The sequence below is a fragment of the Margalitia sp. FSL K6-0131 genome (assembly GCF_038008735.1).
Taxonomy (GTDB): domain Bacteria; phylum Bacillota; class Bacilli; order Bacillales; family Bacillaceae_C; genus Margalitia; species Margalitia shackletonii.
This window is the reverse complement of the sequence record NZ_JBBOZS010000001.1, coordinates 2,305,929-2,421,271: the sequence shown is the minus strand read 5'-3', so window position 1 is coordinate 2,421,271 and position 115,343 is coordinate 2,305,929. Positions and strand designations below refer to the sequence as shown.

The 115,343-nt window shown below is 35.5% G+C and carries 122 protein-coding genes, 1 other RNA gene and 1 other annotated feature (2 of these 124 cut by a window edge); of the genes, 19 read left to right on the top strand and 104 right to left on the bottom strand.

Annotated elements, in window-relative coordinates; translation table 11 throughout:
- Both NSQ59_RS11830 and ku read right to left on the bottom strand, forming a co-directional pair.
- A protein-coding gene (locus NSQ59_RS11830) for a phosphatase PAP2 family protein (RefSeq protein WP_055739530.1) crosses the window boundary here: on the bottom strand, positions 1 to 36 show its beginning. Its footprint begins 612 nt before the window's first position; only the first 36 of its 648 coding nucleotides appear in the window; it begins with the start codon at positions 34 to 36; the stop codon falls past the left edge of the window.
- 197 nt (positions 37 to 233) lie between these two features.
- On the bottom strand, positions 234 to 1,067 hold the full coding sequence (gene ku, locus NSQ59_RS11825) for a non-homologous end joining protein Ku (protein ID WP_340831357.1): 834 nt from the start codon (positions 1,065 to 1,067) through the stop codon (positions 234 to 236).
- 121 nt (positions 1,068 to 1,188) lie between these two features.
- On the opposite strand from ku, the gene NSQ59_RS11820 reads away from it, so the two are divergent.
- Positions 1,189 to 3,018, top strand: a complete 1,830-nt coding sequence (locus NSQ59_RS11820; RefSeq protein ID WP_340831336.1) for a DNA ligase D — start codon at positions 1,189 to 1,191, stop codon at positions 3,016 to 3,018.
- 243 nt (positions 3,019 to 3,261) lie between these two features.
- Here NSQ59_RS11820 and dapF read toward each other — a convergent pair whose 3' ends face one another.
- From dapF to NSQ59_RS11795, 5 genes are all read right to left on the bottom strand, one after another.
- The gene (gene dapF / locus NSQ59_RS11815) at positions 3,262 to 4,248 is read right to left on the bottom strand and encodes a diaminopimelate epimerase (RefSeq protein ID WP_055741208.1); all 987 of its coding nucleotides are present in this window, start codon (positions 4,246 to 4,248) and stop codon (positions 3,262 to 3,264) included.
- Positions 4,249 to 4,358: 110 nt separating this feature from the next.
- A complete protein-coding gene (locus NSQ59_RS11810) occupies positions 4,359 to 5,600 on the bottom strand; it encodes an EAL and HDOD domain-containing protein (RefSeq protein ID WP_340831332.1) in 1,242 nt (413 codons plus the stop codon).
- Between the two features lie 290 nt (positions 5,601 to 5,890).
- Complete coding sequence (locus tag NSQ59_RS11805) at positions 5,891 to 6,217, bottom strand: four-helix bundle copper-binding protein (RefSeq protein ID WP_340831330.1); 327 nt, start codon at positions 6,215 to 6,217, stop codon at positions 5,891 to 5,893.
- An 81-nt stretch (positions 6,218 to 6,298) separates the two neighbouring features.
- Positions 6,299 to 7,069, bottom strand: a complete 771-nt coding sequence (locus NSQ59_RS11800) for a hypothetical protein (RefSeq protein WP_055739525.1) — start codon at positions 7,067 to 7,069, stop codon at positions 6,299 to 6,301.
- A 115-nt stretch (positions 7,070 to 7,184) separates the two neighbouring features.
- Entirely contained in the window at positions 7,185 to 7,508 is a 324-nt protein-coding gene (locus NSQ59_RS11795) for a DUF4870 domain-containing protein (RefSeq protein ID WP_055739524.1), read from the bottom strand.
- Between the two features lie 165 nt (positions 7,509 to 7,673).
- Here NSQ59_RS11795 and NSQ59_RS11790 point away from each other — a divergent pair, with 165 nt between their 5' ends.
- The 3 genes from NSQ59_RS11790 to NSQ59_RS11780 all read left to right on the top strand — a co-directional run bounded on the left by NSQ59_RS11790 (position 7,674) and on the right by NSQ59_RS11780 (position 10,001).
- Positions 7,674 to 8,456: an undecaprenyl-diphosphate phosphatase gene (locus tag NSQ59_RS11790; protein WP_055741207.1), complete on the top strand. Its 783-nt coding sequence runs from the start codon at positions 7,674 to 7,676 to the stop codon at positions 8,454 to 8,456.
- Between the two features lie 15 nt (positions 8,457 to 8,471).
- Complete coding sequence (locus NSQ59_RS11785; RefSeq protein WP_055739523.1) at positions 8,472 to 9,080, top strand: DedA family protein; 609 nt, start codon at positions 8,472 to 8,474, stop codon at positions 9,078 to 9,080.
- Positions 9,081 to 9,437: 357 nt separating this feature from the next.
- Positions 9,438 to 10,001: a GNAT family N-acetyltransferase gene (locus NSQ59_RS11780; protein WP_055739522.1), complete on the top strand. Its 564-nt coding sequence runs from the start codon at positions 9,438 to 9,440 to the stop codon at positions 9,999 to 10,001.
- Positions 10,002 to 10,024: 23 nt separating this feature from the next.
- Here NSQ59_RS11780 and NSQ59_RS11775 read toward each other — a convergent pair whose 3' ends face one another.
- The 4 genes from NSQ59_RS11775 to NSQ59_RS11760 all read right to left on the bottom strand — a co-directional run bounded on the left by NSQ59_RS11775 (position 10,025) and on the right by NSQ59_RS11760 (position 13,546).
- On the bottom strand, positions 10,025 to 10,168 hold the full coding sequence (locus tag NSQ59_RS11775) for a DUF2639 domain-containing protein (RefSeq protein ID WP_083489292.1): 144 nt from the start codon (positions 10,166 to 10,168) through the stop codon (positions 10,025 to 10,027).
- Between the two features lie 208 nt (positions 10,169 to 10,376).
- Positions 10,377 to 11,636 (bottom strand): group II intron reverse transcriptase/maturase, encoded by a 1,260-nt coding sequence (gene ltrA / locus NSQ59_RS11770; RefSeq protein WP_055737770.1) that lies wholly within the window; start codon positions 11,634 to 11,636, stop codon positions 10,377 to 10,379.
- 605 nt (positions 11,637 to 12,241) lie between these two features.
- Entirely contained in the window at positions 12,242 to 12,949 is a 708-nt protein-coding gene (locus tag NSQ59_RS11765; protein WP_055739521.1) for a CAP domain-containing protein, read from the bottom strand.
- A 336-nt stretch (positions 12,950 to 13,285) separates the two neighbouring features.
- Entirely contained in the window at positions 13,286 to 13,546 is a 261-nt protein-coding gene (locus NSQ59_RS11760; protein WP_340831324.1) for a hypothetical protein, read from the bottom strand.
- A 93-nt stretch (positions 13,547 to 13,639) separates the two neighbouring features.
- Here NSQ59_RS11760 and NSQ59_RS11755 point away from each other — a divergent pair, with 93 nt between their 5' ends.
- Positions 13,640 to 13,882, top strand: coding sequence for a hypothetical protein (locus tag NSQ59_RS11755; RefSeq protein ID WP_055739520.1), 243 nt, complete (start codon positions 13,640 to 13,642; stop codon positions 13,880 to 13,882).
- Between the two features lie 111 nt (positions 13,883 to 13,993).
- On the opposite strand, the gene NSQ59_RS11750 is transcribed toward NSQ59_RS11755, so the two are convergent.
- Together NSQ59_RS11750 and NSQ59_RS11745 are read right to left on the bottom strand one after the other, a co-directional pair.
- The gene (locus NSQ59_RS11750) at positions 13,994 to 15,475 is read right to left on the bottom strand and encodes a lmo1851 family serine protease (protein ID WP_055739519.1); all 1,482 of its coding nucleotides are present in this window, start codon (positions 15,473 to 15,475) and stop codon (positions 13,994 to 13,996) included.
- 170 nt (positions 15,476 to 15,645) lie between these two features.
- Entirely contained in the window at positions 15,646 to 16,227 is a 582-nt protein-coding gene (locus tag NSQ59_RS11745) for a YitT family protein (RefSeq protein ID WP_161809228.1), read from the bottom strand.
- 271 nt (positions 16,228 to 16,498) lie between these two features.
- Positions 16,499 to 16,735 (top strand) — a binding site (T-box leader).
- A 54-nt stretch (positions 16,736 to 16,789) separates the two neighbouring features.
- Between NSQ59_RS11745 and asnS the strand changes: the two genes are divergently transcribed.
- Positions 16,790 to 18,181: an asparagine--tRNA ligase gene (gene asnS / locus NSQ59_RS11740; protein WP_340831320.1), complete on the top strand. Its 1,392-nt coding sequence runs from the start codon at positions 16,790 to 16,792 to the stop codon at positions 18,179 to 18,181.
- Between the two features lie 90 nt (positions 18,182 to 18,271).
- Here asnS and NSQ59_RS11735 read toward each other — a convergent pair whose 3' ends face one another.
- From NSQ59_RS11735 to deoD, 3 genes are all read right to left on the bottom strand, one after another.
- Positions 18,272 to 19,081: a M15 family metallopeptidase gene (locus NSQ59_RS11735; protein ID WP_340831318.1), complete on the bottom strand. Its 810-nt coding sequence runs from the start codon at positions 19,079 to 19,081 to the stop codon at positions 18,272 to 18,274.
- A 186-nt stretch (positions 19,082 to 19,267) separates the two neighbouring features.
- A complete protein-coding gene (gene ltrA, locus NSQ59_RS11730) occupies positions 19,268 to 20,527 on the bottom strand; it encodes a group II intron reverse transcriptase/maturase (RefSeq protein WP_055737770.1) in 1,260 nt (419 codons plus the stop codon).
- Positions 20,528 to 21,129: 602 nt separating this feature from the next.
- Positions 21,130 to 21,831, bottom strand: a complete 702-nt coding sequence (gene deoD / locus NSQ59_RS11725; protein WP_055739515.1) for a purine-nucleoside phosphorylase — start codon at positions 21,829 to 21,831, stop codon at positions 21,130 to 21,132.
- 129 nt (positions 21,832 to 21,960) lie between these two features.
- On the opposite strand from deoD, the gene NSQ59_RS11720 reads away from it, so the two are divergent.
- Complete coding sequence (locus NSQ59_RS11720; protein ID WP_126648572.1) at positions 21,961 to 22,086, top strand: hypothetical protein; 126 nt, start codon at positions 21,961 to 21,963, stop codon at positions 22,084 to 22,086.
- A 43-nt stretch (positions 22,087 to 22,129) separates the two neighbouring features.
- Here NSQ59_RS11720 and NSQ59_RS11715 read toward each other — a convergent pair whose 3' ends face one another.
- The 4 genes from NSQ59_RS11715 to NSQ59_RS11700 all read right to left on the bottom strand — a co-directional run bounded on the left by NSQ59_RS11715 (position 22,130) and on the right by NSQ59_RS11700 (position 23,927).
- Positions 22,130 to 22,450 carry a YodL domain-containing protein gene (locus tag NSQ59_RS11715; protein ID WP_055739514.1) on the bottom strand — a complete coding sequence of 107 codons (321 nt, stop codon included), beginning with the start codon at positions 22,448 to 22,450 and terminating at the stop codon, positions 22,130 to 22,132.
- A gap of 166 nt (positions 22,451 to 22,616) precedes the next feature.
- A complete protein-coding gene (locus NSQ59_RS11710) occupies positions 22,617 to 22,784 on the bottom strand; it encodes a YozD family protein (protein ID WP_083489290.1) in 168 nt (55 codons plus the stop codon).
- Between the two features lie 105 nt (positions 22,785 to 22,889).
- Complete coding sequence (locus tag NSQ59_RS11705) at positions 22,890 to 23,552, bottom strand: hypothetical protein (RefSeq protein WP_055739513.1); 663 nt, start codon at positions 23,550 to 23,552, stop codon at positions 22,890 to 22,892.
- 144 nt (positions 23,553 to 23,696) lie between these two features.
- Positions 23,697 to 23,927 (bottom strand): YozE family protein, encoded by a 231-nt coding sequence (locus tag NSQ59_RS11700; protein WP_055739512.1) that lies wholly within the window; start codon positions 23,925 to 23,927, stop codon positions 23,697 to 23,699.
- A 265-nt stretch (positions 23,928 to 24,192) separates the two neighbouring features.
- On the opposite strand from NSQ59_RS11700, the gene NSQ59_RS11695 reads away from it, so the two are divergent.
- Positions 24,193 to 26,004, top strand: a complete 1,812-nt coding sequence (locus tag NSQ59_RS11695) for a methyl-accepting chemotaxis protein (protein ID WP_340831313.1) — start codon at positions 24,193 to 24,195, stop codon at positions 26,002 to 26,004.
- 124 nt (positions 26,005 to 26,128) lie between these two features.
- Here the strand turns inward: NSQ59_RS11695 and NSQ59_RS11690 are convergent, their stop codons facing one another.
- The 3 genes from NSQ59_RS11690 to msrA form a co-directional block, all read right to left on the bottom strand.
- A complete protein-coding gene (locus tag NSQ59_RS11690) occupies positions 26,129 to 26,275 on the bottom strand; it encodes a YjcZ family sporulation protein (protein ID WP_083489289.1) in 147 nt (48 codons plus the stop codon).
- Positions 26,276 to 26,383: 108 nt separating this feature from the next.
- Positions 26,384 to 26,809 (bottom strand): peptide-methionine (R)-S-oxide reductase MsrB, encoded by a 426-nt coding sequence (gene msrB / locus NSQ59_RS11685; RefSeq protein ID WP_055739510.1) that lies wholly within the window; start codon positions 26,807 to 26,809, stop codon positions 26,384 to 26,386.
- Positions 26,802 to 27,335, bottom strand: a complete 534-nt coding sequence (gene msrA, locus NSQ59_RS11680) for a peptide-methionine (S)-S-oxide reductase MsrA (protein WP_055739509.1) — start codon at positions 27,333 to 27,335, stop codon at positions 26,802 to 26,804. The genes msrB and msrA overlap by 8 nt, the downstream gene beginning before the upstream one ends.
- A gap of 157 nt (positions 27,336 to 27,492) precedes the next feature.
- Between msrA and NSQ59_RS11675 the strand changes: the two genes are divergently transcribed.
- Positions 27,493 to 28,203, top strand: coding sequence for a DUF4397 domain-containing protein (locus tag NSQ59_RS11675; RefSeq protein WP_183102017.1), 711 nt, complete (start codon positions 27,493 to 27,495; stop codon positions 28,201 to 28,203).
- Positions 28,204 to 28,239: 36 nt separating this feature from the next.
- Here NSQ59_RS11675 and NSQ59_RS11670 read toward each other — a convergent pair whose 3' ends face one another.
- The 15 genes from NSQ59_RS11670 to NSQ59_RS11600 all read right to left on the bottom strand — a co-directional run bounded on the left by NSQ59_RS11670 (position 28,240) and on the right by NSQ59_RS11600 (position 41,587).
- On the bottom strand, positions 28,240 to 28,836 hold the full coding sequence (locus tag NSQ59_RS11670; protein WP_055739507.1) for a YpmS family protein: 597 nt from the start codon (positions 28,834 to 28,836) through the stop codon (positions 28,240 to 28,242).
- Positions 28,837 to 28,854: 18 nt separating this feature from the next.
- The gene (locus NSQ59_RS11665; protein ID WP_321198557.1) at positions 28,855 to 29,628 is read right to left on the bottom strand and encodes an SGNH/GDSL hydrolase family protein; all 774 of its coding nucleotides are present in this window, start codon (positions 29,626 to 29,628) and stop codon (positions 28,855 to 28,857) included.
- A gap of 191 nt (positions 29,629 to 29,819) precedes the next feature.
- The gene (locus tag NSQ59_RS11660) at positions 29,820 to 30,071 is read right to left on the bottom strand and encodes a DUF2535 family protein (protein WP_055739505.1); all 252 of its coding nucleotides are present in this window, start codon (positions 30,069 to 30,071) and stop codon (positions 29,820 to 29,822) included.
- Between the two features lie 127 nt (positions 30,072 to 30,198).
- On the bottom strand, positions 30,199 to 30,684 hold the full coding sequence (locus tag NSQ59_RS11655; RefSeq protein ID WP_055739504.1) for a dihydrofolate reductase: 486 nt from the start codon (positions 30,682 to 30,684) through the stop codon (positions 30,199 to 30,201).
- Entirely contained in the window at positions 30,681 to 31,475 is a 795-nt protein-coding gene (locus tag NSQ59_RS11650; protein ID WP_055739503.1) for a thymidylate synthase, read from the bottom strand. The genes NSQ59_RS11655 and NSQ59_RS11650 overlap by 4 nt, the downstream gene beginning before the upstream one ends.
- A 19-nt stretch (positions 31,476 to 31,494) precedes the next feature.
- A complete protein-coding gene (locus tag NSQ59_RS11645) occupies positions 31,495 to 32,184 on the bottom strand; it encodes an anthrax toxin lethal factor-related metalloendopeptidase (RefSeq protein WP_340831302.1) in 690 nt (229 codons plus the stop codon).
- A 217-nt stretch (positions 32,185 to 32,401) separates the two neighbouring features.
- A complete protein-coding gene (locus NSQ59_RS11640; RefSeq protein WP_055741205.1) occupies positions 32,402 to 32,974 on the bottom strand; it encodes a YpjP family protein in 573 nt (190 codons plus the stop codon).
- A 257-nt stretch (positions 32,975 to 33,231) separates the two neighbouring features.
- A complete protein-coding gene (locus NSQ59_RS11635; RefSeq protein WP_055739501.1) occupies positions 33,232 to 33,666 on the bottom strand; it encodes a BrxA/BrxB family bacilliredoxin in 435 nt (144 codons plus the stop codon).
- 20 nt (positions 33,667 to 33,686) lie between these two features.
- Entirely contained in the window at positions 33,687 to 34,811 is a 1,125-nt protein-coding gene (locus NSQ59_RS11630) for a conserved virulence factor C family protein (RefSeq protein ID WP_340831298.1), read from the bottom strand.
- A 38-nt stretch (positions 34,812 to 34,849) separates the two neighbouring features.
- Complete coding sequence (locus NSQ59_RS11625; RefSeq protein ID WP_340831296.1) at positions 34,850 to 36,724, bottom strand: ABC-F family ATP-binding cassette domain-containing protein; 1,875 nt, start codon at positions 36,722 to 36,724, stop codon at positions 34,850 to 34,852.
- Complete coding sequence (locus tag NSQ59_RS11620) at positions 36,705 to 37,319, bottom strand: HD domain-containing protein (RefSeq protein WP_055741204.1); 615 nt, start codon at positions 37,317 to 37,319, stop codon at positions 36,705 to 36,707. Before NSQ59_RS11620 ends, NSQ59_RS11625 begins: the two co-directional genes overlap by 20 nt.
- Before the next feature lie 228 nt (positions 37,320 to 37,547).
- Complete coding sequence (locus NSQ59_RS11615) at positions 37,548 to 38,402, bottom strand: amidohydrolase family protein (protein WP_055739498.1); 855 nt, start codon at positions 38,400 to 38,402, stop codon at positions 37,548 to 37,550.
- Positions 38,403 to 38,442: 40 nt separating this feature from the next.
- Positions 38,443 to 40,131, bottom strand: a complete 1,689-nt coding sequence (locus NSQ59_RS11610; protein ID WP_340831294.1) for a formate--tetrahydrofolate ligase — start codon at positions 40,129 to 40,131, stop codon at positions 38,443 to 38,445.
- Between the two features lie 57 nt (positions 40,132 to 40,188).
- Positions 40,189 to 40,893 carry an AIM24 family protein gene (locus NSQ59_RS11605; RefSeq protein WP_340831292.1) on the bottom strand — a complete coding sequence of 235 codons (705 nt, stop codon included), beginning with the start codon at positions 40,891 to 40,893 and terminating at the stop codon, positions 40,189 to 40,191.
- 7 nt (positions 40,894 to 40,900) lie between these two features.
- Complete coding sequence (locus tag NSQ59_RS11600) at positions 40,901 to 41,587, bottom strand: class I SAM-dependent methyltransferase (protein ID WP_340831290.1); 687 nt, start codon at positions 41,585 to 41,587, stop codon at positions 40,901 to 40,903.
- A 173-nt stretch (positions 41,588 to 41,760) separates the two neighbouring features.
- Here NSQ59_RS11600 and NSQ59_RS11595 point away from each other — a divergent pair, with 173 nt between their 5' ends.
- Complete coding sequence (locus NSQ59_RS11595) at positions 41,761 to 41,979, top strand: DUF3892 domain-containing protein (protein ID WP_055739495.1); 219 nt, start codon at positions 41,761 to 41,763, stop codon at positions 41,977 to 41,979.
- A gap of 115 nt (positions 41,980 to 42,094) precedes the next feature.
- Here NSQ59_RS11595 and mntR read toward each other — a convergent pair whose 3' ends face one another.
- Positions 42,095 to 42,520 carry a transcriptional regulator MntR gene (gene mntR, locus NSQ59_RS11590; protein ID WP_055739494.1) on the bottom strand — a complete coding sequence of 142 codons (426 nt, stop codon included), beginning with the start codon at positions 42,518 to 42,520 and terminating at the stop codon, positions 42,095 to 42,097.
- 483 nt (positions 42,521 to 43,003) lie between these two features.
- Here mntR and cspD point away from each other — a divergent pair, with 483 nt between their 5' ends.
- Positions 43,004 to 43,207 carry a cold-shock protein CspD gene (gene cspD / locus NSQ59_RS11585; RefSeq protein WP_055739493.1) on the top strand — a complete coding sequence of 68 codons (204 nt, stop codon included), beginning with the start codon at positions 43,004 to 43,006 and terminating at the stop codon, positions 43,205 to 43,207.
- A 73-nt stretch (positions 43,208 to 43,280) separates the two neighbouring features.
- Here the strand turns inward: cspD and NSQ59_RS11580 are convergent, their stop codons facing one another.
- Both NSQ59_RS11580 and NSQ59_RS11575 read right to left on the bottom strand, forming a co-directional pair.
- Entirely contained in the window at positions 43,281 to 43,457 is a 177-nt protein-coding gene (locus tag NSQ59_RS11580) for a zinc-finger domain-containing protein (RefSeq protein WP_083489287.1), read from the bottom strand.
- A gap of 187 nt (positions 43,458 to 43,644) precedes the next feature.
- On the bottom strand, positions 43,645 to 44,301 hold the full coding sequence (locus NSQ59_RS11575) for a reverse transcriptase-like protein (protein WP_340831285.1): 657 nt from the start codon (positions 44,299 to 44,301) through the stop codon (positions 43,645 to 43,647).
- Positions 44,302 to 44,594: 293 nt separating this feature from the next.
- Here NSQ59_RS11575 and NSQ59_RS11570 point away from each other — a divergent pair, with 293 nt between their 5' ends.
- Both NSQ59_RS11570 and NSQ59_RS11565 read left to right on the top strand, forming a co-directional pair.
- Positions 44,595 to 44,984, top strand: a complete 390-nt coding sequence (locus NSQ59_RS11570; RefSeq protein ID WP_340831283.1) for a reverse transcriptase-like protein — start codon at positions 44,595 to 44,597, stop codon at positions 44,982 to 44,984.
- Positions 44,985 to 44,998: 14 nt separating this feature from the next.
- A complete protein-coding gene (locus NSQ59_RS11565) occupies positions 44,999 to 45,931 on the top strand; it encodes a DMT family transporter (protein ID WP_055739490.1) in 933 nt (310 codons plus the stop codon).
- A 30-nt stretch (positions 45,932 to 45,961) separates the two neighbouring features.
- Here NSQ59_RS11565 and NSQ59_RS11560 read toward each other — a convergent pair whose 3' ends face one another.
- A complete protein-coding gene (locus tag NSQ59_RS11560; protein WP_055739489.1) occupies positions 45,962 to 46,246 on the bottom strand; it encodes a DUF6123 family protein in 285 nt (94 codons plus the stop codon).
- 173 nt (positions 46,247 to 46,419) lie between these two features.
- Between NSQ59_RS11560 and NSQ59_RS11555 the strand changes: the two genes are divergently transcribed.
- Positions 46,420 to 46,557, top strand: coding sequence for a hypothetical protein (locus NSQ59_RS11555; RefSeq protein WP_055739488.1), 138 nt, complete (start codon positions 46,420 to 46,422; stop codon positions 46,555 to 46,557).
- Positions 46,558 to 46,738: 181 nt separating this feature from the next.
- Here NSQ59_RS11555 and NSQ59_RS11550 read toward each other — a convergent pair whose 3' ends face one another.
- From NSQ59_RS11550 to NSQ59_RS11530, 5 genes are all read right to left on the bottom strand, one after another.
- Positions 46,739 to 47,641 carry a 5'-3' exonuclease gene (locus NSQ59_RS11550; RefSeq protein ID WP_340831281.1) on the bottom strand — a complete coding sequence of 301 codons (903 nt, stop codon included), beginning with the start codon at positions 47,639 to 47,641 and terminating at the stop codon, positions 46,739 to 46,741.
- A gap of 63 nt (positions 47,642 to 47,704) precedes the next feature.
- A complete protein-coding gene (locus NSQ59_RS11545) occupies positions 47,705 to 48,727 on the bottom strand; it encodes a sulfurtransferase (RefSeq protein WP_340831278.1) in 1,023 nt (340 codons plus the stop codon).
- Between the two features lie 25 nt (positions 48,728 to 48,752).
- Positions 48,753 to 52,355 carry a dynamin family protein gene (locus tag NSQ59_RS11540; RefSeq protein ID WP_340831276.1) on the bottom strand — a complete coding sequence of 1,201 codons (3,603 nt, stop codon included), beginning with the start codon at positions 52,353 to 52,355 and terminating at the stop codon, positions 48,753 to 48,755.
- A 279-nt stretch (positions 52,356 to 52,634) separates the two neighbouring features.
- Positions 52,635 to 53,198, bottom strand: coding sequence for an isoprenylcysteine carboxyl methyltransferase family protein (locus tag NSQ59_RS11535; RefSeq protein WP_055739485.1), 564 nt, complete (start codon positions 53,196 to 53,198; stop codon positions 52,635 to 52,637).
- 3 nt (positions 53,199 to 53,201) lie between these two features.
- Positions 53,202 to 54,272 (bottom strand): type III polyketide synthase, encoded by a 1,071-nt coding sequence (locus tag NSQ59_RS11530; protein ID WP_340831272.1) that lies wholly within the window; start codon positions 54,270 to 54,272, stop codon positions 53,202 to 53,204.
- Positions 54,273 to 54,537: 265 nt separating this feature from the next.
- Here NSQ59_RS11530 and NSQ59_RS11525 point away from each other — a divergent pair, with 265 nt between their 5' ends.
- The gene (locus NSQ59_RS11525) at positions 54,538 to 54,987 is read left to right on the top strand and encodes a chemotaxis protein CheX (protein WP_055739483.1); all 450 of its coding nucleotides are present in this window, start codon (positions 54,538 to 54,540) and stop codon (positions 54,985 to 54,987) included.
- A gap of 254 nt (positions 54,988 to 55,241) precedes the next feature.
- Here NSQ59_RS11525 and NSQ59_RS11520 read toward each other — a convergent pair whose 3' ends face one another.
- From NSQ59_RS11520 to NSQ59_RS11470, 11 genes are all read right to left on the bottom strand, one after another.
- Positions 55,242 to 56,012 carry an SDR family NAD(P)-dependent oxidoreductase gene (locus NSQ59_RS11520; protein WP_055739482.1) on the bottom strand — a complete coding sequence of 257 codons (771 nt, stop codon included), beginning with the start codon at positions 56,010 to 56,012 and terminating at the stop codon, positions 55,242 to 55,244.
- A gap of 399 nt (positions 56,013 to 56,411) precedes the next feature.
- Positions 56,412 to 57,932, bottom strand: a complete 1,521-nt coding sequence (locus tag NSQ59_RS11515) for a carboxypeptidase M32 (protein WP_055739481.1) — start codon at positions 57,930 to 57,932, stop codon at positions 56,412 to 56,414.
- Positions 57,933 to 58,038: 106 nt separating this feature from the next.
- Positions 58,039 to 59,973, bottom strand: coding sequence for an ATP-dependent DNA helicase (locus tag NSQ59_RS11510; protein ID WP_340831267.1), 1,935 nt, complete (start codon positions 59,971 to 59,973; stop codon positions 58,039 to 58,041).
- Between the two features lie 121 nt (positions 59,974 to 60,094).
- Positions 60,095 to 60,271, bottom strand: a complete 177-nt coding sequence (locus tag NSQ59_RS11505) for a hypothetical protein (RefSeq protein ID WP_161809227.1) — start codon at positions 60,269 to 60,271, stop codon at positions 60,095 to 60,097.
- A 68-nt stretch (positions 60,272 to 60,339) separates the two neighbouring features.
- Complete coding sequence (locus NSQ59_RS11500; RefSeq protein WP_055741201.1) at positions 60,340 to 61,479, bottom strand: THUMP domain-containing class I SAM-dependent RNA methyltransferase; 1,140 nt, start codon at positions 61,477 to 61,479, stop codon at positions 60,340 to 60,342.
- A gap of 112 nt (positions 61,480 to 61,591) precedes the next feature.
- Positions 61,592 to 61,980: RNase P RNA component class B (gene rnpB, locus NSQ59_RS11495), an RNA gene on the bottom strand.
- A 77-nt stretch (positions 61,981 to 62,057) separates the two neighbouring features.
- Positions 62,058 to 62,378, bottom strand: coding sequence for a cell division regulator GpsB (gpsB, locus tag NSQ59_RS11490; RefSeq protein ID WP_055739479.1), 321 nt, complete (start codon positions 62,376 to 62,378; stop codon positions 62,058 to 62,060).
- A gap of 79 nt (positions 62,379 to 62,457) precedes the next feature.
- On the bottom strand, positions 62,458 to 63,012 hold the full coding sequence (locus tag NSQ59_RS11485) for a DUF1273 domain-containing protein (protein ID WP_340831262.1): 555 nt from the start codon (positions 63,010 to 63,012) through the stop codon (positions 62,458 to 62,460).
- Positions 63,013 to 63,111: 99 nt separating this feature from the next.
- Positions 63,112 to 63,264: a hypothetical protein gene (locus NSQ59_RS11480; RefSeq protein ID WP_340833155.1), complete on the bottom strand. Its 153-nt coding sequence runs from the start codon at positions 63,262 to 63,264 to the stop codon at positions 63,112 to 63,114.
- A gap of 695 nt (positions 63,265 to 63,959) precedes the next feature.
- On the bottom strand, positions 63,960 to 65,204 hold the full coding sequence (locus NSQ59_RS11475; RefSeq protein ID WP_445669205.1) for a ribonuclease H-like domain-containing protein: 1,245 nt from the start codon (positions 65,202 to 65,204) through the stop codon (positions 63,960 to 63,962).
- A 16-nt stretch (positions 65,205 to 65,220) separates the two neighbouring features.
- Positions 65,221 to 67,470, bottom strand: coding sequence for a DEAD/DEAH box helicase (locus tag NSQ59_RS11470; protein ID WP_445669241.1), 2,250 nt, complete (start codon positions 67,468 to 67,470; stop codon positions 65,221 to 65,223).
- Between the two features lie 225 nt (positions 67,471 to 67,695).
- On the opposite strand from NSQ59_RS11470, the gene NSQ59_RS11465 reads away from it, so the two are divergent.
- Positions 67,696 to 68,163, top strand: a complete 468-nt coding sequence (locus NSQ59_RS11465; RefSeq protein WP_055739475.1) for an Hsp20/alpha crystallin family protein — start codon at positions 67,696 to 67,698, stop codon at positions 68,161 to 68,163.
- Between the two features lie 348 nt (positions 68,164 to 68,511).
- Here the strand turns inward: NSQ59_RS11465 and NSQ59_RS11460 are convergent, their stop codons facing one another.
- The 3 genes from NSQ59_RS11460 to NSQ59_RS11450 form a co-directional block, all read right to left on the bottom strand.
- A complete protein-coding gene (locus tag NSQ59_RS11460; RefSeq protein WP_126648635.1) occupies positions 68,512 to 69,009 on the bottom strand; it encodes a YppG family protein in 498 nt (165 codons plus the stop codon).
- A gap of 152 nt (positions 69,010 to 69,161) precedes the next feature.
- A complete protein-coding gene (locus tag NSQ59_RS11455) occupies positions 69,162 to 69,563 on the bottom strand; it encodes a YppE family protein (protein ID WP_083489284.1) in 402 nt (133 codons plus the stop codon).
- Positions 69,564 to 69,959: 396 nt separating this feature from the next.
- A complete protein-coding gene (locus NSQ59_RS11450) occupies positions 69,960 to 70,175 on the bottom strand; it encodes a hypothetical protein (RefSeq protein ID WP_055739473.1) in 216 nt (71 codons plus the stop codon).
- A gap of 580 nt (positions 70,176 to 70,755) precedes the next feature.
- Here NSQ59_RS11450 and recU point away from each other — a divergent pair.
- The gene (gene recU, locus NSQ59_RS11445) at positions 70,756 to 71,379 is read left to right on the top strand and encodes a Holliday junction resolvase RecU (protein ID WP_340831252.1); all 624 of its coding nucleotides are present in this window, start codon (positions 70,756 to 70,758) and stop codon (positions 71,377 to 71,379) included.
- Positions 71,380 to 71,536: 157 nt separating this feature from the next.
- Positions 71,537 to 74,167: a penicillin-binding protein 1A gene (locus NSQ59_RS11440; RefSeq protein WP_055739471.1), complete on the top strand. Its 2,631-nt coding sequence runs from the start codon at positions 71,537 to 71,539 to the stop codon at positions 74,165 to 74,167.
- Positions 74,168 to 74,247: 80 nt separating this feature from the next.
- Here the strand turns inward: NSQ59_RS11440 and NSQ59_RS11435 are convergent, their stop codons facing one another.
- The 18 genes from NSQ59_RS11435 to NSQ59_RS11350 form a co-directional block, all read right to left on the bottom strand.
- On the bottom strand, positions 74,248 to 74,745 hold the full coding sequence (locus NSQ59_RS11435; RefSeq protein ID WP_055739470.1) for a YpoC family protein: 498 nt from the start codon (positions 74,743 to 74,745) through the stop codon (positions 74,248 to 74,250).
- A 1-nt stretch (position 74,746) separates the two neighbouring features.
- Positions 74,747 to 75,400, bottom strand: a complete 654-nt coding sequence (nth, locus tag NSQ59_RS11430; protein ID WP_055739469.1) for an endonuclease III — start codon at positions 75,398 to 75,400, stop codon at positions 74,747 to 74,749.
- A gap of 161 nt (positions 75,401 to 75,561) precedes the next feature.
- Entirely contained in the window at positions 75,562 to 76,257 is a 696-nt protein-coding gene (locus NSQ59_RS11425) for a DnaD domain-containing protein (protein WP_055739468.1), read from the bottom strand.
- Between the two features lie 143 nt (positions 76,258 to 76,400).
- The gene (locus NSQ59_RS11420) at positions 76,401 to 77,588 is read right to left on the bottom strand and encodes a pyridoxal phosphate-dependent aminotransferase (protein ID WP_055741200.1); all 1,188 of its coding nucleotides are present in this window, start codon (positions 77,586 to 77,588) and stop codon (positions 76,401 to 76,403) included.
- A 595-nt stretch (positions 77,589 to 78,183) separates the two neighbouring features.
- Positions 78,184 to 78,666 (bottom strand): cell wall elongation regulator TseB-like domain-containing protein, encoded by a 483-nt coding sequence (locus tag NSQ59_RS11415; protein WP_055739467.1) that lies wholly within the window; start codon positions 78,664 to 78,666, stop codon positions 78,184 to 78,186.
- A gap of 11 nt (positions 78,667 to 78,677) precedes the next feature.
- Positions 78,678 to 78,848 carry a YpmA family protein gene (locus NSQ59_RS11410; protein WP_083489283.1) on the bottom strand — a complete coding sequence of 57 codons (171 nt, stop codon included), beginning with the start codon at positions 78,846 to 78,848 and terminating at the stop codon, positions 78,678 to 78,680.
- Positions 78,849 to 79,037: 189 nt separating this feature from the next.
- Positions 79,038 to 81,848 (bottom strand): ATP-dependent DNA helicase DinG, encoded by a 2,811-nt coding sequence (gene dinG / locus NSQ59_RS11405; RefSeq protein WP_340831245.1) that lies wholly within the window; start codon positions 81,846 to 81,848, stop codon positions 79,038 to 79,040.
- 344 nt (positions 81,849 to 82,192) lie between these two features.
- Entirely contained in the window at positions 82,193 to 82,579 is a 387-nt protein-coding gene (panD, locus tag NSQ59_RS11400; RefSeq protein ID WP_055739465.1) for an aspartate 1-decarboxylase, read from the bottom strand.
- Between the two features lie 190 nt (positions 82,580 to 82,769).
- Positions 82,770 to 83,618, bottom strand: a complete 849-nt coding sequence (panC, locus tag NSQ59_RS11395; RefSeq protein WP_340831241.1) for a pantoate--beta-alanine ligase — start codon at positions 83,616 to 83,618, stop codon at positions 82,770 to 82,772.
- A gap of 3 nt (positions 83,619 to 83,621) precedes the next feature.
- A complete protein-coding gene (gene panB, locus NSQ59_RS11390) occupies positions 83,622 to 84,455 on the bottom strand; it encodes a 3-methyl-2-oxobutanoate hydroxymethyltransferase (protein ID WP_055739463.1) in 834 nt (277 codons plus the stop codon).
- Between the two features lie 170 nt (positions 84,456 to 84,625).
- On the bottom strand, positions 84,626 to 85,882 hold the full coding sequence (gene ltrA / locus NSQ59_RS11385; RefSeq protein ID WP_340828527.1) for a group II intron reverse transcriptase/maturase: 1,257 nt from the start codon (positions 85,880 to 85,882) through the stop codon (positions 84,626 to 84,628).
- A gap of 733 nt (positions 85,883 to 86,615) precedes the next feature.
- Complete coding sequence (locus NSQ59_RS11380; protein WP_340831238.1) at positions 86,616 to 87,596, bottom strand: biotin--[acetyl-CoA-carboxylase] ligase; 981 nt, start codon at positions 87,594 to 87,596, stop codon at positions 86,616 to 86,618.
- Positions 87,569 to 88,774: a CCA tRNA nucleotidyltransferase gene (locus NSQ59_RS11375; protein WP_340831236.1), complete on the bottom strand. Its 1,206-nt coding sequence runs from the start codon at positions 88,772 to 88,774 to the stop codon at positions 87,569 to 87,571. The genes NSQ59_RS11380 and NSQ59_RS11375 overlap by 28 nt, the downstream gene beginning before the upstream one ends.
- Before the next feature lie 52 nt (positions 88,775 to 88,826).
- Positions 88,827 to 89,990, bottom strand: coding sequence for an N-acetyl-alpha-D-glucosaminyl L-malate synthase BshA (gene bshA, locus NSQ59_RS11370; protein WP_055739460.1), 1,164 nt, complete (start codon positions 89,988 to 89,990; stop codon positions 88,827 to 88,829).
- Positions 89,975 to 90,694 (bottom strand): bacillithiol biosynthesis deacetylase BshB1, encoded by a 720-nt coding sequence (gene bshB1 / locus NSQ59_RS11365; protein WP_055739459.1) that lies wholly within the window; start codon positions 90,692 to 90,694, stop codon positions 89,975 to 89,977. The genes bshA and bshB1 overlap by 16 nt, the downstream gene beginning before the upstream one ends.
- Positions 90,691 to 91,098, bottom strand: coding sequence for a methylglyoxal synthase (mgsA, locus tag NSQ59_RS11360; RefSeq protein WP_055739458.1), 408 nt, complete (start codon positions 91,096 to 91,098; stop codon positions 90,691 to 90,693). Before mgsA ends, bshB1 begins: the two co-directional genes overlap by 4 nt.
- 24 nt (positions 91,099 to 91,122) lie before the next feature.
- Complete coding sequence (dapB, locus tag NSQ59_RS11355) at positions 91,123 to 91,923, bottom strand: 4-hydroxy-tetrahydrodipicolinate reductase (RefSeq protein WP_340831232.1); 801 nt, start codon at positions 91,921 to 91,923, stop codon at positions 91,123 to 91,125.
- 40 nt (positions 91,924 to 91,963) lie between these two features.
- A complete protein-coding gene (locus NSQ59_RS11350; RefSeq protein ID WP_083489433.1) occupies positions 91,964 to 92,272 on the bottom strand; it encodes a nucleotide pyrophosphohydrolase in 309 nt (102 codons plus the stop codon).
- Positions 92,273 to 92,474: 202 nt separating this feature from the next.
- On the opposite strand from NSQ59_RS11350, the gene NSQ59_RS11345 reads away from it, so the two are divergent.
- Positions 92,475 to 93,347, top strand: coding sequence for a YitT family protein (locus NSQ59_RS11345; RefSeq protein ID WP_055739455.1), 873 nt, complete (start codon positions 92,475 to 92,477; stop codon positions 93,345 to 93,347).
- A 199-nt stretch (positions 93,348 to 93,546) separates the two neighbouring features.
- On the opposite strand, the gene NSQ59_RS11340 is transcribed toward NSQ59_RS11345, so the two are convergent.
- The 25 genes from NSQ59_RS11340 to spoIVA all read right to left on the bottom strand — a co-directional run.
- A complete protein-coding gene (locus NSQ59_RS11340) occupies positions 93,547 to 94,230 on the bottom strand; it encodes a zinc metallopeptidase (protein WP_055739454.1) in 684 nt (227 codons plus the stop codon).
- A gap of 57 nt (positions 94,231 to 94,287) precedes the next feature.
- Entirely contained in the window at positions 94,288 to 95,082 is a 795-nt protein-coding gene (ypjB, locus tag NSQ59_RS11335; protein WP_055739453.1) for a sporulation protein YpjB, read from the bottom strand.
- 75 nt (positions 95,083 to 95,157) lie between these two features.
- A complete protein-coding gene (locus tag NSQ59_RS11330; protein ID WP_055739452.1) occupies positions 95,158 to 95,754 on the bottom strand; it encodes a DUF1405 domain-containing protein in 597 nt (198 codons plus the stop codon).
- Positions 95,755 to 95,838: 84 nt separating this feature from the next.
- Entirely contained in the window at positions 95,839 to 96,612 is a 774-nt protein-coding gene (locus NSQ59_RS11325) for a menaquinol-cytochrome c reductase cytochrome b/c subunit (RefSeq protein ID WP_055739451.1), read from the bottom strand.
- Positions 96,613 to 96,663: 51 nt separating this feature from the next.
- Positions 96,664 to 97,338, bottom strand: a complete 675-nt coding sequence (qcrB, locus tag NSQ59_RS11320; protein WP_055739450.1) for a menaquinol-cytochrome c reductase cytochrome b subunit — start codon at positions 97,336 to 97,338, stop codon at positions 96,664 to 96,666.
- Positions 97,339 to 97,352: 14 nt separating this feature from the next.
- Entirely contained in the window at positions 97,353 to 97,862 is a 510-nt protein-coding gene (locus NSQ59_RS11315) for a QcrA and Rieske domain-containing protein (protein WP_055739449.1), read from the bottom strand.
- 228 nt (positions 97,863 to 98,090) lie between these two features.
- The gene (locus tag NSQ59_RS11310; RefSeq protein WP_055739448.1) at positions 98,091 to 98,552 is read right to left on the bottom strand and encodes a YpiF family protein; all 462 of its coding nucleotides are present in this window, start codon (positions 98,550 to 98,552) and stop codon (positions 98,091 to 98,093) included.
- Positions 98,553 to 98,669: 117 nt separating this feature from the next.
- Positions 98,670 to 99,209, bottom strand: a complete 540-nt coding sequence (locus NSQ59_RS11305; RefSeq protein WP_055739447.1) for a ReoY family proteolytic degradation factor — start codon at positions 99,207 to 99,209, stop codon at positions 98,670 to 98,672.
- 186 nt (positions 99,210 to 99,395) lie between these two features.
- Positions 99,396 to 100,658, bottom strand: a complete 1,263-nt coding sequence (locus tag NSQ59_RS11300; protein WP_055741199.1) for a tetratricopeptide repeat protein — start codon at positions 100,656 to 100,658, stop codon at positions 99,396 to 99,398.
- Between the two features lie 25 nt (positions 100,659 to 100,683).
- Positions 100,684 to 101,361, bottom strand: a complete 678-nt coding sequence (locus NSQ59_RS11295; protein WP_152982366.1) for a hypothetical protein — start codon at positions 101,359 to 101,361, stop codon at positions 100,684 to 100,686.
- A gap of 552 nt (positions 101,362 to 101,913) precedes the next feature.
- On the bottom strand, positions 101,914 to 103,206 hold the full coding sequence (aroA, locus tag NSQ59_RS11290; protein ID WP_055739445.1) for a 3-phosphoshikimate 1-carboxyvinyltransferase: 1,293 nt from the start codon (positions 103,204 to 103,206) through the stop codon (positions 101,914 to 101,916).
- Positions 103,207 to 103,235: 29 nt separating this feature from the next.
- Positions 103,236 to 104,339, bottom strand: coding sequence for a prephenate dehydrogenase (locus NSQ59_RS11285; RefSeq protein WP_055739444.1), 1,104 nt, complete (start codon positions 104,337 to 104,339; stop codon positions 103,236 to 103,238).
- A 39-nt stretch (positions 104,340 to 104,378) separates the two neighbouring features.
- The gene (gene hisC / locus NSQ59_RS11280) at positions 104,379 to 105,470 is read right to left on the bottom strand and encodes a histidinol-phosphate transaminase (protein WP_055739443.1); all 1,092 of its coding nucleotides are present in this window, start codon (positions 105,468 to 105,470) and stop codon (positions 104,379 to 104,381) included.
- Positions 105,471 to 105,483: 13 nt separating this feature from the next.
- Positions 105,484 to 105,852: a chorismate mutase gene (gene aroH / locus NSQ59_RS11275; RefSeq protein WP_055739442.1), complete on the bottom strand. Its 369-nt coding sequence runs from the start codon at positions 105,850 to 105,852 to the stop codon at positions 105,484 to 105,486.
- 117 nt (positions 105,853 to 105,969) lie between these two features.
- A complete protein-coding gene (gene aroB, locus NSQ59_RS11270; protein WP_055739441.1) occupies positions 105,970 to 107,034 on the bottom strand; it encodes a 3-dehydroquinate synthase in 1,065 nt (354 codons plus the stop codon).
- A gap of 1 nt (position 107,035) precedes the next feature.
- Positions 107,036 to 108,208, bottom strand: a complete 1,173-nt coding sequence (gene aroC / locus NSQ59_RS11265; RefSeq protein ID WP_055739440.1) for a chorismate synthase — start codon at positions 108,206 to 108,208, stop codon at positions 107,036 to 107,038.
- 153 nt (positions 108,209 to 108,361) lie between these two features.
- Positions 108,362 to 109,135 (bottom strand): CheR family methyltransferase, encoded by a 774-nt coding sequence (locus tag NSQ59_RS11260; RefSeq protein WP_055739439.1) that lies wholly within the window; start codon positions 109,133 to 109,135, stop codon positions 108,362 to 108,364.
- Positions 109,136 to 109,247: 112 nt separating this feature from the next.
- A complete protein-coding gene (gene ndk, locus NSQ59_RS11255; RefSeq protein ID WP_055739438.1) occupies positions 109,248 to 109,694 on the bottom strand; it encodes a nucleoside-diphosphate kinase in 447 nt (148 codons plus the stop codon).
- Positions 109,695 to 109,881: 187 nt separating this feature from the next.
- Positions 109,882 to 110,844, bottom strand: a complete 963-nt coding sequence (hepT, locus tag NSQ59_RS11250) for a heptaprenyl diphosphate synthase component II (protein WP_055739437.1) — start codon at positions 110,842 to 110,844, stop codon at positions 109,882 to 109,884.
- Positions 110,845 to 110,860: 16 nt separating this feature from the next.
- On the bottom strand, positions 110,861 to 111,562 hold the full coding sequence (locus NSQ59_RS11245; RefSeq protein WP_055739436.1) for a demethylmenaquinone methyltransferase: 702 nt from the start codon (positions 111,560 to 111,562) through the stop codon (positions 110,861 to 110,863).
- Between the two features lie 3 nt (positions 111,563 to 111,565).
- Positions 111,566 to 112,384 (bottom strand): heptaprenyl diphosphate synthase component 1, encoded by an 819-nt coding sequence (locus NSQ59_RS11240; protein WP_055739435.1) that lies wholly within the window; start codon positions 112,382 to 112,384, stop codon positions 111,566 to 111,568.
- A 311-nt stretch (positions 112,385 to 112,695) separates the two neighbouring features.
- Positions 112,696 to 112,929, bottom strand: a complete 234-nt coding sequence (gene mtrB / locus NSQ59_RS11235) for a trp RNA-binding attenuation protein MtrB (protein ID WP_055739434.1) — start codon at positions 112,927 to 112,929, stop codon at positions 112,696 to 112,698.
- 25 nt (positions 112,930 to 112,954) lie between these two features.
- Entirely contained in the window at positions 112,955 to 113,521 is a 567-nt protein-coding gene (folE, locus tag NSQ59_RS11230) for a GTP cyclohydrolase I FolE (protein WP_126648624.1), read from the bottom strand.
- Between the two features lie 220 nt (positions 113,522 to 113,741).
- Positions 113,742 to 114,014, bottom strand: a complete 273-nt coding sequence (locus tag NSQ59_RS11225; RefSeq protein ID WP_055739433.1) for an HU family DNA-binding protein — start codon at positions 114,012 to 114,014, stop codon at positions 113,742 to 113,744.
- Positions 114,015 to 114,265: 251 nt separating this feature from the next.
- Positions 114,266 to 115,343, bottom strand: partial view of a stage IV sporulation protein A gene (spoIVA, locus tag NSQ59_RS11220; protein ID WP_055739432.1) — the 3' portion only. Its footprint extends 401 nt past the window's final position; the window shows 1,078 of its 1,479 coding nt (coding positions 402–1,479); the start codon falls outside the window, past its right edge; the stop codon is at positions 114,266 to 114,268.

Sequence of the window (115,343 nt, the reverse complement as noted above, 5' to 3'; positions counted from 1 at the left end):
GAGAAAAACTCCTAAATAAATTTTTCGTTTTTTCATTCTTCCACCTCTAATTTACATCCTAACATAATAAGACAAAAAGACAATTCTAATAATGAACTGTCTTTTAATTTGGCTCATTTCTTAAACAATGTTGCTTTTGGAGATTAAAAAAACACCACGAAACTAAAAATAATTCGAATTTATTACAATTTACGAAAAGAAACAATCTATTCGAAAACAGTCTTCACTATTTTTTACTGTGCTTTTTTCGTTCTTGTTGCTTTCTTTTTTGGCTTAGGTTTTTCTTCTGTTTTCATTTTTGTTTTATCTATGGATGCTTGAAGTGCTGCCATTAAATCTGTAACATTTGCCGCTTGTTTTTTCTCTTTTGGTGTAACAAGCTCTTTTCCAGTTCTTTTTGATTCGATTAATTCCATTAACTTTGATCTGTATTCATCTGTATATTTTTCCGGTTCGAAAGTTGTAGTCAACTGATCGATGAGGAGAATGGCAGTATCAATTTCTTTTTTTGAAACTTGGTCCTCAGCTGGAACATTTGGAACATCTGCAGCATTTCTTACCTCATCAGGAAAATGAATGGTTTCCATTAATAAAGTGTTTTCTAAAACACGTATGACAGCTAATTGCTCCTTAGACCTCATCACTATTTTAGCAAGTCCGGCCTTTTTTGATTCAATAAGTGCCTTGCGAAGAAGACCATATGCCTTTACCCCCCCCTCGTTTGGGGACATATAGTAGCTTCGATCGTAGTAAATCGGATCTATCTCTTCCATTTTAATAAAATCAATAATTTCTACCGCTTTTTCTTCTGTCGTACGTTTTAGTTCATTCAATTCTTCTTCCTCTAAAATCACAAATTTCCCTTTCGCTATTTCATAGCCTTTTACAATATCCCCTATCGATAATTCCTCTTCACACACCGGACACATTTTTTCATATTTGATCGGGGTGTGGCATTTTTTATGAAGGGATCTTAATTTAATATCTTTATCTTCCGTTGCTGCATGTAATTTTATTGGGATATTTACAAGCCCGAAACTAATACTTCCTTTCCAAATCGTATGCATTGAACTCCCTCCCTTTTTCTTCTTACTTTTAATGTTCGTTCAACAAATAATTTCATTCCCTAAAAGTTTTGGAAAAAACCTTGTAAACAGGGAATACTACCTCTAAAGGAGGATAAATGCTTTGAAACCAATGCTGCCAACCTTAAAGTCCACTCTTCCGGAAAATAGGAATTGGGTTTATGAAATAAAATATGATGGATTTCGTGCCATTTTGGAGTGGGATGAAAAGAATATGTATCTGTGGAGCCGGAATGAACTGGATCTATTACCGCAATTTCCTGAAATAAAGGAATTTCTTCTTTCTCATAAAGAAACAATTAAAGATTATTTTCCCTTAATATTAGATGGAGAATTAGTCATATTGGAAAATCAAAATAAAGCAAATTTTGGACAATTACAAATTCGTGGACGAATGCGTTCAAAAGAAAGAATTATGGAAAGAGGAAAATCAAGACCCGCTCGCTACTTGGTTTTTGATCTTTTAAAAATGAATGGAAAGAATATGAGAATCAAACCCCTTGAAGAAAGAAAAAAAACACTTCAAGCTTTATTCGAACATTTGAATTTCCCGCTCTATCCATCAAATGGAGATCCCAATTTAATGCAATTTGTTCCATACGATAAAAATGTAAGGAAAATTTCAGATAAGGCATTTACGTTTGACAGTGAAGGGGTTGTGGCAAAAATACTGGAAAGCAAATGGGAAGCTGGGAAAAGAACGGAAAGTTGGGTAAAAATCAAAAATTGGAAAAAAGTCAGCTGTTTTATCACTGCATATGACAGCAATAATGGTTATTATCATATCGGAGTCTATAACGAGAACAAAATCATTCCTTTAGGTTTATTCTTATTTAGTATATCTCCAGACCAAAAGCAAGCACTTAACCAGGTTATAAAAGAAAATGCCTATGAGAATACAAAGGGATTGTTAAAAATCCGTCCGTCTATTTGCATTGATGTCCATTATTTAGAATGGTATGAAGAAAGCTTAAGAGAACCTCATTTCCATCAATTTCGTCTTGACCTTACTCCAGAGGACTGTACATATGAACAATTCGTTTTGAATGGAATCGCTATTCCGGAAGAAATACAAATAACACATCCAGACAAACCACTCTGGAAAGACAGAATTTTTAAATTGGATTTTGTTCGCTACATGAGGAAAATCTCACCCTTTATGCTGCCCTTTTTAAAAAATCGTACTTTAACTGTCATACGGTTTCCGCACGGAATTTCTGAAGAGCCTTTTTATCAAAAAAATTGTCCTGATTATGCACCGTCTTTCATTGAAACATTTCGCCAAGAAGGGATTGAATATATAGTTTGTAATGATTTAAAAACATTAATGTGGCTAGCAAATCAATTAGCAATTGAATATCATATACCTTTTCACGTTAATAAAAGCAAATTTGTCAGCGAAATTGTTTTTGACCTGGACCCTCCTTCACGTAATGAGTTTCATTTAGCTGTAAAAGCCGCTCTTATGATGAAGGAAATATTTGACCAATTAAAATTAATAAGTTTTGTGAAAACTTCAGGGAATAAAGGCTTGCAGATTTATATTCCACTTCAAGAGGAAACCTACACTTGGGAAGATACCCGTTCATTTACTGAATTTATAGCACAGTTTTTAATTACAAAGGAACCAAATTTATTTACGATTGAACGATTAAAAAAACATCGAAACAATCGATTGTATATTGATTTTGTCCAGCATGCTGAAGGAAAAACAATTATCTCACCTTATTCGATGCGCGGAAATAAAGAAGCGTTAGTAGCAACCCCGCTATATTGGGGGGAATTGCATGAAGGATTGAATCCTGAGGATTTTACGATGGAAAGTGTGTTGAAACGTTTAAATGAAATAGAATGTCCATTTTCCTCCTATTTTAGATCGAAGAATATTCAACCATTTGAGCCTGTTTTACAATTCTTAAAGAATACTCACTAAGAAAAGCGGAAGCGCCTTGCTCATCGGCGTACGGATTTCGTAGTCGCAGGCTCGAGATAAAGGAAACACAGTGAGGTAGTTCACGAACTGATGTTGACTTATCGTAGGGAGGAGACGGAGAAATCCGCTAGCCGATGGCTGCTTGCGCTAGACAAGATTAAACTTGTTAAATTATTTATATGTTGAAAAATTTTATGCTTTCCTATCCTTTAAAATAACCGGCAGAAATTTCTGCCGGTTGTATTATATTAATATTTCCTGATTGATTACTTCTTTCACGTATGCTTCTAATTGCTCATATTCTTTTTGCTCTGGTAAATCGTATTTTTGAACTATCGTGAAGCTTTCGGGTTTTTTAATTTCTACACTAATTTCTGCATCATATAAATAGGTTGCATTTCCGATTAAATCAATTTTATACTCTCCATTATAATCATGAACCACACAGCGAACCTTACCACCGTTTGTATATACTTCAATTCCATCTTCAAAGCTATTTAATTTAAGCAGACATGAAATTAAGGAGGAAGCAGACATCGCAGTACCGCATGCATTTGTAAAACCTACACCGCGCTCAAAGGTGCGAACATAAATTTTCCCTTCTTGAATGAATTTTACAAAGCTTACATTTACTCCGTCCGGGAATAAATCATTTGGTCCATTTACATATTCTGCTATGTTTTTTTGGATGTTGGACCTAATCGTATCCGAATCTACATAACTAATAAGATGTGGATTTGGAACGGCAACAGCAGAAAACAATAGCTCCTCAGAGAGTTCAGGAACTTTGTCGTTAAACAGTGTTTCTCTTGCTAGATTCATTGGAAGCTGGTCTAACTGAAATAGAACCGGAGAAATTTCAACCTGATAGGTTGGAATTTGATTGAAAATGGATTCAGCTTTTTTAACTTGTAAATTAGCTTTTAAGGTTTCGACCACTATTTCATCCTTTTGTAAAAGCTCACAGAGGTAGCGTCCTGCGCAACGCAATCCATTCCCGCACATGGAAGCCTCCGATCCATCTGCATTAAAAATCCTCATTTTTGCATCAGCCACATCACTTTCCATCACAAAAAGGATTCCATCTGCACCTAAAGCGGAATTTCGGTCGCAAAGTGCCAGAGCAAGATTTTCTCGATCAAGGTCTGAAAACGAGAATGAATTTGTTATTTCATCAATCAATATAAAATCATTATTTGAACCATGGCATTTTTTTAGTTGAATATTCACCATTGAAACCTCCAGTTTGTTTCCATTAGCAAACTACTTTTATTTAGAATTTCTAATTTAATATTACATTGCCACAAACATATTCTATTATCAATAATAATACAACAAAATTAAGCCGTTAAGTCTTCCGCTAAAACTAATTCCGTCCAGTTACATGCATCTTTGTAAATAGAAATTAGTGCATGCTGTGTTAAGCCAAGCGCGTTTGATATATCATCTGCTTTATCCCAGTGAGCCTTTTCTATTGCAACAGTCAAATTTAAGACATTGCGCATATGATTCTCTTTTCCGTTTAATGCAGCATAGAGTTCATCACCGAGAGACAACTTTTTTAGTATATTTTCCATTGGAATAGATAATATAGCGTCCATTAAAGACAGCATTCCTACTAAAAAATAACTCGGAGCAGGTAATTGGTTGGCTAGCTTTAATGCAATCATTTCACACATTTTTGCTCTTGTTAAGCATAATCGCAAGAGTTCTTCTGGCATATGCTTTCGGTAACCGGTATTTTCTCTAATGGCTAAGACATAAATCCATCTTTTAATTTCAATTAACCCTAGCAAAACAATGGCCTGGCGTATTGAATGTATTTTATGTTTCGGCCTGTAGGCAGGTGAATTAATAAGCTTTAATAGTTTGTAAGATAAAGACAAATCCTGTTCTATTAATTTTGCTATTTGGTCAATGCTTGGGTCAGTAGCCGATAAATAATTAATAATTTGAAAATAGGAACTAAAAGAAGCAGGTACATCCTGTGTTGAAACAATGACAGGCTTACTAAAAAAGTAACCTTGAAAATAGCTGTAATTTTTTGTTTTTGCTTCCTCAAACTGTTCTCTTGTCTCGACTTTTTCTGCCAACAATTCAATGTGCAAAGATTTTACCACTTTTTCTAAAGTTCTCCTTAATGCCGGAGAAGTATTCAGATAATCAATTTTTACAATATCTACATACTCTAATACTTGTTTCACATACGGGTTATGATGTTGAAAAATAAAATCATCAAGGGCAATTTTATATCCAAAGCTCTTCAACTCTTTACATATTTCAAGCAACTCATGTGTGAAGGAAACGTTTTCAAGTATTTCAACAACAATTTCTTGTGGTCGAAAATAAGTTGGAACTTTTTGCTTCAATAGATTTTCCGTAAAATTAATAAAACATGGTAAACCGCAAGATAAATCATCAATTCCTATATTTAGAAAACTATTAATAATAACGTCGGCTGTTGCCTGATCTCCGTTAATGTTAAGAAATTCATTAATATTATTTTGACGATATAGAAGTTCGTATCCACAAACATCCTCTTTTTGATTAAATATTGGTTGCCTAGCAACAAAAACTTCCATTATTTCGCTCCTTACTTACCATCTAACCTATATTTCTATTATTTAGATTACCAAATGAATAGTTCAAAAGTCTATAGCTGGAATAGCTTACCTAACATGTAAAAAAAGGCAAAAAAAGAGCAATCGCATGGATTACTCTTATCATCAAACTTATATACACTGTAAAATAAAGTAACCGGAATATTAATGTCACTTAAATCCCCAAGTGCAATAAAAGAAGTGCCCCCTGTTATAAGCCACAGGATTTAATCATAATGGACTCTTCTGATTTTTACAATAATACTTTCTCTTCAAGCAGTTAATTTCCTGCATTCTTCTGCACACTGGAAGCAGATGTCCGCGCATTTTTGACAATGCTCATGATCATGTTTTTTGCATTCATATCCGCAAGCTTCACAAACCGTCGCACAGATGCTTACAATCTCTTTCACAAAAGCACTGCTTCTTTGCATTGAGGCAATTGCTAAACTGCAAAAATCCGCACACTCTCTATCCAATTCAATACATTTCGTCATTTTTTCAGGATGTTCTTCCTTCAAACATGCATGGAAACAAATATTACAAGCTTCAAGGCATGTAAAACACGCTTCTAAACAGGCTTTATAATTTGCGTTCATAATAAGACCCTCCATCTACAGTTTAATATATGAAATATTATGGAACGCTCTCGATTATTTCATACGCAATTTACCATATTGTTAATTGAATTGGTTAACAAATAGAAAGATGAGCAACCCATAAATAATAAATTGTTCAGCTTCGCTCACCTCATTTTTAAATGTAAGAATTGGCGTATTGGAGGAGAAATATTTCTGCCATTTTATTGGCATCCACCCATTTTGAATCGTTGCTATGTTTTTATTGTTTTTTGTCACTTCTATCTTATGTGTCGTTAAATGGATAAATAACATGTCATTACCGGCTTCAAACGTCATCATTTTCCTTTTTCTCTCTTGTAGTTTAATGATAAAAAGCTGATTGCTTGGTGTAGTTATTTCAACCTGCCCATTATGCTGGGAAACATTCATATTTACTAATACCGTTCCATCTCTCTTTTTTAATTGATAACTTAGAGATTCTCTTCTTCTTATCCTAATTGGCAAAAACCATTTCCAAGGTTCCATTCCTTCATCCCTTAATTCATACTCACATATTCCATTACTATTGAAAAACTTTATAAATAAACTTGGCGCAGGCAGAAACATCATCATTAGTTCTTTCGAATTTTCATTACGTATTTGTTTGTCAGATGTAATATACTTAAGGCTGCCTTCTCTAAAATTAAAATATAAATATTTAACAAAAAAATAAATTAATATAATCATCACTATAATAAAAATAATTTTTAATATAAACGGAAATCCCACCGCGTTGAATAAAAATAAACATCCTATTAAAAAAAAGCCTACTAGGATAATTTGATTTAAATAGATTCTGGACATAACGGTATAGTATTCTTTAATATTCATGTCTATTCACCCTATTTGTAGATTCATTCTATTATATGTTTGTTTCTATTTTTTCATGATTCCCAATTGTAATAAAAAAAGATAGAAAAAAATCCTCTTGTAACAGAGGATTTTTCTATCTTAAAAACCGTATAACGAGCGGTATTTGATATCGCTCTCCTTCATATGCTTTTACCGCTGCAAGAATAGTGAAGATAAACACCAAAATACCAATGATACCGAGTAATATACCTCCGATTAAAATGATTATGAGTATCCCGCTAATAAGACTATAAATAAAATAAGAAATAAGAAAGTTGAAATATTCCTTACCGTGATAATCAACGAAAGATGATTCATCTTTTTTGAGAAGCCAAATAATTAATGGCCCAATAAAAACAGTAAAAAAACTTGAAACATAAATCAATGTTGCCAGAAGCCTTTCATCCTTTGATGGCATTTCGATTCCCCCTGATTGAATAATCTCTATAGCATATACGAAGAGGAAGGAAAAAAGATACATCTTTTTTAACTTTTCTTTTTTTGGACATCCTCTAACATGTTTTGCATATCATTTAATATGTTGTTCATTTAGGAAATTTTTTATTGAAGGAGTTTGGATATGCTGTCAAATATACAAGCGTTTATTTTAGGAATCATTCAAGGGCTTACAGAGTTTCTGCCGATTTCAAGTACTGGTCATTTATTTCTTGGAAGGCACTTATTTGGATTGGATGAAGCAGGTTTGTTTCTTGATACAATGCTACATGTTGGCACCTTATTGGCAGTTCTGGTTGTTTATAAAGATGATCTCATTCATATTATAAGAAATCCATTTGGCAAACTGACCAAAATCATGTTTATTGGGACAATTCCGGCAGTGTTTGCAGGTTTTTTATTTAAAGATTTTTTTGATTCCATTTCAAAGTCAGGTAGCACAATCGGATGGGAGTTTTTAGCGACTGGATGTATTTTATGGTGGGCGGAAAGCGCCAAGAGACACGGCCATAAAAAACTTGAAGAAATCCGCTATTCAGATGCACTGGTAATCGGAACATTTCAAGCTGCTGCTATTTTCCCCGCACTTTCCCGATCAGGATTAACGATTGCCGCAGGGCTTTTACGTAAATTAGATAGAGAGACAGCTGCTTATTTTTCATTCCTATTATCGATTCCTGCAATACTTGGAGGAATTATTCTGCAAGGAAAAGATTTATTCACAGGACAGGCGGAAAACATTTCATTCATGAGTCTTCTGATTGGAACCATCGCATCTGCTTTGTTCGGATATTTTGCAATTGTTGGAATGATAAACTTTCTTAAAAAGAAATCTCTTAAAATATTTGCTTATTATGTTTGGTTTTTAGGCTTAGGGATCATTACATTGCAAACTATTGGAATATTTTAGCGGAGTTGAAAATAAATGAGTCATGAATGGATTGTAAATGCATTAGAACATTTAGGTAATCTTGGGTTCATTGGTATTGCACTTGCCTTAATGATTGAAATCATCCCGAGTGAAATTGTACTGGCATATGGAGGATTTTTAATTGCAAATGGGGAGATTTCCTTTATCAGTGCCACAATTGCAGGAATTCTTGGGGGAACAATGGCACAGGTATTTTTATATTGGCTTGGATACTATGGAGGCAGGCCATTCTTTGAAAAGTTCGGAAAGTTTCTATTGATAAAGAAAAAGCATCTAGATGCTTCGGAAAAATGGTTTCGAAATTATGGAACAATTGTTATTTTCACAGCAAGATTTATCCCTATAGTTCGACATGCCATTTCAATACCAGCTGGAATTGCAAAAATGAAATTTTCCCAATTTGTGTTATACACGACTACCGCTATGCTTCCGTGGACCCTCCTTTTTTTACTGCTGGGTATTCAATTAAATAATCATTGGGAATTAATCAGCAGTGTGGCAGGCAAATATATTAGACCGATTATTGTTATTGCCATCCTTAGCTTGAGTATATATTTTATCGTGCATTATGTAAAAAACAAAAAAAACAATTGTCGAACTTAGTAATAATTGGTCATAAAATATTAATATTTATCCTATTTTCAATTGGCGATTTTTATTGTAATATACAAAAAGGAAAAGAAAACTTATTCACTTTAAACAACCATTTGGTCTGTCAAAAGGAGTTTTTATCAAACATTTTACTTAGAGGTTAATCCTCAAGACAACTTACAAAAGTAATATACAACTTTTTGATGTTTTACATCAATTAGGGAAGGCAAATGGTGCGCCACCAGCTAATGTTTAGCCTGGTTCTAGTGGGTTCGATTCCCACCCCGAAATTTTTTACGCACTTTTAAAAAATTTCGAGGGTGGGGCTTTCGCGATAAACGGGGGACTGCCCTCTTTGGAGGGATATCGATGCTCAAGAAACGTGAGTTAAACGGACAAGAAAACTCTTGTTTATTTGAACTTATGGTGCACCCTGATGTCTTCCCTTTCGTTCGTCAAAAGGCATATTCACATGATGAATTTTTATTTTTAACTAAACAGACGATTGAGGCAGAAGAACGCGGTGAACTAATTTCCAGAACAATTTTAGATGAATGGTGCAATCCAATTGGTACCATTAATTTATTTGATATAAAAGACAATGCAGGTTTTTTAGGAACATGGATTGGGAAACCCTACCATGGAAAAGGTTATAACCAGCCTGCAAAGGACGCTTTTTTTCAGGAACTATTTTATGAATTAGGAATTGAAACAATCTTTATGCGTATTCGCAAAGAAAATATCCGTTCCATAAAAGCCGCCGAAAAGCTCCCGTATGTTGTTAAAGCAAATGAGACTCGAAAATGTATATTTGATCAATTGAATGCTGAGGAATATATTTATGATTTATATGAAATTTCTAGAGACCAGTACTCCCTGTATTTAATGAGGAATGAGACAAAACAAGAGGAAGAACAAGTATTAGAAGCTTAAAAAACTCGCCTAATGGCGAGTTTTTATTTATCCAATCTTTCATTATAAAGATTTCTAATGACCCATGTTTTATACTTTTCTAGTTTTTTCCGTTCAACAGGATGGTAACGTACTCCCATTTGTTTCAATTCTTGTACATACCAGCCTTTTGAATATTTGTATGCCATCTCAGTTTTCCTCCTCATCAACTTGTCCAATACACTATATGAGCAGGATGGATAAAATATGCCTAACAAAACATGCTGTCCTTTGTATCATTTAAAGGAGATAACAGCTTTTTCACAAAAATAGAAACGTATAATCGAGTAGGAGGAGGTGACTAACCCCCGACCTCTCACACCACCGTACGTACGGTTCCGTATACGGCGGTTCCATTTATGTCTGACGTAGTTGAGAATATCTCACATAAAGACTCTTCAGCCCTCGCATCTCCCAATAGGAGTTTGTGAGGGTTTTCTGTAGGATTGGGCTTCTGGCTATTCTCCAATATTTCTTTCTAGAGTTTCCCCATTCGTATGCCTTCTCTTTTGGAATCCCTAATCCAATGAGTTTTCTTACTTTGGTTTTTGGTTTCTTCCATTCTTTCCATTGGCACATTCTGAGACGCCTTCTAATCCATTCGTCTAATTCTTTGAAAATAGTGGGTGTATCTGCTAATGCATAATATCCGCACCAGCCAATCAAATATTGATTCAGCTTCTCTATTCTATAATCCATTGGAATTGGTTTTGACCTTGAAGTTAATTCTCGTATCCGTTTCTTGACACGTTGAATACTTTGGTTTGACATCCGCACCTTCGGTTTCTTATGAAATGTGAAGCTAAAACCTAAAAACTTTCTTTTCCAAGGTCTGTCTACAGCTGACTTTTCTCGATTCACCTTTAGTTTTAGAGTAAATTCAATGAAAGTAGTAATCGAGTCCATTACTCGCTCTCCGGCTCTTCTCGATTTTACGTAGATATTACAATCATCTGCGTATCGGACAAACTTGTGCCCTCTCTTTTCTAACTCTTTGTCTAGTTCATCTAGAACGATATTGGAGAGTAAAGGACTTAATGGTCCACCTTGGGGCGTACCCTCCTCGGATTTCGTTATGACTCCATTAATCATAATGCCAGACTGTAGATACTTCCGAATTAGTGATAGGAGCGTTCTGTCTTGAATCCTTTTGGATAGAGTCCGCATTAATCTATCATGATTGACTTTATCAAAGAATTTCTCCAAGTCCATGTCGACTACCCATCGGTATCCCTCTTCGATATATTTCTTCGCTTGTCTAACACCGTCATGACCTCGTTTGTTTGGTCGAAAACCATAGCTCTGTGTTGAAAAAGTCGGGTCGAAGATAGGGGTTAAAATCTGAGTAATCGCCTGTTGGATGAAACGGTCTGTCACGGTTGGGATACCTAATAACCTTACTCCACCGTTCGGTTTTGGGATTTCAACCCGACGGACAGGAGAAGGTTGATAAGTACCCTCCATTAAGGATGTTTTAAGTGTATCCCACGTTTCGAGAATATGTCTTCGTAGGTCTTTTACGGACATATTGTCTACTCCATGACTTCCTTTGTTCTTTTCTACTCGCTTTAATGCCAATAAAAGATTTTCCCGTGACAACATTCGTTCCATTAACATTGAGATTTATCCTTTCTACGTGAACAATACATTCTCATTAAGTGGGTTCTTTACTAAGCCCTCCCGAAGTCCCCCATGGAATTCACCATTTCTTCCTTTCAGGTAGGTTCCGTAAGAATTTTCTGCTTTCATACATAAAGAACCGTTTGCCGAGTGTTTGTTCTCCTAAAATGGTTCAGTCCTTCCTTGATTCTCTCGAGCAAACCAAGTACTACGACTTCGGCTGACTTCTGATTGTTCAGCTATCCATTACTAGATAGGTTACCAAGTGTACTTGGCGTATCAACCAGACCTCCCCGGGTAAGAGTGCAATCTTTCCTTCCATCTATCTGCTTCATTTACTTTGTATCACCTTCGGCAGAAAGGACTTTGTTTTGTATTGCAAACTCATCCAATGATACCTAGCCTTGTATGAAGTTCGTGTTCCTCAGACCGGAAGTTTGCCGCTCGCTTCCTTCAGATTCCGCGTCACCACGGACACCCTTGCGTTAAGCTAACTGCTACTTCTGCCTTCACAGTTCGGGACTTTCACCCTAGAGACTACACCCATGCCGGGCGCACAATAAGAAGACCACAGAAGTTTTTCCGTGGTCTAATTTCATATATTATTTTCCAATAAATTCTTGAGTCCAGTAATTACCATTAGAAACAAACCCTGCACCGATTTCCGTGTAATTTTTATTTAAAATGTTTGCACGGTGACCTGGTGAATTCATCCAGCCATTTACTACTTCTTGCGGAGTTTTTTGGCCCATCGCTATATTTTCTCCTGCAGCACGATAAGTAATGCCAAATTTTTTCATCATATCAAATGGTGATCCATAAGTTGGGCTAGTATGATCGAAATAATGATTAACAGCCATGTCATTTGCTTTTGTATGAGCCATCTTACTTAAAGTAGTATTAATCTTTAAAGCAGGCAGACCATACTTTTTACGTTCTTGATTTGTTAAATCTACTACTTGTTTTTCGTATGCGCTTAATTGATAGGTTGCTTTTTTAGTAGAAGCTGTCGTATTTGTTTTTGTATTGGTATTTACTTTTTTAGTTGTCGCAGTATTTTGTGTTACTTTTTGTACACTGTGATTTGTTGGTTGTACAGTCTGTGTATTTAAATATGCTGAGTTTACATGGTATTGCTTAAGAATATTGTTAAACCATGCTTGGGCATCTTGTATATTATTTGTTTTATATTCATATTTTACAGTGTTATTAGCATTAGTTTGTAATCCTGCTGCATCTGCTTTATGGCTCATCATTGGTCCAGCTAATAATGCTAACGCAGCTGCTGTAGTAATAAGTGGTTTCATCATTGTAAAATTCCTCCCTCTTCTTGAGTGAAAATCTATTACTCTTGAATCATAACATACGATATTTGTAATATTTGAGGAGAAATCTACCATAATTTTTGTAAAACAATCGTTATCATTTTTGCTAGTTAAAGAACCCTGTTAAAATAGTTATTCTCAAAAAATAGCCTATTTGTATATGCAGGAAATCTAGTAATAATAAGGATATACATCCATATTTTCATATGTAAATGCGACTTGACAATATTTATAAAGAGCTGCTTTTGTAACGTATTTTTCAGTCTTATTTCAATAGCCTTCACTTTTTAGTTTATTTGTAATCCTTTTCATCGCAATTCCTTACAGTTCTTCCATGATTTTAATATAGTGCTTTATAAGTTCTACCTTTTCTGAATCAGATTGTTTAGAATCGCTAATTCGTTTCATTGCATAATAAAATTTTACTTCTTTTGATGTCCGTAAACGAGGATGAGTAACTTCGTCCAATAATTCTCTTGTAATGGCTTCATTCAGCAGTTCCTTCGCCGTTTTTGCTTCGTCTTTTAACAAACGATTATTCCATATCTTTCGATAAACACCTAATAATTCTTCGTATCTCAAAATGAATACTCCTTTCAAAACAGAAAATTTACATTAAATACAGAAAAAATGAGAAAACTATGTATAGAAAACTCATTAGTGGAGGTATTAAAAATGCATGGTCCATATTGTTGTCCAAACTGCAAAACAAATCGTTCCAGATTCAATATTATACAACAAGTTCCACAAGCTGTGAAAATGGATCCAAGGTCAGGTGATATTATCGAGGAATATGAAAATAATGCAGTCAATCCATTTCATATTCCATATAAAGGTCCTGATTATCGTGTTCAATGTGCCGCTTGCGGCCTAATTGAAGATGAAAAGACATTCCTGAAATTTGGTGAACTCAGATAACAAGCCCGCAATAAATAGTGCGTTTCTATGTTTTCACTAAGAAAAAATAGGACTCTGGTTATTTAAAACCAGAGTCCTTTTTCAGCGTTTGGAATTTGAAATTTTGTTTTTTTATTTTTTACTTAATACCTCAGTCGCTTTTTTAACTTGCGGATCATCTTTAATAATTTTCTCACGAAGCTTGTTCATAAGCTCGATAGTAGTATCTCCCTCAAGAATACCATTTACTTTCAGATGTTCAGCCTTTTGGAATGCCTGCACTGCTTTTTCTGTTTGACTGTCATATAAACCATCCACTTTTCCAGGATTATAACCTACAGCCTTAAGCATTTGTTCGGCTGTTTTGATATTGCTGGATACATCTGATTTCTTCCACTTCTTGCTTGGATCAATAATAGGGAGATTGGCATATTTCGGTAAGTCCACCTTATATTCAGGTTCAATGCCTTTCTCATGAATCCATTCACCATTTGGAGTTAACCATTTCGCTACTGTAAACTTCACATCGGAACCGTCTTTGAAATCAGTAGCTGTTTGTACTGTTCCTTTTCCGAATGATTTATGACCAATTAACGGAATTCCCGCGGATTCATTAAGTGCTGCAGCCGTAATTTCAGATGCGCTTGCACTTCCTTCATCAATGAGCACTACTGCCGGAACATTGATCTTTTTACCAGCCTTTGCAACCTCTTGGTCGCGTTTGCCGTTTCTGTCCTCTGTCTGAACAATCGTCTTGCCTTCTGGAACGAATAGGTTTGAAATTTCTAGGGCTTGATTTAATAACCCACCCGGATTTTGACGTAAATCCAAAATTAAAGATTTCATTCCTTTTTTATCCATTTCATCTAATGCTTTTACAAGTTCATCATAAGTATTATTTGAAAAACTTGTAATTTGCACTTTTGCTACACCATTTTTCATCATTTCTGCATAAACCGTATTAATTGGAATGGTATCGCGGACAATTGTCATTTCAGCTGTTTCTTTGGAGCCTGCTGGTTGTATTGTTAACTTCACACTCGTACCTTTTTTCCCCCGGATGAGTAATACCGCTTCATTTGCAGACATTCCTCGAATGCTTTTGTCATTTACGGCTAATATTTTATCATTCGGTTTTAGACCTGCTTTTTCGGCAGGGGATCCTTTTATTGGAGATACAACAGTAATAAAGCCGTCTTTTTCCTGAATTTCTGCACCTATTCCTTCAAAAGAGGATGAAATACTTTCGTTAAATTGCTTCGCCTCATCCTCCGACATGTAATCAGAATATGGATCTCCTAAAGAGTCAACCATTCCGTTAATGGCACCGTTTATTAATGTCTTCTTGTCCACTTTTTTATAATAACTGCTTTCTAACTTGTCATAAACTTCATAGAGTTTATTAAATTCCGGACGATTATTCGCTACACCTACATTAACTGCTTTTTTATCCCCGAATGCTAATACAAGGGTAGTAACCCCTGCCGTTGCAAATACGAGTATAAAAATAAGCATAACAAATGTAAATTTCTTCATTCGAATAAAACCATTTATGTTTTCTGTAGAGGAGTCAATATCCTTTTTCTCTTCTTCCAAGACATTCACCACTTTCATTCCCGTATACAATGCTATCTGTAATCAGTATTCTATGTAAAAAAATATTAACTTCTTTATTTTATCAGCTTTTATCGAATAACGAAAGAAAAGGTTTTTTTGAATGAAAAAAACGCGAATTTTGTTATATTTTATCTAAATATTCATTATATTATTTTCACATCCATTGTTTACTCTAAATATCTTATTGTTAGTATTGAAGTAAAAAAGCCCACTGCTATTGTGGCTAAAAGAGAATACAAAAAAATGCCAAGTCCAAAAAATTTCATTCCCAACAAAAGCACAAGCGCGTCTAAAACAAAAATAATAATTCCTACATTCACATTAGTAAATACACCTACCATTTGAGCAAACAAATCTAACCCATCCCCGGCAACACCAGCCTGAAGGATAAGACCTGCCCCTAATCCAATAAAGGTTCCACCTACCAAAGCACTTAAAAGAACGGGTAATTGTATTCGATCGGATAAAAAGGAAAACAAGTCCAAAAAAAAGGAACTAAAAATTACTCCGAAAATACTATTATAGAAATAACGTCGATAATAAATAAAGGCAAATATATATAATGGAATGCTTAAACTAATCATACTTAAGCCAGTTGGAATGGAAAAAAAATAATAAAAAATTAATGCGATCCCCATTAATCCTCCATCTAATAAATGATGGGGAATGATAAACCCATTTACACCAATTGATAATAAAATACTCCCCAAAATAATTTGTCCAACCTTCTGAATTGTTCTCTCCCCCAACATTTCATCTAGCTTGTCTCTAAAAATAGTTTATGAGGGGAAATGATTTTCATGCAAAATTTCAATCGTTATCGTTTCAGAATATTTATTATGATAAAGATCACAAAAAAAGCGGGTTTCCAAATATATTACAAGAACATACATACATTCTCTTTTTTAGGTGGTGTTGGTATTGAAAGATTACAATATCTCCGCCTTTTAAGGGAACTAGACAAAGGTTTATGTTTTGTGATAAAATTTTACAATAAAAATTCATTTAAAAACTACATATTTTATAGCGATGAAGAGGAAAGTAGTTTTTGCTATATTCGATAGCGAGCCGGGGACGGTGGAAGCCTGGCGATGAAGCATGAATGAAGAACACCTTTGAGTTCTAACCGAAAGGGATATCTTAAGTAGGCTTAGACGTTACCAGCACGTTATCTGACTGGGGTAAGCAATATTAGCTTTAAAGTTGGTCAAATGACAATTTGGGTGGTACCGCGGAAGTCAGCCTTTCGTCCCTTTTTTTGGGAATAGAAGGCTTTTTTTATTGTGAAAAATTACCATAAGGAGGCTATTTATGATAAAGACTGTAGTAAAAGATTTATACAGAAATCAAGAAAATTATAATGACAAAACGGTTCAAATTTCAGGCTGGATCCGTACTCTTCGCGATTCCAAAACCATTGGCTTTATGGAATTAAACGACGGAACATTCTTCAAGAGTGTACAAGTAGTTTTTGAGGATACCCTTGATAACTTCAAAGAAATTACGAAGTTACCTATTAGCTCTTCTGTTTTAGTAGAAGGTGAATTTGTTCCAACACCTGAAATGAAACAACCTTTTGAAATTAAAGCGACAAAAATTGTGGTGGAAGGATTATCGGATACAGATTATCCTTTACAAAAAAAGAGACATTCCCTTGAATATTTAAGAACTATCGCTCATTTACGTCCGAGAGCCAATACCTTCTCAGCCGTTTTCAGAGTAAGATCTCTTGCATCTTATGCCATTCATAAATTCTTTCAAGAAAAAGGATTTGTATACGTACATACACCGATTATTACCGGAAGCGATACGGAGGGTGCCGGGGAAATGTTCCGTGTGACATCCATGGATTTGAACCAGCTTCCAAAAACCGGGGACGGAAAAGTAGATGACAGTGCAGATTTCTTCGGCAAAGAAACCAACTTAACCGTTAGCGGTCAATTAAATGCGGAAACCTTTGCTCTTGCTTTCCGTAATGTATATACCTTTGGTCCGACCTTTAGAGCAGAAAATTCGAATACGGCACGTCATGCCGCAGAATTCTGGATGATTGAGCCGGAAGTTGCCTTTGCAGAACTACCGGATATCATGGACCTCGGAGAAGAAATGGTCAAGTATGTCATTAATTACGTTTTTGAACATGCACCAGAAGAAATGGCCTTCTTTAATAGCTTTATCGATAAAACACTTATTGAAAGATTGCAGACCGCATTAGAATCCGATTTTGGAAGAGTTACTTATACCGAAGCGGTTGAATTATTAAAGAACTCCGGTAAGGAATTTGACTACCCTGTTGAATGGGGTACGGATTTGCAAACGGAACATGAACGCTATCTTAGCGAGGAAATTTACAAGCGTCCTGTCTTCGTAACCGACTATCCGAAAGAAATTAAGGCATTTTATATGAGAGCGAATGATGACGGCAAGACAGTAGCTGCGACTGACCTATTGGTTCCAGGTATCGGCGAGTTAATCGGGGGAAGTCAGCGTGAGGAAAGAGAAGAGGTCCTTGCCAATAGAATTAAAGAACTTGGTATGACGGAAGAAGATTACTGGTGGTATCTTGAGCTTAGAAAATACGGCGGTACAAAGCATTCAGGCTATGGAATTGGCTTTGAACGATTAGTTATGTATTTAACCGGAATGAAGAACATCCGTGATGTAATACCATTTCCTCGTACACCAGGAAATGCAGATTTTTAATGAAATAGATGTAAAAAATGAACAATAGGATGCTGCTGCATCCTATTGTTCATTTTTTATAAGTATTGGTATCAATCTGTTTACCTGTTTTTATGCTTTTTTAACATGTTGAAAATATTCCTCTAATGTCCAATTGTTTTTGTACATTACCTCCGCGGCTTTTTTTCCAACATATCTAAAATGCCATGGCTCATATTCATATTTGGTTACGTTCACCTTATCTTTCGGGTATCTTAAAATGAAACCAAACTCATGAGCATGTTCACGCAGCCATATTCCTTCCTTATGTTCTCCCATTTTTTCTGTAAGAAGGAAATTTTCTGTTTCACTGGTTATATCCATCGCAAGTCCTGTTTGGTGTTCGCTTTCTCCAGGAATTGCAACCGCTTGAGCAGCTTTATCTTTTCCAACATTTGCTACTTCTGCATCAAATAAAGTTTTTTGTCTTGTATAAGAACGATAACCCGAAGCAGCATACAGGAAGATATTATCTTTTTTTGCCGTGGAAAACATTTGCTCTAAGGCAGTTGCTGCTTCTTTTCTCATATAGCTCTTTTCAATATCCTGATTGCCAAAGGAAAATGCGACTTTTGGACGAACAAGATCATTTGGCTTATAGTCTCCAAGGGAATAATCCTTATTAACCAAAGCTAGTATATTAGAGGGGTTTTCAATCATTTTGATTCCATTTACAACCCTAATTTGATTAAAATTATCTGGACTTAGTAATAAATCATGGTTTGTATTATTTTGGCTTGTCTGTTTACCTATTGAATTATTGATAGAATTGGATGGTTTCTCTTGACCCTTACCTGTTGAGGCATCAGTTGCCTTGTTTTGGCCCCAGCTGCAACCACCTAACAAAAATATAACGGCTGTAAGTGCTAAAATACGTTTCATAATGTCACCTTTCCTCTTAATGCAAAAAAATTTCTTCACATATAAGAGTTTATCAAAGAAATGAGAGAAAAGGATAGGTAAAAATATGAATTTTTTTTAATACTTTAATGAATCGAGTAGGAGGAGGTGACTAACCCCCGACCTCTCACACCACCGTACGTACGGTTCCGTATACGGCGGTTCCATTTATGTCTGACGTAGTTGAGAATATCTCACATAAAGACTCTTCAGCCCTCGCATCTCCCAATAGGAGTTTGTGAGGGTTTTCTGTAGGATTGGGCTTCTGGCTATTCTCCAATATTTCTTTCTAGAGTTTCCCCATTCGTATGCCTTCTCTTTTGGAATCCCTAATCCAATGAGTTTTCTTACTTTGGTTTTTGGTTTCTTCCATTCTTTCCATTGGCACATTCTGAGACGCCTTCTAATCCATTCGTCTAATTCTTTGAAAATAGTGGGTGTATCTGCTAATGCATAATATCCGCACCAGCCAATCAAATATTGATTCAGCTTCTCTATTCTATAATCCATTGGAATTGGTTTTGACCTTGAAGTTAATTCTCGTATCCGTTTCTTGACACGTTGAATACTTTGGTTTGACATCCGCACCTTCGGTTTCTTATGAAATGTGAAGCTAAAACCTAAAAACTTTCTTTTCCAAGGTCTGTCTACAGCTGACTTTTCTCGATTCACCTTTAGTTTTAGAGTAAATTCAATGAAAGTAGTAATCGAGTCCATTACTCGCTCTCCGGCTCTTCTCGATTTTACGTAGATATTACAATCATCTGCGTATCGGACAAACTTGTGCCCTCTCTTTTCTAACTCTTTGTCTAGTTCATCTAGAACGATATTGGAGAGTAAAGGACTTAATGGTCCACCTTGGGGCGTACCCTCCTCGGATTTCGTTATGACTCCATTAATCATAATGCCAGACTGTAGATACTTCCGAATTAGTGATAGGAGCGTTCTGTCTTGAATCCTTTTGGATAGAGTCCGCATTAATCTATCATGATTGACTTTATCAAAGAATTTCTCCAAGTCCATGTCGACTACCCATCGGTATCCCTCTTCGATATATTTCTTCGCTTGTCTAACACCGTCATGACCTCGTTTGTTTGGTCGAAAACCATAGCTCTGTGTTGAAAAAGTCGGGTCGAAGATAGGGGTTAAAATCTGAGTAATCGCCTGTTGGATGAAACGGTCTGTCACGGTTGGGATACCTAATAACCTTACTCCACCGTTCGGTTTTGGGATTTCAACCCGACGGACAGGAGAAGGTTGATAAGTACCCTCCATTAAGGATGTTTTAAGTGTATCCCACGTTTCGAGAATATGTCTTCGTAGGTCTTTTACGGACATATTGTCTACTCCATGACTTCCTTTGTTCTTTTCTACTCGCTTTAATGCCAATAAAAGATTTTCCCGTGACAGCATTCGTTCCATTAACATTGAGATTTATCCTTTCTACGTGAACAATACATTCTCATTAAGTGGGTTCTTTACTAAGCCCTCCCGAAGTCCCCCATGGAATTCACCATTTCTTCCTTTCAGGTAGGTTCCGTAAGAATTTTCTGCTTTCATACATAAAGAACCGTTTGCCGAGTGTTTGTTCTCCTAAAATGGTTCAGTCCTTCCTTGATTCTCTCGAGCAAACCAAGTACTACGACTTCGGCTGACTTCTGATTGTTCAGCTATCCATTACTAGATAGGTTACCAAGTGTACTTGGCGTATCAACCAGACCTCCCCGGGTAAGAGTGCAATCTTTCCTTCCATCTATCTGCTTCATTTACTTTGTATCACCTTCGGCAGAAAGGACTTTGTTTTGTATTGCAAACTCATCCAATGATACCTAGCCTTGTATGAAGTTCGTGTTCCTCAGACCGGAAGTTTGCCGCTCGCTTCCTTCAGATTCCGCGTCACCACGGACACCCTTGCGTTAAGCTAACTGCTACTTCTGCCTTCACAGTTCGGGACTTTCACCCTAGAGACTACACCCATGCCGGGCGCACAATAAACAAAAAGTCTCATAAAGAGACTTTTTGAAATTACTTTATTTAACTGCTGATTCCAGAGCAACCTCAATCATATCGTTAAATGTTAATTGACGTTCCTCTGCAGACGTTTCTTCACCAGTGAGAATATGATCACTGACAGTCAAAATAGATAAAGCTTTGCGATTATATTTAGCCGCCAAAGTATAAAGCGCTGCTGTTTCCATTTCTATTGCAAGAATTCCATATTTCGCCCATTTCTCATGATCAGCATTGTCATTATAAAACATGTCCGCTGTAAATACGTTTCCTACTTTAAGGTTTAGTCCTTTTTCCAAGCCGCTATCATATGCCTTTTTTAATAACTCAAAATTAGCTGTTGGCGCATAATCAATGCCACCGAAAGTAAGACGATTCATTTGGGAATCAGTGGAGGCTGTCATTGCAATGATGACATCTCTAACCTTGACATCCTGTTGGATAGCACCGCATGTCCCTACACGAATTAAATTCTGCACATTATAGCTTTGCATTAGCTCGTTAATGTAAATCGAAATAGATGGAACTCCCATTCCAGTTCCTTGTACAGATACTGGTTTGCCTTTGTATGTACCAGTAAATCCAAACATATTTCGAATTTCATTGTAACAAGTCACATTCTCCAAAAATGTTTCTGCAATATATTTTGCCCGAAGAGGATCTCCCGGCAAAAGAACTGTTTCCGCAATTTCATTTTCTTTTGCACCGATATGTATACTCATTTATCTATCTTCTCCTTTCATTCAGTATGTACATTTTATATTTTTAAATCATTTGTTGCAATCTATTACTGTAATGAATAAAACATTTTGGGAAACGATATAGATGAACAATGTAAGGAGGGAAAAAAGTTGGGTAAAAAGCATCGAAATCGTATTAACGGTCAGAAGAAAAATAATCATATACCGGAAGATCAAATCATTTCAGAACAAGAAGCACATGAAAAAGAATTCACTGCAAATAAACGTAAAAAATAAAATAAAAACGGCTCAGTCTTCCACGAAGCTGAGCTGTAATAAGTTATCTTATATGAATTCTATTTATCGTCGTCCATCCGCCAGATTTCAATTGGTAATAGAAATGCCCATTTCTGCCTTCATCAATAAAAACAATATCTCCAGTTCCTAAGTAGCGCGCATGATAATCCTTTGGCAGGGAGTCTAATGTATTAAAAGTAGCAAAAACCTTATACAAGATTTCTTCATGATTTTTTCCTGCTACTTTCAACTGATAAACTTTTTTATACCCTTTTTTCTGTCCAAATAAGGGTGTTTGAAATAATGTAATATCGTACTCCGTTACATGACTATAAGAAAGTTTAAGTGATTTTAGTAATTGCATGAATTCGTCTCCCTCCATTTTTCTCTTCATAGATATATTCAAAAACAAAGGGTGCGAATCCTTTCTCTAAATTTCACTTCTTTTGTCTATTTTTATCGATTTCCGACGTTCCAAATGGAAAGCCACCTCTTTTTCGTGGTGGCTGATGTCAATACTATTTTTGTGATTAATCCAATTCCTCATCAATAATGCATTTAGCAATTAAGTAATCAAATGTGATATCGGCGATTTCTTCCAGTTCTTCTTCTTTTGGCGCATAACCCCTCTTAACCAGCTCATTGAAAAAGAACTCAGCAATTTCCTCCGTGTCAATAAACACTTCAATTTCCCGCATGCAAAATCGCCTCCTCCAATAAAAATGTATGTTCTTTCTTTTACGTTTATGCAGCAATTTATATGGATATGAATAAAGATAAAACAGTTGTATTCATTTATTTCATCATGAATGTTTTCTTAACTTATTGTTACTCTTTTTTAAAAGATCAGACAGTTGTATTTTAATGGAATCCATCATGTCAATATAATATGAATCTGAGAACATTATATACATAGTTTTATAATCATTATACATATCTAGCAAAGAATCGATCTTATGGTTAAATTGATCCTTCGGCGAAGGAAGAAGCAATGGCTTCTTTGTTTTTTTTATTGGATAAATAAAACCGTATTTTTTCAAGTAGCTTTCAGCAATATCTGATTCCGCAACCAATATCAGTTCATTTTCATCCGCTTCCAGCCATTCACCATCTGTTACCCTTGTTAACTCATAAATAATATCTTCCCATGCATCTTCTTTATATCGCCATATTTCTGTTCTAAAGCCTACTACCTTAAAGAGCTCATCCAGATACCCTTTAACCTGAACCAAATCACCGAAAAAGAACTTATACTCAATATCTATCTGTTCCTTTGCCAATATTTCTCCTTTAAAATCGGATAGCAATACTAAACCTTTATCCTTAAATAAGTCACCATTATCGTTTATTTCGTAATAATATTGTCCATCTAAATTTCTAATATTTGAAATTTTACCGACCGTTCCATATTTTAAAATAACAACAGTATCACCAATCTTAAAATGAGGTTTATCCTTATTGTCCATTTCCTCCCGTCTCCTTGAAATGTGTAGAATAATTGATAATTAATTATATGCAAGAAACGGATAAAACGATTGTTTGATTAAGCCTTTTTAAAAAGGGCCAAAACACAAAAAGGAACTAAAAAAACATTACCAAAATAGTAATGTTTACAGATTCTTCGTCGTTTCAAATATGTAAAGTTCCCAAGCTTCATCAAATATGGACATCGATGCTAAATACGCAGCATTCATCTCCAGATATGAACTCAGTTCATGATAATCTGTTGAATGTTTTGGAAAACTATGATCCTTATAAGCGCTATTTGCAAAACTAGATATATCATCTTTTGGTTTGGCATCACGATATTTCATTAAGTAATGGTAAAATGAATAATTCATATAGATTCGCCCTTCTACATTAAAATCTTGAATTTACTATACCGAAAGAATTGATTGCCATCAAGTTTTTGATTATTAAAGGATATAGGTAATTTACGTATCGACTGTCATATTTAGGTAATTAAATGAGTCTTCAGTACATATTATTTGATTTTTCGACAAATAATCGCAAGAATAACTAGATTATTCAGATACAACTTAGTAAAATATTCATTAGATATTTTGTCATATGTTATTTCTAAAACATTACTAGGGGGGGAACAAAATGGGCAAAAAAGAAAAAAATATTCCAAAGTTAAAAAAGCCCAAAAAACAGAAAAAAGTAAAGGTGCAAAAAGAAAAAGTGCTAAAGCAGAGAAAAATCTCTTTCTCCTATTTACAAACAATACGAGGGAAAATTACCATTTCATTCGGAATCCTTACAATTCTTTTAATCATTTTATCCATCACATCCTATTTAAGCATGAACCAATTGGAAAAAGAAATTGATCGCATTGTAGGAAATGATTTGGTTGTTCACGAAAAAATCCAAGGAATCCTGAAATCCTCATACACCATTGAATCTGCTGAAAGAGGATATGCCATTACTGGTGATAAAAGCTTTCTAGATCCATACTATACTAGTAAAAAATACATAGACGATAACATTAAGAAATTAAGATCCCTTGTAAAGGATAGTAAGTCCCAGCTTCAAAAAGTTGATTCCATTGAGTCATCCTATTATTTTTGGAGCGGTTCCATCGATAGTGTCATTCAAGCTCGTCAATTTCAATCGGAGAAGGATGCCAGAAATTTAATTCAAGACGCACATGGCAAAGATTATATGGGGAAAATGCAAACCAATATTAATGCATTTGATAATGCTCAATCTAAAGCTTCCCAGGATCGTATTGACAGCCTGTATACAAAGGTGAAAATTATGGAAGGAATTTCATTATTTTTATCGTTAGCTGCCATCATTTTAACTATTATTCTGTCCCTTGCATTATCAAGAAGCATTAAATCTAATGTGAGAAAAATCAGCGGTTCTATTCTTGATATCGCTAATGCCGGAGGAGATCTTACAAAACGTATTCAAATTAAATCGAATGATGAGCTTGCAGGTCTTGCAAAAGATACAAATGTCCTTATTGACGGTATTGCAAAGCTTGTAAAAGAGGTTTCCAAAATGGCGGAAAATGTTTCCGTAAGCAGTGAAGAATTACTTGCTTCTGCTGAGGAGACAGCGAAAACAATTATGTCTATTGCAGAGACATCGAGTGAAATTGCAGCAGGAAGCGAAAAAACAACCTCACAGATGGATGAATCATTAACAAAGATGAATTCACTGAATGAGGTGGTAGAGGTTTTAGGTAGCCTTGCAGATCGGGTTAAAGTGGCAGCTTTAAATATGCAATCTTCTGCTAAAACAGGTGAAACATCTGTTAAAGAAGCTTCTATTAAAATTATGAGCATTGAAGAAACAATGGCTAATACAAGTTCCACTGTTGAATCTTTAGGAAAAAAATCAGATGAAATTACGAAAATCATCAATACTATTACTGGAATTGCCGGACAAACGAATTTATTAGCATTAAATGCGGCAATTGAGGCGGCAAGAGCTGGTGAACACGGCCGTGGATTTGCTGTTGTTGCAGATGAGGTTAGAAAATTAGCGGAACAATCTCAAAATGCAGCTAAAGAAGTCTCACGTATTGTTCATTCTATTCAAAATGAAGTGAATACTGTAATTGAGCAAAATAAAGAAGGTGTTCAGGCTGTTATTTCAGGAGTAGAAATTTCAAATGAGACTACCCAATCTTTACAAAAAATCCTTCAGGACACAAATGATACAACAGAAGTTATTGCGGAAATGGTAACACAGATTGAAAGGACATTGCATTTAAGTCGCGATGTGGCAAATTCATTTGCTGCTGTAAGCGAAATAGCTGAATTAACTGCATCGCATACCGAAACGACAGCGGCAGCTTCTGAGGAAGGCTCCGCGGCAATGGAGGAAGTTACAGCATCTGCTTCGGAATTATCGAAACAGGCCGAAAACCTACGCGAATTAATTTCAAATTTTAAAATAAATTAGTCCCCTATTTTTCAGGGGACTCTTCCATTGTTTAAGATTTATTAAAAATTTAATCTGTGGATAGTTTAAAAAAGTGGTCTACGTCCAGTTCCATCGCCGATTGACTAGCTGATTTGTTCTTTTTTTAATTAATCCAACATGCACCAATAATGATGAGTAAAATAAACAAGACTACAATCAAGGCGAAGCTATTTCGATATCCGCCGACATATCCATATCCACAACATCCATCATATACTGGGTAGCAACAGCCATAACCGCCATAGTACATACCTGTCAACTCCTCAAATGAATTTATTTTTCATTTTAGGATATGTTTTAAACCCAGAAATGGAATGTGTATTTGCCTAAATCATTTTGATTTTGTATGTGTCAAAAACTACGAAAATAATTTCAGGTATTTTCCATACCCTTTCGCTTCTAATTCCCTTTTTGGGATAAATTTTAAAGCAGCTGAGTTAATACAATACCTTAATTTCGTTGGACCAGGACCATCGTCAAATACATGACCTAAATGGGAATTCGCATGTTTACTTCTTACTTCCGTTCGGATCATCCCATGACTTCGATCCATTTTTTCAATTATTTCCTCTTCTTCTATCGGTTTTGTAAAGCTTGGCCAGCCGCATCCTGCATCAAATTTATCGAGAGAACTGAAAAGTGGTTTACCGGATACAATATCTACATAAATTCCTTCTTCAAATTGATTCCAATATTCATTTTGAAAAGGCGGTTCTGTTGCATTATTTTGAGTTACATCATACTGTAATGGATTTAATTTTTTTTCTAAATCATTTTTATTCAAGATGATCACCCCAATGTTTTTTTATGAAACTCGCTCTGCCGGAGCCTTCGTGATATGCATTATAATGGACAGGGTTTTTTCGATAATATTGTTGATGGTAATCCTCGGCTGGATAAAAGGTAGGTGCTGGAACAATTTCGACTACAATTGGAGCTTTAAATCTACCGCTATCCTGAAGCTCTCTTTTCGATTGCTCTGCTAAATCTCTTTGATTTTCGTTATGATAAAATATTGCCGGCCTATAAGAAGATCCCCTATCATAGAATTGTCCGCCAGCATCTGTAGGGTCAATTTGCTGCCAAAAAATCTTCAATAGCTTTTCGTATGGAAAGACCTTTGAATCAAATGTGATTTGGACAGCCTCTGTATGTCCAGTCAGCCCCGAACACACGTCTTCATAGGTCGGATTGGGCACCTTTCCACCGGTATAACCAGAAACAACACTTATAATCCCTTCCTGTTCATCAAACGGTTTTACCATACACCAAAAACACCCGCCTGCAAATGTGGCCAATTCGATTGCCATTGTTCTTCCCTCCTATTCGGAAAATAAAGTCCTATAGAGAATTATAAATAATCTATTGCCTTTACACTAGAAATTAGACTTTGAAGAAATAAGTCGAGTCACCAACCCATAGGCGCACGAATATAGTGTAATCAATAACAGAATGGAGCGAAAGTTTATGAAAAATCAATCTTATTATCTTCAAAGAGCGGCGCAATTTAATTTACTTGCTGATTTTTATAAATATATGAACCCTGCCTTGCATATTCAATATTATCAAAAACACTTAGAATATTTAAACAAAGCTATGTTACAAAGCCGATCAGGCAATCGGTTAAATCCCGTTTATGTTAGATTTTTAAATGCAACAAAGGAAATTGCTAATATTGACATTTATACGAACGGGAGAATGTTGATAAAAGAATTACCGTTTAGTAATATCACACCTTATTATACCTTACATGCTGGGAAACATCATCTAGATATATATCCTGCAGGCACCCAAACAGCAACAATCATCAACAAGAATATCGGATTTGAAACAAACCGTGCATACACTTTAGCAACAGTCTCCACTAATGATAAAATTCAAATATTATCCTATGAAGACTTACCAACTTCCTCTTCACAGGAGACCAAAGTAAAATTTATTCATTTAACATCTGATTACCCTTCTGTTAATGTCTTCTTTAAAAATAAAAAAGTTCTATTCGAAAACATCGGATATAAAAAATCATCCGATTATACATCTATTGAACGAATAACAACCAATATTGAGGTTGTGGACAGAGAAACGGACAAAGTAATACAGACATTGGAAAATGCAGACTTTTCTACTGCTAAAACGTTTTCGATTTTCTTTGTGGATTCCCAAATTCTCCTTATTTAAAAAACAGGTGCCCTTCACCACTAGGCACCTGTTTTTTTATGGATTCTCAACTGGAAATAATAACGAAAAGGAAATATCATCTTCCTTTAAATTAAACTTATCAATGCGGGCTCTCATATCACTATGTCCAATTTTCATTTTTTGTAAGCCAACATAAACTGTTTTCTTGTCAGGATCGATACTAACCCAATCCGGTAGTTTATAGGATTGATTAATAAATTTAAGGACATATGAAACGGGTAGATTTAAATAACCAATAGAAATCGTTTTTTGTTTTAAAAGTAAATCTCCGTTTTTTAATGCCTCAGGCTCAAATGTCATTTTTAATTGTACATTCTCTGAAAAGACAGGAATAGAACCATCTAATTCAACATCATCTTTTAGATAAACATTGTATTTAATCGGACCGTTCAAACCTTCTTTTTCTATATAATGATTAATTAATTTATTCAGATCATCTTTATTGGTGCGAATAGAGAATCGAACATGTTTATCAGTATTTATGGTTGTTTTAGGTATAGTCCCTTTTTTTGTCGGTGCAAAAATAAAAAATCCAATAACTAATACAAATATTACAATAAGAATTGATAAGGCAATAAATGCCGCTTTCCAGCGATTTTTAACTTTTTCCATCTTTTTTACCTCACGGTGCTATTTTCTTAATTGTTTAAGCTTATTTTTAAGAAGAAATTCCCCTACACGTTCCGCCATTAACTTATAGCCTTTATCATTTGGATGAAAATCGTCAGAATAAAATAGATTTTCATGTTGATTTTCAAATAAATCACTAATCGGTACAAATTGGGTGTTTTTATAATTCACTAATGTTTTTTCACTAGAATGATTCCAATCTTGTACAATTTGATCTAATTCTTTAATATTAGAAAACCATTTTGAAAAAGGATTATAAATGCCAATTAAAACAATTCCTACATTTGGTTTATATTCACGAATGGTTTTTAGAATATCATCTAGTCTTTTTTGATACCCAGTTATAGCTTCTTTAAACTTAACTACCTTCAAATTAGTGAAATTGTCCCTGAACACCTTCATTACATCATTACCGCCTATGGTAATCATCACAATATCGGAGCTTTTTATTTTACTTATTACTTTTGGATCTTTTAGCCGTTTTAATAGTTGGTCAGTTCGATCCCCTCTAACTCCGAAATTATCAAAGGTAACAGTACCAATGCCTTTATCCTTCTCCATTATATCTTTCAAATACGGAATATAACCACCTTGATTAGAACTATCCCCAACCCCCTGTGTAAGGGAATCTCCAACTGCAACGATATGAAGATCTTTCGGAGGCATCTGCTTAACGGCAACGCTCGCTTCCTTACTCGGTTGGTTGTTAGTATGCACAGAACAGCCTGACACTAAAATAAAAATAGCGAAGAGTAAGGTGAGTTTTTTCATCATGTTGGTCACCTCGCTTTAACAAATCCCTTTTATTTTAACATTTTCACCCGGCTGTAACATCTTTTTTTCATATACTGCTAGTCATATTATGAAAGATTACTATTTTTGATTTTATTTCCTAATACTACTTTTATGTTGTAAGAGGATATATTCATGCAAAAAATAAAAGGGCTCCTGTTTCCAGGAATCCCTTATGCGTTATTTTTTAAAGAAGTGGACTGGTAGATTAATTCATAATCCGGCCACCTAAGCACTGTTTTTAAATAGTCTCTAAATGAGTAAGTGGTCTTAACATTTTTTGAAGTATGAATTTGTCTTACTAACTGTGCAAGCTTAATATTTATTTTGTAAAAAAGGGGGCTTGCTTCATTCAATACCGGTATATCGGTAATTTTCACCTTCTGTCCATTATTTGTTTTGAACTCAAGGCTTTTAAATAGCAAAATATCAATCCTCTTTTTTCGCCCGTTTGTATATATTATACTGCATATTGAATGACAATTCCTGTATTTTTATTGTAAATTTTAAATATTTTTTTATCGAAACCATTTGAAAACGACATGGATTACATCATATTCTTTCGTAAATTTGAAACTCATAATCATATGGGTTTTCTTTGTTCTTTATCCCTTTTTCATTTGAAATAAGCTTCCATTCTGACCAATCTATAAGAGGAAAATATGTATCGCCATCGAATTCCTCATGAATTTTTGTTACATACAGACGATCAGCCTCTTCCATAAATAATCCGAAGATAGCTGCTCCTCCGGTAATAAATACCTCGTCATTATTTTCTCTAATCCATTTTAATAATTCAGTTTTTGTTTTAAATATTAGACAGCCTTCTGCTTGAAATCGCTCATCTCTCGTTAACACAATATTCGTTCTTCCAGGCAGGGGTTTTCCAATTGATTCGTATGTCTTCCTTCCCATTACAATTGGATGCCCCATCGTTGTTCTCTTAAAATACTTTAAATCCTCTGGTAAGCGCCATGGCAACTGATTATTTTTTCCAATTACACCCTTTTTATCTTCTGCCCATAAAAAGGAAATCATACGCTGACAACTCCTTTTATATGTGGATGTGGATCATAGTCCTGCAATGAAAAATCTTCAAATTGAAAATCAAAAATGGATGTAACCTCTGGATTAATTACCATTTTTGGTAATTTCCTTGGTTCTCGAGTTAATTGCAGCTTCACTTGATCGATATGATTAGTATAAATATGAGCGTCTCCCAGTGTATGTATAAAATCACCCGGCTGTAAATGACATACATGTGCTATCATCATCGTTAATAAAGCATAGGAGGCAATATTAAATGGAACGCCTAAAAAAATGTCCGCTGAACGTTGATAAAGCTGGCAAGACAATTTACCATCTGCAACATGAAACTGAAAAAAACAGTGGCATGGAGGGAGCGCCATCTTATCTATTTCTCCAACATTCCAGGCATTTACGATAAGTCTTCGAGAATTAGGATTCGATTTAATTTGTTCAATGACTTCTGAAATCTGGTCAATTGTTTCCCCGTTTGCCGTTTCCCAAGATCTCCACTGGCGTCCATAAACAGGACCAAGATCTCCATCTTCATTTGCCCATTCATTCCATATTCTAACACCATTTTCTTGGAGGTACTTTACGTTTGTATCCCCATTAAGCATCCATAGCAGTTCGTATATAATGGATTTCAAATGTAATTTCTTGGTTGTTAGAAGAGGGAAACCTTCTTCCAGATTATATCTCATTTGATAGCCAAATGTGCTGATGGTGCCTGTACCCGTCCGATCTCCCTTTATCGTTCCATGTTCTAAAACATGTTTACATAAATCCAGATATTGTTTCATCTTAACACCTCTTATTACCCTATGATAAAGCTTGTATATAGTTGAACGTCATAGGGGCAATTTTTTTTAATTGTATTTTCGTATCACGAGAATAGTAATACATTGCAAAGCTTTCTGCAAAATATTCTTCTTGATAATTAATAAAATAAGAATTACCTGGAAATAATTTCGGTGCTTCTTTTTTCCATATTGGAATGAATGCCTGCTCCTTTTTTCCATCATATAAATAATGTTCTAATGAGTGTGCAAGTTCATGAAGCTCTAAATTTACTGAACCATGCCCTTTTCCTTTTTCACTGCAGCCAATTTTAACAAGCACGGTTTTAGAACCACCTATTCCCGGCACATTATCCCAAGTGATCGAATGATCTTGATACCCTCTCGGAGTTTTTCCCTTTAAATAGGCAGCTGTCGGATTATCGGTCAGTTTTCCGGTAAATAATTTTATTTTTATGTTTTTATTATCCACCTTTGATAGCATCGAAGATGGCAATTTTTCTAATTTGGATAGGATTTTTATAACTTCATCCTTATCATAATTAGATTGAAGCGGCAAAACAACAATATCTCCCAATAATGCTTGAGACCGCAAATGAACGTTATGATATAGGGCACTATTCTTTAATAATATACCATCTAAAGATGGTTTTGATAGCCCTAACAGCAAAATTGCACATAAAACAAAAAGATATATTACTACCTTGCGCATATTAATGCACTTCCTGCGTTTCTCATTTAGTAGTTTCATAATCTCATTATATCATAGGAAAAAAAGGTCCTTTGTTAATCATTTATTGGTATATATACTAAAAAAAGGTGCCGTAAAAAAGCACCTTTTCCTTGTCATCGACGATAAAAGTAAAATATACACTTCTAGTTTCATTCATCCATATTTTCGATTGGCAAGTTGCCCCGCGTACTTGTTCTTATACACTCATCCATTTCGGCGGAGTGTTTTTATCCCAATATATGGTGCCTAGCGTATAATGCTTTTGGTAATTATCATATTGCACATGGTAATGAAAATTAAAATAATATCCATCCATAGGCGGGTGGTCTCTTCTTACATGAAAGCGTATAATATCTTCATTCGAATTTGTATCATATATATGGAATATTTTCTCTCCTAGTCCTCCGCTTGGAGATTCGGATACCGCAAAGGACTCAAGCTTTTCTTCAGGATATTCGGCAACGGTCATTTCAATGGCTTTTTGAATATTTGGTAATATAACCTGTCTAAATTCGTCTTCAATTACAGGAGATATTTTAGAACCAAATTTCTCAAAGGATTGTTTCTCAGCTTCCGCCATTACCGAGTTAATAAAACTTTCCTTATCAAGCTTCGTCTCTTGATAAGAAGAATAGGCTTGATTTTGTAATTGATCATGCTTTTGTTGTTCTGATTTATCTACTTCTTGATGTCCATTCCAAAAGGCATGTGTGGGAGTGACCATTCCAAATGTAAAGATAGAAACCAGTACAACGATTGACTTTTTCATCCATTTTTTCACGGCAACCTCCCCCTTTCTATTAGATGTACATTCAATCTTTATTCATCATTCTTTCATTCTATTATGAAATAACATTCTTAATACAATATTAATTTTTTATAATATATCTCTCATTTTACACTCTATCCAATCATTTTTATAGGGAAATATTGTCTAATTTGTTGCAATTTTTTGAAGTCTGCCTTTTGTCCAATCTATGCTTGCAAATAAAAAATAGGAGTGCCACCAGACACTCCCAAAATGATTTAACAATACTTTTGAAAAGAGGTACTTAAATTATCGACAATTTCCTCTACTTCATGATCTTCAATATCATCACGTGGAATAAAATGTAATACTTCTTTTCCTTTAAGGATAGCCATGGATGGGGATGATGGTTCATAGTTTACAAAATACTCCCGCATTTTAGCTGTTGCTTCCTTATCTTGACCAGCAAATACTGTTACAAAATGATCCGGTTTTTTGGAAGCCCCTTCAATCGCTTGAACTGCTGCCGGTCTTGCTAAGCCTGCTGCACAACCACATATGGAATTAACGACTACAAGTGTTGTACCTTCAACATTTTCCATAAAATTTTCTACTTCCTCAGCAGTTGTAAGCTCTGTAAAATTTGCATGAACAAGTTCTTCTCTCATCGGTTTTACAATTTGTTTCATATATTCTTCATATGCCATGGACATTTTTATTTCCTCCTAACAAATTACTTTGATTTTCTTGCTTCAGTCATCTGCTTCCAAACAGAACCTTGTGCGGCTTCTCCGCCCTCAATTCTTTCGATAGCCATTTTTACTTGCAGCTGAACTTCGAATTCTGGATCATTTTGAGCCTCTCTTAAGGCAGGAAGTGCCGTTTCGTCTCCTTCTTCATACAGAAACATCGCTGCACGCCATCGAACAATTTTACTTGTATCTTTTAAAGCATCAGCCATAGGCTGAATAGCTTCTTTAAATCCAAGATCTGATAATGCATCACCAGCTGTTCTTCTAACTGTCACTACTTTATCTTTCAATCCTTCAAAAAGGTAAGGAAGAACTTTTTTATCTTTAATCATGCCAAAATACACAACTGCCAATCTTCGAATAGATGATTTTTCATCATGAAGTGCTTTTTCAAGAACAGGTAAATCCTCCAGTGTAGGATCTTCCATTTGTTCAAGAAGCTGATATCTCTTGCGCCAATCCGTATTATCTAACATATCAGCAGTTACTTTATGCATTTTCTTTTTTTCTGGCTCTTTGTTCGGGTTCTGTGCTATAGCAACGATTTTATTCAATCGTTCATCAGGATATGCTGCAATGATTTCCTCTACCACTTCATTTCCCACTTGCTCTAATTCCCCGTAACGAACACCTTGCTCTTTCCATTTTCTTAAGAAAACATAATTATCACCGGGCAGCTGAGCCTTTTGCATTGCCTCCAGAAAATTTTTAGGCAATCCAAAGCGTTTTTCTTGATCCCCTTCTACTAACTTCACCTGAAGCGGTATTCCCTTGAACATTTGGATAAAAACATTTACCTCACCAAAGTGCTCATTTATTTTTTGCTCTCCGGTTACTTGGCTATTTTCCTCTTCACCAAATGCTAATCTTATTTTGGGTAAAATATCTTGCCAATCTACTCTTCCATCTCGTTCTACCGCAAGAAAATCTGCAACATGATAGACACCCTTAACTCCTGCTAATCCGAGAATTGATTGAATAATTGGTGGGGCACCAATTGCAGTTTCAGCTTTATAATTTGAGCTTTTTCCTGCAGGCAATTCTTCATTTAAAATAATTTTCATCGTATTAGGACTTGGGGTTGGTTCAATCGTAACTATTTTCATCCTTTTTTCACCTCTTTAACCGTTTGCATAGTGCTATTTCAAACTAGCTCTGACAAATAAGTCCATCTCTCAATCAATTTTTCCAATGTCTCATCTTGGAATGCGATTTCATCCATAATTTTTTGTGCTTTTTCAAAATCACTTCCAATATTATTTAATTCTTCTTGAAGTAATTCCAATTTTTGCTCCGCATCTGCTATTTTGCCATCGATTTCTTCCCATTCCTTTTTCTCCATATAACTCATTCTTTTTGGCTTATTCACACTTTTTGTCTCAGTTGGAGCAGCAGATTCCTTCATTTCTTTTTTGTTTTCCGCCTGTTTCAAATCTAAGTATTCACTGTAAATTCCGTAGAAGCGAGCAATGTTTCCATCACCATTAAATATTAAAAGCTGTTCCGTGGTTTTATCTAAATAATACCGATCATGTGAAACAGATATCACGACTCCCGGAAACTCCTCTAAATAGTCTTCTAACACCGTTAATGTTTGTGTATCCAAATCATTTGTCGGCTCATCCAGTAATAATACATTCGGTTTTTCCATTAATAACCTTAATAAATATAATCTTCTTTTTTCTCCTCCGGATAATTTCCGAATTGGTGTACCGTGTGTATATAATGGGAATAGAAATCTTTCCAGCATTTGTGCAGCTGATATGGTATCGCCGTCTTTTGTCGTAACGGAATCTCCATACTCACGAATGTATTCAATCATTCTCTTTGAATCATCCATGTCTTCATTTTCTTGCTTGTAATAAGCAATTTTAACGGTCTGTCCAGTTATTATTTTCCCGCTTGAAAGTGGGATCGTTCCAGCAAGAAGGTTCATAAAAGTGGACTTTCCGCTACCATTTTTCCCGATTATGCCTATTCGATCTCCCGGTTTTACAAGCCAATTAAAATCTTTTAAAATAACCCGTTCTCCAAACGCTTTATAAGCATCTACAAATTCAAACACTTGTTTACCTAGGCGACTCCCTTGAATGGCAAAATCCACATTTTCATTGACCGCAAGCTTGCCAATCGAAGACTCAAGCTTTTCAAATCGTTCTATTCTCGCCTTTTGCTTCGTGGTCCTTGCCTTTGCTCCACGTCTCATCCAAGCAAGCTCATTGCGGTAAAGATTCTTTCTTTTACTCTCTGTTGCCAGGCTTTCTTCTTCTCTTAATGATTTTGCCTCAATGAAAGCCTGATAATTACCTTTATAAGAATAAAGCTGGCCATGGTCTAATTCAAATATCCGATTGACAACCGAATCAAGAAAATAACGATCATGGGTCACAAGTAATAAAGCTCCGGGATATTTATTCAAGTAATCTTCCAACCATTTTACGGATTCATAGTCTAAATGGTTTGTTGGTTCGTCTAAAATTAATAAGTCTGGTGTTTCAATCAGTATCTGTGCTAAAGCTACCCGTTTCTTTTGTCCGCCTGACAGATTTCCAATTTTCCATGTATAATCGTGAATTCCCAATTTCGTTAATATTGTTTTGGCGTTAGCATTCGCATCCCAAGCATTTAAAGCATCCATTTGTTTGTGCAAGGAAAATAATTTATCTTGTAAATCGGAATTAGCAGGATCCTTCTCCATTTGAATTAATAGTGTTTCATACGATTTAAATAACTGGATAATCGCTGCTTCCCCTTGAAAGACCTGTTCTAAAACCGTTAATTCAGGATTTAATTCCGGGTTTTGGGATAAATATCCGATGGAATACTGATTCGGATGAATGATTTCTCCTGAATCCGGTTCATCTATTTTCGCCAGGATTTTAAGCAGACTTGATTTTCCTGTCCCATTCACCCCAATTATTCCTACTCTTTCCTTCTCACTTATGTGAAAGGAAATTTGGTTAAACAGTTGTTTCTCGCCGTATGTTTTTGAAAGTTCTTCAACTGTTATTGACTTCATAATCACCGTTCCATTCTTTATAAAATTGCTCCAGGAAAGTTTTTAAAAATTGATGTCTTTCTAAAGCAATTTGTTTCCCAGTTTTCGTAAGCATTTTATCCTTTAATAATAATAATTTTTCATAAAAATGATGGATTGTCGAGGATTTACCCTTTCGATAGTCTTCAATTGTCATATTTTCTCTTACTTGTAAGCCCGGATCATACAGGAGCTGCCCTTTTTTTCCTCCATAAGCAAAAGCTCTTGCAATTCCAATCGCGCCGATTGCATCCAGACGATCTGCATCTCTTACAGCCATTTGTTCAAATGTATGTAATGAAGACTCATTTCCGCCTTTAAAGGAGAGGGTCTCAATTATCTCGATTATTACTGCATGTAGATGTGGTGCGAGTGATAAGGAGGATAAAAAACTATTTAAATTATTTTTTCCTTCTTCTAGTGAAGAATTTAATTTTTCATCTGGAATATCGTGAAGTAATGAGGCCATTTCGATGACAAATAAATCTCCTTTTCCTTCACATTTTGCAATGTACAAAGCAAGGTTTCGAACACGATCTACATGAAACCAATCATGACCGGTCGAATCTGTTCCCATTTCTTGTTGAACAAAATCTTCCGTTCTTTTAATAATTTGTTCCACTCTGCTTCCTCTCCTCCTAAATAATATTTTACCATGATTATATATGAAAAAATATTAACCTGCTTTAAATAATAAAAGCCGTATTTGCGGTAAATACGGCCTTTATCGCTTAGGATATTATAAATTCATATTTGTAGATAACCTTTACGTCTAGCTGTAGCTCCAATTGGTTTACGCATTTGTTCATTTTAAATGATTTTTTATCTTAGGAAATACCTTCAATGCGTTATGAAAAAACACATCATCATAGTGTTTTTCCGGAATAAGTGACTTGATGAAATCTACATATGTCTTTATTGGAGCTAATGGCCAATCTGTACCGAAGACTAATCTTTCATAGTGATCACAAAACTCTAATGCATGCTTTAAATGATCGAAAAATCTGCTGTTTCGTTTCATTTTAAAATCTTGTTCAGTCCCCACTAGCAGCCCTGATAAATCTGCATACATGTTGGAATTCTTATAAACTACCTCTGCACCTGTCAAAACCCATGGATCCCCGAAATGGGCCATCATAAATCTTACTTTACGGTTCTTTACGGCCACTTCATCAAGAGTTAGTGGATGAGAATATTTTAAAAGTCCCCTCTCTGAATACGTATCACCTGTGTGAAACACCACGGGCATATCGTATTTTTCAGCCAAAGTATATATCGGATCGTACACCTTATCATATGCATAGAATGGATAGTAGCCTAAATAAATTTTGATTCCAACGACATTTGGTTTTTGAAGCTCCATTTCTAAGTTAATAAGTGAGTTTTCATTTAGGGTATATGGATTAACACCCGCACAGTACATAATATTAGAAGGTATGCTTTCTTCTAAATCCAAGCCCATTGGAGTTTCGGCTTCAGGGTCTGGAAAGCCGAGTCCATCTGTTTCTGTTAATCCCATGCCTATACCTAAAATTACTCCTGCATCCTTATATTCTTTTATTATTCCTTCATTAGAATAATTCACAAATGAAAGGTTTTGTGCTGTATGATGGAATTCTTTTATATCGGATAAATGCATATGTGCATCAATTATTTTCACAACTATTACTCCTAAAATTTAATTTTCAAACATTACAGCTTTAAAATAAACCAATTGCCTTGCCTTTTTCATCTACATCCATATTGTAGGCGGCAGGCTTCTTTGGCAGTCCTGGCATTGTCATAATATCTCCCGTAATAGCGACAATGAAACCGGCACCAAGCTTTGGTTTTAATTCTCTGACATGGACAATAAAATCCCTTGGTCTGCCTAGCTTACCAGGATCATCCGATAAAGAATACTGTGTTTTAGCCATACAAACAGGGAGTTTATCCCAGCCAAAGTTTTTAAATTCTTTTAATTGTTTCAAGGCTTGTGCAGAAAAATCTACATCCTTTCCACCGTAGACTGTTCTTATAATGGTCCTGATTTTTTCCTCCAATGACAAGTCCAATTCATAAATGGGCTGAAATGTTACATTATGACTATCCATCACCTCTAAGACTTTAGCTGCAAGCTCAATACCGCCTTGCCCGCCTTTTTCCCATACTTCTGTTAAAGCTACCGGAATTGTATTCTCGTCACACCAATTTTGCAAAAGCGAGATTTCGGAATTAGAATCATTGGTAAAACGATTAATCGCAACAACAAAAGGTAACCCAAACTGCTTAATCGTTTCTACATGTTTTTTAAGATTTTCGAGCCCCTTTTCCAATGCTGCAACATTTTCATTTGTCAGTTCAGATTTTTCTACTCCCCCGTGCATTTTTAGTGCTCGAATGGTAGCTACGATTACGACAGCGGATGGCTTTAATCCTGCTGATCTTGCCTTTATGTCTAAAAATTTTTCCGCTCCTAAATCTGCACCAAATCCTGATTCGGTAACAACATAGTCTGCTAACTTCAACGCTGTTTTCGTTGCCATTACACTGTTGCATCCGTGCGCAATATTTGCAAATGGTCCCCCGTGGACAAGTGCAGGAGTGTGTTCAATTGTTTGAACCAAATTTGGTTTAAGAGCATCTTTTAAAAGCAAGGCTAGTGAACCTTCAACCCCTAGATCACCAACTGTTACCGGCTGCTTATCATAATTGTAAGCAATGACCATCTTCGATAATCGAAGTTTTAAATCTTGAAGATTATTCGCTAAACATAGAACGGCCATTATTTCAGAGGCTACTGTAATATCAAAACCATCCTCTCTTGGTACACCTTGACCTGGTCCTCCAAGCCCAATAACAATTTGCCGTAAAGCACGATCATTTAAATCCAAACATCTCTTCCAAACAATCCTTCTTGGATCAATCTGCAACTGATTACCTTGATGGATATGGTTATCCATCAAAGCGGCAAGAGCGTTATTAGCTGTTGTTATGGCATGAATATCACCGGTAAAATGAAGATTAATATCCTCCATCGGCAAAACCTGAGAATAGCCGCCGCCTGTAGCTCCCCCTTTCATGCCCATGGTCGGACCTAAAGACGGTTCACGCAAAGCAATCATTACCTTTTTACCTATCAACTGGAGAGCATCACTTAGACCAACCGTAACCGTTGATTTTCCTTCTCCTGCAGGTGTCGGATTTATAGAAGTAACAAGTATTAATTTACCATCTTCATTGGATTGCAAACTATGTATTTTTTCATATGAAATCTTCGCTTTGTATTTACCGTATAAATCAAGGTCATCCTCTGTTAATCCTATTTTTTCTGCGATTTCTTTAATAGGCAATAAAGTAGATTCTTGGGCAATTTCAATATCTGTTTTCATTGTTTTGGTTTCACTCATTTTCTTTTCCTCCTTACGATTATTTTGTATTTAAATAATAGTTTAATTTTGGTAGATTTAACCCTTTGAATCATTAGAAAAATATACCTCTTCAAAAGGCTGTACTACAACAAAACCATTCCCTGAAAATTTCATTTGAATAGATTCCCCGCTGCCGCGTCCAAGAAAGGTTTTGAACGATACATCTGTCACGAAGTCGGGCTTTAATTGCCCGGACCATGCGACTGTCGCATGAGGATCTGTAAATACGGGATTATCGGGACTAACAATTAATGTTAGAGGTTCATAATGGGAAGTTATAGCAACTCGTCCATTTCCCTCTAGTTTCACATTAAAAATACCACCTGCAAGCATTCCAGCAATTCTTCTCATTAGTTTAATATCCCATTCGATGGTTTGTTCAAATGCTAATAAATTATTCCCATTTACAATTAGTGATTCATCTTTTAAATGGAGAATGGAAATTTTTTTTCCTTGATCGGCAATATATAATTTCCCATTCCCGGTTGCTTTCATAAGCGAAGTGCCTTCACCAGTTAATGCCTTTTTGAATAATCTGCGAAGGCCGTGTTCCAGCATTCTCTCCCGTACAAATTTAATATTCCCACGATAAGAAACCATGGAGCCTGCTTTTGCCCATACTTGTCCATTTAAATTGATTTCAAGAAGCCTAGAGGTTTCTAATTCAAATAAACCTTGATGCTTATCCTCTTGCTTTGTCTTTTGGATAAACTCCTGAATAGAATATCTTGAATCTTCCACCTGCAAATCACCCCTTAAGCTCCACTTTTTTTAAAATAAATAGAGTAATAAAGCTCAACGCCTGTTTCAGCTCATTTGAAAGTCCCTCGAGATGCTGTTCTGTAACTCCACGTTTATAAACATTCGTTTCGGCAACTTTTTCCCAGCCGTGCCTTATGGCGAGTTTTTCAAATTCCCATGGCATCATTGTATTGCATATTGCTTCTTTTTCTTCCAACCTTGGGAAACTATTTATTCGAGGCTTTGCAGTCGGTCCTAATATTCCAAAGCAGCCATAACCGTTATTTGTTAGAATTCTTTTTATTTCATTCAGGGCAATTAGAGGTCTTTCGGTCCATTCCAGTGAATTGATGGCCAATATTCCTTTAAATTGTCTATCTTCAAATGGTGTTTTAAGTATATTGCCTTGTACAAAGGTTAAGTTATCGTTTTCATAATTCCTGGCAAGTTTCACCATATTATCGGAAATATCCATTCCAATCACTTCATATCCATTCTTGCTCAATAAAGACGATCCAAAGCCATCCCCGCAACCGAGATCTGCTATTAATCCTTTAGGTACATATTTCGTAAAAAACGGAACTATTTCTTTTCGACTACCATGCAACCACATGTTTTTTGAATTAGAATGCCAGCTTTCCGCGTTAAGATCCCAACTTCTTTTCGATTCCTGATCCCATGAGAAGGAATTCACCTAAAATCTCCCCCCTTTAAATAACTTCATAACCTATAAAAATAATATTAAATATTTATGTTTGATTTCCCTCTAATTTAACCAAAATATTATTATCCTTTCATTTACTTCACATATTTTTACTCTATCTTTGTGAGGGATAAAAGGAATACAAAAACAAGGGAGTAAGTAAAGTGGAACATATTATTAAGGTTCAAAGAAATTATCAAGGTGATATTATAAGCTTCGAAACATCGGAAGGCAGAATTATTTCTTACCTAAAAGCGTTGATGGAAACGGAGAATGGAAAAATCGAAGGGACAAATATTGAATGGAATCATGACGGACACGCCTGTTTATATAATAACGATGAAAATGATAAATATTTCTCGAACTTCCCTCCTATATTTTAATAACAGTGCATGCGTTGGAGCTAGAGAAGCACTGCGCAGAATAAATCATTTATTTGATAATAGATTTAGACATTCTTCTATATAATGAAAAAGAACCGTCCTTTTGGCGGTTCTCCTACATTTCTTCTTCATTTTTCTCTTGTAGAATTTTTAATGCTTTTACACGTTCCGGATCTTCCTCAAAAAATTGTACTAAGTCACCAATTCTGTCAATAGAATTCCAGCTTAAATGATGTTCGATTCCTTCAACATCTTGATAGATGTTTTCCACTTTAACACCGATTATCTGAAGAAACTTTTCCAATAAATCATGACGATCTACCAGTCGTTTTCCAATTTTCTTGCCTTTCGATGTTAATATTAAGCCGCGGTATTTTTCATATACTAAATAATCATCTTTATCTAGCTTTTGTACCATTTTTGTTACAGAGGAGGGATGGACAGAAAGCGCTTCTGCAATATCTGATACACGTGCATATCCTTTACTTTCAATTAATAAGTAAATTTGTTCTATATAATCTTCCATACTTGGTGTTGGCATCCCTAAACCCCCATTATGTAAGGCTCTTTTCTTATGGTTACTGTTTCAAACTGAAAACAGTATAAATTTCTTCTTCCAACTAAATAATGGATTTTTTTGAAAAGATGCCCAGAAACTAAAACGTATTTTGATTTTCCACTATGTGCGAAAACTAAATGAATATGAAACAACTTTAATTGAACAGTAAGACTACATACTTCATTTATAATAGGCTCATCAATAAAATTTTACTATAGATACTGTAAATAAACAAGAAAACAACTGAATCTTACACCTTTAGGAGAAATTTTCACCTTTTTTCCTCCTATTCTGAAAAAATAAAAAATTACCTCATATATTCTTGACTCACTAATTCGGTTGGTGTATATTTATTTTAACATTAAACATATCGTTTATATTCTTTTAGATTATGCAAAGTATACGTTTGATGTTACATTTTTTCTTGGCACTATGTGCTTTAAAGATTTAGGAGGATTAAGAAACATGCAAAACGGTAAAGTAAAATGGTTTAATAACGAAAAAGGCTTTGGTTTTATTGAAGTTGAAGGCGGAGACGATGTATTTGTACACTTCACAGCAATTCAAGGTGAAGGCTTTAAAACGTTAGAAGAAGGCCAAGAAGTATCTTTTGAAATCGTTGAAGGTAACCGCGGACCTCAAGCTGCTAACGTAACTAAATTATCTTAATTATAAATGAACAAGGCTGGCATTTTTAATGTCAGCCTTTTATTGTTCATTTTTCAATGATAAAAAAACATATTTAATTGAGTTTCTTGCCAAATTCCTTTAATTTTTCCCCGACCGTACACTTTTCGATACAGAAACGATGGGCAAATGTTTTACCATGTTCCTTTTGCAAGGTTGATTTTATAAAGCATCCCTCACAATAATACTCTATGATTGAATCAACTTCCTTCAAAAGTTTTTTCCTTTCCATCAAATATCGTCCCTTTTATGGCTGTTTTCTTAAGTGGTTGCTTTTTTATTAAAAATATTTAATACATTCCTCATTCAGTATAAGAAAGCTTAACTACTTTCTTAAATAGATCCCCTGAAACGAACTATATGAGGAATTGTAATATATTACGAAAAGCAGCATTTTAATCGAAAACAGCCCTAATAAATTAGTTTATTTTAATATGACTAGATATACTTTTTCCAGCCAATGCCTGTGAAGCAAGCTGATCTGCTTCTTTATTATCTTTGCGTGATATTGGAATATAGGTTGGTTTTAATCCGAGCACACTCATCTTTTCTTCGATCCTGTCAAGCCAACCATTTAATACCTGTTCGAAACATGGCCACTCTCCCGATAATTGTCTCAGTACACCTTGGGAGTCCCCTTTAATAACACAAGGTATGTGGTGTGCACCAACTTCTTCCAATAAAGAAATGGCATTATATAATGCAATATATTCAGCTTCATTATTGGTTTGAATAGAATCAATTTTTCCGTTTTGCCTATATCGGTATTTCTCCGAGCCGATTTGATAATAAAGAACCATCCCAATACCAGCGGTACCTGTTTCCCGATCAAAACCACCGTCAAAATAAATTGTACATTCGCTGGGCTCTTTTTTGATTTGTTCCTTCAATTTTAAGTATTCCTTTTTAGTCCATTCCGATCCCATTTCGTCTATTATCGTTAAATCTTTTACACGTCCGGTATTATATATATCATCAATAGATCTGTCAAATGTATCAGCTGAAATCCAATCCGATTCAAATGGAATATCGGCTGTTTTTGAACCTCGGTACAGCCATTTAATTTTCACTTTCATATAATAACAACCCCTAGGATGAAATAAAGGCTACTTATGCATTATATCAGTTTACATATTAATTGATTTAATCATATTGTTTTCTTTTCCACATAATTTAAACCCAGAAGAACAAATGCGCAAGGCGCTTTTCTCATCTGAAGAAAACTTCCATATAAAATTTAACAAGTTTATAAAATTTATGATATTCTAACAAGTAGTCATTCTTTCTATATACAGCATTCCCATATTCACATGATATGTTGGTATAACCATGTTTAAGACATGAGCCATAGGTAAAAGGAGAGTAGCAATTGATTGAAGTTTATATAGATGGTGCCAGTGCTGGTGATCCGGGTGAAAGCGGCGCCGGAATCTTTATTAAAATAAATGGGAATGTGGAGCGATATTCCATTCCGCTAGGACATAAAAATAATCATGAGGCTGAGTACCTTGCATTAGTGAAGTGTATGGAAATTTGTATTCAAAATGGATATAAAGTAATATCCGTTCGATCCGATTCAAAAGCAGTCGTTCAAGCGGTCGAAAAGGAATTTGCAAAGAAGGAACCGTATCAGACTTTACTTAAAGAGATACTGACATTAGCAAAACAATTTGATTTATTTTTTATCAAGTGGGTTCCCAGCTCAGAAAACAAAACTGCTGACGAACTTGCAAGAAAAGCAATACGCTTGAATAAATAAAAAGGGGTTACATCATGAATAAGAAATTCTTGGCAGAATCAGGTTTACTGCTTGTTGCATTCATATGGGGATCAACTTTTGTAGTTGTACAAAATGCAATTGAATTCTTGCCGCCGTTAACGTTCAATGCGGTTCGTTTTTTCATTGCGGGCGTTATTATTTTCTTTATCTACTTTATTCAAGAAAAAGGGAAAATAAAGGCTACCGGAAAACAGCTTGTACCAGGGGTTCTGCTTGGTTTATGTCTATTTATCGGCTATTCCTTTCAAACTATCGGCCTTTTATACACAACACCTTCTAAAGCCGGATTTATAACGGGATTAAGCGTGGTTGTGGTGCCGCTGCTATCCTTTATTTTTTATAAAAACCGTCCTGCACCAAAAGCAATCATTGGTTCCATTGGAGCTGTGATAGGATTATATTTCTTAGTAGCGAAAAATAGCACTGGACTTTCGATTGGAGACGGATTCGTTCTTATTTGTGCTTTTGGATTTGCTTTTCACATTATACTTACTGATCGTGTGACAAAAAAGGTGCCAATTTTATTTTTAACTACTGTTCAAATTTTCACTGTATCCCTGCTATGTGCCGTAAGTGCCATTATATTTGAAAACTGGCAGGTAGTATTTGAAACTAGCCATATTCTTTCAAAAACAACAATTTTAGCGATGATTATTACATCCTTATTAGGTACTGCTTTTGCTTTTTTTATGCAGACTACTGCACAAAGATTCACTTCTCCTACAAAGGTCGGGATTATCTTAACAATGGAACCCGTTTTTGCAGCGATTACATCCTTCATCTTAACAAATGAAAGATTATCGTTATTTGGTACTGTCGGTTGTTTATTAATCTTTATTGGAATGATCATCAGTGAGCTTCCAATTGAAAAAACATTGGCCATTTCGTTCTTAAAAAATAAAAAATCGCTGGACCGCAAACTTTAAAAGCGAAAAAAGAGGCTGTATACCTCTTTTTTATTTTGTAATTAAACCAATCTTCTCAGCATATTCGAATGCTTGGTGTCTTGAATGAACATTATTTTGTTTTAATGATTCTAATATGGAAATATAGAAACTTCCATCAAATTCTTTTTGTGTTTTTAATGTAATTTCAATTGCTGCTTTTATGATAGAATCGCAAGCTCCAGTGTATTGCTTTCCAAAATATATAAACCCGATAACATCATCCGCAAATTTAAAGCCTTTTCTGCGAAGATCCAATAGAAAATCATCTAATGGCAATTCTTTCGTTTTCAACATACTCTCCCTCACTAACATGTCACGTAGAGATAATCCCCTTCTACTCACTTTTTTTATTTTACAATACTTTTAATAGCATGACTATATGGCAGTTTATGAAAATACTTAATATTGCTATAAGCGAATAAACATACTGTATAAAAGGGAATTCTAGATAAATGGAGGTGATGACAATGGCGAAAAAAAATAATAATCGAGGAAAAATGGCCCCTGGAGCTAACCCGCAAGGTTGGGGACAGGATACAGAATTTGCTGTTGATGATCCAAAATCCAAACTTGAAAATGCTGCAAAAAAAAGTAATAAAAAATAAATGAGAAGTAAAGCACCTTGCCATCAGCTTATGGATTTCGTAGCCTTCGAAGCAAGATTAGGGAACTCAGTGAGATATTGCAAGAACTGATGGTTGACTTATCGGGGTGAAGACGTAAAAACCCATAAGCCGATAGGAGCGGAGCTAATCATAAAAAAGAGCAATCACTGATTGCTCTTTTTTAGGCTTGTCTGGCAAGATTCGACCACTTGCTCCCGATAAGATGTCTTCGAATGCTCTTTAATTCTAATTCATCAATATAGGTTAAAAACGCAGGTGTAATATCCGTTAATACAGATTCTTCTATTCTAAAAGTTAAAGGCACATCACACCTTATTTCCGCTAGCTCTCGCGACATATGAAGCATATCAAGATCCTCTTCAATTTTTTTCCGTTGTGAAGGGGTTAATTGATGAAGATTACTTAGAAGTTCATTAATCGATCCATATTGTTGGATTAATTTTAAAGCCGTTTTTTCACCAATCCCTTTCACACCGGGATATCCATCACTAGTATCGCCCATTAAAGCTTTTACATCAATAAATTGACTTGGAGATATTCCATACTCTTCATAAAAAATATCATTGGAATATGTTTTATAATTTCCAAACCCTTTTTGAATAATGTTCACATGAATTTGATGATCTACTAGCTGCAACAGGTCTTTATCGCCAGTTAAGATTGATACCTGTAAGTCATTTTGCATGGATTTTGCAAGCGTTCCAATGCAGTCATCCGCTTCAAAACCGACAACTCCTATATTTGGAATATCAAATGCTGTCACTACCTCTTTCACTAAATCGAACTGAGGTATTAATTCAACAGGCGGTGCATCTCTGTTCGCTTTATATCCTTCAAATTTTTCATTACGAAATGTTTTACTGCCCATATCCCAACAAACAACTGCATGAGTAGGATTCATTTCTTCCAAAGCAGTAAGCAAATGTCTCATAAAACCTTGAACGGCATTAGTTGGCATTCCTTTAGAATTAATCATGTATTGACCGGTAACACTTGTAGCATAAAAGGCACGAAATAATAGTGCCATACCATCCACAAGTAATAATTGTGATGAGTTTTTCAAATAATCACCTCTACTATCATTTCATTGCTTATCCATTATACCATGGATTGATAAGAGACATTCCTATTCTCCTAATTCTACAGAATTTTCCTCATAGGATACCCAATCCGAATAACTACCAGCATAAAGTTTCACATTTTTATACCCCGCCTCTTTTAAAGCGATGAAATTTGGGGTTGCCGTTACGCCTGAACCGCAATAAACAATGATAGGCTTTTCTGGATCCATATGTGCAAATCTTTCTTTTTGTTTTTCAGCTGATTTCCAGCTGCCATTTATAAAACCATCTTCCCATACAATATTTATCGCTCCAGGAATATGTCCTGGCTTTTTATCAATTGGTTCCTCTAATCCTAAATAACGGTTTCTAGCACGAGAATCGATTAGAATAGCAGATTGGTTTGCTATTATATTTTTAATATCTTCATATGAAGCAAGCATGTTATCTTGAATATTTATGGAAAAGGTTGTCTTATCAAAAGCAGGTACTTCATGTGTACTGGTATAACCATTTTGGACCCATTTCGTATAGCCACCATCTAATATATATACTTTTGTATGGCCCAGATACGTTAATAACCACCAAAATCGGCCCGCATAGGAACCTTCTCCATTATCATAAGCAACCACTGTAGTAGATGCATCAATTCCCGCTCTTTCTAATTTTCCCTTTAATTGAAGTGAATCCGGCAAAGGATGTCTTCCACCGTGATCCGATGGTTTACTGGACAAATCATCCTCCAAATGAAAATAAAGGGCACCTGGAATATGACTATTCAAATATGCTTCCTTGCCCGCTTCTGGATTACCCAGAGTAAATCGGCAATCAATCACCCTTACATTAGAGTCTTCTAAATGATCCGCTAACCATTCTTGACTTTTAATATATTTCAACCCATCCACTCCCTTTTTCTTTTCTTTTTCCATTAGCCTAATAACATGTTCCTTCGGAGTCCAACAATTGAATTGATAATTAGGCTGCGTGTCATAGCCTAACCGATTACACTTGTAATTCATTTTTCCATGTATTCTCGCTGCTTGAAAGTGAATACATGTTGCACAAGCATGAAATCTGCTGCCTTTCATCCCCATTCCCCCGCATGTGAAAATGTTACTTTGCAATTTTCTCTCGAATAGCGGTCCATTCCTCAATATCGATTTTTTCATTTAACACTGCAAGCATTGCCTTAAATTGTTCGTTTGCATCCTCCTGGATATGTTGAAGCAGTTCTGCAAATTCCTTCACCACATATGGATTAAAATATTGCTCCATCCTAACTTTTTGCTCTTCCAGATACGTATCTGCAAGTGGCTGTAATAAATGTTGGAGTTCATCCTCCATCAGTTTCTTTTCATTTTTTTCAAAAAATGATTTAGCATTTTTAAAATACTTAAATGTTTTTTCTAATTGACTTCGGTCTATTTCAATAAATGCAGATGGAAATTCCGGTGTTGATATGGAACCTATTTCATAATCGGAAATCGAAATGGAAGATTGAATCTTAGATATCTGCTCTTGAAATTGATAAAGTTTTTTCCTAAATAAGTCTTTTACATAGTTCTCTATTCTTAAAGATGTGGCCCGCATTTCTTGTGCAAAGTCATAGCCTAAGCTCTCTAATAGTTCAATAAGCGCTTTATGCAATGCGGATTTTTGATTATTTTGTAATGTTGCTGGATTAAAAGCTTCTTTAAAGAAATCACTAAACCGATAAAATGTCCGTTGTTTTACATAAAATAATAATTCCTGCAGCTCTTGTTTAAGCTTCGTTAAAAAGATGGTTGGTGCAGCTTGCTTTAATAGCTCATCCATTTTTTCCTGATTCATTACCAATTGTTTTCTTCTATTTTCTTTTTCCTCTTGACTTTCCAATGCTGATCCAATCAGCTCATCAATCATTTTAACTGCTCTTTGAACTTCGTTAGCGGCTGATTGAATACTCATCCTCATTAAATCATTAGATAAAAAGGAGTCAAAAGAATTTTTAAATTCCACTATACCAGATTGTTGATTTTCATTTTGGAGTGCCAAAAGACTGGATACTCCAAATAACTTAGGAAAACGAATACCATATTGGGTTAATTGCTCATACACATAGCTTTTTACATCATTTAATTCTTCTTCTGAATCTGCTAGGTCAATTGCATTTACAATAAAGAACATTTTATCCAGTTCGAATGCGTCTTTTACCCTTCCCAATTGAATTAAAAATTCCCTGTCCGCTTTGGAAAAAGCATGATTATAATAAGTTACAAAGAGAACCGCATCGGAATTCTTAATATATTCAAAGGCTACACCTGTATGTCTAGCATTAATGGAATCTGCCCCAGGAGTATCAACAAGCGTTATTCCCTGTCTTGTCAACTCACTGTCAAAATAAAGATCAATTGATTCTACAAAGCATGATTGTGACTCATTTGCAACAAATCCCCTGAATTCTTGTAAACCTGCAATGATATTTTCACCAAGCTTATCTTTATACACTTCATACCCTTTTAAAAATGCATGTAAAAAGGAGAGGTGAATTTTCTCACGGGCTTCTTTTGTCTCTTTTATTTGCAAAATAATAGATCCTGCTTCATCCAAGCTTTCACACGCAGCATTAAATTCTTTTAAAGATTTTTGAATGTCGTCCAATAACTGTTTTTTACTTTTCAGATGAATAACAGCTGTTCCATGTGAATATTCCTTGGTAGGGGGACAAATTCGATTTATTGCTGCTGTTGTCGGATTTGGTGAAACAGGTAAAACCTTCTCACCAATAAGCGCGTTTGCAAAGGATGATTTCCCGGCGCTGAATGCTCCAAATAAGGCAATGGTAAATTGTTTATTTTCAATTCTTGATTTTTTAGACAGTAAATGTTCTGTTATCCGTGCAAATCCAGCTTTATTTTTTAGAAGATCAGCTGTTAACTGCAATTTATTTACGATTATTTCAGATGAAACGGATTCTTTCTCTATCCTTTGATTATCGTCGGTTTCAACAACTTGAGGATCTAATTGTTTAACTGTTAGCTCCATTTTTTGGTCATTAGAATATATTCGAAATTTTGTTTGCTCTTCCTGCCATTTTTTCTGAATACCTTGATAAACCTCTTTACTATCAACAACTGGCTTAAACACCAATTCTTCTTTTTCATTTCTCGTAATCGCAATTTCTTGAAGTTTTCTTATAGCATCAGTGTATTTTTTCACACCGCTTAACTCTGCTTCAAGCGTGTTAAGTTCATTTTGAATTTCAGCTTTCATTATTTCTTCAACTTGCAATTTAAACCTTTCCAGCTCTTGATTTGCTAATTTTTTTAGGGATTCCGCTACCTCATCACAATAATGAAGCACATATTCCCCTGACATTCTTGCCCCATGTCTAACTAAATTTCTTAATAAGTCGGTTTCAAATTGAATAGATAAATTTTGAGCTTCTAACTGTAATTCATCATTGGCAAGTTTCGCTTTTTTTAATATGCTTCCGGCAAATTCCCTAATATGCCAAACAAGTTGTGAATCTGTTTGTGTTTTTAGTTGATTAAAAAACTCCTCTAATCTTTTTACACGCTCTTCTTCCGTTTTCTTCTTACTAAATAATAGTCCCATCTTAAAATCCGGCTGAGCAGATTCCAAATATTCTTTGGCAAGCTCTCTTATCTGAAAAGGCATTAAATAAGCGCTCTTTAGTATTTTTGTTCTCTCATCGTCAAAGGATTTTCTCCAATTTTCAAGTTGTACTTGCAATTTATTCATTTTGTCGATGAGATCTTGTTCTTTCGATAAAATAGATTGCTTCTCGCTAGCTGATAAATCTTGCAAACTTTCTTTAAAACGGGCACCTTGGTCTTCCTCTTGTTCGACTAACCATTTAAAGTGCTCCTGAATTAACAGATTAACGGCCGATTGAGCAGAAGATGAAATGCGGCTATCTTTTTGATTTAATACTTCATTTACAAGTGATTTCACTTTGGCAAACTCGTTATGTTCGTTGCTGCTTTTCTTTAATGTTGTATAGAAAATTCCGTTTGGATGTACATTCCATGCAGAAAATGATTCTTCTACCGATTGTTTGAACTCGGAAAAGGACAATTCCTCGTCCTTATGCTTATCAATTTGATTAATAATTAAGTAGAGCTCCACTCCATGCTGCAATAACTCTTTCGTATATTGAAAATTCAATTCTGATTGTACATGGTTATAATCCATCACATAGAAAACAATATCAGCCAGATGTATTGCTGATTCCGTTGAAATTCGATGTGCGTCATCAGTGGAATCTACCCCTGGTGTGTCCATGATGATAACTTGTTCAGGAAGATCCGTTTGTTTTTTCCCAATTTCAATTTCGGTTACATTCCCATTTTTGCAAAATTCCTTCACTGCCTGGAAATCGTATGGAGCCTCGAAAAGATAAGGGGCTTCATCTTTATAAAAAACCTTTGCATAATCAGTGGATGTTTTATGGATTTTTACTAGGTTTGCACTAGTTGGAATTGGACTTGATGGTAATAGTTTTTCCCCTAGTAATGTATTAATCATGGTTGACTTTCCTGCAGAAAAATGACCGCAAAATGCAATAATAAAATCTTTGTTATTTATTTTTTTTAGCAGCTTTTCAGATTTTTCCGCTCTTTGCAAATCACCATTTTGCTTAAAGCGTTCATACAAGCTTATTAGTTGATCGATTGCTTCAGTGGAATTGCCTAATTCAATTGTTTTTGTCATGATGGTACAAACTCCCTAAAAATAAATTATTTCTTTCTTTCATTGTAACGGATTTTACGTTGTTTCCCAAGAATCTTTTCTAACAAAGGTTGCTTATGCGGACAACAACCAAATAAACATCCTTAGCTGAAAAAAAAAAAGGGATAACCTCTGTATGAAAAAACTAAGACTATATTAGGATTTATAACCATTTACGAAAGGTAACAATCTGTTTGAAAACAGGCTTTTCCAATAAAAAACGTTTATCTTTAACGGATAAACGTTTTTCGAATTGAATTTTTACTTTTCCCTTTTCAAGTGAATTAAAAATCGCCTTTCCATATTTTGTACTTTCAAATAATCTGTATGCAAACTAAGCATCCTCTCCTCCGTCGGAATTCTTACGGATAAGATAAGCAGATTAAAAATAAAAAATGCAATTAATGTGTAGTATGCTTGGAATAATAAAGGGATTATAATTAATTCTAATGTAACAATGATATAATTGGGATGTTTCAGCCAACGATATGGTCCTTTTTTGATGATTTTTGCATCCGGTAAAACAAGTATTTTTGTATTCCAAAATCTGCCCAAGGATATAATTACCCAAACTCTCCCAATTTGACTCAGTATGAACAGAGCAATGAGTATCCACCAATTTGCAATCAACGACCTTTTAAGACCAAATACTTCTGCTAATAAAGAAAGGATAAAGCATGAATGAATCAACACCATTAATTTATAATGATTTTTTCCCGCTTCCACTCCCCCTTGCTTTTTAATCCATATTTCATTTTTCTTGGCAATCCATAATTCAACGATTCGTTGGATAATAATGACACTTATAAAAATGACGAAAAACAATTGCTAATCCCACCTTAAAAGTAATTGTTCTGAGCTAAAACCAGGTCCGAGTGCCATTGCGAGACCATATTCTCCTGGTTGAATATCTTTTTCTAAAATTCTCTTTAAAATATAAAAAATCGTGACGGATGACATATTTCCATAATGTTTTAAAATATCTCTCGATTCTTTCGTTCGTTCCTCAGAAACGCCTAATGCTTCCACATAAGCATCTATTACTTTTTTACCTCCCGGATGAGCAATAAATTGTTTTATATCCTTTATATCCAGATGATATTTATCCAAAAATGCTTGAACATTTGGCTGTAACCACTTCCTGACAATCATTGGTATATCCTTAGAAAAGATTACATGCAGTCCATCATTTTTAATATCCCAGCCCATTACATCTAAAGAATCTTTTAATAACATGGACTGTGTACCTATTATAGAGGGCAAAGCAGCAACTGAATGAAGAGGTGTTTCTGCTTCTTCCCCAATCATTAAAGTACAGGCAGCTCCATCAGCAAATAATGAAGTGCCAATTAAATTACTTTTATTAAAATCATTCTTTTGGAAAGTAAGACTGCAAAGTTCAATTGCTAAAATCAAAATTTTCGCTCTTGGAAAGGCAAGGCAATACTCGTAAGCTCTTGAAAGCCCCGCTGCACCTCCGACACAACCTAACCCCCATATTGGTATTCGTTTTGCATCTAAACGAAAGGGAAGTTTGTTCATTATTCTTGCGTCTAAGCTTGGCGTAGACAATCCTGTAGTACAAATAGTAAAAATGGCATCAATTTCGTCTAACTCAATCCCCTTATTATGTAAACAATTTTCAATTGCTTTGATCCCTAATGCTTCTGCCATTTCTATGAATATGCTATTTTTTTCGGCAAATGAATGTTCCTCACCATACCAATGAATGTCTTTTACAAAATAACGTGATTCTATTTCTGCGTTTTGAAAAACCGAAAGTAACCGTTCAATATCACGAAAGGCATTGGAAAATAACTTTTTTGCAAAGAGCATTGCATCACTTTGTGGAATGTTGAAGTCGGGAATTCCAAGTCCTACGGAATATATTTTTGGCATAAGCAGGCTCTCCTTATTACTATATAAAGATATATTTTCCAATACTGAAAAAAATATGTAAGGAAGAAAACTATATAAAAAAAGAGCTCCTTGATGGAGCTAATACGTTTTGAAGGAGTTGTTGTGCACCACCATTATATACGCAAATAGACCTGGTAAAATAGACCTAAATTTCTTCCAGTAAACTAATTTTTCAAAAAATTATTCTCTTCAAAAAACAAAAATATGTTAGTATATTTTTATACAAAATTCGGGGGGTTTCGGCATGACAATGAGTAAAAATATAACGGATGTATTAAATGGAACTATTGAATCCATTAAATCTGTCTTGCCAATCCAAGTGGACATTCAACAGCCAACACTTTTTAATTCCCCTTTTAACCAACACACCGTTGGGGTTTTAATAGGGGTGACTGGCGATATAAAGGGAAGAATCATAATTGATGGGGAAGAAGATGTTTTCTCCAAAATTGGAGAAGTAATGTTTGGCATGCCATTAGTTGGAGAAATGCTCGAAAGCTTTGCCGGTGAATTAGGTAATATGATTGCCGGAAATATGTCAACACAAATATCCAATATCGGTTTATTAATTGATATTACCCCTCCTACTGTTATTGTTGGGCATTCTAAGATTTATGGCTTTTCCAAAGCGATAAGACTACCTATTAAAATGGAGCAAATCGGTGAAATTAGTATTATTTTAATGATAGAGTAATAAGAAAAGCGCAAGCGCCGCAGCTCTAGCGTACGGATTTCGTAGTCTTCGACTGAGATAAAGGAAACACAGTGAGGTAGTTCACGAACTGATGTTGACTTATCGTAGGGAGGAGACGGAGAAATCCGCTAGCCGATATCTGCTTACGCTAGACAAGATTAAACTTGTTATATTATTTAGATGTTGAAAAATTTTATACTTTCCTATCCTTTAAAAAGAAGTGAAAAAGCGCCGCCATTGGCGCTTTCATTCATTTAAAACCCCTGTATGGTCATTCCGCCATCCACAAAAATTGTTTGTCCATTAATATATTTACCAGCCTCAGATGCTAAAAATACTGCCGGTCCTACTAATTCCTCTAATTCTCCGACCCTTTTCATTGGAGTAACAGCCAAAATATCTTTTACATACTCCTCATCCTGCAATAATTTTTCTGTCAATGGTGTTTTGAAATACCAAGGACCTATTGCATTTACATTTATATTATATTTTCCCCACTCTAGCGCCAACACCTTGGTCATTTGAATTAATGCTGCTTTTGTAGCTGCATAAACTACACCTGTCCTCAATGCTACATGCCCGCCAACGGAAGTAATAGTAATAATTTTACCATCTTCCTGTTCTTTCATTTTCCTCCCTACCTCTTGTGAAAACATAAAGGCAGATTTCAAGTTTGTGTCCATAATTTGTTGCCATTCTTCATCTGTTACATCTAATGCTTTAGACCTGATATTCATTCCAGCATTATTTACTAAAATGTCAATCTTACCCGCTTCACCGATGATCTTTTCAATGACCGATTTTACTTGTTCTCTCTTCGTAACATCCGCTGTCACAATATAAGATTTTTTTCCTAACTTTTCAATTTCGGCGGCCGTCGCTTGCAAATCTGTTTCTGTGCGCGAAATCACCGCGACGTCTGCACCAGCCTCCGCCATTCCTATTGCAATAGCTCGTCCTATTCCTCTTCCGGCGCCGGTAACAATTGCCGTTTTTCCTGCAAGGCTAAAGGATGGTAAATACATTTTCCTGCACTTCCCCTCATTTTTTTCAAATGCATTTAAAAAATTATTAATTACATTCTACCATAAAATAGTGACTATTCTTAATAATAGTAACGATTTCAAAATCATTTTAATACATTAAAATAAAATATTATAAAGTGAGTGACATACAATGGAGAAATATTACTGTGATCACTGCAGAACGTTATCCGATACAACTGGAAAATGCAAAAGCTGCGGAAGGAACATCCTAAATAAAATTGAAATCCAAGTTCAATATCAAGTAAATACAGAATCATGCCCAAAAGGAGAGTGACCCTTCTTATTCCCTATCGATTCATGTGATTTAAATCATCATGCACCCCTTGGATTAATGGACTAAAGTTCCGGTAAGAGAAAAGAGACCGCATTGGTCTCTTTTTAATGAGTTTCTACAGGTAAATTATAAACCTTTGTATATTTATCTTTTAAATAATCAATTAAATATTTTGCATTCAGACCCTCTCCAGTTACATCCTGTAAAATTTCGAGAGGCTTCTTTAATTTTCCGTATTGATGGATGTTTTTGGTTAGCCATTCACGGATCGGTGTAAGATTTCCTTCCGCCAATAAATCATCAAAATTTGGAAGATCTTTTAGCATGCTATTTTTAAATTGAGCTGCGTACATATATCCAAGGGCATAAGATGGGAAATACCCAAAATCTCCACCTGACCAATGGACATCCTGAAGTACCCCTTCTCTGTCATTAGCTGGACGTATTCCTAAATACTCTTCATACTTATCATTCCAAATTTTCGGTAAATCCTTAACCTCAATTTCATCATTAAATAAACCTTTTTCAATTTCATATCGGATGATTATATGTAGTGGATAAGTTAACATATCTGCTTCTATCCGGATAAAAGAAGGTTTTGACTCATTAATGGCTCTATAAAAATCCTCTAATGAAATATTGTCATATTCTCCGCTTGCATATTCTTTCAATAAATCATAATTTTGCTTCCAGAATGAAAAATCACGGCCGACAATATTTTCATAGAAAAGAGATTGTGATTCATGAATTCCCATCGATGTTCCGCTGCACAATAGAGTTCCAATTAAGTCCTTGGATATATTCTGTTCATAAAGTGCATGGCCTCCTTCATGAATAGTACCAAATACTGCAGTTCTCCAGTCATTTTCATCATATCTTGTTGTGACCCGGACATCTCCCGGATTTAGCCCTGTAGCAAATGGATGAACCGTCTCATCTAATCTTCCTGACTCAAAATTGTATCCCATTTGTTCCAATATTTTTAAACTAAAATCTTTTTGATTTTGTTTAGGAAAGGTTTCAAACAAAAACGATGTATCAGGTTTATTTGGAGAATCTGCTATTTTTTGTACTAGAGAAACAATTGCCTCTCTCAATTCACCAAAGACTTTGTCTAAAACGTCCACTGTTATCCCAGGTTCATACATATCTAATAAGGTATTATACTTATTTTCTTCGTATCCCCAATACTCCACGAACTTCTTTTTATATTCCACAATTTTTTCTAAGTATGGTTGGAACATTGCAAAATCAGCTTTTGCTCTTGCTTCCTCCCAAACACTTTCTGCCTTGGATTGCAGCACAACATAATCCTGATATTCCTTTGCAGGAATCTTTTTATTACGGTCATAGTTTTTTTTACATTCTTCCAATGTTTTCAATGTAATCTCAGATAAGTTATGTCCAGATAGACTGGCAATATAAGCAGCCATTTCCTCGGAAGTGGACATTTTGAACAATTCAGATGAAAGCATTCCTATAACCTCTGAACGTTGTTCCACCCCATTTTTAGGCGCACCCGTACGTAAATCCCAATAAATTAATCCAAGTGCCTCACTATATGCCTGCATTTTTTTTACAAAATCTAAAAATTCCTTTTCAATCTCACTTATATGTTCGCTCATGTATGTACCTCCAATTCAAATTTCCGCCTTTATTATTTTATCATATTGTTCTGAAAAGAGAGAACAATTAGTTTCACTATTATGAAATAAAAAACAACCTTCTCTTTTAATTAGAGAAGGTTGCATCTACTGGTAAGATTTGCTGTATATAGTCCCAAATATTATCTTTATCCACTTTTCTTAACCATAATTGAATGTTTCCGGAATCGTTTGAAGTACGAATTAGACGACCTATACCTTGTCTTAATCGCAACAACATATATGGAAGATCCACTTCATTAAATGGGTTGTCACTATTTTTACGTTTCGCTTCGAATACCGGGTCATGTGGTGGGAAAGGCAATTCATTGATGATCACATTCGATAATGATGGACCTGGTATGTCAAGTCCTTCCCATAAATGATACGAGCAAAGAACCGTTTCTTCATTTTTCTGGAACTGTTCAACAAGCTTGCTTATCTCCCCGTCCCCTTCAAAAAGAAGTGGGTAACGATTATCCATTTTAGGTTGAATATACTTTTTAAACTCTTGCATTGACTCATTTGAGTTAAATAGTATTAATGTTCTTCCATTTGCTAATTTGATGGATCGAAGATATTCATCCCATTTTAATGTATTAGGATAACCCTCTTCGGAATGAACAGTAATTCGCATCTGGTGATCATAATCAAATGGTGAATCCACACTTAAAGATAAATATTGAGAAATACCAAGACTTTTACAAATATAAGAGAAGTCCCCGTCATTTGAAAGAGTTGCAGACGAGAATATAAAAGGAATTTTCTTGGAGAAAACCTCTTCCCGCAGAATTTCTTCTACTAGCCTTGGCATAATAACAAGAGTATGATTGTTATCGGACATTTCAAACCATGTTATTCCTTTTTGGTCCTCCATCAGCAATTTTAATGAAAATAATATTTGTTCAAGATATTCTTCAACGATTCGCAAATCATATTCATTTAATATATACAATTCACTTTCATAAACAAATTGCTCTGTTAATTGATTTATTTGCTGATAAAGTGCCATAGCACAATCCATTAATTCCTGGGATTTAATTATATCATACCTTTCAGATCCAGGTACTTTCACTGCTATTTTTTGAATGAGATCAAACATTCTTTCACTTTCATATAATACATTTTCCATCATATAAAGGGTTTCCTCTCGAACATCATTGCTCATAAGTCGATTCAATAAGGTTTCAAGAGTTTCTGAAGTGAATTTATATGTTAAGGCCTTTTGGCATGCATATTCTAATAAATGTCCTTCATCAAAAATAACACAACTAACTTCCGGAAGCAGTGGTCTTTGCCCTTCTCGTTTCCTCGATTCCTTCGTCCATATATGCTCCATATAGAAATCATGTGAACACACAATAATATCAGCTGCATCCCGGTAATATTCTCTATGTAGAGTCTGTCCGCATCGATGCCTAACATCACATGAGAGACAATCCTGCAGGGAATCCCATGCAATACTTCTCCATTCATCTTCTGTAATTGCCGGATAGTCTTTCCTGTCCCCATACTTTTCAAATTTTTGCATTGACCCTTGTTTTTGAACAAAACGTGGCAGAGAATCAAAAACTGAAGATATTCCTTCAGAATTATTTTTTAGAATTGCTTGATCTAATTTTTGCAAGCATAAATATTGATCCCTTGATTTTGCCAGCCTAACGTCGATTTCTAAATCGAGAGCAGCCTCAATTTTTTTAATATCACCTTCTTTTTTGACAAGCTGCTCGATTAATGACTCGTCCGCACAAGCGATAAGCGCAGGTTTTCCTATATATCTTGCATAGCATAAAGCATATAATAAATAAACAATCGTTTTACCCGTCCCTACTCCTGCTTCTGCAAATATTACTTTCTTTTCTTTAAATGCCTTTTCTAATTGGAATGCCATATATATTTGCTCGTCACGTAATTCATATCCTTTCTCAGGGAGCAAATCATAAAAGACATCACCTATCCAATCTCCTAACCTGTCATAAAACGAATCTGTTTTAGAAAGTAAAAATGGTAGTGGTTGTTTCATTATATCCTCCGACGTTACTTTTCAATTAGTAGTTTCATATTTTAAGTTTTCATATATGCTAGAGACGTAAATCAATTTGAATGGTCAAATGAAAACGCAAGTGCAAAACTTACACTCGCGTTCATATTGCCGGACAGTCTTTTTCCAATTTATACATGATAGCTTCATTTAATGTTTCTTTCGCTTCCAGTATATTTTGAATGGCTTTCTCGGATGGTTTTTCTTCAGATTGAATTACGTCATATGTTTGTTTTAGAGCCCTTGAAATAGTTTCAAAATCAAAAGTCTCTTTCGTCAAGATTTCCTCACCCCAATTTGAAATATACGTACAGTATACTCGGTAAAGGAAGAAATCATACCATCATTTTACTGTTTTGGAGGTTTTGTTCCCCAAAATTGATAGAGGTCTGTCCGAATAAATCCATTGAATAATTTCCTTTTTTTCGTTGCCTTTTTTCCGTATACCTCTTCAAATTGTTCATAAGAAGTTAATATATAAATTGACCATGTATCTAATTTTGAAAAGGTTCTACCCATTTCCTCATACATTTTTTCAACTGCTTTTCGATCTCCCAAACGTTCTCCATACGGAGGATTTCCGACAATTACACCATATTCATCATTAGAAGTAAAATCAGTTACCTGCATTTGTTTAAAAGTTATGAGATCTCCAAAGCCAGCCTCCATTGCATTCCCTTTTGCAATATTAACCATCCGGTGATCAATATCAGAACCGATAATATTTAAAGGCTGATCATAATTGGCTAGATCCTCCGCCTCAATTCTTGCTTGATCCCATACCGTTTGGTTCATCCACGGCCATGTTTCAGATATAAATTCTCGATTAAAGCCCGGAGCAATATTCTGCCCGATTAGTGCAGCTTCAATTGGAATCGTGCCGGAGCCGCAAAAAGGATCACAAAAGGGCTTATCCGGTCTCCAATTCGTTAATTGGATTAATGCAGCAGCTAAAGTCTCTTTCAAAGGTGCTTCCCCTTGATTCACACGATAGCCTCGCTTATGCAATCCGGCACCACTCGTATCAATGGTAATGGTGGCAACGTCTTTTAAAAGTGCAATTTCTACTTTAAATAATGGACCAGATTCCTCAAGCCAAGAAGATTTTTTATAATGTGCCTTCATTTTTTCCACAATTGCTTTTTTCACAATTGCTTGGCAATCTGGAACACTAAACAGCTTTGATTTTACTGACTTACCTTGGACAGGAAATTCAGCATCAACCGGTAAATAGTCTCCCCAATTTAATGCCTTTGTTTTTTCGAATAATTCATCAAAAGTGTATGCTTTGAATTCCCCTACAATTATTTTGATGCGATCTGCCGTACGCAGCCATAGATTGCATCTAGCAATAGCAGATTCATCACCCTTAAATATTACCTTTCCATTATCGACCTTTGCATCGTAGCCGAGTGCTTTTACTTCCTTAGCTACGATAGCTTCTAATCCCATCGCAGCTGTTGCTACGATTGTATAGTTTTTTGTCATATTTTCACCCTTACTTGAGTTCGTCTCATATTCCCTATGTAATTTAAGCATAAAAATAACCCTCCCATCAAGTTAGGAGAGTATATTTCATTCTTATTATACCTAAATAACGTTCTATAAGCCATGTTTTGTACCTTTGTACTGCAAACGATTGGTATCATCTTGTACTCAGGCGGTAATCATCTATCTCCAAGCAATATTTGCTTGCCTCTTTCTTCGTTCATTTCCTCAGAAAGAATGCCCCTACCATAATTTGAGTTTCTCGCTCGCGGGGTTTACCTCGTTCCACCCTTAAGATTTCTCTTAAGGCTACGTCACTGTGGCACTTTCAAGGTAGTCATACCGTATCCTAAACGGACTTAGGTATTTTCCCTGCCGTCAGACATATATCTGCCTGCCCTAGCTTATGTCTTCGCTAGGCACGAACACTACGGGCATCTCAGCACCGTGCGAGCATGGACTTTCCTCTACAACATGAAGTTGCAGCGATTACCCGAACGTTATTTACCAGCTTAACGCCGCTTATATATTATAAAAAACTTTTTCTTTATTTTCAACTTGTAAAAAATCCCAGTTGATTAATCGTTTAATTTACTGCCGAATACATGTTTTTCTAAATTGGATAATCTTTTTAAGATATCAAAATTTGTTGTTCCGGTTGCAGGAGTTGGTTGAGACGGTTGAGAAGGCTGTCTTCTATAGGAATCATCCGACGCTTGCTTTTTTAATCGCATCAATTCATGCTGCAAATCTTCAATGGTTTGATGGAATGTTTCATAATCTTTAATGATTAAATCCAAAAATTTATCTACATCCTCAGGTTTGTATCCTCTGACAGAAGTTTTGAAATCTTTTTCCAATATATCTTTTGCTGTTAATTTTATTTTATCTGATAACATATCAAACATCACCTCATATTTTACGCGAAACTTAATTTTATTTTTTCAAATATCGATTTGTTTGTCAATTTATTATGTACTAGGATTCATTCCATTGTTCTTCTTCCATTATAGATTGCAAATCATTAAAATCAATGGTTCTTATTTCATAGGATTTTCCACTTTTATACTTTTCCGCTTCCTCCAATAGGTATTTTGGCGATCCAATATTTTGTTCATCATAGACTATGAGTAGTCCATCACTTTTATGAAGAAAAATTTTGTTTTTATTCTTGAATGCCTGCGGATTTTGATATGGTTGCTTTGAAATTGATTCAACAAAGTCAGCTTGTGCTAATATCATTTCATACATTTCCTTATTATTGTCGTTCCACTTCTCTTCTTGATTAAGAAAAGGTGTTAATATTGCTAATTTTAAGTCAGGGTATTCCATTTGGAGGTCAAAGACCACTTCTGCAGCCCAAAGTTCTACACCCAATTGACCGGATATCAGAACCCATTCTAATTCATCTTCCAAAAAACGTATTATTTCTCTTTTTAATAACATTTTTATATATTTTATTGCTGGATGATTAGTAGAGAATATACCTAATTCAAAAGGTTTATAACCTGTAATGCATAAAACTTTTACCATATGTTTCTCCTTTCATCAAATTAAACGAAAGCAGACAAATCAATATATGTAACATTATGTAATCGAAAACAAGGATGAGCGAAATCATCCTTGTTTGTTTTATTTTTCATACTTTTTTGGAAATCCATAAGGTCCTGCTCCAAAGCCTGGACCGAATTCGGATCCAAATGCAGGTCCTACATTATCAACCTCATTTATATATGAATCGTTATGAGGATAATAGTTATAATGATGAATAACTTGATGATTCACATGTGTTGTATAAGATGGCAAGATATGCGGCTGTATGAAATGTTCAAGCAGAATGAGTCACACAACATTTAGTTGGCGCAACACATGGAGGTAAAACCTTCTTTGGTCCCCAATTGCGTATGGACATAGCTCCTTTCATCAAAATTAGACTAAATACAGTAACAAAATATGATAAAAGGATAATACTTGTACTAGTATAACTCCTATTTTACATTGGAGGAAGGTATTATTTTTTCTTTACAAAAATGTATAAAAGCTATCCTTTAAACTAGAGAAAAGTACTGCAGTTAAACCAACAATTACAAAGAAAATTACCAACAATGTCCGATACATATGATGAATCCCAACCTTCGCTTTTATTCATTTTAAAACTAATTAATATATAACGAAATCAAAAGAAAAAACCTTCAAAAAGGTTCAATTGATCAAAACGTAGGACACAGATTAATCATGTGGTGCCATAGGACATGGCATAATCGACTTGAGTTCCTACTTATCAGTAGGGACGATTAACCGCTACGTGAAGTTTCACTTTATTTTACAATGATTTATTTTTCGACACAATCTATTAATCACGCCAAAAATATTATTTTTTTATGACAATATTGTAGAAAATTGTCATTTTAATATATGAAAATAAAACTATAGTCGAAATATGCGCTTCCCCAGGAAATAGAATATTGGAAATAATCTGATTACCTGCCGCTTAATCTAATTAATCTTTTGTTTGCATCCTGAAGAAATTTATCTCCTTTTATAGGTAAGCTGCTTTGGTGTATGCTGATTGCTTTCTGTACATAGTCCTTGGCAATCTGATAATTTTTATACTGATGTTCCATTAGCTTAGCTAATTCTATATATGCCTGCTTTTGGATTTCACTATTTCCCGAAACGGCTACCTCCGACCATAATTTCTTCGCCAGATCAAATTCTTTTCGCCTTTTTAATTTAAATGCAAGCTCGTATTTTGCATTTGGGTTATTATCTCCTGCCATAAGCGAATAGGTTTCAAAGGCTTTATTTTCTTCTCCAATATAATCAAACCATTTTCCGATAAGGAGTTTTTCCTCATTGGTTTGCATAGGATCCTTTTGTAAAACTTGCAGGGTTAAGTGTGTATATAAAGTGATTAAAGACAAAATATCATTTTCATTATGCTTTAGAATCTCAATAACACCTTCTGGATTTTTTCGTTCAACAAAATCAAAATATATCATTGGTGCTAAATAACCAGGGATGTCATCTCCCCGTTCAAAGTGAAGGATTTCTTTTTCCACATTGACTAACTTTACGCTATCCATTTTTGTTTTCCAAAGCCTTCTGGATGCATGATATAAATCAAAATGTCCGAAAGCAGGCAATTTAGGAAGGTGATCGCGTATTAATGTATGTCTCGTTTTAACTTGCGGCCAATCAAATGCCTTTCCATTATAGGTAACTAAAGTCGTATAATTAATATTCTCTAAAAAGCTATAATATAATGGAACTTCCATTCCAGGCTCTGGTAAAAAGTGCTGCTTTAAAATTACCTCATGGTCCGTAAAACTTGCATATCCTAAAATAAATATGGTATTACCGGCTCCTCCTCCTAAACCAGTTGTCTCCGTATCAAAGAAAAATAAATCGGCGGGAAGAAATCCTTTTGCAGACAAAGGATGGCTCCCATCGTACCCGTTCCAAAGCTCCATTGCCTTCAAAAAATCTTGAAAAGAGTATCTTCCGTGATAATGATTTAGGGGATAACGAACCTCACGAATCAGACAGTATTCATCCTCTTTCACATATATGCTAGTATTGGCAGCCTCCCACATATTTAAAAAGGGAATATTGATATTGTTTGAAATTCCCTCTTTTTTGTGTGATTGGATGGGTGAATCTATTTTCCGTTCTTCCCTTACTATATGTTGTTTCATTCGATTTAACTTATTTAACAATGACATGATTCATGTGCCCCAATCATATACATTTTTTTTCTAAATAATTCAGCAATCTAGATACTATTATTTTTGCATTTTTGGAGGTATGCTCCATTCCAATACAAGATGGACAGCCGTTTTCACATCGGCATTTCATCACCAATTCATTTGCTTTATTAATAATTTCATTAATATTCTCATATACCTTTTCACTCAAGCCTATTCCGCCTGGATAACGGTCATACAAAAAGACAGTAGGTTTTTCATTGTGAACTGCTTTAATTTGCGGAACAACATGAATATCATGCGGGTCACACATAACAAAAAGCGGAACGATTGACTTAAATAAATTGGCAATCCCGACTAATCCGGCTTCCAAGTCTTCCTTTTCTTCTTCAATTTGCAGCGAAATCCATGCTGCATTTGTATGAAGTTCCATTTCAGGCAAATGAATGGGGCCAGAACCGATATTTTCATGTGTATTAAATTTTATTTTTTTGAAGATCGTAGCCATTGCTTGTACGGATACATCCCCATATCCTATTTCGAACTTGCCAGTTTCTTTCATTTTATCCGTTTCCAAAACACTAAGTTTTACTGCTAAGTTTGCATCTGTATAGTAATCAACATCTACCTCACGGACATAAGCTTTTTTCTCTTCCCAATCAAGCTCTTCTACTTGATATTGGACTCCTTGATGAAGATAAATAGCCTCATCATGAAGTAAGGTTAGGGCGCTGAATTGATCCATTTCCCCTATTACATGAACATTTGCCTTTTCACTTATATCGATAATAACAACATTTTCTTGGGAAGCAGATCTTAGACTGATGTTATGCGCAGGGAACGAATCATTCATCCAATACCATTTATTTCGATTAAAATGTAATACGCGTTCTTCAACAAGAAATTCAAGAATATCTTCTATATCAACCCCTCCAAAACGCTCACCTTGCTGAAATGGAAGCTCATAAGCCGCACATTTAATATGATCAACAAGAATTACTAGGTTATCTGGATTGATTCTGGCAGTCTCTGGATTTTGCTTAAAGAAATATTCCGGATGCTCAATAATAAATTGATCAATGGGAGATGAACTGGCTACCATGATGATGAGTGCTTCTCCGTGTCTTCTACCCGCACGTCCGGCTTGCTGCCAAGCACTTGCAATAGTTCCTGGATATCCTGTCATTAAACAAACCTGTAGTCTGCCGATATCAACACCTAGCTCCAATGCATTCGTACTGACAACACCATAAATATCCCCGTTTCTTAATCCTTTTTCAATTTCCCGTCTTTGTGTAGGTAAATAGCCGCTTCGATAACCTTGAATCGACTTAGGACCCAATTGATATTTAACAGCTTCCTGTAAATAGGTCAGGATAACCTCGACTCGGACACGGCTTCTTGCAAAAACAATCGTTTGAATTTTATTCTTTAAAAGCTCTTTCGCAATATTTCTTACCTCTAATGTTGCACTTCTGCGAATATTTAAGGGTTGATTAACAATTGGAGGATTATAAAAAACAAAATGCTTTCTCCCTGATGGTGCTCCATTATTATTAATTAACTCCATTCGGGCACCAGTTAAGTTCTCGGCTAATTCTCGCGGATTCGCAATGGTTGCAGATGTGCAAATAAAAACAGGGTTGCTTCCGTAGTACTGACAAATTCTCTTGAGCCTGCGAATAACGTTTGCAACATGACTTCCAAACACACCTCTATATATATGTAATTCATCTATAATGACATATTTAAGATTTTCAAAAAAAGAAACCCATTTTGTATGATGAGGCAGAATAGCAGAATGTAGCATATCTGGATTTGTAATGACAATATGTCCTGCTTTCCGAACCTTTTGTCGAATATTGGAGGCAGTATCCCCGTCATATGTATAACTATTAACCTTTATTCCTGCCCCTTCAATAATTTCATTTATTTCACTTTTTTGATCTTGGGCAAGTGCTTTTGTTGGAAACATATAAAGAGCTCGTGAATTTTCGTCTTCTATAATAGTTTGCAACACTGGAAGATTGTAGCATAAAGTCTTTCCCGAGGCTGTAGGTGTCACCGCAACAAAGCTTTGCTTTTGATATGCAAGCTCGAAAGCCGTCCATTGATGTGTATAAAGTTCCGAGATTCCTCTTTCTTGAAGAGCAATTCTTAGCTTTGGATGTACGGATTCGGGAAATGGTACTGTATTTGCTTCTTTCTCCTCTATCGTATGCCAATGAACAATTTGGTCCTTAAATTGTCTATCTTCTTGTAGTAAATGAATGATCTCATTCAAAGTCTTTTTTTTAAACACAACGTTCACCTCATTACTCTAATTTTAGCGAATAAACGTTCGTTGTGAAAGGATTTTTTATAGATTTACAAATACTTCCGGTCAAACACTTTCTTTAAGCTCTATTAAGATAAGGTGATACCATCAGAAACTATTGCAAAATGACACCATTTTCTTATTCCTTCATACACTGATTTTGAATATCTCTGTTTGAAAGGAGCCTTTGTAATGTCTGAAAAACCGGATAAAATGGAAAAAAATTCACTTCATGATCCTTTTCAGGGACTGATGCGTTCCATGAATAATATTTTCCAAGAACCTCCCGTCAAGGGATTTTTAGAAAGTATTGATGAATTCTTCTCGGCACCATTCCCATTTTCTGCATTTCCAGTCGAGCTTAATGAAACGGATAAAGAATATATTATCACTGCTAAGCTTTCCGGTGTGAAAAAGGATCAAATCAATATTGATATTTTCCAACAGTACATCACGATTTCAGTAGAAAATGTAGAATCAACAACTCAAGAAAATCAAAATCAAAAATCGATTTTCAAAAAGAGCTCTATGCAACGATCTTCCAGAACTATCCCTTTGACGAAGCCGATAAATGAAGCGAAAGTGAAGGCGAATTACGAGGACGGTTTATTGACGATTCATGTACCAAAGGAAAATGGTAAACGTTTAAGAATTGAATAAAAAAGAAAAACGGAAGCAACTTGCACATCGGCGTACGGATTTTCCAAGTGAAAATAACACTTCCATTTTCTTTCACCTTATGTTGACTTATCGTAGGAAGGAGACAATGAAATCCGCTGGCTGATAGGCGCTGCTTCTAATCAAGGACTAACTTCATTAAATATTTTTTATATCAATAAAAAAAGGAATCAGCATCTAACATTTGATTCCTCTTTTTTTTTCAATTATTAGGTTACTATTTGTTTTCAACTTTCTTAATAACAAATTTCATTTATATGGTCAAACTTTTATTATGGATTTCAATACAGTAATGTAGCAAAATTGCAAAAATAATAAGGCTATCTAGCCCTATGGTTTAAATAAGCCTCCAAGACCTTTCACCATCGTGGAAACTTGGGTTACTGCATTCATCATTTGACCGGCGGTATTTACCATTTTATTAAAATCAATCGACCCATCTTGTGATTTAAAGGAATTCATTATTGAATTCATCCCGCTTGCTGGTGGTTTAGCATTGTAATGTGACTTTGGATATGGATTTGAATAAGGTTTATAGCTATTTAATACCTCATTCTGATTTACTGGCTGAAGTGGATTTTGAAAAAGCTGTTGTTGTATCGGATATTCATTCGCTTGAGGGTTGTAGACTGGCACTTGATTATATCCCCCATATGCTTGAAATCCATTAGGAAATTGCTGTACAGGATAAAGATATGGTTGATGCATTTGATGCGGAAATGGTGCATTCGGAAAATTAGTTTGGTTAAACATAGTCTGTGATGGAATGTTCTTTCGGTAACTACTATCCGGTACGGACGGACTTCTATAGGAATTATATCCATTCATATTCTTATCCTCCTAAACTTCAGGTCATACTAATACACTTTATGAGTAGGAATAAAAATGGTGATTTGTCTAAATAAGAAAAACACCTCGCATTACAGTTAGAGGTGAGTGGTGGATTTGAGGGAATCAGCAAGGCAACCAAGTTCTTTATTTCAGTTTTGATCAAAAGTAATATCTGTTGTATTACTGTCTTCTGTTATTTCTAATTCCTCTAATAATCTATTTAAGACATAATCGACGGATTGTATATGACCTTTAAATTTTTTTAAGCTAGTTTCCGGATAGAAAGCTCTTACAGACACCATTTGAATGTTTTCTGATACATTTTTTAATTGAATTGGATGAATGTGTTTTGGGCGTGTCCTTTCTACCCATTTCACAACTTGAGGTAGCCATTCGTCACAAACCATCTTTACTCGATCTGCAAATGGCTTCACCTCTTTAAAAAAATCACCGGCTTCATTGGTTTCCCGCGCTTTTTGATAGGCTTTTAATGCAGCTTGATTTAACTCTATAAGTAAATTTGTTTGTTTTCTTAATTGTTCAATGTCCATTATATCCTCCGATAGATCGCATTATATACATAGAGAAAAAGTAGCCTATGAGCTACTAAATGCACATTTATTATATTTTTTCATTATTTATATGTCAAAAAATTAAGCTGATTCCATAAGAAAAGCGAAGTTCCTTGCCCATTGGTATTCGGATTTAGTAGGCTTCGACTGAGAAAAAGGAAACACAGTGAAGTAGCTCAACAACTTGAGAAATTGGCACTGCAAATTTCACCGAGTAAAATTTGAAATGCAATTTTACCTAATACCCTTACCTGAAAGGAGGAAACATAAAATACGATATCCGATGGCTTCTGGCGCTCGACCGAGAACTACATTGATTATATAATTTCTTTTAAAAAAATATTTATTGTTTCTAGTCCTTCAATACAATACAGGTTAGGCAAATGATTGTAGCATTCTATAGGAAACACTTTTATTTACCTTTTCTTCTAGCAATGCCATCTTTCTCTCTAAATGATAATAATCCATTTCCACTTGTCGAGTTACTTTAAGTTTCTCCATATCCATTTGACTCTCTAGTTTCTTTTCTAGTTTCAAAACCTCCTGTTCCAAATTGTCAAGCATTTGTAACACTTCATTTTTTTCGATCATATTGTTCGACCTCCAAACAAGACAAGTTTTGTTATATATAATTCTGTTTTCATTTCTATCTCCCTTCTCACCTGACAAAACTAGAAGTTATTCGGCAAAGAAAGTGTTCTTCATTAAAAAGCGGGCACCATTCGACATCTGATGCATGATGTTAAGGAATGTTGAACACACTAATCAATGGAGGTGGATCTTTATGGATAGCAAAGAAAAGAAACTGCAAGAAAAGCAGGAAAAAAAACAAGATTCCAAAGCTGGATATGGCAATCCAAAGCTCTCTGGACCAAATAGACCTTCAACCTAAACCAAATATTTTAGCTTACAGTTTAAAAAGGAAAAGCAGGAAAGAATGAGCCTATGCTTTTCCTTTTTTGCGTTAGGTTGTTTTCTAGCAATAAAGTTAAGAAAAGAACCTTACATTACAATTAATTTTTTCTAAAGAGCATATTGACACAATATTTTCTTATATTTAGTGAAACAATGAAGGTTGTAAATTCGTCGAATAATGATATACAGAATTAATGTTATTTTATTCACCATAATTTTTGCTATGATATAATTTAGCATGTGAGGTGATAAGCTAATGGATCTCCACTATCCAAATGGGAAAAAATATGTGCAGATGGAAACGGTCAAAAAGAAGCCAACTTTACCGAAAAATATTTCGTATAGTAATAGAGGTATGACCCTAGAATCAGACTTAAACGAAACAAATTTATATTATTTAGAGCAAGGAATAGCCGTCATTCATAAAAAGCCAACTCCTGTACAAATTGTTCAGGTAGATTACAAATCAAGAAGTACTGCTGTCATCAAGGAAGCATATTTTAAACAGCCCTCGACAACTGATTATAATGGAGTATATCGTGGTAGATATATAGACTTTGAGGCAAAAGAAACACAAAATATTACTTCATTCCCTTTACAAAATTTTCATGCTCATCAAATTGAGCATATGAAAAGGATTGTAGAACAAAATGGTATATGCTTTGTCATTCTTCGATTTGCAAAATCAGAAGATATTTTTCTATTAGAAAGCCAATATCTCTTTAAATTTTGGGATAGGATGGTATTAGGTGGACGAAAATCGATCAAAAAAGTTGAAATTGAGGAAGTTGGACATAAGATTTCACTTGGAATACAGCCTCGAATCGATTATATTAATATAATTAACCATCTATATCATTTTGGGGAAACTAATTCATAATGTTTTTTGAACAACAACTTTAAATAAGTCTCTTTTCGTAATCTTTGTTGTTTTAAGTACATTTCATATGTGTAAAACAAGCTTAATTTAATACAACGAATAATACTTACGAAAATACTTAATAACCTTTAAAGTTGGGAAGAGAGGAAATTTTTTTATGGCAGATAAATATCAAACACGAGAGGAACGCCGAAAACAACAAACGTCAAAGGCTCCAAATAAAAAAGGAAAGCGTAAAAAACGGTCTCTTTTTAAAAGATTGTTCCTTGCTTTTTTTCTCATTTGTTTGATTGGATTATTGTCTGGAGTAGCTACTTTTGCTTATTATGCAAGCAGCGCTCCTAAATTAAACAAAAAAATGCTAACAGACCCTGTAGCATCGCAAATTTATGATAAAAATAATCATCTTGTTGAAACAATAGGTTCAGTCAATCGAATTTATGTAAGATACGATGATTTACCAAAACTTGTGGAAGATGCAGTATTAGCAACGGAGGATGCCCGTTTTTATAAACACCATGGGATTGATCCAATTCGTTTAGGTGGTGCTGTTTGGGCCAATTTAACTCGTGGATTTGGTGCTGAAGGAGCTAGTACTATAACACAGCAGGTAGTAAAAATGTCTTTCCTATCCGAACAAAAAACACTGAAAAGGAAAGCACAGGAAGCATGGCTATCCATTCAATTGGAAAGACAATATACAAAACATGAAATATTAGAAATGTACCTAAACAAGATCTATATGGGAAATGGTGTTCATGGAATTGCAACGGCTGCAAAGTATTATTACAATAAGCCATTGAACAAATTAACTCTTCCAGAGGTAGCCGAACTTGCTGGTATACAACAGAGTCCAAATAACTACAATCCATTTGATAATCCTGAATTGGCCGAAAAAAGAAGGAATATTGTTCTTTCTTTAATGTATCAGCATAATAAAATCAACAAACAGCAAATGGCGGATGCCAAAAAGGTTCCAATTACCTATGGATTAGTGAAACAAAAAAATCGTACAAAAGCTAAGCAAAAATATGACGCATTTGTGGATGCTGTAATAGATGAAGTTCAATCTATGGGCGACTATAATGTTTTCACCGATGGCTTAAAAATTTATACGACATTAGATCCGAAAGCTCAAGAATATACAGAAAAAATGATGAATACAAATGAAATTGTTAACTATCCAGATGATAAGTTTCAGGCTGGTGTCACATTGCTCGATACGAAAACTGGCGAAGTTCGCGCCATTGGCGGTTCACGCAATCCAAAAGTCTTACGAGGAATGAACTATGCAGTTGATACAAAACGACAACCTGGTTCCACTATTAAGCCTATTCTCGATTATGGGCCAGCTATCGAATTTAATAAGTGGTCCACGTACCATCAATTAATGGATACACCAACCAATTATCAGCATGGAAATATACCATTACACGACTGGGACAGACAGTATAAAGGCCAGATGTCCATGAGAAAGGCATTATATGAATCAAGAAATATCCCAGCTTATAAAGCATTAATGGATGTTGGTTTTGATAATGCGAAAAAATTCTCAGCAAATTTAGGATTTAATTTTGATACTATCTATGAATCATCCGCTATTGGAGGAGGAATTAATGTTTCCCCTGAACAAATGGCAGGAGCATATGCCGCATTTGGAAATAATGGCATTTACAATAAACCGCATACAGTAAGAAAAATCGTCCTTCGCGATGGGGATACGGTTGTGAAAAATGACATCAAGCCAAAAATTGCCATGAGTGATTATACAGCATATATGATTACGGATATGTTAAAAGACGTGCTTACTGCTCCTACTGGTACAGGTAGAGATGCATATGTGCCAGGATTAAACCTTGCAGGCAAAACTGGAACAACCAATTATTCTGATGAGGAAATGAGAAAATACAATATTCCTGATTCTAGAGCTGTTCCGGATGCTTGGTTTGCAGGATACAACACGGATTACACATGTGCTATTTGGACTGGATACCCTGATAGAAAGAATTATATTGCACCTGGTCCTAATCAGCATATTGCACAGCTTATGTTCAAGCATTTAATTAGTTATGTGGAGCAAGGGAAACAACCAGAAGACTTTAAAATGCCAAACAGCGTTGTGAAGTTGCCGGTTGAAATTGGCACGAACCCTGCACAGAAACCGAGTCCATCAACTCCAAATGATAAAATCTCTTATGAGTTATTTGTAAAGGGCAATGAAGAACCATCTCAAGTATCGCAAAAGTATGATAAGCTTGAGTCCCCTACAAATGTAAAAGGAAGTTATAATAAGGATACGAATGAAATCAATTTAACATGGGATCATCCTAAAGCAAATGCTGGCGTCACCTTTGAAGTTACTAGTACTATTAATGGTGCTAAGAATTCACTAGGTTCAACCAGCGATAAAGCAATGACCATTGCAAATCCTCAGCCGGGTGCTACCTATACATTCGAAATTACTGCTATCTTGAATGGAGAGCGAAGTAAACCAGCTGTCATCACGGTTACCGTTCCGAATCCGAATGAAAACGGAAATGGACAAAACAATGGGGATAATGGTAATAACAACGGTAATAACAACGGTAATGGCAACGATAATGGTTCTGGAAATAACAACGGTAATGATAATGGTAATAATAATGGCAACGGTAATAATGGCAATGGCAATGATAACGGAAATAATAACGGTAATGATAATGGCGGCGGTGGCAATGATACTGGCAATGAAAATAACGGAGACAATCAAACACAACCGCCTAATCCTCCTGGTGATAATAATGGTTAATCTTATAAAGGAGTGCATGAACGGCACTCCTTTATAAAAAACAAAAATAAGGCTTCTCCTTTAACAACAAAGGAGAAGCCTTATTTTTGTTTATATTTTTCGATTGTAATCTTTCTGGCATAGTGTTTTTGCTGCTCTGTGAAAAGCTCCGAGAGTTGGATAAAAGCAGGATAAGTATGGTATTTAGCCACAATGAATCCTAGACGTTCTACCAAGTTTATAGGCTTACAATCCAACAATTTAACTTCCTTTTCCCATTCAAATAATTGAACCGGTTTTTCGTTGCTCCAAAATAATAGCGTAAAATATATTTCAATACCTTTTAACATTTGCAAACCTATATCTATATTGCGCTTCTTTAACAATGAGACTAATTCATCCTTTATCCGTTTCCATTTATCAGCTAATTTAGGAATTTCATTTTCCGAATTTAGCCATGGAGCAAGCCCGCTATGCTCAGTGTAATATAAGAGTTCAGGAAAAAAGAATATACCTTCTCCTTCCCTACCTATCCCTTTTAAATTTACATCAGGGAAAAATAAAGGATGTTTGAGTTCTCTTGGTACGGTAATATCCAATTCATATCACTTTCTTTTTCATTCGTTTTTTTCCTTCACGGCACAATTCTAAAAGCGGGCATATTTCACACTGCGGATTTTGGGCTTTACAATGATAACGGCCAAAGAAAATCATGCGATGATGAGTAATAGACCACTCTTCACGGGGTACTTTTCGCATCAGAGTATTTTCAACCTCTAAAACACTATCCTTATAACGGCAGAATCCTAGACGCTTACTTACCCTTTCCACGTGAGTATCCACTGCAATTGCAGGTTCTCCAAATGCAACAGATACAACTACATTCGCTGTTTTTCTGCCGACACCAGGCAATTTTGTTAATTCATCACGATCCTTTGGCACTTCCCCATTAAAGTCCGAGATAAGCATCTGAGAAAGTTTTTGAATATTTTTCGCTTTATTTCTAAATAAACCGATTGATCTTATATCATTTTGCAGCTCCTCAAGCGAAACGGATAAGTAATCTTCTGGTGTTTTATATTTTTGAAATAATTGTTTTGTTACTTTATTTACCAGCGCGTCAGTACATTGAGCTGATAAAGAAACCGCAATGACCAATTCAAAGGGATTGGAATGATTTAATTCACAATGTGCTTCCGGAAACATTTTTCCCATTTCATCAAGGCAAAAACGGATTTGCGATTGGTTTAACATCTAACAATACCACCTTACTTCTTACATTTAATCCTGTCTGGCGCAAGCAGCCATCGGTTAACGGATTTCTCCGTCGCCTTTAGGAAAAGTCAACATCAGGAGAAATTTGAAGTGTTAATTTCACTCATCCCTGCGTTTGAGCGGCTGCGCTTATGCTTTTCTTATTGCTCCAACCAATTATAAAATGGAACGGTATTTGTACTTTTTGAAGCAACATTTGTAGATTTGCGTTGTTCGCGAAACTTTTTGCCGTGTTTGTTCGCTTGTTCAATGGTTTTAATCCCATTCTTTTTCCATTCAAAAAGAATTCTGTCGATATACCTAAAGTTGATTTTTCCAGATAAGACGGATTCTTTTAATGCAGCTTTAATAATTTCCGGATTATGCTGATCCTGATCAAGCCACATCGCTAAAGTTTCACATTCCAAGGGAGATAATGGCCTTCCAAATTCCATTTCAAATGTGGTATATAAATTCGTTTCCTGTATCAAATTCTTTTCTAGCTCGTCCTGCTTTTTATCATAGATGAGCTCCTCTATTAACTTTTCCCATAAAGGTCTTAACGAATATTTTTCGTAGCGGATATTATTTTCAGCATAACCTTCTTCTATGGAAATAAATTTATGTTGAAGTAACTTTCCAAGGATAGAAGCACAAATACTATCAGGAATTGTCATTCTATTTGCAAGCTCTTCCGGCGTTGGAAAGTCCTTCCCCTTTTCCAGAAAAGAATGAACTTGCAGTATCAAAACTAATTCTGTTTCATTCAAGCCTATTTTCTTATATTTTGACAATAAAAGTTGTGGAATATGGAGATTACCTTCTTCCATCCATGTCATCATTATTTCTTTATCCATGATCGGACACCTCATTTATAAGTATATCATGGTGCATTGCTCTTGAGAATCGAAATAGATTTCCATTCTATCCTAGAATGAATAAGACAGAAAAAGAAACCGGCAAATAAGCCGATTTCTTTCTTAAGAGATAAGGAATTATATTATTCAGCCATTTTTCTAGTAATGAATGATGTAATTCTTGTTAGCGCATTTTCAAAATTTGCTAAAGATGTTGCATATGAAAGTCGAATATAATCTGCTGCTCCAAAACCTGATCCAGGTATTACTGCAACATTAGCTTCTTCTAATAACCCTTTTGCAAAAGCGTCTACTGATGAATATCCTGTAATTTCAGCTGCTTCTTTCGCGTTTACAAATAAGTAAAAGGCGCCTTGAGGTTTCACACAGCTGAAGCCTGGAATACTTATTAACTTAGGATAGATTATATTTAATCTTTCTTCAAACGCTTTTCTCATTTCTTCAACTGGTTCTTGTGTTCCATTGTAAGCCGCTATCGATCCATATTGAGAAGGAGTAGTCGGATTAGATGTAGAATGACTCGCCAAATCCGTCATCGCCTTAATAATCTTTTCATTTCCAGCCGCATATCCTATTCTCCAGCCAGTCATAGAATGAGATTTTGATACACCATTAATAATAATAGTTTGTTCCTTAAGAAGTGGCGAAATTTGCGCAATGGATACATGCTGATGTTGATCATATACTAATTTTTCGTATATTTCATCCGAAACAATGATGATTCCATTTTCCAAACAAATTTCTCCTAATGCTCTTAACTCTTCCTTAGAATAAATCATTCCGGTTGGATTACTTGGAGAGTTAATGATAAACGCTCTTGTCTTTGGTGTAATCGCTTCTTTTAATTGTTCCGGCGTGATTTTAAATTGATTTTCCTCCGTACCAGTAATAAACACAGATTTTCCACCTGCTAGTTTTACTTGTTCCGGATAACTGACCCAGTATGGAATTGGTATTATTACTTCATCTTCTTCGTCTAAAATGACTTGAAAAAGAGTATATAATGCGTGCTTAGCACCATTCGTAACAATGATTTCAGAAGGTTTATAATCAATTCCTTGGTCACGGATAAATTTATCGATAATCGCTTTCTTTAAGGCAGGTAGACCTCCTGTCGCAGTATATTTCGTTTTTCCTTCCTTCATAGACCTTACTGCGGCTTCAATAATATGATCTGGAGTATTGAAATCCGGTTCACCTGCTCCAAGACCGATTACATCGATTCCTTCCGCTTTCATTTCATTTGCCTTTGCTGTAATCGCTAATGTTGTTGAAGGAGTTAAAGCACTAACACGTTTTGCCAAAGTAATTTCCATTGGTTCTCCCTGCCTTTTCTATCCACTTTTAGTTAAATATAGCTATTTTCGCAAGATTTTTTCTATGCCAAATTGATTCTCATTCTTAATGAAGATTCCATTTCGGGGCTTCTTTTGTCATACGTTCCCTAAGTAAAAATAATTATTAGGGTTCCCTTAACGAAATCAACATAGTGCACAATTCCTCGAGGATTGTTCCCGTTATTCGAGGTTAGCCAACATATTGGGCACGATTCTCCCGATATTGTTCCCGTATATCCATGTCAGTCCCCATATCGGGCACGATTCTTCCGGTATTGTTCCCGTATATCCATGTCAGTCCCTATATCGGGCACGATTCTCCCGATATTGTTCCCGTATATCCATGTCAGTCCCCATATCGGGCACGATTCTCCCGATATTGTTCCCGTATATCCATGTCAGTCCCCATATCGAGCACGATTCTCCCGGTATTGTTCCCGTATATCCATGTCAGTCCCCATATCGGGCACGATTCTCCTAGTATTGTTCCCATCATTCCATATCAGCCAGCGTTACGGGCATAATTCCTTGAATATTATTCTCGCTATTCGATGTTAATAAAAGAGCCTTAAATATTTTCAATTAATGTTGAATGATTACTTGTTTTTGGAAAATCAATATAAAAATAATTAAGTTTTTTTGATTTATCTAAAAAGGATACTTCCCAAACTGGCATTTGGTCTTTCATTCCAAGACGAATTCCTAAAATTTTCGCTGGAGTTTTCTTCTCCATAAGTTTATTTAAGGCTTCTTTTTTTGATATTCCATCTGCCCATTTCATAATCGTTACATTTTCTTTTTTATTTTCCGGGATCCAAACAGCTACCTTCGTACCGTTTTTTTGTTTCCCGACCACAACAGAATAGTTCTCAGTACCGTTAAACTGATAAAACTGATCAGCGGAAACAAGATTTGCTTTTTGCTTCGCCTCTGTTATTGCGGTTTGATGCGCCGAATTTAATGGATTTACTGCTTGAAAATAAACATTTACAAATAATCCGATAATCCCTACTACTACAACTATGCTGATTCCTAATATCCATTTTTTCATATTTTACCCTCTTATGTACGGTATATCGTAAAAATTGCCTTTTTATCGTCCTTTGAATCCAATGCAAGACCGAACATTAGATCTTCCTCTTTTAAAGTTCGATTTAATGCGTCCACAATTTTATATAAATCGGAATGATGTTCAATCTTTACAGAAGATAATACTTCAATTTTACTCTCCATCTTCATCCTCCTTTACACACAAATTTTGTTACTCATATGGTCCTCACGATAAGGCAACAATAAAATTAATTACACTTCATCATTATAACAGTAAAACAACAGTAAATGATGATTAATTATTAAAAAATACTTCTAGTCCACACTTATTTACGCTGCATTTTGCAGCGTTTTTTATTGGTTAAAATGTTTCTATAACCATTTTTCGATATTATCAATAATGTCCGATAAATTGCCGTGCTCGATTGGCAAAGGAGGTATGGATTTAATAAATGCATTTCCATAACTGGTTGTTTCTATTCTTCTGTCAAAGACAATCACAACGCCCCTGTCCGTACTCCTTCTTATAAGACGGCCAAATCCTTGCTTGAATCTAATGATTGCTTCCGGCAAAGAATGTGCCGTAAAAGCATTAATCCCTTTTTGTTTGTAATTCTCATTAATGGCTTCTGTGATTGGATCATCTGGAGGAGAAAATGGAAGTCGTACCATTACTAAACATGATAAATCTTCACCAGGAATATCGACACCTTCCCAAAAGCTGTTCGTTCCAAAAAGTATTGCTTTATCAAAACGTTGGAAATTCTTCGTAAGTCGTGTTCTGCTCCCGGAAGTGATTCCTTGAGCAATCAAAATAAATTCCTCCAATAATCCGCAAGCTTTCATATAATCATGAACCAATCTTAATAGTTCATAAGAGGTAAATAAGACAAGCATTCTTCCTTTAGTTGCTTGAGCAATACCGATAAGATGATTGGTGATGTCTTGTGCATATTCTTGAATGGAAACCTGATGAATTTCAGGTATATCATTCGGTATGAATAATTTTGTCTGCTTTTCATAATCAAACGGAGAAGGGATACATTTTTCCATAACCTTTCGATTTGAATTTAGCCCGATGCTATCTTTGAAATAGTGAAAAGAATGATTAATGGTTAAAGTGGCTGAAGTAAGAATAACACTCTTCATTTTTTCAAATAGCTTCTCGTTTAAAGCAGAATGGGCGGAAACCGGTTGAGCCATTATGGTAATACTATTGGGCAGAGCACGCTTATCCCCTTCTATCCAATATACATGATGTTCCAGTGGGTGAAGCACAAGTGACGATATGCTGCTTTGAAGCTGTTCCAGATCCCCTATAAATCCATACATCTCTTCCAATAAAGCTTTTTCTTTGTTTTTTAACTGTCCGCTTTGTTGATTTAGGGCATCTAATCTTTCTTGGATGCCTTTTCTAATATCAGTAAAAAGCGCAACAATTTGCTCTGCACATAATTTTATTTTTTCCCAACTAGGTTTCTTTCGACTTTCCTCCGTTAATCTAATCCGTAATTTTGGTTGAGATTTTTCCTTTTTATTAATGGAATGTTGAATAAACTGACCAATCATCATAAATAATTCATCCAAGGAAAGATCTAGCTCATGAATCATGAAGTCAAGTTCAAATGCATGAACTGTAACAGATATATTTTGTGCGTCTGATAAACGTTCCAGCTGATAATATAATTGCTTCTTTTCGTAAATACCTAAGCGGCTTAACAAAAATTTACTTGTATTAAATCCTAGTGAAATCGACAAATGCTGACGGGCTGCATGCTCCAAATGATGTGCCTCGTCCATAATAAGATAAGAAAAATCAGGAAATAACTTAATATCTTGGACAAGCTCCGTCAGTAACATGGAATGATTAGTTATAATAATATCTGCATCTAGTGCTGTTTTTTTGGCATGCAGGTAAAAGTCTCTTGAAATCCATGGATCCTTTTCCTTCGTTAAATGCCAACCATCATGTTTGATTCTATTCCAATAAACACTTCCACCGGTGGATATGTTTAGTTCATCCACGTCTCCTGTTACCGTTTGGGTCAACCATACCAGTATTTGCATTTTTGTTAGTAAGGAATCATATTGCCAGTCCCTTTCCGATAGAGACTGTTCAAATTTAAACATATTTAAATAATGACTTCTCCCCTTTAGTAAAACAGTTTTAAACGGAAAAGGAAGAATGTCGGATAATAGCTTTATCTCCTTTTTCATTAATTGTTCCTGTAGCTGTATGGTATATGTACTTATTACAACAGGCGTTCGTTCTTTACAGGCAAAATAGATGCTTGGGAGTAAATAACCAATAGACTTTCCGATCCCCGTACCAGCCTCAATGACTGCATCATTCGTTTGCTGAAAAGAAGCGAAAACCGCGTCCATCATTTCAAATTGTCCATTTCTGCGTTCGTAATGCTCAACATATTGAGAAAGTAATCTTTCTTTTTCCACAGATGTTTCAGGGTATTGAAACGGTTCTCTATAATGATCGATTTTAGCAGAGAGCTGCTTCTTTTTAAGGGCAATGCCTCGATAGACCTCCAAATCATGCGGTAAATCTTCAATATGTTTTCTTTTCTCCATAACAATATCATCAAAAAGAATATCAATATCACTTTTTAAATGCATGGAAAAATCCGCTAACTTCTCGAGTGTTACAAGCGGTAGCTTATTTGCCTTTTGCAACAAATATAAAAGTAATTCAGCTGTTACCAACGCATCACTATCAGCCTGATGCGGCCTTTCATGTGTTAAAGACAAGCTTTCTGCCAGTTCGATAAGTTTATAACTATCAGAGTCAGGGAGAATAATTTTAGCTAATTCAACCGTATCAATCATACTTCCTGTAAACGGTTCTACCCCCACCCTTTCAAACTCATTTTGCAGAAATTGAAGATCAAATAAGACATTATGTGCAACAAAAATACACCCTTGCAAATAATCCCTTAGAAAAGGTGCAATTTCTTCAAATGAAGGAGCATCTTTTACCATACTTTCATTTATACCTGTTAATTCCTCTATAAATGGCGGAATAGATATTTCGGGATTCACAAACGTAGTGTATTGATCGATAATATTTTCTTTATTCATTTTCACTGCAGATATTTGGATAATTCTTTCCCCTTTTTTCGGAGAATTACCAGTTGTTTCTATATCCACAACAACAAAATGCTCGTTCATAAAAATCACCTAATTTTTTATACATGTGCTTGAATTCTTTATCTAGTTACGGCACCTATCGTCTAGCGGACTTCCAAGTCTTCTCCCTGCGGATAAAACATCAGGTAAAATTACAATTCAGATTTTACGCGGTATAATTTGAATTGCCAGGATCACTAGGTCCAACTACCTGACTGTGTTTATTTTATATCAGTAAAGCCAACGTAAAATTGGCACATCAACTTCAATAGCCCGTATGTCAGTGCTGCGGTGTCTCCATTTTCTAATAGTGTAGCATAATTTTATATTGCAATACATTAATAGCATGTAAAAAACCGCATCCAAATAGATACGGTTTTTATAAGTTATATCATTACAGTAGCTTCCGGTTCATGTGAAATCATTTCTTTTACACGATTATGTTGATCCATTATCGCGATTTTAGGTTGATGAAAAGGCATTTCCTCATCACGGATCATCACATAGGAAATGATAATGACAATGTCCCCTACCTGAACTAATCTTGCTGCGGCACCATTTAAACAAATTACTCCGCTTCCCCGTTTTCCAGCTATTATATAGGTTTCTAATCGTGCGCCATTATTATTATTGACAATTTGCACTTTTTCATTTTCAACCATTCCAACTGCATCTAATATATCCTGATCAATCGTTATACTCCCTACATAATTTAGGTTTGCTTCTGTTACAGTTGCTCGGTGTATTTTTCCATTCATCATTGTGCGAAACATGATGTATCCTCCTCATTCACTCTTTGTTAGGTTGTTTCTGCATGGATGGTTGCTTTTCGTCATTTGTTAAAAATCTTAAGCAGCTTGGTGTTAGGGCATCATTTTTAAGTTTATTCATTTATAACCCAATGAAGATTGTTACCTAACTTTTAGTCACTGAAAAGCAATAAAGTTAAAAAAGAGACTTCGGTCACGCAATCTCCATGATTATATTATCAATGAGTCTTGCTTTTGAAAATTGAACTGCAAGCGCAATAATTATTTTTCCTTTTATTTCAATTAAAGGTTTTAAAGATGGATATTGATACATTTCAATATAATCAATTGCACCACTAGTAGTCGACTGCAAATGATTTTCGATTAAAGAAATAATCTTATCCATATTCCTCTCACCATTTTGTATCGATACTTTTGCAACCTGTAAACTTTTTTGTAGTTCTACAGCTTCCATTCTTTCCTGGTCATTTAAATAAACATTTCTGGAGCTTTTTGCAAGTCCATCTTCTTCACGAACTGTATCCACTGCCACTAGTTCAATTGGAAAGAAAAAGTCCTCGATTAGGCTGTCTACGACTGATACCTGTTGAGCATCCTTTAATCCGAAATATACTCGGTTTGGCATAACAAGATGAAATAGCTTCGTTAAGACCGTAACCACACCATCGAAATGACCTTCTCGTTTCTTTCCGCATAGAACGTTTACACGATTTTGAACGGTCATCTGAATAGCAGGAGAATTTGGATATATCTCTTCCACAGATGGAACAAATAAATAGTCAATCCCGACGTTGTTAGCTAATTGTTCATCCTGTTTAAGATCCCTTGGGTATGTTTCAAAATCTTCATTTGGTCCAAACTGAAGTGGATTTACAAAAATGCTCATAATAACAATGTCATTGTTTTCACGGGCGTTTTTTGCTAGAGTTAGATGCCCTTCATGTAGATAACCCATTGTTGGAACAAAGCCAATTGATTTACCCTCATTTTTATGCTTTAAAGAAATCATTTGAATTTCTTGTCGTGATGTTATTACTCTCATGATTTATTTTCCTCCGTAAATGTGAATCAGTTCTTCATTTTTCATGGAATAACTATGGCTCTCCTCTGGAAAAGACCCATTTTTGACATCAAGGATATATTGGCCAATGCTTTCTAAAGCAACACTGTTTACATCCCCATATTTCTTTACAAATTTAGGAACCCTGTTTATCCCATATGACAATAAATCATGAAAAACTAAAACTTGACCGTCTGTAGAAACCCCTGCCCCAATCCCGATAGTGGGGATATTTAATTGTGCTGTTACTTGTTCCGCGATTTGCTTCGGAACACATTCCAAGACAACCGCAAAAGCACCAGCTTCCTCACACATTTTCGCATCCAAAATTAACTGATTTGCCGCTTCAGCTGTTTTTCCTTGCACCTTATAGCCACCAAAAATCCCTACCATTTGCGGGGTCAAGCCCAAATGTGCCATGACTGGAATACCAGAATTGGTAAGCGAGCGTATCATGGATATAACCTCTCCGCTGCCTTCCACCTTGACAGCATGTGCCCCGCCTTCTTGGATAATGCGAGCAGCGGTTCTCAAAGTATCTTCACGGCTCAAATGATAACTCATAAAAGGCATATCTGTTACGACAAAGGTATTTTTTGCACCGCGTTTTACCGCCTTTGTATGATGGACCATGTCGTCTACAGTGACTGGAATGGTTGAATCATATCCAAGTACCACCATTCCTAAAGAATCTCCTACCAGAATCATATCGATGCCTGCTTCTTCTGCCAGCTTTGCACTCGGAAAATCATAAGCAGTCAACATCGAAATTTTTTCCCCTGTTTCTTTCATTTTCAAGAAATCGGTTGTTTGTTTCATTCAAATTCCCCTTTCGTATTGGTCAGGTCGTATTCCTTATACCTGCCATTTTCTCCGGGAAGAAGGTGAAACATATTCCAATCATTCATGATTTAAATCGAGTAGGAGGGGGTGACTAACCCCCGACCTCTCACACCACCGTACGTACCGTTCGGTATACGGCGGTTCACTTAAGTATGACGCAAATGGTTGTATCTATCTAACAGACTTTTAAGCTTTTGATTTCTCCAAAACTTTAGATTTAGTGTTGTGTGTAAGATAGGACTATTCGAAATGCGCCAATATTTCTTACGAGAATTTCCCCATTCATGGGCCTTCTCTCTTGGAACGCCAAGGGATATGAGCCTTTTAATTTTTGTTTTGGGTAGTTTCCATTGTTTCCAAAGGCACATTCGGAGTCTTCTTCGAATATGTTCATCCAGTTGTTTAAAGGGAGTTGGCGTGTCTGCCAGCGCAAAATATCCGCACCAACCAACAAGGTATTCATTTAGTTTCTCAATACGCAATTCCAATGGAATGGGTTTTGACCTTGATGTTAGTTCTTTTATTCTACTTTTAGCTCTCTTTATACTTTCTTTTGCGATACGGATTTTTGGATTACGGTTTGATGTGAAGCTGAATCCAAGAAACTTTCGTTTCCACGGTCTGTCCACCGCACTTTTCTCTTCATTTACTTTTAGTTTAAGCTTCTTTTCAATGAAAGTAGTGATAGAACTCTTGACACGTAAACCTGCCTTCTTGGTTTTTACGTAAATATTACAATCATCTGCGTAGCGGACAAATTTGTGTCCTCTTTCCTCTAGTTCCTTATCTAATTCATCTAACATGATATTGGAAAGTAGTGGACTTAATGGTCCACCCTGAGGAACACCTTCTTCGCTGATAGTTTCCACACCGTTTATCATAATCCCCGACTCTAAGTATTTTCTAATTAACTTTAGAATCGTCTTATCCTTGACTCTTTTTGCTAGGAGTCCCATAAGCATATCGTGATTTACCTTGTCGAAGAACTTTTCTAAGTCCATATCTATTACCCATCTGTAGCCCTCTTCTATATATTGCCTTGCTTCCCTAACGGCATCATGTGCCCTTCTTCTGGGTCTAAACCCATAGCTATGTTCGGAAAAGGTTGGGTCATAGATTGGGGTTAATATTTGGGCAATCGCTTGTTGGACAAAACGGTCTGTCACGGTAGGAATACCTAATAAACGAACGCCGCCATTTGGTTTCGGGATTTCGACTCGTCTGACTGGCATAGGCTCATAGGTTCCGTCCTTTATTGAATTTCGGATTTCTTGCCAATTTTGTAGAATATGCGCTCGTAGGGATTTTACAGGCATTTCATCTACTCCATGGCTACCCTTATTCTTTTCGACACGTTTCAATGCCGAAAGTAGATTGTCCCGTGACAGTATTCGTTCCATCATTTCGATACATCCTTTCACGTGAATATACGTGCTATTTGTGCCATTGTTTATTCCACCCTCTTAAAGTCCCCTGTGGAATTCACCACTTCCTCCTTTAAGTAAGTCCAATTGGATTGTCTGTATCATCATAAACAATGAACGCCTAGTGTATATTCTCCTTAAATGTTCAGTCCTTCCCTAACCATCTTAAGCTAGTCAGGTACTATGACCTCTGCTGACTTCTGGCTGTTCAATTACCCTTCACAAAGTAAGTTACCGAGTGTGCTCGGCATTTCAGCCAGACCTCCCCAGGTAAGAGTACAGTCTTTCTCCCCATCTATCTGCTTCATTTACTCTGTATCATCTTTGGCAGAAAGGACTTCGTTTTGTTTGGCAAACTCATCCAATGATACCTAGCCTTATATGAAGTTCGTGTCCCTCAGACCGGAGATTTGCCGCCCGCTTCCTTCAGATTCTGCGTCACCACAGACACCCTTGCGTTTAGCTACTGCTACTTCTGCCTTCACAGTTCGGGACTTTCACCCTATAGACTGCACCCATGCTGGGCGCACCAAAAAAGAGTCCTTCGCAAGGCAGAAGGACTCCTGTAGTTTTTAAGATAGTTTCGACCCTCTGTCCCCGTCCGTATCGGATCAAGGCAGAACAATATTAAATTATACTATGATAATATAAGGTGCAGTTCCTAAGGATACTACCCATTCAAAGTATAGCAAATTTGCGTGAAAATGACTATTTATTTCATTTCTATATCAGCGGAATATATTTTATGGATTTGTCCATTTTGGTCCTCAATTTTTAGGACCCCCTCTTCCGTAATCCCAAGAGCCTTACCCGAAATATTTCCGGAGATGGTTCTTGCAATAATATCCTTTCCTAAGGAAACAGCATAGCTTTCCCAAAGGAGCTTCAATGGTGCAAACCCTTTCTCCAAATAGAGCAAATAATATTTTTCAAGATTTTCCAAAATCCGTTTAACAAGCTCTGAACGGGAGATTTCCTTCCCCGTTTCAATTGCTAGAGAGGTTGCAATATTATGTAGTTCCTTAGGAAAATCCTGTTCCTTTTGGTTTACGTTCATCCCTATTCCCATAATAATGGCATTAATTTTATCGGAATCGGCTTGTAATTCTGTTAAAATACCTGTGATTTTTTTGCCGTTTAATAAAAGATCGTTTGGCCATTTGATATCCGGACTAATTTCACAAATATCTTCAATCGCTCTTGCAACAGCAACCGCCGCAATTAATGTAAATTGCGGAGCCTTTGCTGGAGGTAGCTTTGGCCGTAAAACAAGGCTCATCCAAATTCCAGTGTATTTAGGAGAATGCCAATTGCGTGCTAACCTTCCACGTCCGTTTGTTTGCTCTTCCGCAATCACTAGTGTCCCGTCCGGGCAACCTTCTTGCGCCAATTGATGGGCGACTTTTTGAGTGGAATCGGTTGATTCTAAATATTGAATGGTTTTGCCGAAAATGGTTGTTTTTAGTCCTAAGCGTAATTCATTTTCTGTCATATTTTTAGGAGTACTTATTATTCTGTACCCCTTATTGCGAATTGCCTCTAATTCAAATCCTTCCTTCCGCAATTCCTCTATATGTTTCCAAATTGCGGTTCTGGAACAACCTAAAATATTTGCTAAAGCTTGTCCTGATAAAAACTCTCCATTTGCATGAGAAAACGCTTCAATCAGTTTTGTTCTTGTTGGTGATTGCATTTATTTAATATCCACCCCTTAATAGCATCCTTACTATTTTTAATTTTTTTCAACAACACTGCTTCTTCTATAATGTTTAATGCCTCTTTAATCCAAGGGCCAGCGGGACGATTAAACCAACCGATTAAATCATTGCCACCCACTTGCAATTCCTCTCTGCTTTTAATAACTAATCTCTCATATTTATTGGAAATCTCATCATCAACGTTATCCACGCTCTGTTTTTGTAAGGTTCGATAAACCATTTCGATATCAATCGCCATTTGCAATTTTAACGGATATAAAGTCAGCTCAGACCATTCCCTGTTTTCTCTGACTTTTAATGATCGAAGACAAGTCGTTAAATATTTTACTTTTTGATTAGGAAGCCGCCATTTTTTTAAATACTCAGCAGGGTCACCATTCTGAAAGTATAATATTATTAACCACATTTGGTCCTCTGATAATATATCTATTTGATAATGGATACATTTGGTTAATGAATATTTAGTATCATAGGGATTCGGCATAAAATTGACCAAGGCAGACTCTAATAAAATGGAAATTGCCGCTGTTTTTGCCGTGCCTTTCAACAACTTAATAAATTCGTTTGTAATTCTTTCTACGGCAATAAAATGTAACAAATTGGCATGTTGAAACAGAGCATTACGTGTATCCTTATCAATCGAGAATTCAAGTTGACTTACAAATCGAACCGCTCTCATCATTCTTAATGCGTCTTCATGAAAGCGGCATTCTGCTGCACCTACTGTACGGATGATTTTTCTATTGATATCAGTCTTACCATCAAATGGATCCTTTAGATTGCCGAACTGATCCATAGCGATGGCATTCATCGTAAAATCTCGTCTTTCTAAATCCATTTGCAGTGATCTGATGAACTCCACTTTATCCGGGTGCCTGTAATCCTTGTACTGCGATTCCGCTCGAAAAGTTGTCACTTCATATCTTTTATCTTTATGTAATACTAATACAGTGCCATGTTCGATACCAACATCAACTGTTCGGTCAAATATCTTTTTGATTTCCTCTGGAGTGGCAGATGTGGCAATATCAACATCCGATATGGTGCGATTTAATAAAAGATCTCGTATCGACCCACCAACAAAATATGCTTCATAGCCATAAGATTCTATTTTTTCCAATATCGGTATCGCCTGTAGGAATGGTTCTTGCATTTAACCACCTTTTTCCCTTTTCAAATATTAATAACTAAATATCAAAATTTTTTTATTCTAAAGCCAGCGATGATTTAAGAAAAGAGCCAGGCAATAATCGATAATAAATTTCTTCGTACTCACCCACGATATTTCGTGACATAAAATCTTCTTTTACGCTGGCAACAGCATTGCGAGAAAATTCTTCATGTAGAACCGGATCTGTTAATAAATACAGTGCTTTTTCAGCGATGGCTTCAATATCACCAACCTCACAAATATACCCATTCTTGCCATCCTTGATTACTTCAGGAATTCCTCCAATATTGGTTCCTATACAAGGGACACCGCAAGCCATGGCTTCAAGAGCAACTAAACCAAAGCTTTCCTTCGATGAGAGCAATAATTTTAAATCACTTATTGAATATAATTCCTCTAGATTGTCTTGTCTTCCTAACAATAACACACGGTTCGAGAGGTTTAATTCATTAACTAATCTGCATACAACGGTCATTTCTGGTCCATCTCCAACCAATAATAACTTAGCAGGTATTGATTTACTTATTTTAGCAAATGCCTTTACTACATCCTGTACTCGTTTGACAGCACGAAAGTTCGATACGTGAATAATAACCTTTTCGTTCGGTAATATACCATATTCTTCGCGTAAATGATTGGAATTTACCTTTTTATATACCCGCTCGTCAATAAAATTGTAAACGGTCTGAATTTCCTTTTGTGGTTGAATGAGTTCATTGGTTTGCCCGACAAGTGCTTTTGAAACTGCGGTTACATAATCTGATTTCTCAATACCAAATCGAATGGCATCTGTTAAAGAAGGATCATATCCTAAAACCGTTATATCTGTTCCGTGGAGAGTCGTAACTATTTTTACATCCGTTCCGGCCATTTGTTTAGCAAGTATGGCGCAAATAGCATGTGGAATTGCATAATGAACATGAAGAATCTGTAAATTTTCCCGTTTCACGACCTCTGCCATTTTACTTGCCAACGCAATATCGTATGGAGGATATTGGAATACCGCATATTGATTTACTTCTACTTGATGATAATAAATATTATGATACATTTTATTTAATCTAAATGGGATACTAGATGTGATAAAATGAATTTCATGTCCTCGTTCTGCAAGAAGTTTTCCTAATTCAGTCGCTATGACACCAGATCCGCCAACACTTGGATAGCAAGTGATGCCAATCTTTAATTTATTTCCCATGTTGAATTCACATCCAAATTAAGTAAAATTGGTTTCTTTGTTTTAAAGCCTTCTGCATATGTAGTGCCAACTTCCTTGCCAAACATCCGTTCACGCGCCTGAACCGTTTCTATATATCCATCAGTAAGCGGTGTTTTAACCCCATCTTCTGTTTCTACAAACTGACTTTTATAGGCATAGAGGCTTTCAATCTTTTTTTCCATATAATCAGTGATATCCACAGCAAAGTCCGGACGATGGAAACCATTGATCATATAGTGGTAAAGGCTTTTCGGCTTATGTACAGCAGTGGCACCCTGTGTTTTAATCTTGCGTATGCCTGCAGAAAAAAAAGCCTCTTCCACTAAATAAGAACAATTTGCATGGTCCGGATGACGATCCTCATAGTATGGTGCAAATACTATAGCCGGTTTAAACTCGCGAATAATCTCAACAATTTTCAAGATATTATCCTCATTTTTGTATAGCCCACGATCAGGTATACTTAAAGTAAGGCGTTCTTTAACACCTAGTTTTTCTGCAGCATTTTTTGCTTCCACTTGCCTCATTTCAACCGTTCCATTCGAGGACAGTTCCGCTTTGGTTAAATCGCAAATAACTACTTTTTTTCCTTCGTGGACCCATTTCGCAATGGATCCGCCCATACCAATTTCAACGTCATCAGCATGGGCGCCAAATGCTAATATATCTATGTTGTAACTCATTGAATTTCACCTCTAATAATCGATCTCCAACTTATATCACCTTTTTCCAAGCCTCTGATTAACACCTCAGCTGTTCCCATATTAGTAGCTAAAGGTACAGAGTATACATCACATAATCTCATTAAAGCAGATACATCCGGTTCATGTGGTTGGGCAGTTAATGGATCCCGAAAAAATATTACTAAATCGAGAAGATTTTTTGCTATTAATGCACCAATTTCTTGATCTCCTCCGTATGGACCGGACTGGAAACGGTGCACACTCATCCCTGTCGCTTCCGTAATTCTTTTTCCAGTTGTTCCAGTTGCAAATAAGTGATGCTCCTGAAAAATATGCTTATATGCTGTTACAAATCGAACCATATCATCTTTCTTTTTATCATGGGCAATTAAAGCAATCTCCATCTTTTCCATCCCCTTCATTTGAAGTTAATCTAATATATTTTCAAGACCGTAGACGAGTGTGGAAAGGTTCAATACTGTCTCAATAGAAACCTTTACACCTGACATAAAGGATGCACGGTTATAGGAGTCATGGCGAATTGTTAATGTTTGACCGTCTGCACCGAATAATACCTGTTGATGGGCAATTAACCCCGGCAGCCTAACACTATGAATATGCATTCCGTCCATATTTGCTCCCCGTGCTCCACTCATGGTTTCCTTTTCGTTTGGATGTCCCTGCTCTTTCTTTTGTCTGTACTCCGATATCATTTGAGCTGTTTTTACAGCTGTTCCGGAAGGTGCATCCAATTTTTGATCATGATGAAGTTCAATAATTTCCACATCGGGAAAGAATTTTGATGCCATTTGAGAAAACTTCATCATAAGAACTGCTCCAATTGCAAAATTTGGAGCGATAATACAACCGATTTCCTTCTCAGCTGCCAAAACAGTCAGTTCCTCTAATTGTTCCTTTGTAAATCCCGTTGTACCGACAACAGGTCGAACTCCGTAAAGAATAGCTGTTTTAGTATGTATATAGCCTGATTCTGGAATAGTTAAATCAACGAGAACATCTGCATTGCTTTTTTGTAAGCATTCTTCAATATTTGTATAAATCGGTACATTAATGTTGGAAAATCCATCAATTTCAGAAAGCAGCATTCCGTCATTTTTATGATCGAGAACACTTACCAATTCAAATTCCTCAGTTTCTTGAACCATTTTCACCGCTTCTTGACCCATGCGTCCTCTTGGGCCAGCAACAATAATTTTTACTTTTTTCATCTTAATCTCTCTTTTCTATTTTTTATATGTAAAATGACGTTTATTTCTTTGTCCAACGGTCTTTATCTCTAGTATTAAATTTATGCATAACACGATTATGGGCTTCTTCTAAATCAATATGTAAGGAATTCGCCAGACACATTATAACAAACTGCAGGTCTCCTAGTTCTTCCTCTACAGTATTTTCTTTTTCCGTTACTTTCTTTGGTTTCTCGCCATAATAATGATTCACTTCCCTTGCAAGTTCACCTAATTCTTCAGTCAACCTTGCAAGCATGGCTAGCGGACTAAAATATCCTTCTTTAAATTGACTAATATATTGATCAACTTCAGATTGCATTTCTTTCATTGTTTTATGATCATTCAAGATATTGCACCCCAATCAAATATTCTGCCTCTAATCATAACCTTTTCCACCTTCCATGTTAGCCAATTATCTTTTTATTTACAAATGTTTTAAATCAATTTCATAATCTATTTGATAGTTTTCTTTCCATTATATATAATAAGGACGCCAAGCTTATGTTTACATATTCAGGAGGAACTGCTGCATGATTTTTGATTTAAAAATAAAAAATATCCTGTTTATATTATTAGGATCCGCCATCTTTGGTTTTGGTATCGTTCATTTTAATATAGAAAACCATTTGGCAGAAGGCGGTTTTACGGGTATTACTTTAATATTACTTGCCAAACTAGGGATAAATCCATCCTATACGAATTTAGCTCTAAATATCCCTGTTTTTATTATCGGGTGGAGAATGCTCGGAAAGAAGTCTTTCTTATACACTATCATCGGTACGGTTGGTACTTCTGTGTTCCTATGGATTTTTCAGCGGGATCATATAAGTTTTCCTCTAACTGATGATTTATTTCTTGCTTCCCTCTTTGCTGGGGCATTTATCGGAGTTGGATTAGGTATTATATTCCGTTATGGGGGAACCTCTGGTGGGGTTGATATTATTGCAAGATTATTTTTTAAATATAAGGGCTGGGCAATGGGTAGAACAATGTTTATTTTCGATGCATGTGTGATTACTCTTTCACTCCTTACCTATTTGGATTATCGTCATGCAATGTATACGCTTGTTGCCGTCTTCGTAGGTGCAAGAGTGATTGACTTCATGCAAGAGGGAGCATATACAGCTAGAGGAACTTTAATAATCTCCGAAAAGCATAATGAAATAGCGGATAAAATTTTAAAAGAAATGGAAAGAGGTGTGACAGTGCTAAAAGGTCACGGCTCTTATACTAAGGCTGATAAAGAAGTACTATACTGTGTAGTCGGAAAAAATGAAATTGCCGCATTAAAAGGAATTATAAATTCTATCGATCCGCATGCCTTTGTATCGGTAACCGTTGTACATGATGTATTGGGAGAAGGTTTTACCTTAGATGAGAATAAAGAACCCATTGAAAATTAAATAAGCGTAAGTGATGCAGTTCTACCGTACGGATGAGTGAATAGGAAGTACCAATTTCACTACCTAGTCATAGACGTGGGGCAAGTCATGTCTTAGACGCAGAAATCTGTTAGCCGATAGGCTGCTAGTACTAGATGGAGACAAAACTTATACTTTCATCTTTTTAAAACAAAACGGACTACTAGTGTAGTCCGTTTTGTTAATCGTCGTTTCGATTCATATTTGTAAAAATTAGCACCATACGCAGCAATTCAATAACAGCTACTGCAGCGGCAGCTACATATGTTAATGCAGCGGCATTTAAAACTTTCCTTGCTTGCCGTTCCTCGCGATTATTAATAATTCCCAATCCAACCACTTGATTCATCGCTCTTGATGAAGCATTAAATTCAACAGGTAATGTTACAAGCTGAAACAAAACTCCGGCCCCCATTAATATGATTCCTATCAATAACATATTGGGGATATGGGAGAATAATCCAATCATTAAAAATATCCATGAAGCATTTGATCCGATATTTGCAATTGGAACTAATGAATGGCGAAACCTTAATGCTGCATAATTTTCTTTATCTTGTATGGCATGCCCCACTTCGTGTGCCGCGACGGCAGCACCTGCAACAGAGTGGCCATGATAGTTTTCTGATGATAAATTTACTGTTTTAGACATTGGATTATAATGATCACTTAAAAAACCTTGATGTTCCAGTACTTTTACGTGATATAATCCATTTTCATCAAGAATTTTCCTTGCTACTTGTGCACCGGTCATACCTGCAGTTGACTCAACTTTGGAGTATTTTCCCATCGTACTTTTCACTCTTAGTTGTGCCCAAATTGGTATTAAAGCAATAATGATGAAGTAAATGAAAAACAACCCCATTTTCAACCTCCATTATCTTTATATTACTAATCATTCTAGTCAATTTTACAATAAAGGTCAATCATTATGCTCAGTACGTTTTCTATCTTCTTTTTGCCCTATATATTTTCTCCAGCCTACGTAAGAAAGCGTGAAAATAATAATCGATCCTGTTGTAATAATTACCCACCACAACTGTGGATCTATTTCATCCCTGGACATATCATCAAAAACCTGCTGCAAATCATTCCCAAGTGCTTCCATCTGCTCTTGCTGTGAAGGATTTTGCACCATACTTCCTCGATATTTATCCATAAAAGTAATTTTTGCATTTAGTTTTTCCAGCTGATGATTAGGAAGATCTACAGCCAAACTAGGTTCAATAATGGAAAACTCAGTTAGAAATGTGTTTAAATTTGCTTGGAATTGATCAAATTCTCCGTTTTTTGCTGCATCTTTAACGCTATTAAATGCAGAAAGAATCGGCTCTTTCATATTCGTCCATAATGGCTGATATTTAGAATTTAATGCATCCACCACAAGACGAAAAGCAATCACGTCATTCAGTTTTTCTACCGGAAGGGCATTACTGCTTGAAATCGTTTTTAATGCCCTGTTTTGGGCAAGACTTAATACTCGGACTTCATCCAAGGAAAACAAATTCTCCTTTTTGGTAAATCTGGATAATTGTTTCGAAAATGATTGTAGCAGTAGTTTTGCCTCGTTATAATGATTCATTTTTGTTACTTGCAATATTTCATCCGCCGCATCATCCATTTGCTTTAAAGGCATAGATAATGGTGCAGTTGCTTTTGCATGATGGATAGATAAAAGGATGATAGATAATAGAAGGAATATCGTTTTAAGTTTCATTTCTTGTCCCCCCTCCAAACTATTACTATATTTATGAGAGATGGGACAAGAGTAGACCAAAAAGCAAAAGACTGCTTAAGGTTTAATGGATAATTCCAGACGATCTTTTCTTATGCATAGATAGTAAGTAATTGCTAATGATAAAATACTTAACCAAAATGTGAAATAACCTATCTCACGGACATATATATATAAATCTTGGTATTGCGGAAATTGCATAAACACATAGTCAATAATATCATTATGTAAAGTCCAAACTGCTGCAATAAATAAATGACGTAATTTTATCCTATAGAAAGGTGCATATAATAATCCCTCAATAGCCATTGCACCATGTGAAATAATCAGCATATACCCTTCCCAAGGTAAATAACCAGTTACCATCTTCGTAAGGATATTCATGACAACCGCCCAAATGCCATATTTAAATAAAGTAACGATTGCAAGCGCTTCAAATAAAGGCCAGTTCTTACCAAATATTAAAGCTATTAATACGAATACAAAAAATAAGCTTGCAGTTGGGCTATCTGGAACAAAGGGCAGAAACTGCGTTGGGGTCATACTTAGTTGACCTTTGTACCAATAGAATCCATAAATAGTTCCTACTATATTAATAATTAATAAAATCCATAAAATTCTCCGATCTGCTAAAAAAGGGAATAATAATCGCAAAAAGAGCACCTCGATATAACTTTTTAATAATTCAAATATTTACAAGTGAAATAAAAGCTGGCACTTAGCCAGCTTTTATTTCACTTATTTAGATTTAAGACCTGCGATGAATTCCGCTAGTTTTTTCAACTCATCAGGAGAGCCTTTAAACTGATTTGGCGGCATTTTGCCCATACCATGCTGAGCAATTTTTTCAATTTCTGCTGGACTCTTACCAGTATCAATTAGAGAAGGTGCAGCAGCCCCGCCTTGTAGTTTATCTCCGTGGCAAGTAATACATGTTTGTTTAGAAAAGATTTTATATCCTTCAGAATTCTTATCAATTTCCACTTGAGCAACAATCTTACCTTGATCATGAACTTTTTTCCAGTCTTCATGAGCTGCAGCTTCCCAAGTAAGATAAATGACAGAAGCAAGAGCAAGCAACATAAAACCAGTTGCAAATGGTCTTTTCATTGGTCGGCGTTCTGGTCCGCGATCAATAAACGGAGCTAATAATAAACCTCCGAATGCCAATCCAGGAATTGCAATAATACCGATAATGCTATATGGGCCAGATGCATATGAATATTTAAGTAATTGATAAAGGAATAAGAAATACCAGTCAGGTAAAGGTATATAACCTGTATCTGTTGGATCCGCAATACGTTCAAGCGGTGATGGATGTGCTACAGTAAGACATAAAAACCCGATTAAGAAAACGGCACCAACCAACCATTCCTTTAAAAGAAAGTTTGGCCAAAAGGCTTCCGTTTTTCCAGGATATTCCGAATAATCTTTCGGAATCATTCGCTTGCGGTGAGACGGAGCAGCAACACGGGAGTCGCCAACAAACTTCATCCCTTTTCCACGATGCATTTAGTCCCCCTCCTTTGTTAAATATCTGTCAGTTTTTAATTACGCGAAAATTTACAACGGTCCTGAAATACCTTGTTTACGAATCATTAAGAAGTGTGCTGCCATTAAAGCCATTAACACTCCAGGCAAGAAAAATACGTGAATGGCAAAGAAACGAGTTAATGTTTGTGCACCTACGATATCAGGGTGACCAGATAATAAAATTTTTGCATAAGGTCCAATTAAAGGAACAGAATCCGCAATTTGAAGACCTACCTTCGTTGCGAATAACGCTTTCATATCCCAAGGCAGTAAGTAACCTGTAAATCCAAGACCCATCATAACAAAGAATATAAGTACTCCGACGATCCAGTTAAGTTCACGCGGTTTTTTGTATGCTCCTTGGAAGAATACACGTAACGTATGTAAGAAAATCATTACAATTACTAGACTTGCGCCCCAATGATGCATACCACGAACAATTTGTCCGAAAGCAACTTCATTTTGAAGATAATATACCGATTCCCAAGCGTTTTTAATATCTGGTACATAGTACATTGTTAAAAACATACCAGATAATATTTGGATGACTGTAACAAAAAATGTTAATCCTCCAAAACAATAAACAAATGCGCTAAAATGATGTGCAGGGTTTACATGTTCTGGTACTTCATGATCAGCAATATCCCGCCACAAAGGCGTAATATCTAATCGCTCGTCAACCCAATCATATAGTTTATTAAGCACGAATTACGCCTCCTTTATTTAACGAAAACATTTGCTTCTGGTTTACCTAAATATAGATAACCGTCTTTTACTTTTGTTGGATATGTATCCAACGGTTTGGCAGGTGGTGTGCCTGGTACGTTTTTACCATTTTTCTCATAACGACCACCATGACAAGGACAATAGAATTGATTTGGATGATCTTTATTTGCATTCCAGTTTACAGTACAGCCTAAATGCTTACAAATAGGTGATAAAGCAACAATATCTCCCTTGCTGTCTTTATATACCCAAGCAGTTTGAGTAACATTTGACTTATACCAAGCATCAACTTGTTCGTATGTAAAGTCAATCTTTTGTGGCTGATCCGTTAAATCGCTTACTTTTAGCTTCGTAGCATGATAATCGCCACCAGCTTCAGTTTTTAGCACTGGATCTACTGCAAATCGCACCATCGGCATCAAAATTCCAGCAGCCATAAAACCACCTACACCAGTAAGTGTATAGCTAAGAAACTGACGTCTTGATACAGGATTCTTGCTCATCCCTTTTTCCCCCCTCTAGCAGTAAGGTAAGTCCAATGGACATAATTATCGCACAAATACAATCTAGGACATAACCATGATATATCAAACATAATAGAAGGTCAATAACTTCCATTAGCAAAAGATGACAACAATGTGACGGAAAATCGAATTTTTCCATGCCAATTTTGTCCTATTTTACGTATTAGTGAGAAAAAAATAGTTATTATTTCACAAATAGAAGCTTCATTATATATTTTGCCATTTTTGCACTATAATATTTATTAATTGTTTTACTTGGTCCTCTAAAATGGAATGTTTAAATTGTTCCTCCATACTTTCTAAAGGTATTGATGGAAGCCATATCACATTATCCGGGAAAGACTCATTTCTATCCCTCCAAAAAGGATCAGAGGTAATATAAAACACGTGCGAAAATTCGTTCTCCTTTAATTTAACCTCCCATTCCTGTAATAAGTTTAGCTTTTTCATGTTTTCTGATTCCGATAAATACGTTAATGGTGGAAATAAGAGCATTCTTCCTCTAAACTGTCTTTCAAGATGGAGTGTTAATAAAGTTATGAACTCTCCTTGAGATGCTGATTGTTTTAAATTTTCTCCGAATGAAACTGGAAGAAGTGGTACAATGGCAGTATCGATAAATTGCTTTTCCTTTAAATAGAGTTCTACATCTTTTCCATTCCAATTCATATAAACACTCCTATACATAGTTTTCCTGCAAATCTATCATATCATGCAATATTTTTTATTTAAATGTATTGAAATAAAATAAAAAATCCTCTTGCAAAACACAAGAGGATGGTTCTTTTATAGTTTTTTTAGCTGCTCTGTTAATTCTAAAAATGTTTCCAAATCATTTCTATCTAAGGCATCATCAATTTCTTTCAAGATTTTTTCTTTTTGAAAGCTTTTAATGCTTCGCTCCAGAAATTTTTCGGCAAGTCTCCTATCTTCATCATTAATTCTTAATAATTTAGGCATGAATGGATTTTCTTCTAAAACAGCAGCATAGTGATAAGAAATGTTGGCATCTTTAAAATTTAATTGAATATAAATATCTTCATCGCGGTTTAACCGAATATCATGAAATGATTTTTCCGCATCTGTAGTCATGATATTTTCTTTATAAAATCGAAACGGGACTAAATCGACACAATGGGTGGACATGATAAGGCCTCTTGGACAATACTGTGCTTCCTCTACGAAATGGACCTTCTCCATCAATTGGTCATGACTCATTAAATAATTCAAGATCCACACTGATTCTCTTCTCTTTAATTGATAATGATTTAAAAACCAGCGAATAAAATCCTTCTTCTCGTTGACAGATACAGGAGTTGCAGCCAAAGGAATCCCTCCTCTGCATAATTAGTATAGTCCATTAATTTTTATTTTTGTCGCATAAGATCTGTTTTTCAATCCAAAAAATCCTAACGGGATAACGTTTTTGGCAACTTTTCTTGAAAGGATGTTTATCTCTTAGGTGAAATAAAATTATCCCCATATAAAATAAACAAAGATTAAAAAATATCCTTACTCATTTTCAAAACGTTCCAAAAGCAAAATCCATTCTTCGTTGGTCGGGTCTTCTTTCAATAGGCTGTGAAAAATTTGCGCCGCTTCATCTCTCTTTCCTTCCTCAATAAGGAAATATCCATATTCTTCAAGGAATTCAAGGTTATTCTTTAAATCATTATATGCGAGTTCATAATATTTTAATGCCTGTGAATATTGTTCTATATGTTGATAAGCGATTGCCATATCCCAATATATACTCGGGTCAGGATCACCCTCTTTTTCTATTTGTTTTGATATTTCTAGAACATCTTCAAATCGTTTTTGATGCAATAATAATTTATTTAATGTAATAGCAGCATCAATATATCCGGGATCAAGGGCTAACGCATTTCTAAAATAATCTTCCGCTAAAGCCTCTTCACCGCTTTTTAAAGCGATTTTGCCTCCAAATTGATATAGTTCCTTATTAAATTCATCTACTTTTAATCCTGCTTTAACAGTTTCTAATGCCTGTTTTACATCTTCTTCTTGCTCATAAGCTCTGCCTAAATAAAGGTAAAGCGAATGGAATTCCGGATCTATATCCTTCAGTTTTAAAAATATTTCAATAGCCTTTCTATAATGCCCAGCTTTATAAGCGGTAAAGCCAAAGCCAAATAACGTATTAATTTCCAAATGTTCCTCTAGCGCTTGATCATAATGCGGTAAAGCTTCTTCAAATTCACCTGCAGAACTAAGTACTTCAGCTAGTCGACCGTGAATATTATTTCCCGCAATGGTTTCATGCCCTTGATTAAGGACAGTTCTATAATATTTTATTGCATCTACGTAATTACCGCTGGCTGAATAAAGTTCACCCAATGCAAAATCAATAATTGGTTCATCAGGAAGTATTTCCTTGGCTTCCTGCAATTTCCGCTCGCTTACCTCTATAAGTCCTTGCATTTGATATAAATCAGCTAATAAAAGTAATGCCCGCGGATAATCGGGATCTGTTTCCATTATGGTATCGAGTTGAAAAATTGCTTCGTCCTCTTGATCTAAATCTAAATAAACCTCAGATAATAATATCTTAAGCTCTCCTTCATCAGGATAAGATTGTATCAATTGTTCATAAAGCTCCTTTGCTTCAAGAAGAAATCCTAATTGATGAAGTTCCTCTGCAGAAGTAAATATTTCTTCATCTGTTCCTGTCTCTTTAATACTTTTCAAATACTTTTCAGCTTGATTCATATTCCCTTCTTCTATATGTTTTAACATTTGCTGTACATTTGACATAATATTACCCTTTCCAAACACAAAATTATACAAAAAGAGAAGTACTTTCAATCATAAGTTCTTCTCCAAAGCCTGGTCGATAAATAACCTCATGACAAGAAGTTGTGATTTGCCCTTTTTGGACCATAACTGCTAACTTATCTTTATCATAATGAATTAAGCCTCGTTCATCAACTTTATTAGCTTTAAAATATAAGTTATAATTTATTTCGCTCCCAATGCTTAAATCTCCTCTTTTCGGGAACACACCAAATTTTTTCAAATTTTTTAGCTCGATTGGAGTTTTTTCGGGAATTTCATCGAAAATATGCGGAATCTTTTCTTTGTCCAATATTTCATTCCATATTTTTAACAAATTTTTTTTAGCTTTTTGTTGCGAAGTAAAAATCGGAACTAGTATTGGATTATAAGGGAACATTGCTTCCTTAATCCATCCCCATGGCTTTTCAATTAAATCCTCAAAGCCGTTCAATTCAACAAAAATAATAGGAATTTTATTTCTTTTGCATTTTCTAATAATGGTTGTGGAGATTTTCCCTAGAGGAAGTTTAACAGCAATGACATAATCAATCGGACTGTTTATTAGAGAGGTTCTTTTTTTTCTCAATTCATCTTCAAATTGATTTTCAAACTGAATGGAAAAAGCACTAATTATGGTACCCGTTCCCTTTAATAAAAAATTATCTATAAAATATTGTTTCATCTCTTGAAAACCGGAAGGAGGAGCATTCAGGTCGGCCATAACATGTGTCGGAGTCATAATAAACTCTGAAAGATTCATCCTTATATAATTATTTCTTTTAAAAGAATCCTTCATAGAATAGATTTTGTTATCTTTTATCAGTAATGAAGTTACTTTTTCCCTATTCTCCATTTCTATATTTGCTTTCTCAATAATATACATTTCTTTCCCTCCCGCTTTATTTATCTATAGACAAACTATGAAAAATAGGGGAAGAAAATGACAAAAAAGAAACTAGTAATAGTTTCTTTTTCATCATTTTTTATAAGAGAAAGTATAATTTTTTCATAAACAAAAGATTACACTTAGTCTAGCACAAGCAGCCACCGGCTAGCGGATTTCACGTCTCCTCCCTACGATAAGTCAACGAGTAAAATTACATTTCAAATTTTACTCGTTGAAAATGAAAGTGCTTATTTTCACTTGTTCGTGAACTACCTCACTGTGTTTCCTTTATCTCGAGGTGAGCGACTACGAAATCCGTACGCTAGTGCTGCGGCGCTTGCGCTTTTCTTATTTAATCAGTGATTGTAAATCCTCAAAAAAGTTGGGGTAAGAAACTTCTATGGCTTCATATCCTTCTAGCGTCACCTTATCTTTACAAATTAAAGAAGCAATGCCTAACATCATCCCAATTCGGTGGTCACCATGGCTTGAGACGGTTTCACCGTGTAAAGGTGTTTTTCCGGTAATAATCATCCCATCATCAGTCGGTAAAATATTTGCTCCTAATCGTGATAATTCTTTTGCTACTGCATCGATGCGATTCGTCTCTTTTACTTTTAATTCCTCTGCATTTTTTATAATAGTTTTTCCATCAGCTTGTGTAGCCAACAAAGCAATAATAGGAAGCTCGTCAATTAATCTAGGAATTAAATCTCCAGATATTTCGATTCCTTTTAAAGTAGAATTTCTGACTGTAACAGTGCCAACAGGCTCAAAGGAAGTGTTCGTATCCTTTTCGATTGTAATATCTGCTCCCATTTTTATTAATACATCGATAATCCCTGTTCTGGTTGGATTCAGCCCCACATTTTTCAAGATGACTTCACTATTTTCCATAATTGCTGCTGCGACCATAAAGTAAGCGGCTGAAGAAATATCACCTGGAACGTCGATGGTTGTACCCGTAAGCTGTTGATTGCCCTTAACGGTTATTCGGTTATTTTGGACGGATAATTCTCCTCCAAAATGCTGAATCATTCTTTCCGTATGATCTCTGGTAGCAGTTGGCTCTATTATGGTTGTTTCTCCATCTGCTTGCAAACCGGCAAGAAGTAGGCAAGATTTCACTTGTGCGCTAGCAACTGGAAGTTCGTAAGTGATAGACTTTAATGGACTACCACCTTGTATAGCGATTGGAGTATAGTTTCCTTTTTCACGTCCGTTAATAGTAGCCCCCATTTTCCTTAACGGCAAAACGACGCGATTCATCGGTCTCTTGGCAATAGAATCATCCCCTATTACAACGGAATGAAATGGTCTTCCAGCAAGAATTCCCAACATTAATCGAGTAGTGGTTCCTGAATTTCCGACATCAAGGATAGAGGAAGGTTCTTTCAGTCCATTCCAACCTTCTCCATAAATTTTTATTTCATTTTGCTCTTGTTCAATTCGAACTCCCAGTTTCCGAAAGCAAGAAATGGTACTTAAACAATCTGCACCAAATAAAAAATTTCTTACAATCGTTTCCCCGCGTGAAACCGCTCCAAACATAATGGCACGATGGGAAATTGATTTATCCCCAGGCACTGAGATCGTCCCGAATAAATTGTGTTGGTTACATATAAGCTCTTTATACTCCACTACATTCACCCTTTTCAAAAACAAACTTATTATTGGATAAACAAGTCATATGTTGTTCTTTTTTCTAAACATTCTTTTGCAAGACTTCTATCCTGCTCATTTTGGAAACTAATTCGTAAAACTCCATAGACATCTTCCCTAGTTTCTAAAATTCTTATGTTCGTAATACTAATTTTTTCTTCAGCTAAATAACCTGTAATTTCTGATATAATCCCCGGATAATCGGGGATATCAATGAACAAGTCATAGAAGGAATGAATAACACCCGTAGAATGAACTGGAAGTTCATCCCTAAAAACTTTCGCTTCCTGAAAAAAGGCATAAAGTTCATCAAAATTTTCTTCCTGAATTAAATCGGTAATATGATTCATTTTACCAATCCATTGTTTTAATAACCTCACTAACACGTCTCTATTTAATAAGCTGATGCTTGCCCACATCGTCGGGTCGCTAGAAGCAATTCTCGTAATATCACGAAAACCGCCAGCAGCAAGTCTTGATAGCAATGGGTAGTTTTCCTCTGCCTCTTTTGCTTGTTCTACTAATGACGAAGCAATAACATGCGGAAGATGGCTTAATATTCCTGTCATTTCATCATGATCCTCGGCAGTAAGTTCCATAAATCTTGCTTTTGTTCCACTTAGCCACTCTTTTAATGTATTGATTTGTTCTGTCTTCTGGCTGGAATTTGGTGTAAAGATATAAAATGCATTTTCAAAAAGTTGTTCTTTGGCAGCTGTAACACCACTTTTATGTGATCCAGCCATCGGGTGTCCTCCGATAAATTGTATCCCCTTCTCGGTAAGGACTTTGGCTTTATCGACAATAGTTTTTTTCGTACTTCCTGTATCAGTAATTAGAACGTTTTCTTTTAATTGCAGATTTGCCAATTGCACCATTAATTTTTCGGTTACTAAAACCGGTGTTGACAGGATAATTAAATCAGCAATTTCAGCTCCTTGCTGAAAGGATTCTGCTTTTTTATCAATGATTTTAAGAATTATTGCTTTATTCATTTCCTCTTCGTTCACATCATATCCATGAATAATCACATCTGGATGCTGTTTTTTGATGGTTAAAGCCAATGATCCTCCAATTAAACCAAGGCCGACAATAAATACATTTCCCCGCATGAAAATCCTCCTGTAGAAAAAACCGTTTAAGCTCTTTAATTAAGAATTTAGTTCCATAAATTCTTTAATGGCGTTTCTTACCTGTTGATTCTGCGCCTTCGAACCTAGCGTTATCCGGACACCTGTTGGATATCCTAATGCCTTTCCTGAACGAACAATAAGTCCTTTCGATAATAAAAATTGGGATATTTTATCTCCATCACATGCAAAATCAATTAAAATGAAATTTGCTTGTGTTGGAAAATAACTCAAATGATTCTCTTGACAAAAATCATAATATTTTTGTTTTTCCGTTTCGTTTTTTAAGCGACAACTTTCAACAAAATCCTTATCTAAAATAGCTGTAGATGCGGCTAATTGACCAAGTACATTCGTATTGAAAGGAGGACGTGCCGGATCAAGACTTTGGATATTGGCAATAGATGAAATTCCATATCCTACACGAAAACTAGCCAAACCATAGATTTTCGAAAAAGTTTTCATCACTATAAGATTAGGAAACTGTTCAAGAAATGATAGAGAATTATATGCGATATCTTTGTCGACATATTCAAAGTACGCTTCATCAAGCACTACCAATACATCGCTTGGAACTTGTTCTAAAAATACTTGCAATTCTTCTTCAAGCATATACGTACCAGTTGGATTGTTCGGGTTGCATACCCATACAATTGCTGTGTTTTCATCTATTTGTGAAAGCATTCCTTTTAAGTCGTGCTTACCATTAAGTAAATCTACTTCCCGAACTTCCGCTCCCTCGATAACGGCATTATGCCTATACTGTGAAAAAGTCGGATTCGCCATTACAGTATTTTTCCCTGGTTCAAGTAGGGCTCGTGAAATAATTTGAATTAACTCATCCGCACCATTTGTAAAAATAAGCTGCCTTGCATCCACATTTAAAAGATCTGCCATTACTTCCCGCAAATTAGATGCATAACCATCTGGATAAAGGATATAAGATGCTTTAAAATCTTTTAATGCCTGGTCGACTTTTGGTGAATATCCATATGGGTTTTCATTTGACGCTAATTTTACAATTGACTCAAGTTTATATTGCTTTTTTACTTCATCTATCGTTTTTCCAGGCTTGTATGCCTCTAAATTAAGAATTTGATTTTTCCATTTCATCTTCGTAACCTCCCTAGTTATTTGAAGCTAAATCTGGACGCAGAATGACAGCATTTTTTAAATAAATATGGTTAATGGAAGCTTGTGATTTGGTTGTGTTTACATGAAGCATCACTCTAATACACAACGGTAAACTATCCACGACAGGAATTTCCTGCATACACATAATGGGAACAAACTTCCAATCTGGGAATCTTCTTAAAGCCTTCGAAGGAAATGCTGCATTTATATCAGATGTTACAGATATGAAAACAGAAGCAACATCCGTTGCTTCTACTTCATTCGACTCAATCATCTTCCGCAATAACTCATCAGCGGCATCAATGACTTGTTCTTCTTGGTTATTAGAGACTGTTGTTGCACCACGAATTCCGCGAATCATTTCATTCTCCCCTTTAAATTCTTTTCTCTATATTAAGAAAATTATTAAATATGTGGATGATTTCTTGAAAAGTTGTCTACGTTTTGATTCAGCGCCGATCGGCTTGCGCATTAGTTTTTATGCTTGCAATAGATGATAGGTTTTCTGTAAAAGTGATTTATCGACTTTTTGCATTACAGGCTTGCCTATCTCTTGCAATAATACAAAGGTTGGTGTATTAGAAACAGATTTTTTGTCTCTTACCATCCATTCAAATATAGATTCAAAATCCATATCAGCTGGTATTCTCCATTTATATCCCAAACTTTCAAGCCATGTGGTAAATTCCTTTATAGGAAATTGTAGTTGAAGCACTTCTATACTTAATTGCAGAGCATATACGATGCCAATCATAACTGCTTCTCCATGTGTTAAATTACCGTAACCTGCGGTCGACTCTAATGCATGGCCAAGAGTATGCCCAAAATTTAAATATGCACGGATATTTTGTTCTTTTTCGTCTAAACGAACAATATTCGCTTTTACTTCCATTCCTTTTCGTAAAAACATCTGTAAATCATGAACTGGAATAGAGTCTAAGGAATTAACTTTCACCATTAAATCTTGTAAAAATGTTGGATCAGAAATTAAAGCATGTTTTATTACTTCTGCAAATCCGCTTCTTCTTTCCTTGCTTGGAAGAGTTGCTAAAAATTGAATATCATATAAAACTAGTTCTGGCTGATAAAAAGCGCCAATCATATTCTTTCCTAATGGATGATTGATAGCAACCTTTCCGCCAATCGCGCTGTCATGTGCTAATATTGTTGTCGGAATTTGAATGAAGGGAATTCCTCTCATATAGGTTGCAGCCACAAAGCCTGCTAAATCTCCAATTGCTCCACCGCCGAAAGCTAATACAATTGACTTTCGATCAAACCCGTTTTGAAGTGCATATGTAATACAATCCTCAAACACCGAAAATGTTTTTGCGTGCTCCCCATTTGGGGCTATGTAAATATGTGTTTCTATCTCCGGAAGATGCTGTGTTAATTTTTGCAAATGCAATGATTCCAAATGTTTATCCGTTACGATGAAAATTTTGGAATATCCCTCTACTTCTTTTGTTAACAGGTGTACAATCTCATTTCCTATATATACAGAATAGTTTTTAGATGACGTACAAATATTTATTGAATCCATATCAAAACTTCCTAGCATATTCTCTTTGTTCTGCAATGATTTTTTCTAATTCGTCAAAACGATCGCTGGAAAATTGTTCTGTAATCGCAGACGCTAATTCCCAAGCGACAACCGCTTCTGCAACAACACTTGCTGCCGGTACAGCACAGCTATCCGACCTCTCGATACTTGCAGTAAATGGTTCCTTTGTTTCAATATCTACACTTTGCAATGGCTTGTACAGAGTTGGGATTGGTTTCATAACCCCTCTAACTACAATAGGCATACCTGTTGACATACCGCCCTCAAAACCGCCAAGACGGTTCGTTCTTCTTGTATAACCATCTTCCTTGTCCCAAACTATTTCGTCATGAACTTGACTGCCAGGTATTCTGGCCATTTCAAAGCCTAATCCAAACTCAACACCTTTAAAGGCATTAATACTTACGATTGCTCTAGCAATTTTGGCATCTAACTTGCGGTCATAATGAACATAGCTTCCTACACCTGCAGGCATTCCTTCGACAATAACCTCAACAATTCCTCCAATGGAATCTCCGTTTTTCTTCGCCAAATCAATTGCTTCCATCATCTGCTTTTCCGCAGTCTCATCAAACACTCGTACAGGAGAATTTTCAGTTTTTTGCTGTAATTCTTTTATGTTTTGATAGATAGGTGGGTTTGCTTTTATTCCGCCTATTTCCAGTACATGTCCCGCAACTTCTATTCCTAATAAGGACAATAACTTTTTAGCCACCGCTCCTGCAGCAACCCTTACCGTTGTTTCTCTAGCAGACGAACGTTCCAAGACATTTCTCATATCGCGATGTCCATATTTGATTCCGCCAACCAAATCAGCATGACCTGGTCTTGGCCTTGTTACTTTACGCTTAACCTCGTCTGCTTCATTTTCCTCTAGTGGTTCTATACCCATGATCTTTGTCCAATGCTTCCAATCATTATTTTCTACTACTAATGCTAGAGGAGAACCAAGTGTATGCCCATGCCTTACACCACCGGCAATTTTTACGGTATCCTTTTCAATTTGCATTCTTCTTCCGCGTCCATGACCCTTTTGTCTGCGTGCCAGCTCATAATTAATATCCTCTGAGGTTAATGGCATTCCCGCAGGCAATCCTTCTATAATTGTTGTAAGCTGCGGCCCATGTGATTCACCAGCAGTTAAATATCTCATTTGTTTATACCCCCTTCATCACTTTAAAGGAATTATGTATCACTATATCATAAAACCCTTTGCACAAACATAGTATATTATTAAAAAAATTAGAACTTTTTATCCTTTTAACAAACATTAATAACAAAAAAACTGTTGATAAGCAACAGTTTTTTACACTTTTCTGTAGAAAAATGTATCCTCAATTTCAAGTCCATACTTTATAGGATTAAAAATTTGTTCTGTACTTCCAACAAAAAGCACTCCGCCTGGTTTAAGCGCATCACTAAATTTTTGATATAATATTTCTTTTGCTTCCTCTGTAAAATAAATTAACACGTTTCGGCAAACAATTAGATCAAAATTCTTTTCAAATCGATCCGCTAGCAAATTATGTTTTTTGAAAGATACTGTTTGTTTTATTACATCAGCAATTTCATAATAATCGCCTTGTTTTTTAAAGTACTTTTCTTTTGCAGACATAGGTACTTCCTGTAATGACCGTTCAGGATATACTCCTATTTTTGCCTTTTGGATGGCATTAGCATCAATATCGGTAGCCAGTATCGAAATTTTGTTTAGTGGTATATAGTTTGATAAAACAAGCGATAATGTATATGGTTCTTCACCAGTTGATGAAGCCGCACTCCATACTTTTATTGTTTGATTATTTTTTAATAGTCTTGTCAGAATTTTATTCTCCAGAACATCCCATCTTTGTTTATTACGGTAAAATTCCGACACATTAATGGTCATTCGATCTAAAAATTGATTAAGTAAATCTGCATCACTATTTAGCGCTTTAAAAAAATCATGAAATGATGTATAGCCCTTTTTTTCATAAAAAGTAGTGAGTCTCCTTTTCATTTGTGCTTCTTTATATAACGCTAAATCTATTCCTGTCTTTCTTTTTATTTGAAAGATAAAATCTTGATAATCACGATCCATGCCTGTACTCCCAAAGGTATTTTTTAAATTAATTATAGCGAAAGATTTTCACTTTAGACAAAAAATTTTTTCAAAATGAAAAAGGATTGGTAGTTAACCAATCCAAACGTTATTAATAAATCCATTCATTTATTAATTTTGTATAATCTACTAATTCTTCTGACTTAAAGAACAGACCAATTTCTCTTTCTGCACTTTCAGGAGAATCAGAACCGTGGATAATATTCTTTCCAACAGTGACACCAAAATCACCGCGAATTGTTCCAGGTTGTGCATCCTTTGGATTTGTAGACCCCATCATTTGACGAGCTGTGGCAATGACATTTTCACCTTCCCAAACCATCGCAAAAACAGGGCTGGATGTAATAAAATCAACTAATTCTCCAAAGAAAGGACGTTCTTTGTGTTCGCCATAATGTTTTTCAGCTAATTCAGTCGAAACTTTCATTAACTTAGCACCAACTAAATGAAAGCCTTTTTTCTCAAAACGGGAAACAATTTCACCGATTAATTGTCTTTGTACCCCGTCAGGTTTCACCATTAAAAATGTTTTTTCCATTATTACCACTCCTAGTTATGTATCTTGTTGATACGGGCAAATACCCATGAAAATAGTAACATTAATAACGGAATTTGACAATAAGTTATTGATAACGCTTTCGAGATATATAAGTTTTTCAGTAATAAATATAATTCCTAACAAAATCATTTGATATTTAAGCTTCAGCATTTTTATCTTTTATAAATTAAAATTTTCGCTTGCCGACAAAATTAGCAATATCAATTAATGACTTTTTTGTTCGATTTTCAGGAAGGTCTTTAATGACGGATAATGCTTTTTGTAAATAGCGTTGGCTTATTTTGTGGGCTTTTTCAATTGCACCTGTTTCTTTAATAACAGAAATAATTTCTTTCATTTCTTCTTTATTCAAATTCTCGTGTACCGTTAAAATCTTGGTTCTGGCATTCATATTATTCATTGCATAGAGGACCGGCAGTGTAATATTTCCTTGGAGCAAATCATCTCCTGCAGGCTTTCCGAGCACTTTTTCCGTTCCTGTAAAATCAAGAATATCATCCGTAATTTGGTAGGACATTCCAACATAATATCCGAATTGATAGAGCTTTTTATGTATATCTTCACTTGCGCCAGAAACGATTGCCCCTAATTGGCAGCTTGCCGCAATTAATAAAGCTGTTTTTCTTTTAATACGTCTTAAATAATCTCTTAAATTTTGGTTAAATCGATATTTATCTTTTATTTGTTCAATTTCACCTAAACACACTTCTGTAATTGTATTGGCTAAGATCCGATGTGCCTCGACATTTTCGATTTTAGTCATATACTCTAAAGAACATGCCAAAATATAATCTCCAGTATACATAGCAATTCGGTTATCCCATTTTGCCTTTACGGTGAGCTTTCCTCTTCTTAGTTCAGCATCATCAATAACATCATCATGAACAAGCGAAGCCATGTGTATTAACTCTAACGCCACAGCAACATTCTTAATTGCTTGGATATCATATTTCCCAAATTTCGCGGAAAGCAATACAAAAATTGGTCGCAGTCTTTTTCCACCAGCTTCAATTAGATTAAGTGATGCTTTTTGAATCAGATCCGAATCAGAAGTTATTGCCTTATGCAGCTCTTTTTCAATTAGATCAATATCCGCTTTCATAAACGAATACATCATTTGTAATTTCATATTATATCCACCCAGCTTATTGTCTCTCTTTATACCCTATATGCGATGCAGCCACACCCCCGCTGTATGGCTTATATTGTATATTGATAAATCCTGCTTTTTCAAACATCACAGCTAATTCTTTCATTCCCGGAAAATCTCTAGCAGATTCTTGGAGCCAGGAGTATTCTTTATAACTCTTCGCCAATAGTTTTCCTAGAACAGGCATGATAAAGCGAAAGTAAAAATAATACCCTTGTTTAAATCCAAACATAGTCGGCTGTGAAGTCTCCAAGCAAACTGCCATTCCGCCAGGTTTCACAACACGATACATTTCTTTTAACACATGCATATAGTCAGGGACGTTTCGGAGACCAAATCCTATTGTGACATAATCAAAAGTATTATCATCAAATGGGAGTTCCATTGCATTGCCGTGGATTAACTCTACCTGCGGTAACCCTGTTACTTTTTCCTTGCCAATTTTCAGCATATTTTCACTAAAATCTAGCCCGTATACTTTTCCATTAGATCCTACTGCATTTGCCAGAGCAATGGTCCAATCGGCGGTTCCGCAGCAAACATCAAGAGCTTTGGCACCTTCCTTGACATTCATTTTCTTCATCGTATCTCGGCGCCATTTTAAATGTTGCTGAAAACTAATAACGGAATTCATTTTGTCATAATTATCATAAATATTTTCAAATACGGTATGGACACGTTCTTCCTTTGTAGACATAGCTTATCCTTCCTCCAAATGTAAATTAAAAACAGTTTGACGTTCCATCACCAAAAACTTTATTCTTTGGCCTAATAAAAGACTAGGATTTTTTAGCTCTTTCAAATATTCCTTTAACCGGTTTTTTGAAAAAGTTATGTATTGATCATATGTATCGGTAATTCTTCTCTTCATTTCAGCTGATAATTGGTGAAATAGTACTTTTTTTGTTGGGAAAATACATTTGACAAGTCCTTCAAATAATGCCGATGTTTCGCCACCATTCACCATTTCTCTTTCCCTTATTAGGCGATTTAGGAACAAAATGTCTTCCACAATCGGATACAGATGACTGCTTCCAAAATAACTGCAAAATTTGGTTACAATTGTTGACTCTGCATTCTTCAGGTTATTCATATATGTATCAATGTCATTATCTTTATTTCGATAAAGTGCAATTTTAGATTCATTAACGATTTTAATCCCTTCTGCTAATACTTTTATTAAAGGAATATTATCAACTTCCGCTAAGATTTTATAATATAATCCGCTAAAGTAATCTCCGGATAGAACTAAAAGCTGTCGTTTTTTTAAATCCTCACCGTGGTTTGTTACTTTATCATGGGTATCAAGGGCAATTTGAATAAGCATAGCACTAGTGACAAACTTTTCCACATCATTCTTTGGAATATTTTGATCCACCATACTATTTAATAAAAGAATAATGCGGTCTTCATCGATGAAGGGAAGCTCTATGTATTTAGTTAAATAATGATGTGTAATCTTTTGTTGGACGTTCTCCTTTATAGAGGCCACTAGATTTAATGATTCTTGCAATGACATAACCCTTAATCCCCATTTCTTTCCTGGATATATATCTTTTCTTATGCTTCATTTAAGAAAGCTGTTATCGTATAAAATGTTTTTTTATAAAATATTAAAATCAAATTAATTATATTCACCAGGGCATTTTTTCGTAATTTTTAAACATTGTTTCATTTTAAAGTAAATATTTGCAGGTATTCTAAAGTACCAATAACAATAAGTTTACGAAAAAAGCCATTAAAAATAGAACAAAATATATTATAACATAAAAATATTTAAACTGTATGTATTTGTGATTTATTTCACTAGTTTCGATCATTTCATGACTTTTATTTCTTCGATTCACTGTTTAATTCAGCAATACTTGTATAAATTTTAGCATTTCCTCTAATCTTAATGGCTGATGTATGCTCCGTAAACTGAGCAATCATTACTTCTCCGCGATCTAATTTTTCCGTATGATGGAATCTAGTATCAGTTCCTCGCGTTAACCCAATTACACTTACTCCATCATCTACAGCCTTTATTACGATAAAATCATTAGTTCCATTTGGTGTTGGCATTGAACTTCCTCCTTTTTTGTTAAAATTAATCCCTCATTATGGAAAGAACTTCGGACCTTACTGAATTATTCGTTTTAAAGATGCCTCTCGCAGCAGTAGTAATTGCTTTCGTTCCTGGTTTTTTTATACCACGCATAGTCATACACATATGCTCAGCTTCCAGCATAATCAATACCCCCATTGGATTTAGCTTCTCCATTAACACATCGGCAAGGTTAGTCGTAATTCGTTCCTGTAGCTGCGGTCTGCCTGCAATAGACTCAACAGCTCTGGCTAATTTGCTTAAACCAGCAACTTTTCCATCTTGCGGAATATACGCTATATGTGCCTTCCCATAAAAAGGGATAAGATGGTGCTCACACATAGAAAAAAAAGCTATATCTTTTACAAGCACTAATTCTTCATGATTTTCACTATAAATGACATCAAAAAATTCACTCGGATCCTGCTTTAATCCTGCAAAAATTTCCTCATACATTTTTGCTACACGTTCTGGAGTATCTACTAAACCTTCACGCTCGGGATTTTCACCAATGGCCTCTAGAATCATTCGAACACCTAGTTCAATTTTCTTTAAGCTTGCCTCGTCCACCTAATATTCTCCTTATTTACATATTAGTATCACAAATATCGTTACATGCTGATCTATAATACAAAATAATAATGATAGCTTTTTAATATTAGCACACACTACGATGGTCAGCAAAATTCAATTCAGCTTTTATCCATGCATGAAACAATCCAAAGAAGGGAAAATAAAAAGGACTGCGAAATGCAGTCCTTTTAATATACGCTCAAAGTAAAGTATGTACTTATTTAACAGCGTCTTTAAGCGCTTTACCTGGTTTGAATGCAGGCACTTTGCTAGCTGCGATTTCGATTTCTTCACCAGTTTGTGGGTTACGTCCTTTACGAGCCGCACGTTCACGAACTTCGAAGTTACCGAATCCAATTAGTTGTACTTTATCGCCATTTGCTAATGCGCTTTGAATAGTATCGAAAATAGCATCAACAGCTTTTGTCGCGTCTTTTTTTGATAATTCTGTGCTTTCTGCAACAGCATTGATTAGTTCTGTTTTGTTCATGCCATTCACCTCCTCCCAAAAAAGGAACATTTTTTTGTTAAATATTACATTTGTAAACAAATTAAACGGTTTCTATACATAAATAGTGAAAAAACCGTAAAGAACGTTGTTGATTCCTGTAACAACAACAATTCTGATAAAAGATTATCATATTAAAATTGGCTTAGCAAGAATAAATATTGATTTAATGGGAAACTTTTCATAAAAACACAAAAAAAGTGCCATTTTTTTTAGATGGCACCTCTTTTTGCCTATAAAATGATGGCGATTAAACCACCAGATCCCTCATTAATGATTCTTTCCAATGTTTCTTTTAGTTTATACCGAGCATTTTCCGGCATAAGCGAAAGTTTAGCATGAATCCCTTCTCGGACAATTGAGCTTAAATTGCGACCAAAGATATCAGAGTTCCAAATGGACAGCGGATCATCCTCAAAGTCCTGCATTAGGTACCTTACTAGTTCTTCGCTCTGCTTTTCTGTGCCGATAATCGGTGCAAATTCAGATTCCACATCTACTTTTATCATATGGATGGATGGTGCTACTGCTTTTAGACGTACTCCAAATCGTGATCCTTGTCGGATAATTTCAGGTTCGTCAAGACTCATATCCTGCAGGGATGGAGAGGCAATTCCATAACCTGTTTGCTTCACCATTTTCAACGCATCGGAAATTTGATCATATTCTGTCTTTGCATGGGCAAAATCCTGCATTAATTCAAGTAAATGATCCTTGCCGCGAATTTCTACCCCCACAATTTCTTTTAATACCTGATCGTACAGTTCATCAGGTGCAAATAAATCAATTTCCGCTACACCTTGACCCATTTCAATTCCTGCTAATCCAGCATTTTCAATAAAATCATACTCATTGAAATATTGAACAACACGATCTACATCTCGTAGTCTCTTAATGTCCTTTACTGTTTCTTTCACGGCTTCTTGATAATTTTCCCTCAACCAATGATTTTCTTTTAATACCATTACCCAGCTCGGAAGATTAACGTTGACTTCCAGAACAGGGAATTCGTACAACGCTTCACGAAGGACGTTTAAAACATCCCCTTCACGCATACTCTCCACTGACATCGCCACCACTGGAATATCATATTTTTCGGCAAGCGACAATCTGAGTGATTCTGTTTCTGGGTGATGTGGTCTAGCAGAGTTAACTACCATAATAAATGGTTTACCTACTTCCTTTAATTCGGCAATTACTCTTTCTTCAGCATCCACATAATCATAGCGTGGTATTTCCCCAATCGATCCATCTGTCGTAATTACGACTCCAATTACGGAATGTTCTTGAATAACTTTTCTCGTACCGATT

What these genes read in the sequence shown, in the direction of transcription:
- ku (WP_340831357.1), bottom strand. Translation starts at nt 1,067, where the DNA reads ATGCATACGATTTGGAAAGGAAGTATTAGTTTCGGGCTTGTAAATATC.
- NSQ59_RS11810 (WP_340831332.1), bottom strand. Translation starts at nt 5,600, where the DNA reads ATGGAAGTTTTTGTTGCTAGGCAACCAATATTTAATCAAAAAGAGGAT.
- NSQ59_RS11805 (WP_340831330.1), bottom strand. Translation starts at nt 6,217, where the DNA reads ATGAACGCAAATTATAAAGCCTGTTTAGAAGCGTGTTTTACATGCCTT.
- NSQ59_RS11800 (WP_055739525.1), bottom strand. Translation starts at nt 7,069, where the DNA reads ATGAATATTAAAGAATACTATACCGTTATGTCCAGAATCTATTTAAAT.
- NSQ59_RS11795 (WP_055739524.1), bottom strand. Translation starts at nt 7,508, where the DNA reads ATGCCATCAAAGGATGAAAGGCTTCTGGCAACATTGATTTATGTTTCA.
- NSQ59_RS11785 (WP_055739523.1), top strand. Translation starts at nt 8,472, where the DNA reads ATGAGTCATGAATGGATTGTAAATGCATTAGAACATTTAGGTAATCTT.
- NSQ59_RS11780 (WP_055739522.1), top strand. Translation starts at nt 9,438, where the DNA reads ATGCTCAAGAAACGTGAGTTAAACGGACAAGAAAACTCTTGTTTATTT.
- NSQ59_RS11775 (WP_083489292.1), bottom strand. Translation starts at nt 10,168, where the DNA reads ATGGCATACAAATATTCAAAAGGCTGGTATGTACAAGAATTGAAACAA.
- ltrA (WP_055737770.1), bottom strand. Translation starts at nt 11,636, where the DNA reads ATGTTAATGGAACGAATGTTGTCACGGGAAAATCTTTTATTGGCATTA.
- NSQ59_RS11765 (WP_055739521.1), bottom strand. Translation starts at nt 12,949, where the DNA reads ATGATGAAACCACTTATTACTACAGCAGCTGCGTTAGCATTATTAGCT.
- NSQ59_RS11755 (WP_055739520.1), top strand. Translation starts at nt 13,640, where the DNA reads ATGCATGGTCCATATTGTTGTCCAAACTGCAAAACAAATCGTTCCAGA.
- NSQ59_RS11750 (WP_055739519.1), bottom strand. Translation starts at nt 15,475, where the DNA reads ATGAAAGTGGTGAATGTCTTGGAAGAAGAGAAAAAGGATATTGACTCC.
- asnS (WP_340831320.1), top strand. Translation starts at nt 16,790, where the DNA reads ATGATAAAGACTGTAGTAAAAGATTTATACAGAAATCAAGAAAATTAT.
- NSQ59_RS11735 (WP_340831318.1), bottom strand. Translation starts at nt 19,081, where the DNA reads ATGAAACGTATTTTAGCACTTACAGCCGTTATATTTTTGTTAGGTGGT.
- ltrA (WP_055737770.1), bottom strand. Translation starts at nt 20,527, where the DNA reads ATGTTAATGGAACGAATGCTGTCACGGGAAAATCTTTTATTGGCATTA.
- deoD (WP_055739515.1), bottom strand. Translation starts at nt 21,831, where the DNA reads ATGAGTATACATATCGGTGCAAAAGAAAATGAAATTGCGGAAACAGTT.
- NSQ59_RS11715 (WP_055739514.1), bottom strand. Translation starts at nt 22,450, where the DNA reads ATGCAATTACTAAAATCACTTAAACTTTCTTATAGTCATGTAACGGAG.
- NSQ59_RS11710 (WP_083489290.1), bottom strand. Translation starts at nt 22,784, where the DNA reads ATGCGGGAAATTGAAGTGTTTATTGACACGGAGGAAATTGCTGAGTTC.
- NSQ59_RS11705 (WP_055739513.1), bottom strand. Translation starts at nt 23,552, where the DNA reads ATGGACAATAAGGATAAACCTCATTTTAAGATTGGTGATACTGTTGTT.
- NSQ59_RS11700 (WP_055739512.1), bottom strand. Translation starts at nt 23,927, where the DNA reads ATGAATTATTCATTTTACCATTACTTAATGAAATATCGTGATGCCAAA.
- NSQ59_RS11695 (WP_340831313.1), top strand. Translation starts at nt 24,193, where the DNA reads ATGGGCAAAAAAGAAAAAAATATTCCAAAGTTAAAAAAGCCCAAAAAA.
- NSQ59_RS11690 (WP_083489289.1), bottom strand. Translation starts at nt 26,275, where the DNA reads ATGTACTATGGCGGTTATGGCTGTTGCTACCCAGTATATGATGGATGT.
- msrA (WP_055739509.1), bottom strand. Translation starts at nt 27,335, where the DNA reads ATGGCAATCGAATTGGCCACATTTGCAGGCGGGTGTTTTTGGTGTATG.
- NSQ59_RS11675 (WP_183102017.1), top strand. Translation starts at nt 27,493, where the DNA reads ATGAAAAATCAATCTTATTATCTTCAAAGAGCGGCGCAATTTAATTTA.
- NSQ59_RS11670 (WP_055739507.1), bottom strand. Translation starts at nt 28,836, where the DNA reads ATGGAAAAAGTTAAAAATCGCTGGAAAGCGGCATTTATTGCCTTATCA.
- NSQ59_RS11665 (WP_321198557.1), bottom strand. Translation starts at nt 29,628, where the DNA reads ATGATGAAAAAACTCACCTTACTCTTCGCTATTTTTATTTTAGTGTCA.
- NSQ59_RS11655 (WP_055739504.1), bottom strand. Translation starts at nt 30,684, where the DNA reads ATGATTTCCTTTTTATGGGCAGAAGATAAAAAGGGTGTAATTGGAAAA.
- NSQ59_RS11650 (WP_055739503.1), bottom strand. Translation starts at nt 31,475, where the DNA reads ATGAAACAATATCTGGATTTATGTAAACATGTTTTAGAACATGGAACG.
- NSQ59_RS11645 (WP_340831302.1), bottom strand. Translation starts at nt 32,184, where the DNA reads ATGCGCAAGGTAGTAATATATCTTTTTGTTTTATGTGCAATTTTGCTG.
- NSQ59_RS11640 (WP_055741205.1), bottom strand. Translation starts at nt 32,974, where the DNA reads ATGAAAAAGTCAATCGTTGTACTGGTTTCTATCTTTACATTTGGAATG.
- NSQ59_RS11635 (WP_055739501.1), bottom strand. Translation starts at nt 33,666, where the DNA reads ATGTCCATGGCATATGAAGAATATATGAAACAAATTGTAAAACCGATG.
- NSQ59_RS11630 (WP_340831298.1), bottom strand. Translation starts at nt 34,811, where the DNA reads ATGAAAATAGTTACGATTGAACCAACCCCAAGTCCTAATACGATGAAA.
- NSQ59_RS11625 (WP_340831296.1), bottom strand. Translation starts at nt 36,724, where the DNA reads ATGAAGTCAATAACAGTTGAAGAACTTTCAAAAACATACGGCGAGAAA.
- NSQ59_RS11620 (WP_055741204.1), bottom strand. Translation starts at nt 37,319, where the DNA reads ATGGGAACAGATTCGACCGGTCATGATTGGTTTCATGTAGATCGTGTT.
- NSQ59_RS11610 (WP_340831294.1), bottom strand. Translation starts at nt 40,131, where the DNA reads ATGAGTGAAACCAAAACAATGAAAACAGATATTGAAATTGCCCAAGAA.
- mntR (WP_055739494.1), bottom strand. Translation starts at nt 42,520, where the DNA reads ATGCCAACACCAAGTATGGAAGATTATATAGAACAAATTTACTTATTA.
- cspD (WP_055739493.1), top strand. Translation starts at nt 43,004, where the DNA reads ATGCAAAACGGTAAAGTAAAATGGTTTAATAACGAAAAAGGCTTTGGT.
- NSQ59_RS11580 (WP_083489287.1), bottom strand. Translation starts at nt 43,457, where the DNA reads ATGGAAAGGAAAAAACTTTTGAAGGAAGTTGATTCAATCATAGAGTAT.
- NSQ59_RS11575 (WP_340831285.1), bottom strand. Translation starts at nt 44,301, where the DNA reads ATGAAAGTGAAAATTAAATGGCTGTACCGAGGTTCAAAAACAGCCGAT.
- NSQ59_RS11565 (WP_055739490.1), top strand. Translation starts at nt 44,999, where the DNA reads ATGAATAAGAAATTCTTGGCAGAATCAGGTTTACTGCTTGTTGCATTC.
- NSQ59_RS11560 (WP_055739489.1), bottom strand. Translation starts at nt 46,246, where the DNA reads ATGTTGAAAACGAAAGAATTGCCATTAGATGATTTTCTATTGGATCTT.
- NSQ59_RS11555 (WP_055739488.1), top strand. Translation starts at nt 46,420, where the DNA reads ATGGCGAAAAAAAATAATAATCGAGGAAAAATGGCCCCTGGAGCTAAC.
- NSQ59_RS11545 (WP_340831278.1), bottom strand. Translation starts at nt 48,727, where the DNA reads ATGAAAGGCAGCAGATTTCATGCTTGTGCAACATGTATTCACTTTCAA.
- NSQ59_RS11540 (WP_340831276.1), bottom strand. Translation starts at nt 52,355, where the DNA reads ATGACAAAAACAATTGAATTAGGCAATTCCACTGAAGCAATCGATCAA.
- NSQ59_RS11530 (WP_340831272.1), bottom strand. Translation starts at nt 54,272, where the DNA reads ATGCCAAAAATATATTCCGTAGGACTTGGAATTCCCGACTTCAACATT.
- NSQ59_RS11525 (WP_055739483.1), top strand. Translation starts at nt 54,538, where the DNA reads ATGACAATGAGTAAAAATATAACGGATGTATTAAATGGAACTATTGAA.
- NSQ59_RS11520 (WP_055739482.1), bottom strand. Translation starts at nt 56,012, where the DNA reads ATGTATTTACCATCCTTTAGCCTTGCAGGAAAAACGGCAATTGTTACC.
- NSQ59_RS11515 (WP_055739481.1), bottom strand. Translation starts at nt 57,932, where the DNA reads ATGAGCGAACATATAAGTGAGATTGAAAAGGAATTTTTAGATTTTGTA.
- NSQ59_RS11510 (WP_340831267.1), bottom strand. Translation starts at nt 59,973, where the DNA reads ATGAAACAACCACTACCATTTTTACTTTCTAAAACAGATTCGTTTTAT.
- NSQ59_RS11500 (WP_055741201.1), bottom strand. Translation starts at nt 61,479, where the DNA reads ATGACAAAAAACTATACAATCGTAGCAACAGCTGCGATGGGATTAGAA.
- gpsB (WP_055739479.1), bottom strand. Translation starts at nt 62,378, where the DNA reads ATGTTATCAGATAAAATAAAATTAACAGCAAAAGATATATTGGAAAAA.
- NSQ59_RS11485 (WP_340831262.1), bottom strand. Translation starts at nt 63,012, where the DNA reads ATGGTAAAAGTTTTATGCATTACAGGTTATAAACCTTTTGAATTAGGT.
- NSQ59_RS11475 (WP_445669205.1), bottom strand. Translation starts at nt 65,204, where the DNA reads ATGTCATTGTTAAATAAGTTAAATCGAATGAAACAACATATAGTAAGG.
- NSQ59_RS11465 (WP_055739475.1), top strand. Translation starts at nt 67,696, where the DNA reads ATGTCTGAAAAACCGGATAAAATGGAAAAAAATTCACTTCATGATCCT.
- NSQ59_RS11460 (WP_126648635.1), bottom strand. Translation starts at nt 69,009, where the DNA reads ATGAATGGATATAATTCCTATAGAAGTCCGTCCGTACCGGATAGTAGT.
- NSQ59_RS11455 (WP_083489284.1), bottom strand. Translation starts at nt 69,563, where the DNA reads ATGGACATTGAACAATTAAGAAAACAAACAAATTTACTTATAGAGTTA.
- NSQ59_RS11450 (WP_055739473.1), bottom strand. Translation starts at nt 70,175, where the DNA reads ATGATCGAAAAAAATGAAGTGTTACAAATGCTTGACAATTTGGAACAG.
- recU (WP_340831252.1), top strand. Translation starts at nt 70,756, where the DNA reads ATGGATCTCCACTATCCAAATGGGAAAAAATATGTGCAGATGGAAACG.
- NSQ59_RS11440 (WP_055739471.1), top strand. Translation starts at nt 71,537, where the DNA reads ATGGCAGATAAATATCAAACACGAGAGGAACGCCGAAAACAACAAACG.
- nth (WP_055739469.1), bottom strand. Translation starts at nt 75,400, where the DNA reads ATGTTAAACCAATCGCAAATCCGTTTTTGCCTTGATGAAATGGGAAAA.
- NSQ59_RS11425 (WP_055739468.1), bottom strand. Translation starts at nt 76,257, where the DNA reads ATGGATAAAGAAATAATGATGACATGGATGGAAGAAGGTAATCTCCAT.
- NSQ59_RS11415 (WP_055739467.1), bottom strand. Translation starts at nt 78,666, where the DNA reads ATGAAAAAATGGATATTAGGAATCAGCATAGTTGTAGTAGTAGGGATT.
- NSQ59_RS11410 (WP_083489283.1), bottom strand. Translation starts at nt 78,848, where the DNA reads ATGGAGAGTAAAATTGAAGTATTATCTTCTGTAAAGATTGAACATCAT.
- dinG (WP_340831245.1), bottom strand. Translation starts at nt 81,848, where the DNA reads ATGAACGAGCATTTTGTTGTTGTGGATATAGAAACAACTGGTAATTCT.
- panD (WP_055739465.1), bottom strand. Translation starts at nt 82,579, where the DNA reads ATGTTTCGCACAATGATGAATGGAAAAATACACCGAGCAACTGTAACA.
- panC (WP_340831241.1), bottom strand. Translation starts at nt 83,618, where the DNA reads ATGAGAGTAATAACATCACGACAAGAAATTCAAATGATTTCTTTAAAG.
- panB (WP_055739463.1), bottom strand. Translation starts at nt 84,455, where the DNA reads ATGAAACAAACAACCGATTTCTTGAAAATGAAAGAAACAGGGGAAAAA.
- ltrA (WP_340828527.1), bottom strand. Translation starts at nt 85,882, where the DNA reads ATGATGGAACGAATACTGTCACGGGACAATCTACTTTCGGCATTGAAA.
- NSQ59_RS11380 (WP_340831238.1), bottom strand. Translation starts at nt 87,596, where the DNA reads ATGCAATCACCAACAAGAACAAAACTGATTGAAGCGTTTTCTCATGCA.
- NSQ59_RS11375 (WP_340831236.1), bottom strand. Translation starts at nt 88,774, where the DNA reads ATGCAAGAACCATTCCTACAGGCGATACCGATATTGGAAAAAATAGAA.
- bshA (WP_055739460.1), bottom strand. Translation starts at nt 89,990, where the DNA reads ATGGGAAATAAATTAAAGATTGGCATCACTTGCTATCCAAGTGTTGGC.
- bshB1 (WP_055739459.1), bottom strand. Translation starts at nt 90,694, where the DNA reads ATGAGTTACAACATAGATATATTAGCATTTGGCGCCCATGCTGATGAC.
- mgsA (WP_055739458.1), bottom strand. Translation starts at nt 91,098, where the DNA reads ATGGAGATTGCTTTAATTGCCCATGATAAAAAGAAAGATGATATGGTT.
- dapB (WP_340831232.1), bottom strand. Translation starts at nt 91,923, where the DNA reads ATGAAAAAAGTAAAAATTATTGTTGCTGGCCCAAGAGGACGCATGGGT.
- NSQ59_RS11350 (WP_083489433.1), bottom strand. Translation starts at nt 92,272, where the DNA reads ATGAAAGAAATGCAATCTGAAGTTGATCAATATATTAGTCAATTTAAA.
- NSQ59_RS11345 (WP_055739455.1), top strand. Translation starts at nt 92,475, where the DNA reads ATGATTTTTGATTTAAAAATAAAAAATATCCTGTTTATATTATTAGGA.
- NSQ59_RS11340 (WP_055739454.1), bottom strand. Translation starts at nt 94,230, where the DNA reads ATGGGGTTGTTTTTCATTTACTTCATCATTATTGCTTTAATACCAATT.
- ypjB (WP_055739453.1), bottom strand. Translation starts at nt 95,082, where the DNA reads ATGAAACTTAAAACGATATTCCTTCTATTATCTATCATCCTTTTATCT.
- NSQ59_RS11325 (WP_055739451.1), bottom strand. Translation starts at nt 96,612, where the DNA reads ATGCATCGTGGAAAAGGGATGAAGTTTGTTGGCGACTCCCGTGTTGCT.
- NSQ59_RS11315 (WP_055739449.1), bottom strand. Translation starts at nt 97,862, where the DNA reads ATGAGCAAGAATCCTGTATCAAGACGTCAGTTTCTTAGCTATACACTT.
- NSQ59_RS11310 (WP_055739448.1), bottom strand. Translation starts at nt 98,552, where the DNA reads ATGAATTGGAATGGAAAAGATGTAGAACTCTATTTAAAGGAAAAGCAA.
- NSQ59_RS11300 (WP_055741199.1), bottom strand. Translation starts at nt 100,658, where the DNA reads ATGTCAAATGTACAGCAAATGTTAAAACATATAGAAGAAGGGAATATG.
- NSQ59_RS11295 (WP_152982366.1), bottom strand. Translation starts at nt 101,361, where the DNA reads ATGAAACAATATTTTATAGATAATTTTTTATTAAAGGGAACGGGTACC.
- NSQ59_RS11285 (WP_055739444.1), bottom strand. Translation starts at nt 104,339, where the DNA reads ATGCGGGGAAATGTATTTATTGTCGGCCTTGGTTTAATTGGAGGATCA.
- hisC (WP_055739443.1), bottom strand. Translation starts at nt 105,470, where the DNA reads ATGAAATGGAAAAATCAAATTCTTAATTTAGAGGCATACAAGCCTGGA.
- aroH (WP_055739442.1), bottom strand. Translation starts at nt 105,852, where the DNA reads ATGATTCGCGGAATTCGTGGTGCAACAACAGTCTCTAATAACCAAGAA.
- aroB (WP_055739441.1), bottom strand. Translation starts at nt 107,034, where the DNA reads ATGGATTCAATAAATATTTGTACGTCATCTAAAAACTATTCTGTATAT.
- aroC (WP_055739440.1), bottom strand. Translation starts at nt 108,208, where the DNA reads ATGAGATATTTAACTGCTGGTGAATCACATGGGCCGCAGCTTACAACA.
- NSQ59_RS11260 (WP_055739439.1), bottom strand. Translation starts at nt 109,135, where the DNA reads ATGGATCGTGATTATCAAGATTTTATCTTTCAAATAAAAAGAAAGACA.
- ndk (WP_055739438.1), bottom strand. Translation starts at nt 109,694, where the DNA reads ATGGAAAAAACATTTTTAATGGTGAAACCTGACGGGGTACAAAGACAA.
- hepT (WP_055739437.1), bottom strand. Translation starts at nt 110,844, where the DNA reads ATGAAATTACAAATGATGTATTCGTTTATGAAAGCGGATATTGATCTA.
- NSQ59_RS11245 (WP_055739436.1), bottom strand. Translation starts at nt 111,562, where the DNA reads ATGTCTACAAAGGAAGAACGTGTCCATACCGTATTTGAAAATATTTAT.
- NSQ59_RS11240 (WP_055739435.1), bottom strand. Translation starts at nt 112,384, where the DNA reads ATGTCATTGCAAGAATCATTAAATCTAGTGGCCTCTATAAAGGAGAAC.
- mtrB (WP_055739434.1), bottom strand. Translation starts at nt 112,929, where the DNA reads ATGCCAACACCAAATGGAACTAATGATTTTATCGTAATAAAGGCTGTA.
- NSQ59_RS11225 (WP_055739433.1), bottom strand. Translation starts at nt 114,014, where the DNA reads ATGAACAAAACAGAACTAATCAATGCTGTTGCAGAAAGCACAGAATTA.